This window comes from Leptospira kmetyi serovar Malaysia str. Bejo-Iso9 (assembly GCF_000243735.2).
In the GTDB taxonomy this organism is placed as follows: domain Bacteria; phylum Spirochaetota; class Leptospiria; order Leptospirales; family Leptospiraceae; genus Leptospira; species Leptospira kmetyi.
The window spans coordinates 25,001-140,343 of sequence record NZ_AHMP02000001.1; the positions used below are offsets into that span (position 1 = coordinate 25,001).

Here is a 115,343-nt window from a genome sequence, read left to right on the forward strand (position 1 = left end):
ACGTCATTCTCTCATCAACTCCTCGAGAGGAATTCATTTCGCGTCCAACGGGCTCGATTTTGCGACGCGCGCGGGTCAAGAAGCCGAGAAGATTCACAAGGCGATGCAGGCGAAGTTCGTCGGCTTATAAGAATTACGCGAGAATTTTCGCGTCGACCGAAACATTCAAAATTTATAATTTAAGAAACCTTAAAATGACGAGAGTCCCGCGGTGGAACTTTCCTCTTTTTTGACGTTTTCGTCGCCCCCTCCGAAATGAAAACCGATCCCGACCATGCCGGAATAATCGTTGTAATGAATTCTCACGTCCCGATTGTAATACCGGTTGATTGACGAACCTTCCGCTTCCGTAAAAAGGAAGAATCGATCGAAGTTGAGTTTAAAACCCAAACGCGCGAATCCACGATACGAGGCGAACTTATCAAAACCGGTGGTTCCCGCGCCGATTGAAATATACGGATCAAAGGTTTTTCCCGGCCTCATGTGAAACGTGGGTCCTATGTCCAAAAAGGTAAGTTCGAATACTTTTCTATCTCGCAAAGGATTGTTATACTGCGGACTTCCGTAGAATGCGGCCGTGGTGACGTCTCTGTTTGGCCCCGCATTCATAGAACCGGCTTGAAAGATTTGAAACGGATATGTATGTTCCAAACGGGGAGGAATATCCAAAGAAAAAACCTTATGCGTTAATCCGAATTCGAATCCGAAATAGCGGGGATTGTATTCCGCCGAGATTCGATAGTTGTTGTCCTTTCCCTTGTTGGCCGGTTTTCCGCTTTCGTTTACCGCTCCGATCCCGCCTCCGATTTTCAAAGACCACGGCGCGTATTGTTTGTTCTCCGCTTGGGAATCCTGCGCCGAAACCGAAAAGAACGGCGCGAGTGAACAAGCGAATCCTATTAAAAGAATTGAATATTCTTTTTTCATGAACGAATCTCCTTTGGATTTGTTGCCTCTAGGACCGCGAAGGTCCAATAACATTTCCCGTTTTTCGAAGAATAGAGATAGCGAATGATAAACAGCAAAGGAAAATCGACTTCGAGCTTGCTCAAAGAAGGAAAATTTTTACGTTATGCGAAATCGAAAAGTTCTACGAAAGAGCTTTGTCTTAAACAAAAAAATATTTTTTTGGACGCGATTTAAAAAATTGTCCGTGTGAGTTCGGTCGACGGATACAAGAAGCTTTTGAGAGCGCACGGATTTCGATTTATATTCTTCATTGCGATTGGAAACGATCCGTTCTTGACTCGGGTCGTACTCTCGCAATTTCAAAACGGGCCGATCGATTGACGTCGCCAAAAAAACAAAGACGGGAATCGTTTCGCGGGAAAAGATGGAAACGAAGTTGAATCAATTATGCGACAAAGGGACACGCTGCGGGAACCTTGATGGAAAATAACATTTGGGAAATTCTTTCCAAATTGATCCCGATGTACGGCGGGTTGGGGCTCGCGATCGTTTCGTTCGCCGCCGCTACGATTCTACCGTTCAGCTCCGAAGCCGCTTTGGGTCTTGCAATCGTTTCGGGTCTTCCTCCTTACGAGGCCGTGATTTGGGCTTCGATCGGAAACTGCGCGGCTTGTTCCTTCAATTACGCGCTCGGTTACGGTTCGCGAACGTTCGTTCACGGCAAGTTGGATTCTTCCCCGATGTTTCAAAAACTCTATCGAAGAATGGAAACCTCGGGTTGGCCGATTCTTTTGTTGTCTTTTCTTCCCGTAATCGGCGATCCGATCACGATTCTTTCCGGATTTTTCAGACAAAGGCTTTGGTTGTTCGTGATCGTAGTGTTCACTCTACGGATCGCTCGTTACATTCTTCTCGCGTTCTTCTTCGTCAAAGCGTAGAAATTTATTTCCATTGACGATGCGCTTGTATGTTCGTAAGTTACAAGCGCATCAATCGTAATCTTATATAAAAATTTTTTTCACATCCGAACGCATTGGCGCTGTCTATAATACCAAAGAAAAAGGCGGCGTTCTTGAAAAAGAATCAAACGAAAAAAGAAACTCTCGCGATCATCGGGACCGGAATTTCCGGAATGGGTTGTGCGCATTTTTTACAAAATGATTTCGATCTTACGATCTTCGAAAAAGGCTCTTATATCGGAGGTCATACGAACACGGTTGACGTTCCGGAGGAAGACAAGTCGATTCCGATCGATACCGGTTTTATCGTATTCAATTACGTGACGTACCCGAATCTCAAAAGATTATTCGAAGAACTTCAGGTTCCCGTTAAAAAATCGTCGATGTCCTTCAGCGTACAACACGTTCCGGATCGTTTGGAATTTTGCGGTTCGGGAATCCGAGGTTTGTTCTCTCAAAAACGCAATCTTTTCAACTTCAAATATCTGAGATTGTTGTATAACATCAACCGCTTCAACACGGAAGCTCCTTCTATTTTAGAAAATTCTAAATATCTAAATTATACTTTGGACGATTATATCAAGGAAGCGGGTTATCACAGGGACCTTTTGGAATATTATCTGATTCCGATGAGTTCGGCTGTTTGGTCCACCTCGGACGATAGGATGTTGAAATTCCCGGCCTTTGCTTTGGTGCGATTTTTTCTCAATCACGGATTTCTCGGTTTAAATACGCAACATCAGTGGTACACGGTGGACGGCGGTTCGATAGAATACGTGAAACGTCTTACCGCGCCGATTCGGGATCGCTTTCATACCAAGAGCGAGGTGAAATCCGTCGAAACTGCCGGAAAAAAAGTCCGAGTCGTTTTAAAAAACGGAAAGTCTTCTCTTTTTGATAAGGTGATTCTCGCCACACACGCGGACACTTCGTTGAAACTTTTGAAAAAACCGAGCCCTTTGCAAAAGGAACTTTTGAAAGAATTCAAATACCAAAAAAATATCGCGACCTTGCACACGGACGATTCGTCCATGCCGAACGTTAAACTCGCTTGGTCCGCCTGGAATTATCGTATGGAGCGGATCGGAAACGAAACGAAGGCGTCCACGATTTACTGGATGAATTGTCTACAGGGAGTTTCCGAAAAAAAGAATTATTACGTTTCGATCAACGACCCCGGGACCGTAGATCGGAAAAAGATCATTCGAGAAATTGAATACGATCATCCCTTGTTCAGCGTCGGTTCTTTGAGGGCGCAATCCAGACTTCAGGAACTCAATCAAGAAGGAAAAATTTTCTTTTGCGGAAGTTATTTTAGAAACGGATTTCACGAGGACGGACTTTGGTCCGCGAAATTGTTAAGCGAAGAGCTTTTGGGAAGGAAGGTTTGGAATTGAATTCCTGCATTTATAAAGCAAACGTAATGCACGATCGGCGTTCTCCGAAAAAGAATCGTTTTCGATACGGGATCTTTACCTTCGCTCTCGACTTGGACGAGTTGAAGGAGCTCGGAGCGCGGTCCCGTTGGTTCGGAACCGATCAAAAGGCGCTTTTTCGATTTTCGGACGAGGATCATCTCGACTTCGGTAAAGTCGGCGTTAAGGAAAACATATTAGAATATTTGAAACAAAACGGAATGAACGAATCCGTAACGAAGGCGATTCTCGTTACGAATCTCAGAATCCTCGGCTATGTATTCAATCCGGTTTCATTCTACTTTTTTTACGGAGAACAAAATTCTCCTTTGTGCGCGGTCGCGGAAGTGGGGAACACGTTCGGAGAACAAAAACCTTTCTTCCTCGGAAAGGAAACCTGGAAGGACGGAGCGTTTCGGATGAGAACTGGGAAATTCTTTTATGTTTCTCCCTTTGTCGGTTTAAAATCCGAGTTTGAATTTATTCTGAAACCCGCGGACGAATCTTTGAACATCCGCATCGACGCCTTGGAAGACGGAGAGACGCTCATGACGACGACTTACACGGGAAAAAGAATCGAATGGAACGATCGGAATTTAATCCGAATGTTTTTCCTTTATCCTTTGGCGACCGTCCAAGTAATCGTATTGATTCACTGGCAGGCCTTTAAGTTATTTCTGAAAGGTCTTCCGTATATTAGAAAAAACGAAAATATAGATTTGCAAAAAGGAGTTCATCTTGGAAAGAACCACTGAGTCCGACATAAAATTTCAGGATTCGGAAGCCGCCCTCGAGGTTTCCGTCGAATCGAATTCGTATAAATTCTACAAAAACCTTTTCTTTAAGGCCCTTTCTCCGATGAAGAAAGGATCGATCCGTTTGGCGCTTCCGAACGGTGAAAAGGCGTATTTAGGAGATCCGGAAAGCGACGCTCCTCCGGAGTTTCACAAAGGGATCATTCATATACACGATCCGATCTTTTTTAAGAAGACGGTTCTCAACGGGGATCTCGGTTTTTCGGAATCGTATATGGACGGAGATTGGGATACGGACGATATACGCGCCGTCATATCCTGGTTTATATACAATATCGAAGATTCTCCGTCGATCAGCGGGAGTAAAAACCGTTTTGCGCATCTCAGTTTGACGAACTTGGGAAGCAGGCTTTTACATTTGTTTCGGAAGAATTCGATCCGAGGAAGCAAAAAGAACATCGTGGAACACTACGATCTCGGAAACGAATTTTACGAAAAATTTCTCGATCCTACGATGACTTATTCCTGCGCGTATTTCAAAAACACGGAAGATACATTAGAAAAGGCACAATTAGAAAAACTGAATATTCTTTGCAAAAAGCTGAGACTGCGGCCGGACGATCATCTTTTGGAAATCGGAACGGGTTGGGCGGGATTGTCGACCTATGCGGCGAAGAATTTCGGATGTAGGGTGACGACTTATACGATTTCGAACGAGCAATTCCGTTACGCCAACGAAAAGATCCGAAAAGAAGGTTTATCGGACAGGATCGAAGTGCGCCTGGCGGATTACCGCAAAGTGGAAGGGACTTACGATAAACTCGTAACCGTCGAGATGCTCGAAGCGGTCGGTCACGAATACTTCGAAGCTTTCTTTTCGATGTGCAACCGTGTGTTAAAAAAGGACGGGCTCATGGTTCATCAGATCATCACGAGTCCCGATGCGAGATACGAATCCTTCCGCAAGGGAGTGGACTTTATCCAGAAACATATCTTTCCCGGTTCGCTTTTGCCTTCGATCGCGAGAATCAATCAAGCGATCAATCGTACGGGGGATTTTCATCTTTATTCTTTGGAAGATATGGGCGTAAAATATGATCATACTCTGATGAGTTGGTTGAAAGGATTCGATTCCAATATCGCGTTGATTCGGGATATGGGTTTTAACGAATCTTTTATTCGGAAATGGAGATATTACTTTTCGTATTGTGCGGCGGCGTTTTCTATGAAGAATATCAGCGTGGTGCAAGCGGTTTATACGAGACCGAACAACTTGACGCTTTAGTCTGAAATCATCCGAGAAGAAACGCACAGTGAAAGAAGAGATTCAATCCGAGGACCGTCATCCGACTTCGAAAGGAAGATCGATTTTCCATTTTCTAAAACATTTTTCTCCGAAGAATGCGATCGACATCGTGAAAAGGGAACTTCGATCGGGAATCACACCGGAAAAGATTTCTTTGAGCGTCGTAGTCGGCGCTGGAATCGGAGTGTTCCCCTTGATCGGAACCACGATGACTCTTTGCGGAATTTTCGGAGTGTTGCTTCGATTGAATCCGGTTTCGATCCAATTGGCCAACTATCTCGTCTATCCTTTGCAGATTCTTTTGATTTTTCCGTTTTTAAAAACGGGTTCTGCGGTAACGGGAGTTTCACTCGATCTGAGTTGGGCCGAACATATATCGGTGGATAACGTTTCGGCGATCGCAAAGGGAATCTTCGACGTGGCGGGCTTTGCGGTTCTCGGTTGGGCCGTTTGGGTTCCGGGAATTTCTGCGGTTTTTTATTTTATACTTCTTCCGTTCGTAAGAAAGGCGGGAAGTTTGCTCGATTCCAAAAGAAAAAAATAAACAAAAGACGAGAATCTTATGAACCCGTTCTTACAAATTTTAACTCTGATGTCCGCGGCTTGGGGATTCGTCTTCGTTTTGATGACGGTTCTATGGTGGATCGGTAAAAAAGCGAAGAATTATTCGATCGTGGACGTGGGTTGGGGACTTTGTATTTCCACCGCGGCGATCGTTTATTACTCGTTAGGCGACGGTTTCCCTTTGAGAGCGGCTCAGATCACCGCGATCGTAGCGTTTTGGGGATGGAGACTTTCGTATTTTATACTCGTGACCCGCGTGTTCAAAGGACACGAGGACGCGCGTTATACGGCGTTTCGAGCGGATTACGGAGACAAAGTGGATCGTAAATTTTTTACGAACATCTTTCAATTTCAGGGCATTCTCGCCGTACTTCTGAGTTTGCCGTTCGTATTTCCGAATCTGAACGACAACCCGAACACGAACGATTTCGAAGTCGCGGGTTTGATTCTTTTTACGTTATCCGTCATTGGCGAATCCTGGGCGGACTTTCAACTCAACGAGTTTAAAAAGAATTCGGATAACCGAGGAAAGGTTTGCGATACGGGTTTGTGGAAGTATTCCAGACATCCGAATTATTTTTTCGAATGGTTGATCTGGGTCGCGTTCGGAATTTTTTCGTTGGGTTCTCCGTACGGTTGGATCGGTTTGTTGTCTCCGATCGTCATGTTTGTTCTTTTGACGAAATTGACCGGAGTTCCGCTGAACGAGGTCGGACAACTGAAGACGAAAGGGGACGCGTATCGCGAATACATCGCCAGGACTAACGCATTCTTCCCTTGGTTTCCAAAAGCTTAATATTCAAAAATAAGAATGGAGGTTTTCCGTGAATTGGATCTATGATCTCATGGAAAAGGACGTATTTCCCGATTGGCTGATTCGTTTTAGAATTCGTGGTCTATTGGCCGATCGATTGAAGCAGGAGAACAAGGGTTCTCTCGAAGCCAATCAAAAACACAAAATCGCTTACGTTGATTCTTTGAAAAAATCTCCGATCGCGATTCATACGAAGGCTGCCAACGAGCAACACTACGAGGTTCCCGCCGAATTCTTCAAACTTGTGATGGGAAAACATATGAAATACAGTTCGGGTTATTGGGAAACTCCGAACGTGTCCTTCGACGAATCCGAACGAAGAATGTTGGAGATCACTTGTCAAAGGGCCAAGATCGAAAACGGGATGAGCGTTTTGGATCTCGGATGCGGTTGGGGTTCTTTGTCCTTGTATCTTGCGGAGAATTATCCGAAGTCGAAAATCACGGGAGTTTCCAACTCGAAAAGCCAGAAGAAATACATAGACGAACAGGCTAAAAAGAGAGGACTGAAAAATCTTACGATCGTCACCGCGGACATGAACGACTTCAAAATTTCCGCGAAGTTCGATCGACTCGTTTCCGTGGAAATGCTCGAACACATGAAGAACTACGAAAAACTTTTCGAACGGTTCGCTTCTTTCTTAAAACCGAAAGGACTTTTTTTCGTTCATATCTTCACGCACAACCGGTTTCCGTATGCGTTCGAAGTGATCGACGACACGGATTGGATGTCCCGTTATTTTTTTACGGGCGGACAGATGCCTTCCCACGATTTGTTTTTATACTTTCAAAAGGATTTTCAAATCCAAGACCAATGGGTCGTCAACGGAAATCACTATGCGCTTACCTCCGAGGCTTGGTTGAACGGAATGTATCAAAATCGCGAAGAGGTAATGCGGATCTTCTCGGAAACATACGGACCCGGACAGGCCTTAAAATGGTTCGTATATTGGAAGGTGTTCTTTATGGCCTGCGCGGAACTCTGGAAATATAAGAACGGGGAAGAATGGATCGTTTCGCATTATCTTTTTTCGAAACGTTAGACGAAATTGCAACCTCGGCGCAAACCAACGCCGAGGTTGTTCACGAAATTTTAAATCGGTCAATTTCATAACCGTATGATTCTAAAATGTTCCGACAAACTATCTCGAAAAAATAAATCTCGACGGATGATAAGAGAATTCGAAGTCCGCCTGAAGCCGCGTCGTTACTCGCAGCTTCAGTAGTTTAGTTTGAGAATTTTGATTTCCTTCTCTTCGAACCGGATCGTATCCTTGAGAGTCTGGAACTTTTCCGCGGAGAAAGGATTCTGATGATTTCGGATCTCCGATTTCAACTTTAGAATTTCCTCATATAGATTGAGAATTTCCAAAGTGTTTTCGTTTGCTTCCTTACGATATAGATCGCGAACCATGGAAATCAATCTCGAAGGAATATCCGCGTGAACGATTTCGATCCAGCTTAGGTCTTCGATTTCGCGGAAGATCCAGTTCTGCAGATAAAGAGCCACGAGTCTTTCCATTCTCATGATCTCTTCTTTGGTACTGCGAGGAGAAATGCTTTTGTAAAAACGATATCTTTTTCGGAGATGTTTACCGGCCGCAACGGAGTCTATCGATTGGCCCTTGAGTTTGTTCCATTCTTGGCTGAGACCGGGAAAGGATTCCTTACCGTAAAACGCTTCCCCGAGTTCGCAGATATGAGTCGCGGAAGGTTCGAATACTCTCAGTCTCGCAAGAAAGGAATCCGTATCCGCCGTCACAAGATGAACGGGCGCGATTTCTTCCAAAGGACTGAGGATCGCATTGATCTCGCGTAGGAACGTACTTTTCAACTGATCGCTCGGATCGGCTAAAAGAAAAAAATTAAAATCGGACGAATCCCGAAAATCTCCCCTTTGTCTCGATCCGTAAAAAAGGATCTCGAACGGTTTTAGGGAAAATACGGTTTGCAGATTTTGTTTGATCGACTCCATCTTCCCTCTCTATTCAAAAAATAATTTCATTCTCGATAGATTCTCGAGAATCGCGTCGTAGGCTCTGTCTCTTTCTTCCGGATTTCGGAAAGGTAGGGATTTGATATGGTTGAGATCGTTGTAGATAATCTCGATTGCGTTGGAAGAGGAGTTCTTCTTGATCGTGGATATATAATCCAGGTTGATGATTTCAGTATCTCCCAGCTTCAACCACATACCAGATCCTTGCCAAGGATAGAATACGGACCTGTACGGAATTGGTCAAGAATACTAAAAAATTCTGAGTCCTTTACGGATATTTTCATGAAATTCTTTTCCAAGGGCGGCCGGGCTTTTGCCGGAATCGATTTTGGCGTCGGTTTCAAAGACGAAAATAAAGGATTCTTTCTGCCATTCCCAACGGATATAACAACGCTCGTTATGAATTCCGGTTAAAACGCTGGCCCTTGAGTCGTTGGGCATGGAAAAATATTGGTATTGCCGATTTTTAAGCGAACTCAGTTCGTTCGCGGTCAGGATATGTTTGAAGTCGATCTGGTTGTCTTCCGTGTAGGACGAGGCCTTGATCCTTTCGAATTGATTCGCGGAAGAATTGATCGTAAAATCGTAGAACAAACCCCTCGCAAATAATTTCCCGGAATCGTGAAGGGTAACACCTTCGGAAGTATCGTAGACCACGTCGTAGTTCAATCGAAGATATCTCGGGGTTTCGATCGAGGACGCGGCTCCCTTACTTTCGGGCGTTTTGCAGCCGATAAGAATCATCGGAACCAAGGCCGACACAAGTAGGATTCCAATTCCGATTTTGGAAAGAATGGAGCGACGCAAAATAACTTTCCTAAAGGGAGAATTTCGCTTAATAACTGATTTCATAGAGTTCGTCCTGATAATTCCGGAAGATATAAGAATGATCGGTTTTTTCCTCGAGATAAGAAGTGGGCAAAGGAACTTTTCCGCCTCCGCCCGTGAGATCGACCACATAAAGCGGAACCGACAAACCGGAAATTCTTCCCCGAATCTGTTTCATGATCTCGACGCCCTTTTCGATTTCGACCCGGAAACTTCCGCTTCCCCAAACCTCGTCGCATTGATGCAGATAATACGGTTTGATTCCGATCGCGGTCAGTCCGTAAAAAAGTTCTTTCAGGGTTTCCGCCGAATCGTTGATTCCTTTGAGAAGAACTCCTTGGTTTAAAACGATCGCGTTTCCTTCACGGATCAAAAGGGAAATTCTTTCCCGGACGAGAGGAGTGATTTCTTTCGGATGATTGAAATGAGTGACCAGATAAATCGGAAAGTGTTTTTTCAAAACGGCGCACAACGAAGAATCGATCCGCATCGGAAGCGTTACCGGATAACGCGAGTGAATTCTTACTTGATTGATATGCGAAATGGATTTGAGTTCGCCTAAAAGATAATCCAACTTATCGTCGGAAAGATTGAGAGGATCTCCTCCCGAAAGAATCACTTCCTTGATCTCTTTGTGTTTTCGAAAATACGCGAGGGCCTGATCCCATTCTTCCTTGCCCGGAGTGTGAAAGGATTTGCTCACCTTTCTTTTGCGCGTGCAGAATCTGCAATACACCGCGCAGACATGCGATAAATACCAAAGCGCTCGATCGGGATAACGATGGGTCACACCTTTGACGGGCATATGAGATTCTTCCGCGAGAGGATCCTGTCTTTCAAAACCGTTTCGAATCAATTCTTCCCGATGAGGAACGATCTGAAGACGGATCGGACAATTCGGATCGTTTCGATCCGCGAGATTTAAGTAATAAGGCGTTGCGGAGAATTCAAAAAATTCGGAACAAGCGTCGAAGGAAAGTTTTTCTTTTTCGATCAGTTCGAGATGTTCGGACAATTTTTCTTGAGTTTTGATTCTGTTTTGAATCTGCCATTTCCAATTCAACCAGTGTTCCGAAGATTCTAAATCGCTGAAACCGGATCGTTTGGAAGTGGAAGGGGTGGAAGAAAATTGGGACAGTGGATCGCTCCGAAGCTTGGCTCTTCTGAAATCCTCCGACCGGCGTCGGCAACGTCAACAAAGAAGTAGAATTCTTTCCTTCTAAAAAAAACCGGAAGTAGGACTTTCGAAACCTCTTCCGGCAATCGTTTTGTATTGCATCTCCATCGGGAGATTCTCACTTTTTTAGGAGATTCAGGACAAGAATGAGAATGATTCCAAGCTGGAGATTCTGTGTTCGTCCGAGGATGAAGATTCTTTTTGCCCAAAGAACCGCCGCCTCGAAACGGGGAGACTTACTCCCTCGTACAGAATTGAAATGTGTCCTTAAACAGCCGTCGGAGGCGGTAGAGCGAGATAACGAAAGGAAAGTGAAACTCTACCCGAAATGATTTCGATTTTTAGTACGGAACGGGAAGGTAAAAATTTACCGGAAAAAGAATCGATTCTTAAAAAATCGACAAGGCCTTTGTCGTCGTCTCCGAAAGAAATCCCTTTTGTAAAAGGATTGGAAACTTGACTGATAGTTCTGGACTGAGCTTTGACCCGAACGACGGGTTTATAGGAATCGAGTTTGCTTTCCGCAAAACCGTCCGCGAGAAAACATCCCGCTACGAGTAACGCTACGATCCCTAGTATAGCACGGCCCATACGGATTATTAGATCCCGAGAACGGCGAAAATCAATCGTTTTCCGCGAAAAAATTCTCGGGACCTTGCGGTTTTTTCCTTATTTTTTAACCTCGACTTCCACGGTCGGAAGAGATCCTCTCAAGTAACCGCTTTTGAGAATCGTCTTTTGTCCGTCCTCGCTCGTAACATACGTTATGAAATCGTCGATTTTTTGTCCGTGATCGGAAAGATAAAACAGATACAATCCCCTTGAAAGTTCGTATTTACGATTGTAAACGTTTTCGATGCTCGGAATCACAAAGGGTTCTTTGCCCGAAAGAGAATATTCGAGCGCGCGAACTCTTCCTTTGTTTTCAAAAAGGGCGCTTCCCATTCCCATAAAACCGATCGTATTCGGATTTTTGTCGATCGCTGCGGCCATCGAGTCGTTATCCGCTACGACCTTTGCTGTTTTGGAATATTCTAAATTCTTTCTTGCTTCGTAATTCTTTGCGCCTAAGTCCTTTTGTTTGAGGACGTGCGTTTCGAAATAAGCCGCGGTTCCGGACTTATCGTTTCGGATCACCACCTCGATCTTTCCGGCCTTTCCTCCGACCTTGGACCAATCGGTGATTTCACCCGCGAAAATTTTCGAAGCGGTTTCCAAACTGATTTTACGAACCGGGTTGGATGGATGTACGATGATTGCGATTCCGTCGTAGGCGATCGCCAGAGATTCGAACTTTCCTTTGGAATCGAATTCCTTCAATTCCATTTCGGTCAAAGGTCGGCTGGCCGCGGCGATGTCGGTTTTACCTTGAAATAATTTTTCGATTCCTTCGATGGAGCCTCCGCCGTTGACCACGACTTTAATTCCGGAATGTTTTCTCGAATATTCGAGACCGATCATTTGAAGCATCACGTGCATCGTCTCCGAACCGGTGACCGTGATCGTTTCTTTGGGCTTACAATTTGCCGTAAGAGTAACCGCGGCGATCATCGCGGTAAGAATCATAAACTTAAATTTCATACGTTTGCTTTACGTTCCTATGGAGTTGCCCGGGATGGTCCGCTCCGCATGAAAAAAGTCTATTACAATTCGATCTTGAATTATTACAAATTCATACATATCAAGCGACCTGGATGCCGATCCGTAGAGGCGGCCGCTGAGTTCAGGGAGCGAGATTGAGGGCGTGTTTTATAATAAAAAAACCGAGTAGAGCGACCGCCGGTTTTACGGCTTTTGGATAGAACACTTTCTAAGGATCGCCCATTCGAGAAACTCAACAGAATGGACTCTCTATGGATCGCCATTCTGGGTTCTTTTTCTTGACAGGGGGCTCGTTCGTCGGGAAATAGAAGGAGGCAAACTATTCTTAGGAAAATCCATGACTCTTGGTATCACAGAAGTAAAAAAAGGTATGGTTCTCAAAGTGGAAGGAGATCTTTACTCGGTCGTTAAAACTGAATTCGTAAACCCCGGAAAGGGCTCCGCATTTATCAGAACGAAACTCAAGAACCTCACCAGAAACAGCTCCATCGAACGCACCTTCAAAGCGGCGGAAAAATTAGAGAGCGTCGAGTTAGAAAAAAGAAATATGACCATCTGCTACACCGAAGGCGACGATATCATCTTCATGGATTCCAACGACTTCGAACAAATGCCGGTGTCTAAAGAATATGTGGAAGACATTCTTCCTTTCTTAAAGGAAGAAACTCCTATGGAAGTTACGTTCTACGAGGGCAAACCGATAGGAGTGATTCCTCCGAACTTCTCGGTATTGCAAGTGACTTACGCCGAGGAAGGTCTAAAAGGCGACACTTCCGGAACGGCGCAAAAAAGAGTCACCGTGGAAACCGGCGGAGAAATCAACGTTCCTATATTCGTAAAGCAGGGAGACGTAATCAAAATAGACCTGCGAGATCTCACTTACGTAGAAAGGGTCAACAAATAACAATCTGCGGAGTTTATCTATGGCAACGATAGTAAGACAAAAAGGTCTGGCGCCGATCCAGGAAACCAACGAAGTAAAATCCTTTCTCAAAGAAAGAGGAATCGACTACGACCACTGGGTGGTTCCGTCTAACGCGACGAATCTGACCGACAAAGAAGTGTTGGTCGACGCGGAAAAGGAAGAACTCTTAAAAAAATTGGACGATCGTTTTGAAACTCTCAAAACCAAAGAGGGTTATCAATCGAGGGATTTGATCGTATTACATCCGAACGTTTCCGGTTTGAACGATATGCTCGCCAAGTTCGACAAAGTGCATTATCACACCGACGAGGAAGTGAGATACATCGTGGACGGTTCGGGCGTTTTCGGTTTCGCGTTGAAAGGGGAGAAGTTTTTGGTTCACGTCGTAAAGGACGATTTTATCTCCGTTCCGAGAAACACAAATCACTGGTTTTATCTGGACGATAAAAAAAGAATCAAAGCGGTTCGTTACTTTCAGGATATGAGCGGCTGGGTTCCGAACTACGTGGAAGAAACCAACTCTCTGGACTGATATGTCCGTTAAAAAACAATTGGAAAGGCTCTCGGAACTGGGAGCCACCTATCACAAAAACGGATGGATGCCCGGAACCGCCGGGAATCTTTCCGTTCGAATTCCGGAAGAATCCGGGTTCTGGGTCAGCGGAAGCGGCCTGGACAAAAACCTATTAAACAAACGTAATTTTCTCTATGTGGACTTGGAATCGGGCAAACCCGACGATTCCAAAAATTCAAGATCTGCAAAAGGTTTAAAGCCGAGCGCCGAAACCTCGATCCACCGCGCAGTCTATCGCGCGTTAGACGGGATCGGATGCGGACTTCACGTTCATACCTTGGAATCCAATCTGATCCGCGCGAACACTTCCAAAAACGAGCCGGTTGCGCTTTTGGAACTTCCTTCCGTCGAAATCCTGAAAGCCTACGGAATCTGGGAGGAAAATCCGAAAGTTTACGTTCCTGTAATATACAATTTTCAGAATGTACAAGACATATCCGATTGTCTGGAAAAATATCTGAAGGAATACAAACCCTCCGTACCTTTTTGTATCATAGAAAAACACGGGATCACCGTATGGGGAAAGGATACGGTTCAGGCGAATCGGAATCTAGAAGCGACGGATTTTATACTCAAATACATGATTTCGTGGAAAAGTCTTTCCTATCCTGGAGAAACCAAAAATCTACCCACGAACCAAACGGAAATCGATCGTCAGGAAGTTTTTTCCACCGAGTTTCCCGTTTATCCCGCCACTTTTTCCTAAGGGAAGAATTCTTTGACTTCCGAAAAAGAAAATCAACGGATTCTTGTCGCCGGGGCCGGTTCGGGGATCGGAAAATCCGTATTAGAAAATTTGAATGTTCTCGGGAAGTCCGCGATCGGCATATCCAGAACGGGAATTCCCTGGGAAACCGGTTCACATTTCGAATCGGGAAAGAATTTTCAGTGCAATCTGTCCAGACAATCCGAGGTGTTCGAGTTCGTAAAAACGCTGAAGTCTCAGACGTCTTCTTTGGCGGGCGTGTATTTTACGTTCGGAAGCGGACTTTTTAAACCGGTCGAACAAATCGCATTAGAAGAATGGAATGCACATTTCGTCCTCAATCTGAATTCCCTTTTTCTGCTAACGAAGGAGATTCTTCCTCTTTTGAAGGCGGGTTCTTTTTTGTGTTATCTTTCTTCCACCGCGGGTTATCAGGGATTTCCGGATTCTACCGCGTATTGTGCGAGCCGTCACGCGATCGCCGGTTTTGCAAAGGCGCTTCGCGAGGAATTAAAACCGAAGGGAATCCGAGTCATTACCGTTTATCCGGGCGCGGTTTATACGGACATTTGGAAGGGAAGGGAAGGTTTCGAACAGGACGATATGATTCCCGTCGACGATTTCGGGAAATGGCTGGCCACACTTTCCACTCTTCCCGACGCTGTTTATCCGGACGAAATCCGTCTTTTACCGCGAAAGGGAATATTATAATATTCAATTTTTCTGATGTTTTAAGGGAAGTTTCACCGTAAACACGGTTTTGCCCGGTTTGGAATCGTAGCTGATGGTTCCGTTGTGTTTTTGGACGATCTTAAGACAGATATCGAGACCGAGGCCGCTTCCTTCTCCGGGAGGTTTGGTCGTAAAAAACGGATCGAATATTTTTTCCCGAAGCGAATCCGGAATTCCCGGACCTGAATCCTCCACCTTCACCACCGCATAACCGTTTTCGCGATTGCCGCTGATGTTCAACTTTCCGGAATAGTTCATGGCCTGCACCGCGTTCATAATCAGGTTCGTCCAAAGATGAAGAAGGTCGTCTCTGTAAATGGGAATCTCGGGAAGATCCTCGAACTCGACCGAAAGATCGACGCCGTGACGGAAAAGATTCTGATACAGCGCGAGAACGATCTCCACGTTCTCTTTTAAATTAGAATCTTCTAATACGCTATGACTTTCGAAATGCGCGAGACTTTTGAGAGCGTAGAGGATTTTGGAGGATCGTTCCACGGCCGTTTGGATCGTTTGAGAATTTCTCTCCGGACCTAAAAGATCGGTAATCAATTCCAGGATCGGAATCGCCTGTTTGTGTTGGATCAGATCGATGTATTCTTCCTCTCTGCCGTAGAGTCCGGATTCCAAGGCGACTTCGCAGAGTTCGTTCGAAGGAGAATCGATCCCGAGCCGTTCCAGATTGGCGCGGATTTCCTTGATTCTTTTTCTTCTTTCCAAACCCAAAACCAAATCGGAATGACTTCCCGCGACTTCGATGAGATCCGAAATCTGATTCCGGATTTTCTGCGGAAGTTTTTTCAAAAGGCGGAAGTAGTCTTTGGATTTTCCTCGGAACGATCTCGTATAATGTTGGATGTTTTGATTCGAGGCTTGAATGGCGCCTAACGGATTGTTGATCTCGTGCGCGATTCCGGAAACGAGTTGTCCGAGGTCCGCGAGCTTCGCGGTTTGAACGAGTTGGGCCTGGGTTTTGGTGAGAGTGTCGATGATCTCCTCCAATTCCTTTTTTTGATCCTCGATGAGCTGATTTTTTTTCGTGATCTCTTCGTTTGCGGATTTCAGATTCGCGATTTCGTTTTCTGCGTTATAAACGTCGGTAAGATCCGCGCCCGCGGTGATGATGTAGTTTGTTCGTCCGTTTTTGTCCTTGATCTCGCGGTTTTCCCACTGAATCACTTTACGTTCTTTGAATTTACCGATCCATTGTTCCTGGGTTTTCGGAAGAAATTTTCCGCGGATCATTCTAAGATAAACTTTTTTGATGGAATCCTTCTTCTGCGGTTCCACGAAGATGTCCCAAAACGCGTGGCCTTTTACCTCGTCCGAGCGGTATCCGAACGCGTTCTCGCAGGCTTTGTTAAAACGGAGAATTCTTCCCTCGCGGTCCAAGGCGACAAAAAGAACGCGCGTGGAATCCAAAATCATATTCAAAAAATTCTTTTCTTCTATGGCGCGTTCTTCGCCTAATTTGCGTTCGGTGATATTCCTTAAAGTGAGAATCCAAAAATCACTTTGTTCCGAAATCGTCGCGAAGTTTCTGAGAATCACCTCGTAGTATCTGAGTTCTCCGTTTACAAAAAGTCTCAGATCCGGTACGGAATCGATTTCTTTGCGTTTGAATTTTTCGATCAGATAATCCAGGTCTGGATAAATTTCCTTGAGCGTGATTCCTACCGTGTCGAGTTGTCCGAGAAAAAGCCGGATTGCGGCCTCGTTGTAATCGAGGATTATATTGCTTTTATCTAATATTAGAATTCCGTCTTGAATGAGATTGAATACCTTGTCCCGAGCGACCGGGATGAGATCCATCATCTTAAAATAAAAAAGGCCGTACGCCCAAACCAAAGAAGTGACACATCCCGTGATCGGAAAAACGTCGAGGTGAGGATTGATAAACGGAAAAAGACCGGCCACCGTCATCAATCCTCCCAAATAAGGGAAGAGAATTCCCAAAAGCAAAAGAAACATCTGCGCCTTTCGAAATCCTGTTAAGGTCAAAAACTTCCAGATCAAAATTCCGACGATGATCGTTTGCGAAGAAAGATAGTAAAATGCGAACAACTTCATCCAAGGACCGTAATCGTAGGAGAGGGCCTTCCAGGGAGTATTTGCAAGAAATTGAATGTTCCGGCGAATCAGACTCGGGTCGTAACCGGACCAAACGACCAGTTCGTTCGCGATCGGAAACAAAACGAGCAAAACGGCGAGCGGAAATCTATAAACGGCAGTAAGCGAAGTGATCCTCGGAATAAAAAAGGAAATTCCGATCACGATGATATCGTTTCCGATAAACTGAAAGTCGTCCCAGAACACGATCCACCTTTCGTTTGTGGAAAGAATTTCGAAAAAACTTCCGAAGGAATAAACGATGAATCCGCAGATTACGAAGAGAAATTCTCCGCTTCCCTGAACCCTCAGGTTTTTATACGTTACGTAGAAGTTGATTACGAAAATCGAAAATGAAAATCCGGAGTAAAAAGCGAAAGGGGACCAGACAAGGTCCATGTTTTCGTGCAGAGGCGGCAGATTCATTGGCTTTATTACTTAGGAAATTAATACGAAGAAGAATTCTTTCGAACCGTTTGTAGCGTAAGACAAACGGATCGAAGTGAAAAGTAGAAAAACGAATTCGTTTTAAAAATCGGAGTTTTTTATTTTGGTTTTGGATTCCTCGGCCCATTGCAAAAAACTTTTCGCGGTTGCGATTCCGAAGTCTAGAGTAACAAGACTCAACATCTTGCTCGTTTTCGGGTTGTCCGAATCTTCCACGAGTTTGCGGATGTTCTCGTAAATTTCAGTTAGGCGTCTCGCTTCGTCTTTTGTGTCCTGAAGATGTCCGATTAACACCTCTTTATCCACGTTGTTTCCGAAAAAGAGTTTGAGAAGAAGTTCGTTTCGATAGGGGGACTTTTCGACCGGTTTTTCCAACCACTCCTTGAGTTCCTTTTTACCCTTGGGCGTGATTTTATAGATCGTGGATTCCGGACCGGAGCCTTTTTTTTCTTTGGAAGATTTCAGACAACCTTCCTTTTCGAGTTGTTTCAGGATCGGATAAATTTGTCCGAAACTTTCCTGCCAGAAGAAACCGATGGATTGTTCGATCGTCTTTTTGATTTCATAGGCGTTTTTGGGACCTTGCCCCAAAATGCCCAAGAGCGCATAACGCGTTTTATTGATACGAGCCATTTAAGCGGTTCTAAACCTTGATTTCTTTATATTTGGGTTGTTTGGGTAACAATTGCTGTGGAAATATTTGCGGCGATGTCATGAATCTAGAATGGAAAAAATTCTGTCCTTCAAACTATAGCATGAGAGGTATATCTTTTAGATACTATCTGTCAGATAGAGATCAAGCACTATTTATCGTTCTTTTGCGAAGCCAAAAACAGTTCGTTTGGAAGAGCAACGGAAGAATCCTCAATGTGAGCGATCCCTCGGATTCGATTTATCTTTTTTTACCCGCTTCTCGAAAGATCTGGATCATCTTGAGCCCGTCGGTCAGATGTGCGATCGCGCTGATTCCGCCCATCATCGCGCCGCTCATGCCGGGTGACGCGGCGTCGGCTCCGGTCAGAAATAAATTCTTAATTGGAGTTACGGGAGAGAACCAAGGAGCGGTCTCTTCCCGAAACCGATCGGGGACGCAAGGGAGACCGTAGATCGTTCCTTTTTTATGAAGCGTAAAATGTTCCGTGGTGAGAGGAGTGGAAACTTCCGTATATTCGACCATGTCCTTGAATCCGGGAAAACGTTCTTCGATATAATCCAGAAGCCTGTCTTTGATGGACTCTTTCAGTTTTTGATATTCTTCGTCCTTTTCCTTCCAAGGTTGGTCCTTCCATTTTGCAAAGGGAGAATAATCGCTGAACGCAATCACTTCGGCCGTATGCGCGTGGGCGTGCGGATCCTTCAGAGACGGAAAGGAAAGATACGCGCCGGGAATCCGATCGCTTTCGATCCAGTTGATTCCTTCCTTAAAATTCCGGTCGTGATCGAGAGAACTGTAGATCCAATAATTCTCCCCTTGAAATCCGAGTTTCTTCGGATCGTCTTTGAATCCGATGTATAAAGAAACGTTTGTGGTCAGAGGATAATTGTCCGCAAAGGTTCTGAGTTTTTCGGTGAACGGAATTCGATGCTGCGAAGGAATCAACTTCGTATATGTGTTGTATGCGCCCGCGTTGGAAACGACAGCGTCCGCCGTATATTCTTCGATGACTTCTTCTTTGGTTTCCTCGGACTTTCTTCGATTTTTAACGCGAACGCCGACGGCCGTTCCGTCCTGTATTAGAATTTCTTGAACTTCTCTCGAAAGAAGAATTCTTCCATCCTTTTCCTCTATGATTTTTTGAATCGATTGTGCGATTACGCCCGAACCGCCCACGGGATAATATCCTCCCTTTAAATAATGGGCGACGATCAAAGCGTGGATCGCGAACGCGCTCAAAGAAGGCGGAAGTCCGTAGTCTCCCCATTGAGAAGCCAGAATGGCTTTGAGTTTCTGCGATTTGAAATTCTTATCCAGATAATCCTTCGTTGTGACGAGGGCGGACTTGGAACCGAGAAGATCGATCGCGTGGCCGAACTTGTCCAAAAACGGAGGAAGCGCCTTGAGCATCATGTGTCTTCCGTGCCAGCTCGCGACTTTTTGAATGTCTTCGAAATAATTTCCGATGGCTTCGGATTCTTCCGGAAACAAAGATATTAGATCTTTCTGATATTGTTCCGGATCGCTGTTTTCTCCAAACGTGAATCCCGGATAAACGAACTTCTCGAAAATCTGAGGCATCTTGTTCCACTGAACCTCGTTGCGCGTTACAAGATCGAAAATTTTTCGGAGCATGGAATTCTCGTCCATATCTCCTACGTAATGGATTCCGACGTCCCAAAGAAACTTTCCTTCTCTTTTGAATACGTGCGTGAAACCTCCGGCCTTAAAGTGTTGCTCGAGTATTAAGACGCGTTTATCGCGGTATTGCGCCATCAAAGACGCGACGGTTAAGGCTCCGATTCCGGAACCGATGACGATCAGGTCGTAGTGAGTCTGTTTGATATCCATGTTGCGTTCCCGGCTCCGAAAAGTTTCGGGTCAGATTGTTCGGAACGCGAAGGTTTGGGAAAGAATTTTTTTACGAAGCGGAAGAGGTTATCGGAGGAGGAAAGAAACGGGAAGATTCTAAGATGATTCTACGTTTACAAAGAAAAAGTCAGGGTTTAAACCCCGACTTCCTCTTCGGCCGTTTCCGATTCTTCCTCGTTCATAAGTTCCTTGAGTTCGTTGTATGCTTTTTCCTTTTCTTGAACTCCGGTCTTCTTGATCGCCTTGCGAAGAACGTTTTCCCATTGTTTTGCCGGTAGATTCGCTTGGATGTCTTCTAAAAGTTCCAAAACGGCGATATCGTCTCCGGTGTTGAAAATTTCAGTCGCGTCATAACGAAAGAGCGCCGACAACTCGTCGATGTATTCTCCAACGCTAGTTCCTTTTCCGGAGGCGAGCCTCTTTTCTTGAAGCTGTGTCTTTTTTTCTGCCTTGCGGAGGTCTCTTTCTCTTCTTTCCAGTTCGGTGCGTTTCATAGAAAAACCCTCAAGTATAGCTGATAAGCCAGTTTTTTACGGGGGCTTTTCATGTATAGGAGATTCCCGGGATGCCCCCGAGACCGGTTGTAAAAACGCTTGTTATAAAATCCATTCTCTCTGTACTATAGACGGATAGAACGAACGTTATGGTTTATGGGAAACATAGAAAGAAGAGAAAATAGGAGAAATTAAATGGCACCGAGTGCAGTCGCTGAATCAAAACGCCAAACAAACGGGAATTATACGGGAAGCGGTTTCCAAGTCGCCCAAAATCCGGCAACTCTGGAAGAAATCGGAAAAGTTCCGAACACGGATCTGGCAAAAATGCCCGAGATTTTCAAAAAAGCGAGAGAGGCTCAGAAAGAATGGTCTCAACGAAAATTTTCGGTCCGCAAAAAACATCTTCTCAAGATGAGAGATTATATCGTGGATCACGCGGAAGAACTCGCGGAGATCGTAAGCAAAGACAACGGTAAATCGAGAATGGACGCGCTTGCAACCGAGGTTCTTCCTGCCGCGTTAGCCGCGGATTGGTATGCGAAGAATGCAAGACATCATCTTCAACCGAAAAAACTTCCGATGTCCACATTCTTATTTTTTAATAAGAAGAACGAACTACATCGTGTTCCTCTCGGAGTGGTGGGAATCATCAGTCCTTGGAATTATCCTTTGTCGATTCCTTTCGGTGAAATCGCGATGGGTCTTATGGCGGGGAATGCGATTCTTTTGAAGGTCGCACAGGCTACGATTCTCGTGGGTCAAGCGATCGAAAAGATCGTCGCCGCGGGAGAATTGCCCGAAGGACTTTTTTATCATATCGTCGGTTCGGGAGGAGCGGTTTCCAAATCCTTCTTCGAGAATAAGATCGATAAGATTTTCTTTACCGGTTCCGTCGCTACCGGAAAAACATTGATGGCCGCTGCCGCTTCCACGTTAACTCCCTTGTCCTTGGAACTCGGTGGAAAGGATCCTATGATCGTCTTGGACGACGCGGATCTGGAACGCGCGGCCAACGGCGCGGCTTGGGCGGGTTATCAAAACGCGGGTCAATCCTGCGGCGGAGTGGAACGCGTATATGTGCAGGAAAAAGTATATGATAAATTCGTAAACTTGCTCGCCGCAAAAACCAAAGCGATCCGTCACGGCGCGGATCAAAACTTCGAAGTGGATATGGGTTCCATGACGACGGAAGAACAACTCAACACGGTGAAACGTCAAGTAGACGGCGCGGTAAAACAAGGCGCAAAGATCATCGCTCAATCTCAACCCACGGGAAATACGAAAGGATTCTTTTATCCGGCGACTTTGATGGTCGACGTGAATCATCAGATGGAGCTGATGCAAGAGGAGAATTTCGGTCCGGTAATTCCCGTGATGAAGTTTAAAACGATCGAGGAAGCGATCGCGCTCGCGAACGATTCTTCCATGGCCTTGACTTCCTCCGTGTGGACGAAAAATCTAAACCTCGGCAAAAAGATCGCGCGTAAGTTGGAATCGGGCGCGACCACGATCAACGATCATCTTTATACGCACGGTCAATCCGAAACTCCTTGGGGCGGTTGGAAAGAATCCGGTCTTGGTAGAACCCATTCCGGTTTGGGTTTCGACGAGATGACTCAACCGAAACTCGTGAACTGGGATATCATTCCTTCCAAGAGAAACATTTGGTGGTATCCGTTTAACAAAACTTCGTACGAAGCGATTCTCGCGGCGATGCGGTTCAACTTTACGAAGAATCCGATTTCATTGATCGTAAACGGAACAAAACTTACGGTCTTTATGATCGGTAAGATGTTCACTTCGTGGAAGGTTTGAGCTTCGTTTGAGGTCTTATCACCGAATCTGTGCTTTAGTTTTTTATCTTCTCTGCGTCCCGTCGTTTTTGTTTGCGGACACCGTTCTTCTGAAGGACGGAGGCGTTCTTAGAAACGTAAAGGTTACGATGGGAGGCGAGGAGATTCTCGTCGAAGACGAGGCAGGGAATATTAGAAAAATTGCAACTGGTTCGGTGAAAAAGATCGTTATGGCCGATGTGAAAACGGAATCGTCGACTTCCGCATCGAACGTTCCGAAAAATCAAGGATCGAAAAAATCGAATTCTTCCGGATCCGGTCAAATGTCCTATTCGACGGGCATTTCCTTTTGGGAAACGAGCAAAGGAGAACCGGATCGGATCGGGAATTTTTCGATCCAAGTTCGTTCGATATTTCTTCAGGTGGAAACCCGATTCGAGGGCAGATACGGAATCACTTTAGGGTTGGAGAATTCTCGTTTCGATTTTCGCAGTTCTTCGAACGTATTCCTCAATCCGAGAGTCGCCGGTTCGGTCTTGGCCGCCCAGGATAACATTCAAAAAAATGAATATTCTACGGTTCTGCTCGGATTGTCCGCGTTATCGGAAGGGTATTCTCCTTATAGAACTTCGAACTCGTTTCGGGTAGAGACGGTTTCTTTTCTGCCGGGTTTGAAGTATTACCTTTTCGATGCGGAAAAATTTTCCTGGTTCGTTCAGTTCGCGTTCGGATTCGGCAGAAGTTACCGAACCGGAATGTACAACGATCCGTTTTTTCACGGGACCTTATTGTTGGGCTCGGGGATTCAGTGGAACGGCGAGTCCGTTTTTATCGGTCTCGCCGTGCAGATTCGAAATACGATTCTTTCCGGTCCGAACGTTTCGTATCGGTTTACGGAGCCGAGTCTTCAATTCTCCGTCGGAATCAAAATCTGATTTGTTTAAGGAAAAATCTTTCTGAATCCTTCGGGCAACGTTCCTAACTTGCGAGTCGAGTAATCCATAAAGACCACTCCCGTTTTCGCTTCGCAGATGATCTTGCCGTTGGCCGGTCCGTCCGCGTGCGTCATTCTATAATAGATATCGCAACCGCGTTGATTGAAATCTCCCGCGGTGATTTCCACGCGAATCTTATCTCTGAAAAAAGCCTCGGCCTTATATACGACCGCGATGTCCGTCATGATGATTCCGAGTCCGTCCACGTTGAGTTCGTTGTAATTGTGTTCCAAAAAGAATCGGGCTCTCGCTTCGTGAAGTAAGGAGATCACCCGGTCGTGCGCGAGATGGTCCGCAAAATTTACGTCGTAGATCCGAACGTCCAAATCGACGGACCATACGAATTTATTCGGGAGTTCCAGTTGAATTCTTGCCATGTTTATTCCTTGCTGTCGTGTCCTTCGGCTTTCGCTTTTTCCATCGCTCTTCGGATGATCTCCGCCGCGTCCTTCTCGCCTTGTTCTTCCTCTTCTCGAGAAAGCGGTTTTTGAGAATTCATACTTTCGATCATTTGATAATCCCTGATATAGGAATCCATCTTAGAATATTGAAGATACAAAAGAATCGAAGCGAACGCGCCGAGTAGGATCGCCGTTCTTTTTGCGGGAGCCTGGAGATAGGAAGTCAATGCGATATAAAATAAAAACGGAATGTACGCGGTGAACGCGACTCCGATCCCGATTCCGACAAAAAGATGAATCAATCCGCCGAAACTTTGGAGCAACAACGCGCTCCAGAACATTCCGAGAACCGCGGTGCTCGCCCTAAAATTCCTTTTCCAATTCGTGTCTCCTCCGCAGATCCAGGAGAAAAACATATAAAGAAGTCCTAATGTAGGAAACACGATCAAACTCGCGAGAATATAGGCGAGCGGCATTTCCAAAAACAAAAACGACCAAGGAGGATTGGAATATCCGCTCGGAGTCAATACGGTCATGCTGAGGACCGCGATCACGTATAAGAACCCCATGTAGATCAAACAACGAAGATACAAGGAGATAAGGGATTCTTCCGGCGCGTCGGAAAGTTTTTTGAAAAAAGAAACGGGTCGGATCAAAACGTCTCGAACTTCTTCGAGGACTTGTATAAAGGAAAACTGAAACATGAAATCTCCGCTTTCGCACAGGTTTTTGCGTAAAAGCGGGATGGCAAGACGAAAAGAAGATCGGTTTCGAATGTTCTTCGTTACGTCCGTTACGAAATTGTTTCAGGCTTTGGTCTTGCCGTTGTTCGGATGTTCGACTTTGCTGACTCCTTGCATGTATTCTTCCAAATACGTGTGATCGGTATAATCGAGCATCTTCGTAAAGTTTACGTGATCCCGTTCGTATCCGAGAATCGTTTCCAACGTCTTGAAGATGTTGAGTCCCGCGCTGATTTCTATGTCGGTTCCGCGGAATTGAAGCGGATGTTCGTAACCGGCCGCGTGCGTAACCGAAAGAACTTCCCTGCGTAAACCTTTGATGTAATTCGCGTTTCGTTCGGCTTTGAGTTCTATATCAAGACCCGCTTGCAACCAACGATTCTGCGTCGCGACTCCGGCCGGACAATGATCGGTATGACAACGTTGCGCTTGGATACAACCGATGGACATCATCGCTTCTCTGGCGACGTTGATCAGATCGCAACCCATCGCAAAGGCGACGATCGCGCGATCGGGAAATCCCAGCTTACCGCTTCCGATCCAAGCAATTCTTTCGGAGAGTTTTTCCTTTTGAAAGATCTGATAGACTCTCGCAAAACCGACCTTAAACGGAAGAGAAACGTGATCCGCAAAGGCGAGGGGAGCCGCGCCCGTTCCTCCTTCTCCGCCGTCGATCGTGATAAAGTCGGGGCCCTTGTTGGTTTGTTTCATTCTTTCCGCGAGTTCGTTCCAAAAATGAATTTCACCGATGGCGCTTTTGATTCCGACCGGAAGTCCGCTCGCGGCGTGGAGTTTTTCGATAAAGTCGATGAGTTCGCTTACGGTTCCGAACTCGGAATGTGCGTTAGGCGAAACACAATCTTGTCCCGCGGGCACTCCTCGGATCGCTGCGATCTGAGAGGTGACTTTTTTTCCGGGGAGAATTCCTCCTTTGCCGGGTTTGGCGCCTTGGGAGAGTTTGATCTCGATCATTCTCACCTGAGGATTTTCTTGAATCTTTTGACCGAAAAGATCCAGGGAAAAATTTCCTTTTTCATCTCTCGCCCCGAAATAACCCGTTCCGATCTGCCAAACGATATCGCCGCCTAACTGGTGATAGGGGCTGATCCCGCCTTCGCCGGTGTTTTGATAACAATGCGCCATCATCGCGCCTTTGTTCAAAGCGGAAACCGCATTCTTACCGAGCGAACCGTACGACATCGCGGAGATGTTGACGACGGAAGGTGGACGAAACGGTTTTTTACGATTGTGAAATTCGCCGATGACTTTCAAACATGGGATCATCGAAGAATCGTTTTTGAGATGTTTTACTTTCGATTCGGGAAACGGAAACGCGCTGTGTTTGATGATCGGATAACCCGCTTCGTAAAGAAGTTCGGTCGTCCCGAATCCGAAGTTGTTGTTTTGTTTTTTCGCCGTCGCGTAAACCCAGGAACGTTCCGCTCGATTGAACGGCATTTCCTCCTTATCGTTGGCGACCCAGTATTGTCTGAGTTCCGGTCCTATCGTTTCGAAAAGATAACGGATTCTTCCCACGAGAGGAAAGTTATGTTTGATTGCATGTCTTCTTTGAACGATGTCGTGAACGAGTGCGATGAGAGTGTAAGTTCCCAAAGCGTAGAAGAGAGAAGACCAAGGATTTTCCAAAATGAACTGCACGAACGTAGAAAAGTTTGGAATTTGCATCCGGCAATTCTGCACCTTTCGAAAAGGTTTCGCAAGAAATATTTTTACTAAAGGGAGGAATCTTCTTTGTGTTTGTAAACGAATTCTTTCGAGAATTCTCCCCGTTTGTTCATCTTCGCTCCGATAAAATGAGAACCGTCTTGTAATACAAAACTGTTACTTTTCACCCAATCGCCCGTGTTGATGATTCTAAGATGGGGAATACAAAGAAAGTCGTGCGTGTGGCCCGAGATCAAAACCCGATCGCCTTGGTGTGTAATTCTCGAAAGACGTTCGTAGTATTTGAGAATTTCCTCGGTCGTAGTCGGATCCTGTCTGTTCAGATGTTTTTGATAAAACGCTTCCGAAAAACGGAATAGGTTCGGAACGAGAAGAGCGATCGCATGCAAAAAACGTAATAAAAAGATCGAACCGATCCAAGTAAAACGATTGTATTGTCCTTGATGGCCGTGAACTGCGATGAGGGTTTCGGTTTCCGTTTTTTCGCAGACGTTCCAATCTCTTTCCTTTAGATATCTTTCGATCTTGGGCGGAAGGTTCATCAGATAGGAAGTCGAATCGTGATTTCCTACGATATAAATTTTGTTTCCGCCGAGCGCCGATAACGAATCCAATCGATCGAAGAGTTTGTTGAATTTCTTTTTACTTCTGCGGAGCTTACGCGAGGCGCTGAAGAACCAATTCTCGATGATATCGCCCACGAGATAGATCGTTTGAAAGCGGACGTTCTTTTTTTCGAGATGATCGAGGAACTGGAACAGTTCCTTGTGTTTGTGGGATTTTATTTTTTTATTGAGAAGGTAGTGAACGTCCGAAAGAAAAATTCCTTCATAGACTTTATCCCTTTCAAATTTCATCGGAAAGTCGGTTCAAAATCAATCTGACGGATCGGAGCGTCGCTGTCAAACGATTCCGCCCCGATTCTTTTCAAGGGAGAATAAAATTCGATTACAACTTAGGTTGTTCGGTCGTTCGCGAAATCGTCGAAAACGAAACCGCGAGAATTTTTTGCAATAGATACGAAAGATACGAGGATACAAATTTTTTAAAGAATCTGAAACCGTTCCCGAGCTTCCTTTTCGAGTTTTTCTCTGTGATCGGGATGTGCGATTCCGATCAAGGCCTTGGCTCTTTGCCGTAAATTTTTTCCGTAAAGGTTCGCGACTCCGTATTCGGTTACGACGTAGTGAACGTGCGCGCGGGTCGTGACGACGTCGGCTCCGGGTTTGAGAATGGAAACGATTCTAGATTCTCCCTTAGCCGTGGAAGAGGGAAGTGCGATGATGGGTTTGCCTCCTTCCGACAAAGACGAACCTCGTATAAAATCCATCTGACCGCCCACGCCGGAATACTGTCTCGTTCCGATCGTGTCCGCACAAACCTGTCCGGTTAAGTCCACTTCCACCGCGGAATTGATCGCGGTGACCTTCGGATTTTTTCGGATTACGTGCGGATCGTTGATATAACCGATGTCGAGCATCGCGACTTCCGGATTGTCGTCGATAAAGTCGTAGAGTTTACGGGTTCCCATCACGAAACCGGAAACGATTTTGCCCGGATGTTTTTTCTTATGAATCCCGGTGATGATTCCCTTTTGAACGAGTTCCATCACTCCGTCCGAAAACATCTCCGTATGAATTCCCAAGTCCTTATGAGACGTTAGACACGCTAGAACCGCATTGGGGATCGCGCCGATTCCCATCTGCAGCGTGGCTCCGTCTTCGACGAGAGAAGCTACGTTCTTTCCGATCGCGAGTTCGACTTCGGACGGAGCTTCGGAAACGTGTTCGTGCAAAGGAAGATTTCCTTCCACAAAAGAACGGATTTGTTTTACGTGAATGATTCCGTCTCCGTGAGTACGGGGCATGTTTTCGTTGACTTGTGCGATCACGACCTTGGCGGTTTCGACGGCGGCCTTGCTGATATCGACGGAAACTCCGAGAGAACAAAAACCGTGTTTATCGGGAGGAGAAACTTGGATGAGCGCTACGTCCAAGGGAAGAATTCCGTTTCGAAACAAGGACGGACATTCGCTTAAGAAAATCGGAATATAATCTCCTCTTCCTTCTTCAACGGCCTTGCGCGTGTTCGCCGCGACAAAAAGGGCGTTCGTAAAAAACTTTCCTTCCATGCCGGGTTCCGCATAAGGAGCTTTTCCTTCGGTATGGAGATGAATCATTTCCACGTTAGTCAGCTCGTGAGCCCGCGCGGTTAATGCTTCGATCAAAAGCGAAGGGGCGGCCGCGACGCTGTGAACAAAAACCCTTTGACCCGCTTGGACGGACGAAAGAGCCGAATTTGCGGAAATAAATTTATCATTCATAAGAATTCAGAACCTTTTTTCGAAGGATTCTCGGAAAAGAAATAAAGCGTTCAATCCATTTTTAATGTTTTTCTATCTACAGGAAATTGACATTTCGCAAGCTATCCAATATGTCTTCTCATTCCCCTCGTAACATCTATGTAAAATCCGAACCGATGCTGATCTTCGTGCTCGCGGCCGTTCAGTTCACGCATATTCTCGACTTCGTAATCATGATGCCTCTTGGAAGTTATTTTCAGGAAGCGTTTCATATCAATCCGAGAGAATTCTCCTTTTTAATTTCCGCATATACTTACAGCGCGTTCGTCGCGGGAATCATAGGCGCGCTTTTTATCGATCGATTCAATCGAAAGTCCGCGGCGATTTTTTTATACGCGGGTTTTATTTTAGGAACCGCGTTTTGCGCCGTCGCGAATTCGTATTATCTTCTTTTGGCAGCGAGAATTCTTTCCGGAGCTTTCGGAGGAATTTTAAGTTCCATTATCTTTGCGATCGTGGGAGACGTGATCGCGATGGAAAGAAGAGGGCGCGCGACCGGTGCGATCATGGGAGCTTTTTCCGTAGCTTCGGTGATCGGAATTCCCGTGGGTTTGAAGATCGCGGAATATTACGGATGGAACATGTCCTTTGCCGGAATCGTTCTGTTGAGTCTTCCGATTTTGGTTTTGATGTATTATCATTTACCGAGTATTCCTCCGTTTCAATCGGCAGGGGAGAATCCGGTTCAGAACTTTGTCCGAATTCTAACCTATAGAAGATACATGGCTTCTTATATGCTGATCATGTTCGTGATTCTCGGGGGTTTTACCGTGATTCCGTTTATCGCGCCGTATATGGAAAGAAACGTGGGAATTCCTAAGGAGAATATTCCTTGGATCTATTTCTTCGGCGGTCTTGTGACTTTCTTTTCTTCCCGTGTGATCGGAATCATTTCGGACAAGATTGGCAAACACAAGGTATTCTATATTCTGGTTCCGTTATCTTTCATTCCGATTTGGATCATGACCAATCTCGGACAAACCTCTCTCGTAAACGTTTTGATTCTTACGACTGCTTTTATGGTGATCGTTTCGGGAAGATGGATTCCGGCTTTAGCCTTGATCACTTCTACGACCGAACCTCGGGATCGGGGAAGATTCATGACCGTGATCTCCGCCTTACAAAACCTCGCGTCCGGACTCGGCGCGACGATCGGTGGAAGTATTCTCGTGGCGGCGACTCCGACTTCTCCGTATCAAAACTACGACGTTGCGGGATATCTCGCGATGGGGTTTAACGTGATCGCGATCATTTTGATTTCCAGAGTGAAGGCCGTTTCGTAAGAACGGTTGTATTTGTAGTGGACCGCGCGCACGAAGTGCGCGCGGGGATTCTCCTTACGCCGAACCGATTTCTTTCTTGCAGAAAGAGATTTTTCTTCTTTGGAAAGAAAATTCTAAAAAAAATTGCTCTGTTCTTGACATTTTAATGAGACAGAATATTCTGCGGCCACACGAAAAGGAGGTGGTCTAGTGAATGATAGTTGTTGTAAACAATTGACCTGTGAGGTGGCTGAGCAATAGCCCGGGTTTCACTTGCAATACAGCCGTAGTCGGGGCATTGCAATACAATCAGACCACTGGCCTTTCTGAGTTTCGAGAACTGGTCATTCTCGGGCTTCCGATCCCGACAGATCGATGTCGACGAAACGTTGCAGTCGCTCAGAAGGTTTCCCTCTTTCCGAAATTCTTTCCCTTGGAAGTCCCTTCGAACAAACCGAAAATTCTTCTCTTTTTTCCAACCCCTTGAGATTCAGGTAGAATGAAACGTGCCCTTATCTTATCCGGAGGCGGAGCCCGAGGCGCTTACCAAGCGGGTGTTCTTCGTTACTTGGAAGAGATCCAATTTAAGCCGGACATTATCTGCGGTACTTCCGTGGGAGCGATTACCGCGACCGCGATGGGTTGCGGGATGAACGCCGCCGAAATCACGAAGTTGTGGAAGTCCATCGAAGCGAAGAAGGTGATGCGTTATTCGATCTGGAACGACTTGGTCGATATCTTCGTGAAAAGTTATTCGCCGTTAACCGATACGACCCCGCTTAAGAATCTGCTTTATTCCCATCTTGACTTCCGCAAATTGAGAAAGAATCCGATCGAGGTCATCATTACTGCGGTCAACATTCTCACCGCGGAGCTTGTCTTTTTTAGAAACAAGGAAATCGATATAGAACACGTGATGGCGTCGTCCGCGATCCCCATGTTTTTCCCTTGGCAATACGTGGACGGAAAACCGCATTGGGACGGAGGAGTGATGGCAAACACTCCGATTCTTCCCGCGGTCGAACGAGGAGCGACCGATATCGTCGTTGTTCTTTTGTCTCCTGTCGGAGGAATCGATATGGGTTTGCCGAAGACAAGAAGAGAAGGTTTGGAACGGGTTTTCGAACTTTCTTTGATCGGTTCGTTTCAAACCGTGATGTCCAATTTGAACTTCGAGAAAAAAATGAAGAAGGGAAAAAAGTCGAAACTCTCTTCGCTCTTATCGATTCCGAGCGCGGATCGTCCCGAGTTGAAGATTCGTACGATCGGTCCCAGAACCTCGCTCGGTTTCGGAAGTATTCTGAACTTTTCGCAGGTTCAGGCGGATTATCTGATCACCCGTGGATACGAGGACGCAAGAATTCAGTTCGGCGAATATTAGAATATTATGGAAGAGTTATTCGTTAAAAACGGACATTTCGCGGGTAAGGACGGAACGATCTATCAGCTCCGCGGAGTCAATCTTTCCGGTTCGGCAAAAATGCCTTCTAAGCCGGACGGAACCACCTACTTCGATCAAACCTTAACTTTTTTTAATCATAGAAACGTTTCGTTCGTAGGACGTCCTTTGGAAGAGAATCAAGCCGCCGAACATTTCGATCGGCTTCGGAAATGGGGATTCAACTTCTTGCGGTTTCTCATAACGTGGGAAGCGATCGAACACAAAGGTCCCGGTAAATACGATAACGAATACATAGACTACGTGGAAAGAATGGTCGCGCTCGCCGCACAAAAAGGTCTTTATCTTTTTATCGATCCGCATCAGGACGTTTGGTCCCGTTTTACCGGAGGCGACGGCGCGCCCGGTTGGACCTTGGACGAAATCGGAATGGACATCTCCAAGATTCGAGATTCCGAAACCGCGATCGTTCATCACTTTCAGGGTAGAAACTACCGAAGAATGTCCTGGCCCTTGAATTATCAAAAATACGCGACCGCCACGATGTTCTCGCTTTTTTTCGGCGGAAAAGAATTCGCACCCGACGCAAAGATCGGAGGAAAAAACGTTCAGGATTTTTTACAGGATCATTATATCGATTCCGTTCTTAAGATCGTTCGCAAACTCAAAAAATATAAAAACGTGATCGGCTTCGACACGTTAAACGAACCTTCTCCCGGGTGGATCGGCAAAAAGAATTTAGGAGAATTTGACGGATTCGGTTTCGGTAAGGTGATCAAAACTTCTCCGTTTAAGGAAATGTATCTTTCCGAAGGCCGCGCGGTTTCGGCGGAACAAGCGTATATGCTCGGGTTCTGGAGTTTGCCTTGGGGAAAAGTCCGTTTGAATCCGAACGGGGTTCCGCTTTGGAAACGGGGACAACAGTGTATTTGGAGAACGCACGGGGTTTGGGATTACGATCCGAACGGAGCTCCGATGATGTTAAAGCCGGAATACTTCTACAAAAAGAACGGAAGAAAATACGATTTTTATTCCGACTTCATGCATCCTTTTATCAAAAAGTTTAAGGAACGAGTTCAAAAGGTGGAAAGCCGTTTTCATATTTTTATAGAAAGCGATCCGGCCCGACTCGAACTGGAATGGAAAGAATCTCCCAAAAAGAATCACGGTTCCGTAGTCAACGCGACGCATTGGTATGATATATCGGTGCTCATGCTCAAACGATATTATCCCTGGTTCGGAGTTCATATCTTTAAACAAAAACCGGTATTCGGAAAAGAGAATATAGATAAGGCCTACGAAGATACGATTCGAATGATTCGCGAAATGTCCGAAAAGAATATGGGAAATTGTCCGACCGTTATCGGAGAGACGGGAATTCCGATGGATATCAATCAGAGAACCGCGTATCTCAAAAAAGATTACGGAGTTTTGGAAAAAGCCCTCGACCGCGTCATGAAGGCTGTGGAAAAAAATTTCGTAAATCTTGCATTGTGGAATTATACCCCCGATCATACGCACAGTCTCGGCGACCGATGGAACGAGGAAGATCTATCGATCTATTCCATGGACACTCCGACTTCGTATGACGAAGACGGAGGAAGAGCGGTGCGCGCGTTCAGTCGTCCGTATCCGATTCGAACCAAGGGTTTACCCGCGGCTTTGTCCTTTGATATGGAACGATCCTTGTTCAAGTATTCGTTCCGGCAAGAAGGGGATTTGTTTCCGGAAACGGAAATTTTCATACCGGAAATTCATTATAAAAACGGATTCGAAGTTTTAGTGAACGCCGGTACGTATCAATATGATTCTCGCGCCAAAATATTAAAATTTAAGGGAGAAAAAGGAATTCTTCATTATGGAATAACTATTCTCCCGTCCAAAAAATCACTTTTCAGGGAACAAGATCGGGTTAAAGTGGTTCCGAATACTCAAAAGAGGAAGATTAGATGAAAAAAGTTCTTATGATTTCCCTAAGCGCTCTTGCAGTTCTTTCATTGACTGTAATGTGCGGCGGACCGAAACATTCTGCTGAAGAATGCGCTCCTATCGTAGAAGAAATGTTAACCAATCTTACTGCCGGACAAAAAGCGGAAGACACTGCAAACATCGCGACTATGAAAGCGACTTTAGTTCCGGTATTGCAAAAAGAATGTATGTCCGGAAAATTCGATCTTACTTGTCTTAAATCTGCAAAAAGCATTCCTGCAATCCAGGCTTGTAAGAAATAAGATTTTTCCAATTCGCACCTCGTTCGTCGTTCGATGACGAGGTGTTGAATTCTTTTTCTTTCTTTCTTTCCTCTCTTTTCTCTTCTCTTCGTTATAATTCATTCATCCATTAAGAAGAATCCTTCTTCTTCCGAATAACAGCCGTGTTCTCGGTACGGGCCCGAAGGATAAAAATGAATTCTTTGCGCGTATCTTCTTCCGATTTTCATACAACTCAAACAGATGTCCCAGCGGATCGCCCAGTCGCATTCTTCCTTTCGGTAGGAGGGGAATACGCGGAGTAAGGGTTTGGTTTCCGCTTTTTCGGGCTCGGTGCTTTGTAGAAAGAAGTTGGTTCCTATGGGTAGGATGAGAAGGACCGTGAGCAGAATTTTCGTGATCGTTTTTGTTTGCATCGGGTTTTACGGATTGTTGAAGTTGCGTTTTGCTGCTCGTCGCATCGCGGCTACGTCGTTCTTTTTGTCGGATAAGAATTCAAGAATTCGCGAAGTTCCGGCGCGTATCTTTTATTTTCTTTTATTCTTACTATCGAAACACGTTCTCGAACCAAGAAGAATAAAATTTGAGTTTTTCTTTGCTTTTTGAGATTGGAACTTCCCGCGTTTTGAGTCGGACTGTTGTTGTATGTAGGTGCAATCCCCTTGAATCCTTTGTCCGTTGTCTTACTTAGTTATCGTAAGCGACTTTGATGTTGCAATGTGCGCGGCGTTTGCCCGCTTACGATCTGCTCGTTGCCGCGGTGACGTAACTTGGAACCGTAAAGGTTGAAGTTTTAGAAAAACGAGGAGCGTCCGCACATGGGGAGAATCATTCTTTCTGAAAATCAAAAGGTAAGAACAAGGCTCTCCGTGGACGGTGTTTCGTGCGTTGAAACGTTTTTGATTCCGGAAGAATATTTGGCTCGTTTGAGTTCGGAAGGTCGCAAACAACTGCCCGAAAAGATTCGAAGGCTTTTGAGAAGATGCGGGAAACATATTATTGCGATGCATCGTTTGAATCCAAAACCGGGAAAAACGATGCATCAAAGGGATTGCGGTCGTTTGGTTCGTTTTAACGTAAGAATGGATACTGCGCTCGGTGCAATTCTCGGTTCTTTCGCGGCATCTCACGGGGTGTCCCGCTGTTTTCTTGTGAATTATCTGCTTTGGATGGATGAAGTAGGGATCGCAGATTCTATCTTTGAAACCTTGAGTGTGGGAACTCCATCCTTCCACGACGTATACAGAAATATTCTGACCCTCGACTTAGCCTCGAACACGATCACTCGCGAATTCACGTTCGAACCAAACCCGATTTACGCCCAAGATTTGGATTTCAGGAGCTATTTCCCGCCGGATTCTTACAAATTTATCTAAACGTAAGACAAGGCCGCACGGAGGACACGTGCAACGCGCAGCCGATTCACCAATTGCGGCGGGCAGGGCCGCGTGGACAACCAGCACCGCTTATAGCTTTTCCATTGGAGCATCAAGAACGCGCCTACTTACACATAAGAAGAGTCATAGGATCCGTAAAAATTACAAGATAGATCCGACTACGAGAGAAAAATCGCACCTTCTCATACCTTCACAAAAATTCGACGAACCCAAATTTATGACGATACGAGCTCTCATCTCAAACGATAGAATTGTCTAAACAACGAAACTGCGACATACTACAAAATTCTCAGGACCGACACCCGACACCCATGCCGAGCCAAACAATCATATAAAACAAGAAGTGAACCTCATGAAAGAACGAAACCGACCACAACAATCCCATCCAAAACTACAACCACAATCAAACGCGATCAACAAAACCCGCAAGACCAACAACAAGGCTATAAAATTCCTTCTCATCCTAACGACGATGTACGTCTACGCGTTCGGATATGTAAACGAACCGATCCACGCATTCGATCACAAACACACACAATGGAACAACGAACTCAAAAAATACGTCAAAGAAGGAAACGTAGATTATTCCACCTGGAAAAAAAATCAAAGCGGACTCGATGCCTATCTGCAAATCTTGAGCGCGGTCGACGAAAAGGAATATTCTTCGTTTAACAATTCGGAAAAGCTGAGCTTCTTGATCAACGCGTACAATGCGTTTACCATCCGATTGATCTTGGATCATTATCCGCTGAAAAGCATCAAGGAACTCGGAGGACTTTTTTCGGGACCGTGGAAATTGGAATTCTTCAGTTTACTCGGAAGTAAAAAGAATCTGGATTGGATCGAACACGAAAAATTGCGGAAGGATTTTCAAGAACCGAGAATTCACTTCGCCATCAACTGCGCGTCCAAAGGATGTCCGCCGCTTTTCGAACAATCTTTTCAAGCGCCTAAACTCGAAGAACAACTTATCTATGTCTCAAAACGATTCCTCACGGATCGAAACTACAACCGATACGATTCTTCCCAAAAGATTCTTTATCTTTCCAAAATCTTCCAGTGGTTCGGAGGAGATTTTACCCGCAAAAGCGGAAGTTTGATTTCATTTTACAATTCCAATTCGGGACTTTCACCCGTCCCGGCGAATGCGGAGATTCGATATCTCGATTACGACTGGAATTTGAATCAAACGAAATAATCTTTTGCCCCGAGAAAAAAAACCTCGATCCTGAAAAAAAGCCCAAATCGCTCTGTTAACTCTGGATAGAAGGAAAGGAACGGCAAAGGAATTTACTTGAAATCGGGTTTCCCATCTTCAACTTAGTTCCAATGACCACCCGGAAAGATTTTATGGATGCTCTCTACCGAGAGTACAGTGGAAAAATCTTTGATTTTCTCTATAAATACAGCTCCGGGAATCCTGAGGTCGCGATGGATCTCATGCAGGATACGTTCCTGAATTTTTTCAGGAAATATTCCGATTCGAATATCGATCGAGAACAAGCGATTCGTTTGCTCTACACGATCGCTCGAAACAGATCCATCAATCATTCTCGGAAGTTTTCCACGGTAAAAGAAAGTGGAAATCCGGAAATGCAGGACTTTCAGGAACAAAAGCTTTCCTTCGTCAGAAAGACCGAACTTAAGGATTTGGAAGAACGTCTTCTGGAATGTTTGGACGAACTGGAAGAAGACGAGAAATATGCTTTGATTCTTCGGTTCATGGAAGACTACAATCTGACGACGATTGCGGAAATTATGGGTATATCGGTTTCGACCGCTTCTCGTCTGATCGTAAAAGCGACTGCGAAAGTGACCGAGATCGCCGAAAAAAAGAATTTGAAACCCTGATTAAGAGTTATAGATAAAAATGGAAGAATCGGGAATGGAAAGGGAAAAGAAGATTCAAGAAATTCTGCTGGATGGGAAGCAGAACGATTTAAGTCCTTCTGTGGAATGGCTGGCCAAAGGTCTAGGCAATTCCTGGGTCGAATATTCACCCAAGGCGAGCGACTTCGAGTCTCTTTATGCCCGCGCACTTTCCCCCGACGACAAAACTCGAAGCTCCGACAACCCAAAGAGAGAATCCTCCAAAGTTCTTTTTTTCTCCGATTTTAGAAAGAATCGATTGGCGATCGGTCTTTCCGCCGCGGCGATTTTTCTGCTCGCGGTAACATTAGGATATTATTCTATTCTTAAAAACCAAACTCCTCTCGGCGTCGAAAAGGGCGGAGTGGAAATTTCCCAGGTGGAAGGGGAAGCCTATCTTACTTCCTCCGATCCGAAAGACAAAATTCTTTTAAAACCCGGAGTTCGAATCCAAGAAGGCCAAAGAGTCGTAACGGGACCGAACGCGATTCTCAATTTGAAAGTTTCGGACGGTATCGCTGTACGAATCCTTTCGGATTCGGAAGTTTCTTTCCGATGGATCGATCTTTCCACACATTATAAAATCGGAATCGATCTTGAAAAAGGCGAACTGCTCGCTCACATTCATAAGAATCTTAAAAAAGAAGAATTCATCGTCCGTTCCGAAAACGTAAGCGCCGAGGTTCGGGGCACGAGTTTTAGTTTTCAAAATGTTCCGGGTGAAGGAACTCGAGTCCGAGTTTTGGAAGGTCGCGTCGCGATCAGCGCTCGAGAAGAATCTCAAAAAACCGCTCCGGAAGGAGAACAGGTTCTCGAGCCGAACCAGGGAATTTTCGTAAACCAAAAAGGTTTTGTTCGGAGCCGTTTGAACGATTCGGAAAAGGACCGTCTCGGTCTTGAGTTCGAAAAGCTCCCGATCGAAAGTATTCCCAGGGACAAAAACCGGGCTTATTCTAGCAAACAAGAACTCCTAACGGAGTTTCAAAGAATGGAAAAAATCGTTCTTACGGATGGAAAGACGATCGAAGGCGTCATCGTGGATATGGACGAAAACGCGATGTATGTTCAAACCCTGGAAAAGGAAATCACCATTCAAAGGGAAGCCGTCTCCGAGGTGATTCAACTCCACTGAGGGCAAATTCTCTTTGACAGTCGGCCGGTAAATCGGGAAATTTAGTCCTCGAGGACCCTGCATGACACAAGACGACCCCGGTAAAAAAAGAATCTTCAGCAATTATATCATCGACCGGGACTTTCAACTCAAGTTCTTATTGAATTATTCCTTACTCATCGTTTTCGGCTTATTGCTCACGGTCGGATTTCTCTATTGGTTGAACTACACGAAGTTCGATAAGGGAGTCGTTTTTCGTTTGAGAAACGATCCGGTCAAAGTATATCAAAAGGGATTCGAAGAACAGAACGGAGTCGAAAAGGAAAAGTTCGTGGAACGGGAAATCTTTCTGCCGGATTACGATCACAGACTCGACATGTTTACGATCCAAGTGAATGGAATTCTTCTTTTGTCCGGTTTGTTTTTAGGAATGACCGCGATCTTTACGGTGATCTATTCTCATAAGATGGCCGGTCCGGTTTATAACATCAAAAATCATCTTAGAAAATTAGCGAACGGCGACGAACCCGTTAAAAAAATCAAAATCCGAAAAGGCGACGAGTTTCAAGAACTCGCTGATCTTTTGAATCAAGTCATAGAAAAAAGAATCAACAACCATAAGAGCTGAATTCTTTCGTTCCCGTTTTGGAAATTAATTGTGGATTTTTTTCCAAAGCGCGATAAGTTTCTTCGGTATGATTCGTAAGGTTTTGCTTTTTAGTTTTTTCGTTTCGTTTTTTCCCCAATTCGTTTTCGCGGAAGAAGAAGTCGCGATCGCTCTTTTCGTAACGGGGAAAGTTCAGTATTCTCAAGCGGGTAAAACGGAAACCCTCAAAAAGAATGTGGTTCTTACGAAGTCGGCCAAGGTGGAAACCGGTGAAGGAAAAGCCGATCTTCAGTTGGGCGCAAACGCGGTGATCCGACTCGCGCCTTTTACAAAGATCGAAATCGCCGAACTCTTTTCGGACGGATCCAAAAATACGACGAAGGTCACCTTGGTTTCCGGTAAACTTTTTGCCAACGTTCAAAAATCGAATAAGAAAGAAGATTTGGAAGTAAGTTCTATTTCCTATACGGCGGGCGTTCGAGGAACTCAGTTTGTTGTGAGCGAGGAAAAAACCAAAGCTCCGAGAAACGAGGATTCGGATATTCCCGACGGAGTTTTCGTAAACGAGGGGCAGGTTGCCGTTCAATCTTCTTCCGGCGGAGAATTGGACGTTAAGGCCGGGGAACAGGCTTCTTGGAACGGAAAAGAACTTCTTATGGAACCTTTGAAAGAATTCATGAAGGAAAAAATGAAGATCATCCAAAACTTCAAGACGATCAAGGCCGAAAATTATCAGATGCTCAAGGATCAGAAACTGAAAAACAAGGAGCTTCTGGAGAATTTTCCAAAATCATAATATTCTAATAATCTTGAATTTGTTCTCGTGCGCGAAAGAACGCCTGCTCGCCTGCGGCTCGCAGGCTGACGCGAGCCAGATCACAACATCAAACCCGCGAGAACCGAAACCGAACCGCAAACCCTTTCTTACAACGGATTGGCCTTGATAAATTGAATGACCACCTCGGCCAATTCTTCCCCTTTATCCTCTTGCAAAAAATGACCTCCGTTCGCGATCGTAACGTGTTTTTGTCCTTTTGCGCCCGGAATCAATCTTCGAAAAAAAATATCTCCGCCCTTTGTGATCGGATCCTGATCGCTGAACGCGGTGAGAAACGGTTTTTTCCAAGTCTTTAAAATTTCCCAAGCCTTTCGGTTCGGCTCCGAGGCGGGATCGTCCGGTGAAATCGGAACCAAGGCCGGAAATTTTTTCGCGGCCGCTTTGTAGGTTTCGTTTGGATACGGAGAATCGTAAGCCGCTACGATTTCTTTTGTGAGTTCGGAAACACATCCGTTCTTAACGATGCTTCCGATTGCAAGACGTTTTACGTTTTGTGAAAAATGTCTCCACTTGAGAAAATCTTCTTTGGGTGGAATATCCCCGGTGGGTAGAAAAGTGTTGGCTGCAACGATTCTTGAAAAACGTTCGGAATGTTCCGCCGCGACGCGAAGTCCTAAAAGTCCGCCCCAATCCTGACAAAAAAGAGTTACGTTTTTGAGATCTAAATTCTCCACAAACTCTCGTAACCAATCCACGTGCGCTTGATACGAAAAGAAAGAAGGATCGTCCGGTTTATCGGATTTTCCGAAACCGATCAGATCGGGCGCGATCGTACGATAACCCGCGCGCGCCAAAGGTGGAATCATCTTTCGATACAAATAAGACCAGGACGGTTCTCCGTGTAAAAGAAGAACGGTTTCCGTTGCGTCCTTCGGACCTTCGTCGACGTAGTGCATTCTTAGGTTTTGGACCTGCAAATAGTTTGGCGTAAAACTATAACCGGGTAGGTTTTCAAAGGAAGAATCCGGGGTTCTCAAGATTTCCATAGGGGCTATAGGTTGCCCGGCTTTGTGATTTCGGAAAGCGTTTTTCGGAAATTTCTTTCGAACGGGAAGAAACGCACGAGGAAACGGATTTACCGAATTATAGAAAAGAAGGGGGATTATTTTCTGTTGCTTAATTCATAGAAGATATTTTAACTTTCAAAATAAGCGGAAGCCCCGGAAAGCCACGGCGACAAGGCGGTTTTCGCGTCGAAAAAGAACTTGAAATGGCTCGGATTCGGATTCTTCCCGAATTCAAAATCGAAAAGTGACTGAATCCTATTCAATCGATTCTGTGGAATGGAATGATTCCTCGGATGTTTCATCATTCAGGGGATATTCAATTCGCTTATGGCTTGGATCCGGAACTTTTTTCTTTTCAACGACAACGTTCAACTTCTTCCGAGCACGTACGATCCGATTCTGATCGTTTTGTCGATTCTCGTTTCCATTTTTTCCTCCTTTATCGCGTTGCAGATGATCGGGCAGAGTTCCCCGGATTCATCCCGAACGGGAAAACTTCTGATTCTTTTTGCGGCCAGCCTCGCGTTGGGTTGCGGAGTTTGGGCGATGCATTTTATCGGGATGTTATCGTTTCAGTTATGCGTTTCCGTTTCGTATGATAAAACGCTGACGATCGTTTCTATGTTCCCGAGTTTTATCGCCTCGATGATCGCTCTTGCGTATGTCGGAAGACCGAAGATTCATTGGGTGGAATTGGTCGTCGGGGGCGTGTTGGTCGGTTCCGGGATCGGATCCATGCATTACACGGGAATGGCCGCCATGAGAACGGACGTTTTACTTCGATACGACCCGATCTTTTTCGCACTTTCCATCTTGGTCGCGGTCGTTCTTGCGATTCTTTCCCTTTGGGTTCGTTTCGGTTTATCCGATTTGAAACTGAGCAAAAACGTTTCCACTCTCGTCGCCGGATCGGTGATGGGACTTGCAATTTCCGGAATGCATTATACCGGTATGTTCGCCGCGAGATTTATCGGACTTCCGGAAACTTCGTTGAACGGCGCGCCTTCCAATCCTACCTTTTTGGCTCTGGCGGTTTCGATCACTACGATCACGTTCACGTTATTCACCTTTGCCGTGAACGCGTTTATCCGTTACCGCAAACTCGTGAACAATCTTCGCGTCAGCGAAACTCGCATGAGGGCGATCGTGACAACGGCCGTCGACGGAATTTTTACGTTGAACGCCAACGGAACGATTCTCGATTTCAACGAATCGGCGGAAAAAATTTTCGGTTATCAAAGTTCGGAAGTGATCGGTAAGAATATCGATCTTCTTCTTCCAGAAGCGGCGCTCAGTCGAAACAATCCCGATCCAAACGATCCGGAAGGGCGTCGTCTTTTAGGAAAGTATATCGGTACCGGGCAAGAATCTTTCGGGATGCGAAAAAACACGGGTAGATTTCCGATCCGTCTTGCGGTCGGTTACGCTCAACTTCCGAACGAAGGAATTCTCGTGGGCTTTGTCACGGATATCAGCGAACAGAAGATGATCGAGAACGCTTTGAAACAAAGCGAACTTCAGAAACGTTCGTTGATCGAAAACATTCCCGGTGTCACCTATCGTTGTCTTTTTAACGATAAATGGACGATCGTGTTTTTGAGCGAAGCGATGGAGAAGTTAACCGGTTATCCCGTTTCCGATTTTATGGAACCGAATCCCAAACGATACTTCGTGGATTTGATCATTCCCGAAGACAAAGAACCCATCGGTGCGGTCGTCGCGGAAGCGGTTCGGATGAGAAAGTCTTTCGTTTTGGAATATAGAATTCTCGATCGATACGGCGAAATCAAATGGTGCTGGGGCCACGGTAGCGCAATTTTCGGAGGAAACGGAGAAGTTCTTTTTTTGGACGGTGTCATTTTGGACATCACCGAAAGAAGAAACATGGAAGAAGAATTGAGAAGATCCATGGAAAAAGCGGAACTCGCCGCGTTGACCAAAACTTCCTTTCTCGCCAATATGAGTCACGAGATCCGAACGCCTATGAATTCGATCATCGGTTTTACCGAGGTTCTTCTTTCCGCGGAACCTAAAAAAGAACAGATCGGTCATTTGGAAATCATCAAGGGTTCCGCCAAATCTTTGTTACGTCTTTTGAATGATATTCTCAACACCGCGAAACTCGAAAAGGGGGCGGTGGAACTCGAGATCAACACGTTCTCCCTTTTTAAATTGATAAGCGAATTGAAATCCATCTTCGGTTTGAACGCGCGCAAAAAAAATCTGGAATTCGAAGTGATCCGAGACCCGAATCTCAACGAGTTTTTTATCGGAGATTCTTTACGGGTGCGTCAGATTCTCACCAATCTGATCGGAAACGCGATTAAGTTCACCGATCGCGGAAAGGTCACTTTCGAAATCAAATTCGAAAATCCTTATATTCATTTTTCGATTCGGGATACGGGAATCGGAATCCGAGCGGATCGTTTGGAGAAAATTTTCGAACCGTTCACACAAGCCGACATTTCCACCACGAGAAGATACGGCGGAACCGGACTCGGAACCACGATCTGTAAACAGCTCACCGATCTGATGAAGGGCGAAATCTGGGCGGAAAGTAATTTCGGAAAGGGCAGTGTGTTTCACGTTAGACTTCCTTTGAGTCCGAACACGAGTTTGGACTCCAACAAGGAGAAATCGCTCGACTTCCGTTATCCGAAACTGAGAATTCTGATCGTGGACGATATGGAAAAGAACACCGAACTTCTAAAACTTCTTCTTTCCAAGGAAGGGCATACGATCACCTCGGCTCTGAGCGGGGAAGAAGCTGTGCAAATCTACGCAGAAGAAACGTTCGATCTGATCTTTATGGACGTTCAGATGCCGGGAATCGACGGACATGAAACCGCAAGGATCATCCGTTTTCACGAGATGCAGGAAAACGTCCAAAGAACTCCGATCATCGCTCTGACGGCGAGCGTGTTTCAAGAGGATCGGGACGCCGCGAAAGAATCGGGTATGGACGGATTTGTCGCGAAGCCGATCGATCTTCCGGAATTGTTAAGCGAAATGGCCGCCGTGTTGCATTTGAACGGAGTTTCTCCGGTTCCCAAAGCGGAGAAGGTTTCTTCGCTCGAGGTCCCGAACGATTCCGAAAAGGAAAGAATGAAAATTCTTTTCGTGGAGATTCTCGACAATTTCCAAAGAGGAACCATCGAAGACGAACCACTCAACGAATTTCTACGGTTGATTTCCGGAAAGGTGGAAGAGGAGCGGATCGAAAGATTTATCTCCAACGTGAATCAGTTCGAGTTGGAAGAGGCGCGTTCCCGATTGTATGAATTTTCAGAATTTTTGAATATTCCAGGAATTTAAAGTAAATGAGTATAAATACGAATTCTCAAACGAAGATTCTCATCATAGACGACGAGGCCGCGAATCTTCAAGTCTTGAAACAGATTTTGAGTTCCGATTATAAGTTATTCTTCGCTAAAGACGGTTACAAAGGAATCGAACTCGCGAAGTCCGAAAAACCGAACATCATTCTTTTGGACGTGATGATGCCCGGTATGACGGGGCACGAAGTTTGTAAGATTCTTAGAACCGAACCTTCCACCTCGAGAATACCGGTCATTTTCGTTACCGCGATGGCGGATGAAGAAGACGAGGCCGACGGTTTTACCGCGGGCGCTGTGGATTATATCACCAAACCGATCAGCCCCGCGATCGTAAAGGCGAGAGTCAAAACACATCTTTCTTTGGTCCGCAACGAAGAATTGAGGGAAACAAGACTTCAGATCATTCAAAGACTTGGACTTGCGGCGGAATATAAGGACAACGAAACCGGTCTTCACGTGATTCGAATGAGTCATTATTCCCGCATCATCGCTCTTGCTTCCGGTTTTTCTCCCGATTGTGCGGAAGATCTTCTGCACGCTTCGCCGATGCACGATATCGGGAAGATCGGCATTCCGGATCATATATTACAAAAACAAGGTAAACTAACTCCGGAAGAATGGGCGGTGATGCAAAAACATCCCGCGATCGGAGCCGAGATCATCGGCGATCACGATTCCCGGCTTTTGCAGTTGGCTAAAACGATCGCACAAAACCATCACGAAAAATGGGACGGTTCCGGTTATCCCAACTCGTTGAAAGGTGACGAGATTCCGGTCGAAGCCCGCATCGTCGCCTTGGCCGATGTCTTTGACGCGTTGACTACAAAACGTCCTTATAAAAAAGCTTGGGAAATTTCCGATGCGATCGAATACATTCGGAAAGAATCGGGTAAACATTTTGATCCGAATTTGATTCCGGTTTTTCTAGACGTGATGCCGAAACTTCTCGAAGTGAAGGAACGTTGGGCGGAGAGCTGAAATGATAATGCCGCCGAATTTTGGTCATTGCATAGAATCAGATTCTTGCCAATGAAAATCGGATTCGTTTTTATGGACGATTCTTCTGAAAATGAATTCGGACAAGAAGATGAATCGCCGAACGTTTTGTTGATATTGTTTCTTTTTGGAAGAAATGGATTCGAACGCGGAAAGTGTTCCGATGTACCAGAGTTTACAAAAGAGCCTTGTTCTAATGCGACATAATGTACATTATCGGAAGTTCTCTATTATGTCTAGAATATCGAAAATTCTCCCCTCGAGCCCTTGTACGCCGGGCTTTTTTTCGTGTGATTTTTGATTCTTGATTTTTTGTTCCGATTTTCTTGCGGGTCCTCTCGTTTTCTTGATTCTCCCGAAACTCCCGAAATCAAAAAAATGGCGATGAACGAACCGGAACTCAAAAAAGGGAAAATCATTCGTTCACCGCCCAAGCGTTCAGAAAAAATTTTAGAACGTACCTCGAATCGCCAAACGAATCGATCGGGGCGCCGACGGCCTCGTATGAATGTCGTTGGTTCCGCCTTCGTCGGGACCTTGGGCCTCGTGTTTCAAACGGGACGCGTAGTAATAATCGATGTCGCTGACCTTGGCGTTTTGGATGTTGAACATCTCGAAAACCGCACTCCAGGTTTCGTTGATCTTCCGACCGAACTGTAGGTTGAACAAAGTCGTCGGCGGAGAACGGACCGAATTGTCTTCGATCAAGGAACGCGGCCCGAAATACCGCGCGCGGATCGAACCGAAAAAACCTTCGGTTTCTTTGAGAGTGATCCCGCCCGTATAAACGCTTTCGATGGAACCGGGAATAAAATTTCCGGCTTCTTCTTCGCTGGAACGGAAACGCGATCTTGAGACGGAAATGTCGGCGTCGAAAACGAGGTTTCGAATCGGTTCGTAAGAATTGGACCATTCCACTCCTCGGCGCGTGCTCGAACGACTCGGCTCCGTGGTGGCCGCGTCTCCGACGAAGATCAATTCGGAATCAAGATCCAACTGCCATAAACTTACGGTCGTTTTCCAATGATCCAAAACGACGCTTCTCAAGCCGAATTCTCCTCCGCGCGACATGACGATCGGTATGAACGGATGCGCCTTGTCGGTCAGACCCCGCGCGTCGTTCGTATGAAAACCGTGCCCTCCGTTGAGATAGATTTCGGTGTGTTTCCAAGGTCCGAATACGATTCCGGCTTTCGGACTTCCGACCGAGGCTCGTTTTCGGTCGCTGAGTTCCGGATTTTTGTCGTCGACGTGGAATTGAAACTGATCGGCGCGGATTCCCAAGACGGTTCTTATTTTAGGACTCCATTGTATTCTATTTTCATAATATAATGAAAGATTGGTTTCTATGATCTGATCCGATTTCAGATTGTCGAGCTGGGCGCGCGCCTCGGTGTGGTAGAGAGAATTTCGGATAAAGTCCCTTCGGATTTGTAAGCCGATCTGACTTTCGAATTTGATTCCGGCCAATTCCGAAAAAATCTTATAACTTGTTTTGATTCCGGAGACGGTTCTTCGATCGGTCTGTTCCACCTGATCGCCCCGTTCGTGATCGAGCATATAGTATGTGGTGTTCGAAAAAAGGGAAAGATCGCTATACAATCCGTATATTAAAAATCTTGCATCCGAATTCTTGTTTCTACGATGCGCTTCCCAGGAAAGGCTCGCTCGATTGGTGCGCCCCCCGTCCGTCGGATCGATCGCGTCGTATCTGCCGATTCCGTCGTCGTACGGTTCCAGCCAGGACTTTCCCTTTTCGATCGCCCGTTTCGGAATTTGATGCGTGGTATGCCAGTTGCCTCGATACCCCATTCCCAAAAGACGATGACCGCTTTTTTCGTCCCCCACGCTGTAACTCACGATTCCGTTTACTTTTCTATAATTCTCCTTAACGGTCCAAGGCCCGTCGGAATGAGAAGCTTCCAGCGCATACAACAAGGTTCCCGGTCCGATCGAATGCGATTTTGCGATCAAGGTTCTCGCGTATCCGAAACTTCCTCCTTCCATCGTTACGATTCCTTTTTTTAAAGAACGAAAGTAAGAAACGTTCATCGCGCCCGCGGAAGAAAAGTTTCCTTCGTCCGCGAAGTAAACTCCCTTCTTAAACTTGATTTCTTCGATCAGTTCGGGAATGACAAAGCTGATATCCGAATAACCTTGTCCGTGTCCGTGAGAAGGATTGTTTACCGGAATGCCGTTGACGCTCGCCGCAAAATCGGTTCCATGATCGAGATTGAATCCTCGAAGATAATACTGATTCGCTTTTCCCGATCCGCTGTGCTGCGTAACGATCATTCCCGGTATGAACTCGGCGATTTCGCCCGCTCTTGAAATCGGTCTGGATCGAATCTGTTCGGAACGAACGGTTCCTTCGCTTGCGGAACCGGCGATTCCAAGTCCGAAGTTCGCCTTCCCGTTCACCACGATCCCGGCGTTGTTGTCGTCCTGTTTTTTTTTCGGTTCGGGTTCCTGAGAATTTACCGAAGCCGACGCGATGATTAATAGAAAGGGAAGAATCCTTCGGATCCTTCCGCATACGTCCTGAAACATGTTCCCACCTGAATTGATCGGGGAAATCTGAAAAAGAATACGCCATATCGCATGATAAGAATGGAATATTCGTATATCAAAAAAATATAATTTATATTCTTTTTGAGAAACCCCGAATAGTCTTTCCGGGGCCCTTCGTTCTGTACGGACGTACATAGGCGAGAATGCAAAACTACCTAACCTCGAGGTAAAAATATTGCGGGAGATCTGGCTCGTTTCGTCGTTTTAGAGCGAACGAAACACACAGTTGCGGGTCAGCGCGGGAATTTCACCCAACTTCATCCCTGAAAGCTAACGTCAGTAAAACGAAAATCGTTTTCCGATACAATAAAAAATCCTAAAGAGACGTTATATTTTTTCTAGTGATCTTTCTTTTCTTAAAATATCCTCTACTCGGAATCGTATACATTCTCCGTTTTGAATATGCGGAATTCGTTGTATTTCCGGTTTGTACATTTTCAACATTCGTGTCATAACGTAGCCATGCGTGCACAATGCGACGGTTCGCTCCGAGAAAATTTCGATCCGTTTCGTCAAGGCGGAATGGATTCTTACGTCCGTTTCGAGTTTCGATTCTCCGCCCGGAAAACGAAGAGAATCATACATCGGATCGTGATCGTTCCAACGTTTCCAAAACGATTCTCCGAATCGCGAATCCACTTCGCTTATCAATTTGCCCTGCCCTTCCCCCAAATCGATTTCGCGAAAGCCCGGATCGAAAAGAATCGGTAGGTTCAGCGCTTCGGCAACGACCCGGCTTGTTTCTTTGGCCCTTTGCAGATCGCTGCTGAGCAGAACTTCCACCTTTGCATTTTTTAAAATCGGAATGAGCGCTTTCGCCTGATGGATTCCGTTTTCCGTAATCGAGTTTTGAAAATGTCCTTGGAGTTTTCCTTGAAGATTCCATTCCGTTTCTCCGTGTCGAAACACGTAGATCGCATTCGAACTTTTGAATGTGTTGATTAAACGTGTAGTTTCCATTCTTTCCAAAACGTTGCCGCGATCAAATAAAGAAGAATGTAGAACCCGGCCGTCAATAAGGAGGATACTACGATCAGTCGATTGGTTTCAAGGATTTGTTCGAGTTTCAGTTCTCGATTTGGATCTCCGAGTTTCGGTTTTACGTTCTCTTTTCCGCCGTAAAAATTGATCCCTCCGAGTTGAATCTCCAAAGCGCCCGCGACCGCGGCTTCGGCCAATCCGGAATTAGGACTCGGATGTTTTCGTCCGTCTCTGCGTAGAATATATAAGGAATTCTTAAAGTTATATCCGAGCAAGAACGACGCAAAAACCAATATGCAGGAAGTGATTCTCGCCGGAAGAAAATTGGCTATGTCGTCCATTCTCGCGGGAAAATTTCCGAACTTCTTGTAGAGTTCGTTTTTGTAACCGAAAAGAGAGTCTAACGTGTTGACCGAACGATAGAACATGGCCCAAGCCGGACCTCCGAGCACCGCGTAAAAAAGTGGAGCAGTGATTCCGTCCACGAGACTTTCCGCGGTGCTTTCCAAACAAGCTCGAATGATCTCGGACTCGTCTAAATTTTCGGTGTCTCTTGCTACGATTCTGGAAACTTTTTCGCGGGCGGAAACGAGATCGTTTTGCGATAAGGCTTGGTAAACTTCTTTGCTATGATCGATCATGTCTCGTATCGCAATCGTCGTGTAGACGATAACCGTCGATAAAAATGCGCCGAGAATCCAGTGAACTTTGTCCGCGTAAAAAACGACGTAGAACGGAACCCAAAACGAAACCGAATACACGAGAAGCGATGTGAGAATTCCGGCGATTCGTTCGGAACGACAAAAACCTCTGAAAATTCTTTCCAAACTCCTCGCAAGTTTGCCGATGGCGCGCACCGGATGAGGAAGATTTCTCGGATCTCCGAAAATTAAATCGAACACGATGGATGTCGCGATGATCCAAGGCATTTTAGTTTAGTCCCAATGCTCGATAGATCCGATTCATGTCGAGAGATTGTCGAACGTGTGTAGCGAGACGATCCAAAGATTTTTCCAAGTTGTACGACACTTGAACGTCGATCAAAGGTCGTTTGCCGTTTCGAACACGAATTCGATCCAAAAAGTTTCTTCGAAAATCGTCGCGATCGAATACTCCATGGATATAGGTCCCCCAAATTCTATCGGAAGAATCGCCGTGACCGAGAGGTTCGTCTGTTCCGTTTAAAAAAATCGTTTTTGTTTCGCCGATCGCGGTCGTTTTGCCGTGATGGATTTCGTATCCTTCGACTTCGCATCCGCTCGGAAGATGAACGGCTTTGGTTTGTTTGAGAGATTTATTCTTTTCTAATATGGTTTCCAAGGGCAAAAGAGAAAGTCCTTCCGCGCTTCCCCGATCGGTTTCGATGCGGTGCGGATCGAAGATATTTATACCGAGCATCTGATATCCGCCGCAGATCCCCACTACTTCCGTTCTACCGTTTTGAGCCAAGCTAAGAATTCGATTTGCTAAACCGACATTGCGGAGATGTTCCAGATCCGTGATCACGTTTTTGCTTCCGGGAAGAATCAAAACGTCCGGCTCTCCCAAATCCTTCGCGTTTCTCACGATCCGAACTCGGACATCCGGCTCGGCTCGGAACGCGTCTATATCGGTGTGGTTCGAAATTCTAGGATAATCGATCAGTGCGATATCGATTCGATCCCCGAGAGGAGATATGTCGTCTAACGCACCCGATTTGAATTCGAGGGAATCCTCTTCGGGTAAATCCAGATTTTGGAGATGGGGGACGATTCCTAAGACGGGTTTGCCCGTGTATTCTTCTATGTATTCCGTTCCCGTTTTGAGAAGTTCTTTCACTCCGCGGAAACGATTGATGATAAATCCGAATACGAGTTTCCTTTCCCATTCCGCGAGCGTTTCCATCGTCCCTAAAATCGAACCGAAAATTCCTCCGTGATCTATATTACCGATTAAGAATACTTTGGATTTTGCATATTCCGCCATTCTCATATTTACGATGTCGTTTCTCTTGAGGTTCACTTCGGATGCGCTCCCCGCCCCTTCGATTACGATCGCTTGGTATTCGTTTGCCAGAGAATCGTACGATTTTTTTACTTCCGCAAAAGCGTTCGCTTTATACTTCGTATAATCTCGAAAGTCCATCGCGGCCACCGGTTTTCCGTTGATGATCACCTGGGAATCTTTTTCGCTCGAAGGTTTGAGGAGAATCGGATTCATTCGGATATCGGGAAGAATTTTCGCCGCCTGCGCTTGTAACGCTTGCGCTCTGCCGATTTCCCCGCCGTCCCAGGTTACGAAAGAATTGAGAGCCATGTTCTGCGATTTAAAAGGCGCAACTTTCAATCCGTCTTGCACGAGAATTCTACAAAGCGCGGCTGTTAAAATACTTTTGCCAACGTTAGACGCCGTTCCCTGAAACATGATTGCGGGCGTTTTTCGAACGGACCGTTTTTTTGAAACGAGTTTAGTATCGTTAAAGACGTTTTGAAACGCTTCCACGAGTTTTTCGTTTTCCTCCGGTGTGCGAACGGCGACGCGAATGAATCGGTCTCCGAATCCGGTAAAATTTCCGCAATCTCGGACCGCGATTTTATGTTTTTCGAGCAACGTTCGGGTTAATTCCGAGGCCGACCGTCGATTCAAAATTTTGATGAGAATGAAATTCGCTTCGCTCTCAAAAACATGCAAGGATTCTAAATTAGAAAGATCGTATATGAATTCTTTTTTCCAATCTTTTACGCTTTGCCGTGATCGATCCGTAAAATCGGTGTCGTCCAAAAATCGTTCGAATACGGCGGCGGCGAACGTGTTCACGTTCCAGGTCGGTAATCGTTTTGAAAGTTCCGTACAAATTTTGGAAGAAGCGAAACAAGCCCCGATTCTCAGACCGGGAAGCGCCAAAATTTTTGTCATCGATTGAATGAGAATCATGTTCTCCCGAAAGTCGGAGCGAAAGGAAAATTCGTCGCCGCAAAAGTCGATAAAGGATTCGTCGATGACAAAGATGGAGTCGGGAAAGTCGCTTGCGAGTTTGAGAACCTTTGTTGGATCGAGTAGTTTTCCCGTGGGATTGTTCGGATGTCCGAACAATAAAAGCGCCTTAGAATCGATCTTCGATCTAAGAATTTCCGCGATTTCCTCGTAGTCGAGTTGAAACGATTTTTCCTCTTTGAGAGGAATTTCGATACAAGGAATTCCACGAAGCGAAATCGCTTCCTTGTATCCGCTATAACAAGGCGTCGGAATCAAAGCGTAGTCCGCTTCGATCGCAAAAGGAATCTGTAATATGAGTTCGGAAGCTCCGTTGCCGATCACGATTCGATCCTGAAATATTCCATATTTTGAATGTAATTTATTTTTCAGGGAAGAATAGTCCGGGTCCGGATACGCGAGCAGTTCCGAAACCTTAGAATGGATAAACGGACGAAGCCATTCCGGAAATCCGATCGGATTGATGTTGGCGGAGAAATCGAGAATCTCATCGGGTTTGCACCCGATCGTACGGGCAAGTTTCGTTAAATTTCCTCCGTGGCCCAGGTACGACATCAGTTCGCTCCGATCTTGTTCGATTCTTTCGTTTTGATCTTTAACGGTAGGCCGCTTACCATAAAGTATACTTCGCTCGATTTCCGCGCGATTGTTTGATTGCAGGTTCCGAGAAGATCCCGATAGATTCTCCCGGTCTTGTTTTCGGGAACGAGTCCTAAGCCGACCTCGCTACTAACAAAGATCGCTTTTTCCAGAGAAGAATTTTGAATCGAACGAATCAAAGACAAACATAAGTTTTGAATATTCGATTCGTCGCATGTTGTTTTTTCCTTCGAGGATCGATAAAGAAGGTTGTTGACCCAGAGGCTGAGGCAATCTATAAGAACAACGGATCGATCGCCTACACATTCCGAGTTCAATACTTGCAAAAGATCGAATTCTTCCTCGATGGTTTTCCAAGAAAGTCCGTTTCTTTCCTCTTTGTGTTTTAGAATTCTTTGGTTCATCTCCTCGTCCAGATTCGGACAGGTGGCGACGAAAATTTTTTTCCCCTCGGATTCTTCCGCTAAATTTAATGCGAACTTACTTTTTCCGCTTCTACATCCGCCCGTGACTAGGATTATATCGGCCATTCGCATCTCCTTTTTGCGGAATATTGATTGAGGCTCGTAAGAAGAGCCGAACCGTTTGAAAAAATTTCGACGGAAGAAACGGACGAACTTTTTACTTGAAAGTGGATGTAAGAAGAAGGATGAATTCCGATCAAAAGACAGATCAGCGTCGAGATTACTCCTCCGTGTGTAACGAGCACGATCTTGGAAGCGGACGATTCTTTTAAAAAGGACGCGATAAAGTCGATGCGATCCACAAATGCCTGAAAGGATTCACCGCTTGGAAAGGAAAAAAGAGAAGGCGCGGCGGCCCATCGCAAAAGCTCTTCCGGATGTGTTTGTTCCAACTCGCTGAAGCTCTTCCCTTCCCAGTTTCCGAAATCGATTTCCTGCAGAGCGGGAACACAAATCGGCTCCGAAAAAGAATCGAGTCCCATTTCTTTCCAGGTTTGAACGCTTCGTTTTGAAGGGCTCAGGTAAATTTGTTCATTCGAAGAATAGAATGTATCTTTGCAGTAGTTTCCAAGAGATTTTGCGTCTTCGATTCCTTGTGGAGAAAGAATAGGATCCAAACGGCCCACATATTTAAACCGAAAATTTAAACCGATATCCGAGTTTCGTATGAGATATAACGTTTTTTTCAAGATGTGACTCCCGTCCGAATTCTACTTCCCTTCCAATTTAGAATTCCTTGATATACGGATTTGTAGACGGCTTTGCCGATCAGATGGCCGGTCAACGTATGTTTCCCGGTATAACGAGTCTGTGAAGTTCGGGAAGGAGAAGCGAACGCGATACAATCCGTTCCGGTTCCGGTCGCGCTGTTACGGCTAACGCGGCTTTGAACTTTCGAGTCTAAAACGGCGAGCGTTCTCGCTTCCGCAATCAGGGAAACAGCTTCCAGAGACGCGCTCAAATCCAAGGGCAAGGAACATTGTACGAGAATGTTGATCGTTCCGAAGGAAGCAAATGAAAACGGATCGTCGCCGATACAAACCGCGTTGCCGAGTCCGGCCGTGACCACGGATCGAATTCGAGTTCCCTCCTTTTCCAAAACGATTTCGGAATAATTTTCAAGAGCCGCGCTCGTGAGAAATCCCACCGAGTTTTTGGATTCTCCCCTTTGAAGCAACCTGCTTTGGTAGTAATCGATCGGATCCACGTCCGGAGTTAAGTCTTCGTTTCGAACGCGGTGCCATAGGACGTTGTCGATTTGTTCTTTCCAGCCGCATCCGATGACGGCCCAGCTCAAAACGTTATGCGGTTCTTCGAATGCGATCTCGAGCCAAGTCGAAGATTCGACCGAATTTTTGTTTTTCGGATCGGAATTTACGATCATCGCCGAACCTCGCGACAACTTTGAACAAATCCCCGAGGTAATGTCGGATTGGAGGCCCAATGTGCGTGCACATAAGAAGCGAGAATCGAACGATTTTGATAGCCTTCTTCGACGACCTCGTTGCCCCTTCTTCTCCGTAGCTTGTACGCGAACTTTAATTCTTTTTCGGACGATTCTTTTGGTTCAAAGTCGGAATAACGAAATTGATGACCTCTGAATCTGAGCCCGGCTTCACCGAAGATGGTTCGTGTTTCCGTGACGACTTCCACATATCCGAGCGCTTTGAGTTTTTCACCCATTTTTACTTTGCCTGGAATAAGGCCCAGCATGGGGAAACTTTCTCCGTCGACTCGCTCGATCTCTTGGGAAAGATACATCAACCCGCCGCATTCCGCGTATATGGGTTTATTCTTATATGCGAATTCTCGAATGTCGTTTAACATCGAAACGTTTTCGGAAAGGGATTCCGCAAACAGTTCGGGATAACCTCCTCCGAAATAAAGCCCGTCCGCTTCGGGAATTTTAGAATCAGAGATCGGAGAAAAAAAGATCAACTCCGCTCCGGCTTCTTTCAGTCGCATTAAATTTTCTTCGTAATAAAAGTGAAATGCGGAATCCAATGCGATTCCGATTCTGCAACGGGTCGTTACGGTATTTGTCGAAGAAATCGGGACGTCGATCTTAGGAGCGGATTTCGCTATTTTTAAAACGGAGTCTATCTCCAACCATTCTTCCGCTAAGTTTCCCCAAAAATGAAATCGTTCTTCGGACAAATTCTCTTCCGAAGCGGAATACAATCCGAGATGTCTTTCGGGAAACGCATGTTCGGGATGTTTTGAAAATCCGCCAAACACGGGGATATCGTTCGAGGCATCCTTTAAAAGTTGTATATGCGATTTGCTTCCGATAAAATTCGTAAAGGCTCCCGCGAGTTTCAGTTCCGGATCGAACGCTTTCAAACCTTGTAATAGAGCCGCGACGGTTCTCGCCATTCCGCTTGCGTCGACGACGGAGAGTACGGGAGCGCCCAGCCATTTTGCGATCTCCGCGGTCGAACCCGTTTCCGAATTCGGAGAATGTCCGTCGAACAATCCCATCACACCTTCGATGATCGCGATGTCCGCGTTATGACACGCTTGATGAAAAGTATTGAGAACGGATTCTTTTCCCATCAACCAACCGTCCAAGTTGTGACAAGTTTTGCCGGTGGCTCGAGCGTGATACGTCGGATCCAAATAATCGGGACCGCATTTGAATGTAGCCACGCTCATTCCTCTTTTTTGAAACGCTTGTGTAAGCGCGAGAACGATCGTCGTTTTACCCACGCCGCTTCCCGTGCCTGCGATTACGATCCTCGGAATGTCGATGGATCCATTTGAATCGTTCAAAACGTCCATTAAAAATCGATTCCCTTCTGCGCGGGAATCCCGCTTTGATACGGATGTTTTTTGACTTCGATAACGCTGACTAGATCGGCGTAATCGAGGATCAGTTCGGGGCAATTTCTTCCCGTAATCACTACGTGCACATGCGCGGGTCTTTGTTTCAGAGTTTGCAGAACCTCTTCCGGAGCCAGCCATCCGTAATGAAACGCGTAAGTGATCTCGTCGAGTATTATAATATTATGATGTCCTGTTAGAATCATGTTCGCCGATCTGGCCCAAGCCTCTTTTGCCGCTTGTTTGTCCTTATCCAAGTCGTCGCTGTCCCAGGTGAATCCCAAACCCATAACGTGAAAATCGAGTTCCGGAATCGTTTTCGCGAATTTTCGTTCCCCGGTTTCCCATTTGCCTTTTAAGAATTGAACCACTCCGCATTTCATTCCTCTTCCTAAGGCGCGGAACACGATTCCGAGTGCGGCAGTCGTTTTTCCTTTTCCGTTTCCCGTGTTTACGATCACGAGTCCTCTCGTTTCTTTGTTCGAGGAAGAATTCATCGGTTTCGTTTTGCCTTTCGGAATCCGTGTGAAAAATCGGCCGAGTAAAGCTTTGAATCCGCAAAATCGTGACAATCCAAAACCGGACCGACGAATATGATAGCGGTCGATGAGATTTTTTCGGTCTTTACGCGTTCCGCGATGTCGCTTAACGTTCCTGTGAGAATTTTTTGTTCGGGCCAGGTCGCCCTTTGAACCACGGCGACCGGACATCTTTCTCCGTAAAAAGGAATCAGCTGTTCCACGACTTTGCGGATATGAAGAACGCTTAAAAACAAGGTCAGCGTCGCTCCGGATTGCGCGAGAATTTCGAGTTTTTCCTTTTCCGGCATGGGCGTTCTCCCTTCGGCTCGTGTGATGATGATCGTTTGTGAAACTTCGGGCAACGTGAGTTCTTTTCCCAAAGCCGCGGCCGCGGCCGTAAACGAACTGACTCCGGGAACGATCTCGTATTCTATATGCAAAGAATCGAATCTTCTCATCTGCTCCGCGGTCGAGCCGAAGATGGAAGGATCGCCGGTATGAACCCGGGCCACGTCTTGGTTGTTTTCTTTTGCACGTAGGATCACTTCCAAAATTTCGTCCAAAGTCATATTCGAAGAATCTAATACGATTGCGTCTTTTCTCGCTCTTTCGATGACGGCGGTCGGAATCAAAGACCCCGTATAAAGAACGACGGGACAGGTTCCCACAAGTTTTGCTCCTTTGAGCGTGATCAATTCCGGATCTCCCGGCCCGGCTCCGATGATATATACTTTCATATCGCATGTCTCATTAACATTTTAAGATAACCCCTCTTACCAGTGACCAAACGTCCGCGGGCATCGAACCCAGCCAGGAAATGTCCGAATATTCCACGTCGTTTATAAGAAACTTTCCGCTTTCCTGCTTCGCATACGCGAGAATTCTTTCGCTCACGGAAGAATTTCTGTGTATTAAGAATTTATCATATATTTCTCGGGGATGAATCTCGTTTCGAAGGACCATCCCGAACTCGAAGTCGAGTTCTTGCACGCGAACGGAATCGATCACTTTCAATTCGGAATATCTTCCTCCGTAATCCCCGGGATCCGCAAAGCCGTAGTCTTCAAATCGAGTCGGAATTTTGAGTTTTCCCACGATGTAAAACCGATTCGAGTTCTTAAAAAGAATTCCACCTCCGAGGCGACCGATATACGCTAACGTGTTTTTTTCGGGATCGATCGATTTCGAAGATAAGGCGGGATCTTGTCCCCGTATTTGAGAAAGAATATCCAACGCCTGAATCGCTGTTTTCGCCGAAGAATCTCGGCTCGGCGTCGCAAACGTTTGAGAATCCGCTTCATTCTCTTTTCGAATCGCCGAATCGTTCGGTGTTTCTTCCGATTCGATGATCGACGTGGACGTTCTCACAAACGCGTCTTGGATTTTGGTGATGTTCAACTGAATCGGAGCTTCCGTTGTATCGATTCTACTTTGGAGATCTCCTTCGGAACGAAGGGAGAATCCCCTTCTTTGTCCGTCCTTGAGGCTTGCGTCTTCGAGGGAATATTTGTTCGTATATCCTCTCGGAGTGATCATAAAACCTTCGTAAACGAACGTGTTCGTGGAGCCGACGATTACGGTCGTGTTCATTCCGATTTCGTAATCTAAAAAATTATCCAGGTCGGAAAGTTGAACGTTTTGTTGTCTTCGATACGCGCTTTTTACGAGAGCGACGGGAGTGGTTCCAGGGCGATGTCGCTTAATAATTTTAGAAGCTTCTACGATCTGTCTTTGTCTTCTGCCCGATGCGGGGTTGTAGAGAGTGATTACGAAGTCTCCCTTGGCCGCGCATTCCAGACGATTTTCGATGACGGACCAAGGAGTCAAAAGATCGGAAAGGGAAATTCTCGCCATGTCGTGAACAAGAGGCGCGCCCACGAGAGAAGCGCAGGAACTGTCGGCGGTCACGCCGGGGATCATCCTCACTTCGGGAGAATCGTTTCTTTTCCATCCGCTTTTTTTCAATACTTCAAAGACGAGTCCGGCCATTCCGTAAACTCCCGCGTCGCCCGAAGAAATCAACGTAACGATCTTTCCTTCCTTTGCGGATTCGACCGCGGCTTGGGCCCTGCCAACCTCTTCGGTCATTCCGGTTCTTGTTACCTGCTTACCGACTAAGTGGTGTTTGACGAGTCCTATGTAGGTCGCGTAGCCGATTACAAGATCGGCTTCTTGAATCGCATTCAGAACCGCGGGTGTAACGTGCGCGTCGTTTCCCGGACCGATTCCGACGATGTTCAGTTTTCCTTTTTTCATTCTCCCTCCTTTGTCTCGGTCCGCGAGGTGGAGGAGAATCTGGATGGAAACGGAATTCTTGAAATTGCGACCGTAAGATTTTTTCCGTCCGAACCTTCCTTGTATTTTTGTTTTGGAAGAAGCAAGGAACCGGCTCCCGAAGCGAGAATGCTCGAAGCCTCGCTCACGGATTTGGTTCCGACGAAATTTTTTACGACTTCGGAAGGGGTTTCGATTTCTGAAACGCGATCCAATTCTTCCGAGGAAAAGGTTTTAAATTCCCATCCGTATTTTTTTGAGATTCGTAAAAATGCTTCCTCGTCTTTTTTGAGATCGGCGCTTGCGATGGTTTTGACGCTCTGAAAGGCCAGACCATTGTCGCTTAATATTTTTAAGATTCCATTCTCCACCGTTTCAAAAGACACGTTTCGATCGCAGCCCAAACCTAAGACCAACGATTTAGGATGATATAATATGGAATTCTTATAATGTTCCGGATTGTTTTGTTTTAGATCGGTCTTATCGGTTGCGATCAGAAGAATTTCATAGTCGTTCGGATTTACGTTGTTTAAGGAAACGGAATATTCAACGCCTTTCGGAAGCGATTTATCCAAAGGCCACCAATTCGGCTCTCCCGTTTCCTGAACGAAGAGCACCTTGGTTTCGTTGACGACCGCGGCGCAACCCCTCGTTACGTTTCGATCGGGATGTTCCAAGGTCCAACCGAGTTCTCTTCCGAGAATGTCCACGGTCAAGGTTCCCGAAACGTCCGATGCGGTCGTAATCACTGCGGTATTGGAAAGGGTTTTTGCAAGTCTTTCCGTAAAAAAGTTTCCTCGCCCTACGTGACCGGACAAAACGCAGATCGAAAAGTTGGCCCGATCGTCCACGCAGATGACCGCAGGATCGACTTTTTTGTTCTTTAGCAAAGGAGCGATCATCCGAACGACCGCTCCTACGCTGATGATAAAGATATGACAGTCGTAATTCTGAAACGTTTCGTCTAACGTTTTGTCCATCGGAAGGGAAAGAAGATTCGAACCGGGCGGCGCCGAGTCGATAAACTTAGGAGAAACGAACAAGTCCACGTTCTCCCAAGCTTCGTGGATTCTTTTTGCGATTTCCAGGCCGTGTTTTGTAATTACGAAAACCGAATATGATTTTCTATTCTGCATCGATGTTCTGTCCTCGAAGTACGCCCTTCCGTTTTCGGATGGAAAGAATCACCATCGAAAAGTAATCGCAGTTTTCGTTTTGAATCGTTTCCAAATCTCGAACGATTCTTTGCCGATCCGTCGTTCCGTACGAAACGTAACTCGCGTTTCGCAACAGATCCAATTCTTTTAACATGGTAACGAGTTGTGGAACGACCTGTCCGACTTTCGTAAGAACGATCGTATCGAAATTTTTTACGAGCTCGGGAAGATCTTCGATTCCGTAGGTTCCCGGTACGACGCAGAACCGTTCTCTTCCGTCCGCGAGCGGAGTTTGCAACGCGGCCGGTATCGCGGTAATCGAAGAAACGGCGGGAACGATCTCCACTTCGATCCCGGGCCAACGATCCTCTGTCTCCTCCAAAAGATAACTCCAAGAGCTGTAAACTGAAGGATCTCCTTGAGTGATAAAGGCAACGTTATGCCCCTCTTCCAAACGTTTTCCGATTTCCAGAAAGGCCTTGTCCCAAGCAGGAATTAAGATCTCCGGATCTTTCGTCATCGGAAAATGAAGAAACAATTTTTCTTGGGAAGAATTCTCCTTCACAACGGGAGAACAAACTCTCCAAGCGAACGGTTCCAAGTGTTCGCTACTTTTGGGAATCGCCAACACATCGACGGAATTTAAAACGTGAACCGCTCTGAGCGTGATCAGATCGGTGGCTCCCGGACCGACTCCGACTCCGTAGAGTTTTCCGTATCGATTATTTTTCATGCGGAATAACCCTCCGGTTTTGTAACCTTAAAAATATGAATCGGATTCAAAGCCTCGTAACGAAGATAATCGGCAAGCGGTTGTCCTCTTGATACGTTTAAAAGAGTCACTTCGGGAACAAGACCCAGTTTCTTAAAACCATGATAGGCTTCCGTGACGTTGTCCAAGGTGACCGCGTTTACGACCAGGGAGCCGCGAGAAGAAAGTCTATTTAAGGAAATTCTAATAATCTCATATAGGTTTCCCTTGGAGCCTCCCACAAAAACACAATCGGGATCGGGAAGATTCTCCAGAGCCTCGGGGGCTTTTCCCGCGATAACGTGCACGTTATCCGTTCTTTGGGAAACGACGTTTTGTCTGCAGATTTCGATTCCTTCGGGATCGACTTCGATCGCGTAAGACTTTCCGTTTTTCGCGAGTTGAGCCGCTTCGATCGCGATCGAGCCCGAGCCGGCTCCGATGTCCCAGACGACGCTGTCGTCCCGAATTTCCAAGAAGGCGATGGAAAGAATTCTGACTTCCTTTTTTGTGATCAGCCCTTTTTTCGGAATCCGTTTCGCGTAATTCTCCTCGGGAACGTTAGGCATAATCGGAGGGGATTTTCGGTTTTCCTCGTTTCGGATCAGGATGAGAACGTTCAAAGGACTGATTCCATTCTCTTCGCTTAACAAATTCAGTTCGAACTTGCGGATTCTTTCGTTTTTTCCGCCCAGGTTTTCGCAAACGAACGCGGTCCAATCCGATTCGTCATATTGTTTCATGTAGGAAGCGACGGCTTGGGGATGATTGATCTCGTCCGTAAACAAAGCGACCTTATTTAAAGATTGCAGTTTTGTGATCAGTCCTTCAATCGGTCTACCGTGCAAAGATAAGATTTGCGCGTCGTCCCATTTGATTCCCACTCTTGCAAATGCTTGTTGGATCGAACTCGGAGCCGGAATAAAATCCACGTGTTCCAATCCGACCTTTTTACCGATGAGATTTCCGATTCCGAAAAACAAAGGATCTCCCGAAGCGAGAACGCAAACCGTATGTTCCGCCGCGAGTTCGGCGATTCTTTCGGTGGCTTGTATTAGATTTCCCTTAAATACTATTTTTTCTCCGGTGAACTGCGGAAAAAAATCCAGATGTCTTTCTCCGCCCGCGAGAATCTGCGCTTTGGCCACCGCGTTGACCGCGATGCTCGATAATCCGGGACAACCTTCGTCTCCCATTCCGATTACGGTGACTGCCTTCATCGTTCTCCTCGTTTCGAGGATAAAAGAAGAAGGGCGTGTAGGATCGCGACCGCGATCGTACTTCCTCCCTTTCTTCCCCTGGTAAGAATGTAGGGCGTCGAAAATAAATTAGAAGATTCTAATGTTAAAATCACTTCTTTGGATTCGATCGCGGATACGAAACCGACGGGAACTCCGATGATGAGCGCGGGTTTGATCCCTTCTTCCCGGATCAGCCTTTCGATTTCGAGCAAAGCCGTCGGCGCGTTCCCCACAGCGAGAATTCCTCCATTCAAAAAACCTAATGTTTTTGCTTTTTGGATCGATTCGATAGCCCTCGTCGAATTTTTTTCCTTGGCCCGTTCGATCACGTCCGGATCGGAAATAAAGCTGTATGTCTTACATCCGTAAGCGCCGATTCTTTCCTGATTGAGTCCGGCGAGAATCATCTGAACGTCGCAGACGATCGGACATCCGTTTCGAAGCGCTTCTATGCCCGAGTCGATCGCCTTCGGATGAATCTTCGTGATGTCCTTGTATTCGAAGTCCGCGGTCGCGTGGATGATTCTTCGGACGACTTCCCATTCTTCCTTGGAAAAGGAATGAGAACCCGCTTCTTCGTCGATGATCGAAAAGGATTTGTCTTCGATTTCCCTTCCGAGTTTCGTCATCTGTCTCATGTCATTCATGTTCGGAGTTCTCTCCCGTTGTTTCTAATTCCTGCGAAAAATTTTCGCACTTACCCAAAAGCGCTCCGTCGAAGTCCACCATATAACAGGAAATTCTCATATTCGTTCCCGCGTGTTTGGAACAATTTTTGGCGACGATCTCGCAGATACGCGTTGTGATGTGTTCGTATCCGTTCGCTTTACAGACTTCTAATACGTGTCTCGCCGTGTTCGCGTTTTGAATTTCCTCGGCGATCGGTTCGGGAACGCCGATGGATCTGGCGATGTCGGATAACATTTTCGTATTCACGGAAGAGCCGCCCCTGTGCGTCATCATCACTCCGTCGGCCATCTTGGATAACTTGCCGATCATCCCGACGACGATCACGTGACGGATCGATTCCTTGACGCTGGTTTTGATTCCGGTTCCGATAAAGTCCCCGACTTGGATAAAGGAAAGTTCATTCAAATTCGGTAATAGATCCATCGCGAACTTTTCGGACTTACCTCCGGTGGTAAGAACGGTCGTATCGATTCCGTATTCTTTCGCCATTTGAATCGCTTGGATCACGCTCGCTTTAAAGGCCGCGGTCGAATACGGTTTTACGATTCCCGTCGTGCCTAGGATTGAAATTCCTCCGATCAAACCGAGGCGTTCGTTCATCGTTTTTTTTGCCATCTCTTGCCCGCCGGGAACGCTGATCTCCACCTCGGCGCCGTTATACGAACTTCCTTCGAGTTCCTCCAAAATCATTTCGCTGATGTTCTTTCGAGGAACCGGATTGATCGCGGGTTCTCCCACGTCCAAACCGAGCCCGGCTTTTGTGACGGTGGCGACTCCGTCTCCGCCTTTTAATACGATTTTACTTTCTTTTGTTAAGCGAACTCGCGCGGTAAGTTCCGCCCCGTGTGTACAATCCGGATCGTCTCCCGCGTCCTTGACCACGCTACAGATTGCGATCTCGCCTTCCAGCTCGCATCGTTTGACAGGAAACAAAACCTGTCTTTTGTTCGGAAGTGTCGTTTCGATTTCCAAAACGGGTTGTTTTTTTAAGAGAAGACGTGTGGCCGCCTTGGCCGCTGCCGCGGAACAAGCGCCCGTCGTAAAACCTTCCCTTAATTCCTTGGCAGCCATCGATATCGCCTAACGTTTTACGGACTCCGATTGCCGGGGAGAATTGAAAAAAATCTCGACTCCCATGTTTTCTTCGAGAACCCCTCTTGTTACAAGAAGGTCCTTCATAATTCGGATTAATTTTCCGTCTCCCGCCAAAAAAACGTTCACGGGGAGAATGGACGCGTTCAATTCGTCCGTAAAAGAACAAAGACATTCCTCTTCTCGTTTCGGATCGTTGATCTTCGAGATCGGAATCACATTCAAAGAATTGAATTCTTTGGGAAGCCCTTCCCGAATGTCCCGGACCGGAAGAAATTCCGCTTCGCGGGAAACATACCAGATCACGTTCGTGTCCTTCAGTTTTTCCTTCCATCTTTGGGAATGGAGAATCGAAAAGATCGCCGTGATTCCCGTGTCCGTCGCTACGAGAAGGGTTTTTCCCTCCTGAGGCCATCGTGGATTTCCGATAAATTTTCCCCAAGGGCCGGAGAACTCGAGTTCCGCACCGATTGCAAGATTTGGAATATGCAAAGACGCTAATCCTTCTTTTACGGGTTGGATGCAGATCTGGAATTCTCCCTGATACTGATCGGAGGAAAGAATGGAATACGCCCTTTTGATTTCCTTTCCATCCTCGGTTTTAACGCCTGAATTGAAGATGACATACTGACCTCCTAAAAAATCCAGAGGACCGTCCAAGGAAACGAACGTGATCGTAACCGAACCCGCGGTTCTGGCTATGTTTTTGATTCTCGCTTTTTTGGGAGGATTGGCCATATCGCTTAAGCCGGATAAATTTCGTGAACGAAATCGTGCATCTCTTCCAAATCTCGAAAAAGATTTTGAAAACTAAGAAGAGAATTCTTCAGTTCGAGTTCCACTTTTTTGGTGAGAATCAAAAGAGAACGATAATAAGCCATTTTCGGATCGTCCTTTTTCGTTTTGGAAATCATCTCTTCGAGATCGGTTAAGGACGCTTCGTAAAAACGAATCAAGGATTCGAAATCTTTCGCCTCCGCCAGGGAACGGATCGGTCCTGGAGATCGTAAAGCGTCTCCGATCTCCGCACGTTCGTGTTGGATCGTAGCCTCGTCCTTGATTCCGATTACGTTCATCATTCCCAGCCTTAGAGCGGCCACTTCGTGACATGCCATCTTATTCTCCTAAAATTATTGCATGATGTTGTCGACCAGTCTGCTCACGAGACGGTCGTTTAACAGATGTTCGGCGACCAGTTCTTCTGCGTCGCTTTCGTTGACTCTTTGATACCAGATTCCGTCCGGGTAAACCACGACGGTCGGCCCCTCTCCGCATCTTCCCAAACAGGAACTTCTGGAAACGCGGAAGTCCGTTTGTCTTCCGTGTTTTTTGATCGAAGATCGGATCTGATTGATAAGCGAAATGCTTCCCTTGCTCGCGCAGTCCACGTTCTCGCATACGTAAATATGTTTTTTCAGATTTCTATGAGGGAATTCGTGGGGAGCGGCCTGCGTATGAGTTTCCAAATGTCTCATACTCCAGAGAAGAGAATCGAGTCCCCCCACTTTGTTTTTGAGTCCGGGAATGGAAACTCGATATTCGCAATTATCGCAGGGAAGTTTTCCTTTTCCGGATAAGGCGGAGGAAATTCTGTCGTCCAAAATCGGAAACAAAATCGGATCGGGTCCGAAATGTCCGGCCGTGCCGATTTTAATCCAAGGGTATTTTTCGGAGTATTCCTCGGCTATATGAGAAATCTTTTGTATTAGCTTTCCATCAAATAGAAAATAGGGAAGAATCAGGATTCGTTCCGGTCTGAGTTTGACGGACATTTCCAGGCTTTCGGAAAGAAGAGGTTTTGTGATCCCGATAAAACTCGGTTTTACAAAAAGAAAAGAATTCGATTCTTCGAAAAAACGAACCGCCTTGCAGAAATCTCCGTTGGAATCCGCGTCCGAGGCGCCCCGCCCGACCACGATCACTCCGGTTTTGGATTGTATTTCGGTTGGGATTTTTTCCGCGGATCGAATGTTTAAAAGTTTTATAATATTCTCATGTATGTTCAAGGGCATCGAAACTATGAATTCGTGAAACGGGAACTCGATTTTCAAATCCGAAAGAATCAAAGGGATATCGTTTTTTACGTGGCCGGACGCGAATAAAAACAGAGGAAGTATTAGAATTTTAGAATGTGTTTTTGCGAATTGACGAAGGGACGTTTTTAGATCGGGCTCCGCGAGTTCCACGTAACCGATTCTGATTTCGTTTGTGGGACGGGTTTTTGCGTATTCCCGAACAAAGGTTTCGAATTCCATTTTGGAGGAAACTTCTCTGCTTCCGTGCCCTACGATGAGAATTCCGAAGTCCTTCATTCTTTCTAAATCCTTTGTGTTTCCGGTAGGAACGGGACGTCCCGATTTTTGGAAATCGATTTCGAAATCCAAAAACCGATCACGAACCAAAGAGCCAGATTTGAGATCGCGCTTTTGATTCTGAATTCAACGCGCAAAAGATTCGGAGCCGAAGTCGCTGTGGAATGTTCGGGAACTCCGGGCGCCCAAAATAAGAAGATGAAGAGAATTCCGAAAAGAAAAACGAAAGCGATCGCGCTCGAGATTCTCCCTTTGAAAAAACGGTTTCGAATAAAAAACCAAAGAATCAAAACCGAAGAGGACAAGAAGATCGATTGGAGCCACCAGCTTTGTCTGAGTTCGAAGTCTTCTTCGGAGCCGACCACCCCCGGAAGTTGAGGAGGAAGGCCCAAAGAAGGAATCCCATAAAACAAGATAAATCCGATTCCGGAGATCAAAAACGTCGATTTCCATCTGGATTGTAAAAAATCAGATTTGAGTACATTTGTATATTCTAATGTACTCAATCCGATCGCGCTCAAAACCCCGAATGCGAGACCCAAAAGAATACATCCGATCCAAGTCCAAACGTTTCGTTTGAAAATTTCGAAACTTTCGTTCTCTTGGGTCGAGTCCGAACCGACGCGATTCGAATCTTCGTTGGAAACGACGGAAGAAGGATGGTGATGTTTTTTTCCGTGACCGTGCGAATGAAAATGTGTTTTCGCCGAAGCCTCGATCGATCCGGACGTTTTCGAAGCAACCGAAGCGGACGTGGAAGAAACGTTCGCGTTGGTTTCGAATGATTCCGCTTTTAAGATCAACGGCGTTACGAGGAATTGAAGTAGGATTCCGTAAACGACACCGGCAATCAAACCCGCCTTACATCCGGAGACGAGTCTTTGGAAAAAATTCCCCTTCATTTTAATGACAAGGAAAACCGGTGGCGTGTCGTATATCGTGAAACGAAGCGTGAAGTTCCGGCATCGGTTCCAAACCTACGATGTAGATCACGAACAAAGAGACAAACACCAAGGAAACGGTAAGAATCGGATCCAAAGATACGGAAAGACCCTTGCTCGTTTGCGAAGACGTGGATACGGTACGCATAAGAATACTCCTCCTTTCAGAGTAAACTCCAATACAAACAGACTATAAGCGTATCAATCCCTTGAGGGATCTAACGCGTGTTATACGGTAATGTTCTATTTAAGCTACGGATCGCCTTACTTCCGAGGTCGAAACGTATCTTCAGGATTTTCATAGGGTCGTATTCTGACTTGAGATCATCCTACTCGGCATGCCTTCCCAGGTTTATCACCCAGTGACTTAATATGCCTTTCGTCCCTCTTACAGCGGCGGATACCGTGACGGATTCTAACCGTCTTCCCACCGACGTGAAACGTCGATGAATCCCATGAAAATGGACTGTAAATCCAGTCGCATTCGAAACGATTCTTTTGAAAAGAAATTTTTTTAACTCGAATATAAAAACTTTTAAATCGAATTGGAATCGAACGTACTTTAAGAAATCTTTAAGAAACGATGATTCTCCGTTTTTCGAGTTGAAACGGAGTTCCGTACGATCTATGATGAGAATCGTTCGAAGTTTTGGAATTTGTTTGCAGAGTTCTTAAAGGCGCTTCCTAAAAGACAAGTCCATACAACTGAAACCGCTTCTAAGAATCCTGCTTGACCCCGGAAAAAAGAAACTTATACATTTCGCATGTTTTTCTTAGCGCAAGCCCGCCCGATTCTGGTATGGCCGGAATTTTCTTGGATACCGGTCATCAACGGAACCATATTCGTTGCGCTTCTGTTGGTCGCAGGATATTATCTCGAAAAACGTTTTCGGAATTCGATCGAACACCGCGCCGCCTTGAGAGCGAAAATTCTCAAGAAATTGCCGCTAACGTATATGAACGGAAGGGACGTGATTCAGATTCACGCCTTTTTGGATCACGCCGCGATCAGCGTTCTTCAGAAGATCGCCGATTCTCAATCCTGGTTTCAGGAAGTGTTTCTTCCCGAACTCGCGCTTTATCTCGCGCACCAAGGCGAACTCCCCGCTTGGAGAGACGCTCTTATATTCAAAAGATTGCAACATCTCGTTCACGATCTCGGACCTCATCCTAGAAAACTTCTTCCCGCGGTGTTTCTTACGGACGGAGACGAGGCCTTTCCCGGATTTTTACATTCGGGTCCTCCCGGTCCCGACTTCGTTCAGAAAACTCTTCATACGAAGGTGTTCACAAAAAAACTCTATCATTCGTTTCCGGTTTCTACGGGAGACAAACTCCACGTTTTGTTTTCGGGAGAAGACAAAGAATGGATTCGTTTCGACGCGAAGATTCTCAGTTTAAACGGAAATGATATGGGAATTCAAGTCGAGACCGCGCCGGAAAAGGACGCCGAAAAAACGAGGGCTTGGGGCGGAATTCAAATGGGCGGAGTCGGAGGCGCGCAGGAAGAAGTTTCTCTTCCCGACGAGTTTCAAGGAAGTCTTTCCCAAATTCTAAACTATGCGGCGATGGGTTCTTCCGCGACTGCGGAAATACAAAAAAGGGTCCACGCGTTTAAGGAACATCCCGGTCTTGTCCGCAAGGAACACAAACCCGAAGAGATACAAACCTTTATCGAACTTTATTCCGCTTGTTATGCGAGATACAGATCCGATATCTCTCCGATTCCGAAAGCGGTTCTTTTGTTCTTATACTTTTTTTATATGGACGAGAATCTTCTTTCTCCGGCGAGAATCGTTCAACTCTACGGAACCTTGGAAAAGATCAGAAGTTATTCTCAGGAACCGTATCCTTCCAATCACAAACTCGCGGTTTATTTTCTGCCGGAATGGTTGGGTCTCATTCTTTCCGGAAAAAAAACTCCTTCCAGAAATCATCTCGCACAATCCTACGAACAAGTCAGAGCGTCGATGGTTCGTAAAACCGGAACGGACGAATACGCGGGCGATAGCGGGATCGAGGATCTGCTTCATCTTCTCGATTGGGAGTTAAGCAATCTGTTATACAACGGACTCATCGGAGTTTCCGCGAATCCGAATCTCGCGTATCCGATTTTATCCGAGGATCAGATGTACGGGGAAACCGACGCGTTTCTTGTGACGCCCGAAAAGTTGAACGCGGTCGTGGATCACGTACATAAAATCGATAAACATCTTTTTTACAGACAGATCTCCTTCGAACCCGAACAAACTCCGGGCAAACCCGAACTCGCGATGAAAGAGGTCGCGCCCGATTGTATCATTCTTCCCGTGTTCGGAAGCAGAGGAGTTCTTTGGCAGGAGATCACGTCGGGCCTTATGTCGAGAGGACGTCTTGTGTTTCCGCAGGTGTTGAACGAAAACATGACTCTTGCGATCACGAGAACGTTAGGCGAGTTTCGATGGGAAATCGAAAGAACCGTTCGAGGAAGAAAATGGAAGGATTCTTCCCCGCCCTCTTTGACATCGGAATACTATTTGTATCTGGAGAATTTTCGCAAGTCCCCCGCACTCACTCCGGACGCGAAAAAAAACATCGATCAACAACTTGTGAAGTATCGAAAGAATTTGAAGGATATGTTCGCATCCGATTATTCGTATTGGATTTTGTTCGAGTCTTCCGGCAAACTCAGACTCAACCGCGTATCGCGGGATATTCTGAATCGTTACGTGCCTTTTTCGCCGCAACTGCGCGCCGAACTACAGAAGAATCCGATCCTCAAGGAATCGATGGATTCTTTCGAGGCGAGAAAACGAAGACTGGTTTCGGGAATCAAAAAAAGATACAATCCGTATTTTCAGGCCGGAAACGTTCCTGTGGAAGTTTTGGAGACGATCCAGTTTTTCGAGGAAATGTAGGAATCGAACGTAAGAATATTATAATAATCTTTCGAACGTCGAAATACGCCAGTCCTTGGTTACGAAAAACTTGGACTGACACGCGGGACAACCGTAGTTCCCGGAAGTTTGTACTTTCAAAAGATGAAAACAAACCGGACAATTTACGAGCACCGGAGAATTCTCCTGAAAGGAAGAATCCTCGTTTTGATCGGAGGCGATTAAGTGGGATTTTGCGGAATCCCGATCGGAAAAAACCGGAATTTCCTTTCCTTCTTGCGCAGAAATTTCGATCCCGCTTGGTACGGAACAAATCGCGAATTTGGATTGTGGAAACCGTTCCGGAAGTCGGTTTAATATCGAAGCGCCTTCTAACGTAACCGATTCGAGTCCGCTCGCATCCAAAAGAATTTTGCGGGGAGAATCCGGAAGTTCCTCCAACTTGGAAAGAAGCGCTTCTCCCAATTTAAAGTCCAGATCTCCTTGGAGGTTGATGATAATTTCTTTCAAGGTGTCCCGATAATAGAACCGATTTATTCTCCTATTGGAGTGGGGCAAGAAAAGAATTTCTGCAACACATTTTTCGATTCGTTTAAAAATCGGGCCGATCCGTTTCAAAAAGATTGGACTTTTGGGAACAAGCGGATTTTATTTCCTACATGCTCGGTCAGTGGAATCGAAGAATGTGGATCTTCCCTTTGGATCTGCTCTTCATGGGAATTTCTTTCTTTTTGGCGCATTGGATCCGTTTTGAATCCTTCGTTTTTTTGGCGTCTCCGGAAAGATTTTTCACGTCTCTCATCATCGTAATCACCGTGAGGGCCGGGGTTTTTATTCTCTCCGACATCTATCGATCGATCTGGGCCTACGCTTCGATCCACGATCTTGTGGAAATCATCAAGGTTACGCTTCTTTCTTCCCTGATTTCGACCACCGCGCTTTTATTTTACAATCGTTTCGAACAGCTCTCGAGAATGGTTCCCGTTTTGGACACCCTTCTTCTCTTAAGCTTTCTTTGTATCCGCAGTTTTTCCTGGAGAGTGTTCCGCGATCAATACATTCTCAAGAAGTCGAGAGAGGAAGGACTTCCTACCTTGATTCTCGGAGCCGGAAAAGTAGGAGCTACTTTACTTTCGGAGATCCGTAGACACAACGAACTAAAACTGAACCCGGTCGGTTTCTTGGACGACAACGTTCAAAAGATCGGAGCGCATATCCAAGGGGTTCCGATTCTTGCCAAGATCGATCAAGCCGAACAGATGATCCATCAGTTCGGAGTGAAGCAGGTTATCATTGCGATCACCAATCCCGACGGGAAGTTGATCAGCCGTTTGATCCGTTCCTTTGAAAGTACGGATGTGAAGTTCAAAATTCTTCCTTCGCTCGGTTCTTTGTTTTTCGATTCTCCGAAGTTGAATCAACTCCGCGAAGTTCAGGTGGAAGACCTTTTGGGTCGTCCGGTTGTGGACTTGGAAATCGAATCGATTCGTTCTTATCTAAAAGGTAAATCCATTCTTGTCACCGGCGCGGGTGGTTCGATCGGAAGCGAACTTTGCAGACAAGTCGCGGTCTTTGAACCTTCTAGAATCCTTCTTTTGGATTCCGCCGAAACGCCGTTATACGAAATCGAATACGAACTCAAGAAAAAACTGCAGGGTCAGAATGTGGAACTCGTTCCGATCGTCGCGGACATCAAAAATCTTTCCAGAGTCAGTTCGATCTTCGAAAAACATTCTCCGCAAGTCGTGTTTCATTCGGCGGCTTACAAACACGTTCCGATGATGGAAGTCAATCCTACCGAAGCGGTGATGAATAACGTTCTCGGAACGAAAAACATCGCGGACATTTCCAGACTTTCCGGCGTGGAACGATTCGTTTTGATCTCCACGGACAAGGCGGTCAATCCGGTCAACATCATGGGCGCATCCAAACGCGCGGCCGAATTATATCTGCAACATATCTCGAGAGAAACCAGAACCAAGTTCATCACGGTTCGTTTCGGGAACGTTCTCGGTTCCAACGGTTCGGTGATTCCCCGTTTCCGCGAGCAGATCGCAAACGGGGGACCGGTTACCGTCACACATCCCGACGTTATACGCTACTTCATGACGATTCCCGAAGCGACACAACTCGTGTTGCAGGCCGGAAGTATGGGAGAACGCGGAGAGATTTTTATTCTCGAGATGGGAGAACCCGTTAAGATTTTAAATCTCGCCGAAGAAATGATTCGTCTCTGCGGACTCAGGCCGCACGTCGATATTCCGATTCAATTCACCGGACTTAGACCGGGAGAAAAGTTGTTCGAAGAACTTCTTCTCGATTTGGAAGGAATCAAAAAAACGCATCATCCTAAGATCAAGATCGCCGCTCCTCTGGAGAATCAGGAACCGACCACCTTCGTCGCAAGGTTCAACGAACTTCTGAACGCGGGAAGAACGAACAAGGACAAGGACATCTTTCTTGCGTTTAAGGCCTTGGTTCCCGAATACAAGATCCACGGCGATTATCTCAACGAAGCCAACGCGGGCATCGTAGATCAGCAAAACCTGAAGAATGGATAAACAGAATCTGAAAGAGGAAATTCTGACTCTCAGAAAGTTCAAACGTTCTTTGTTCGATCTTTACTGGGACCAGTTCGGAACCTTCTACTTACACGCGCTTCCCCATCCGCAATTGGTCATCGGCAAACGCGGGTTAGTCGGAGACGAAAAAGAATCCGGAATCGTTCTCGTATTCAGTCCCAAAGGCGGGGTTCGCAATTTGGACGCCGGGGAAGAATGGATCTACGCCGAACTTCAATTCGGTTACACCTGGGAAGAGGTTTTTATTCCCTGGGATTGTATATTACGTTATTTTGATAAAACACAACAAACATTGACGAACATGAAGGTTTTTACGACGGAACCGGAGATATTCAAAAAGGATTCTCCTTCCGCCGAGAAGACGGTTTCAACAGAGAAAAAAGAGGGTGATACGAAGGACGACAAGTCCAACGTAATTCAAGTGGATTTTGGGAGTAAATCGAAACAATGAGCCAGAATAAATTCAAATGGTTTGTACTTGGGGATTTGGACGGATTTTTCGGTCTGATGATCGACAATCTGATTCAGATTCTCGTTCTTTCTTTTTTGCTGACCACGCTCTGTGGTGTTCCGGGTGACTTCGTGTATAAGGTCATTCTTCCGGGGACGGCAATTTCTCTTCTACTCGGGAATCTTTTCTATTCCTGGCAGGCGCATCGTCTTGCAGTTAGGGAGAATCGAACCGACGTCACCGCTCTTCCGTACGGAATCAATACGGTTTCGTTGTTCGCGTTCGTTTTCTTTATTATACTTCCCGTATATAAGAAAACCGGCGATTACAAAACCGCGTGGCAGGTCGGACTCGTTGCGAGTTTTCTTTCCGGTCTGATCGAGATGGGCGGTTCCTTTATCGCGGAAAAGATCCGTAAGGTCACTCCCCGCGCCGCGCTTCTTTCCTCTTTGGCGGGGATCGCAATTACGTTTATCTCGATGGACTTTTTGGTTCGTACGTTTCAGAATCCGTTGATCGCATTCTTACCTTTCGGAGTGATTCTGCTTCAGTATTTCGCTCGGGTCGTGTTTCCGTTTCGTTTGCCGGGCGGTCTCGTTTCCGTCGTGTTGGGAACCATTCTCGCTTGGTCCCAAGGCGTTTGGGGAAATCCGATGATGGATGCGGCCTTGCTCAAAGGTTCTTCTAGTCAGATCGGTTTTTATTTTCCGGTGCTTGCGATCGGGGATTTGTTTTCGGCTCTCGGGTCCGCGAACATCGGCGAATATCTCGCGGTCGTGATTCCGATGGGAATTTTCAACGTGATCGGTTCTTTGCAGAACATCGAATCCGCGGAAGCTTCGGGAGATTCTTTCAACACAAGAGATTCTCTTTTGGCGAACGGTGTCGGAACCGTTGTCGGTTCTTTTTTCGGTTCTCCATTTCCTACGACGATCTACATCGGTCATCCGGGTTGGAAGGCGCTCGGTGCAAGAGCGGGTTATTCCACTCTGAACGGAGTGTTTATGACGGTCGTCGCGCTCTTCGGTCTTCTTGCGTTCATCCAAGCCTTGATTCCGGTCGAAGCCGGAATGGCGATCGTTCTTTGGATCGGAATCGTGATCGGTTCTCAAGCGTTTGAAGCGACTCCTTCCAGACACGCACCCGCCGTCGTGATCGGAACCTTGCCTGCGCTTGCGGGTTGGGGAGTTTTGCTCGTTCAATCCACGTTCAATTATGTGGATCGTTCGGTCGCGGGAGTTCTCGAGAATGCGGGCGTGAAAGAAACCGCACATCTTTGGATGTCCGACGTTCCTCTGGCGCTTCCATTCTTACCGTACCCTCTCGGAGGATTGTTGAGTTTGTCGCAAGGGTTTTTGATTTCCTCGATGATCTGGTCTTCGATCGCTGTTTTTGTAATCGATCGGGATTTTAAAAAAGCTTTGATCACTTGTTTGATCGCGGCAGTTCTTTCCGCGACCGGATTTATCCACGGATTCTCTTTGAGAGGAAACGATATTCTCAATCAGTTCGATGTCGGTTTAAATTCTTTCGTAGTCGCGTATGCGTTGCTCGGAGTTTTATTCTTGCTCGCTTCTTTTTTTAGAAAGGAACCAAGAAAAGTTTAAAAAAACTCAGCGCAAAAAGGGTTCCCGGGTTAAAAAAAACTCAATGCAAAAGAGTTCCCGGGTTAAAAAAAACTCAATGCAAAAGAGTTCCCGGGTTAAAAAAAACTCAATGCAAAAGAGTTCCCGGGTTAAAAAAAACTCAATGCAAATGCTCCCTATGGGTCGCATTTGCAGGTCTAAAACCGTGAAATAGATAGATCGACTCTTGATTTCAGTAGTAGTATATATAGAGAAGTTATAGGAGAAACCAAAATGTGGTTTAAACGAATTGGGTTGTTTTTGCTGACCAATATTCTCGTGGTCGTAACGATTTCCATCATTACGAGCGTGTTGGGAATCGGTCCGTATCTGGACGCAAACGGAATCAATCTGAGTTCCCTGCTCGTGTTCTGTTTCCTTTGGGGAATGGGCGGCGCTTTCGTATCTTTGCTTTTATCCAAGTTCATGGCGAAGATGATGATGGGAGTGCAGATCATCGATCCTAGATCCGCGTCCGGAGTCGAAAGAGAATTGTATTCCAGAGTGGAAAGACTCGCAAGAGCCGCGAATCTTCCGATGCCCGAAGTGGGAATCTATCATTCTCCCGAAGTCAACGCGTTTGCGACCGGACCTTCCAAGTCCAGTTCTCTTGTAGCCGTTTCCAGCGGTTTGTTGCAAGTGATGGACAACGCGGAAGTGGAAGGAGTTCTCGCGCACGAGTTGGCCCACGTCGCCAACGGAGACATGGTGACCATGACTTTGGTGCAGGGAGTTGTTAACGCTTTTGTAATGTTCTTTTCGAGAATCATCAGTTACGCGCTCAGCACGATGGTGAAGGAAGACCTTCAATACACGGTTCGTCTTGTGGCGAATATCGTGCTCAGTATTCTCTTCAGCATTCTCGGATCGATCGTGGTCGCGTATTTCTCCAGAACCAGGGAATACCGTGCGGACGCGGGCGGTGCGAAACTTGCGGGACGTCAGAATATGATCGCCGCTCTTGAAAAACTGAGACGCACATTCGACGCACCCGAAGACGAAAGAGGCGGAGACGCTCTTGCTACGATGAAAATTTCCGGTCATAGCAAATGGATGGCCTTGTTTTCGACACATCCACCTTTGGAAGCGAGAATCGCCGCTCTGAAGAATTCCGGTTACTAAGAATCGTTTCAACGGAACTTTCAAAATAAGCCCGGTTTTGCCGGGCTTTTCCTTATTCGGAATAAAAAAGAATTGTTTGAATTGTCTCGGATTTTTTGAATAGAACCCGTAAATTAAAAATCCTGGGACGTAAAACCTAGATGTCTATTGTTAAATCCAAAATCAGAACCATTCCCGATTACCCGAAACCGGGAATTTTGTTTCGCGATATTACTTCACTCTTACTCGATCCCGAAGGACTTGCTCTTACGATCGGAACCTTCGTAAACCGTTACCAAGGCAAGGGAATCACAAAGGTCGCCGGAATTGAAGCCAGAGGTTTTCTCACCGGAGCTCCGCTCGCGTTCCAACTCGGCGTGGGTTTTATTCCCATCCGTAAAAAAGGAAAACTTCCTTCCGAGACCGTGTCGGAAGAATACGATTTAGAATACGGAAAAGACGTGATCGAAATTCACAAAGACGCGGTCCAACCGGGAGATAGAATTCTTCTGATGGACGATTTGATCGCGACCGGCGGAACGATGATCGCCGCTGTGAAATTACTCAGAAAACTCGGAGCCGAAGTCTACGAAGCCGGAGTCATCATCGATCTTCCGGATTTGGGCGGCGGTAAAAAACTTCAGGAAGAATTGAAGGTTCCGATTTTCGCGATCTGCGAGTTCGAAGGACATTAGAAAATTCTAAAATTAGAATATTCTTTTTGGAGGGCCCATTGACGGCTAAACTATCCGGTTTTTTTGGAATTTGGATTCAAAGAAGTTTGAAACTCGTTACTCCGGTTGTTTCGATCGCGCTGATTTTGATCGCGCGTTTCGAAATTCAGGCCGTCGAAAGCCCTCTTCCCTTCGACGAACTCCGAAAGGGAGTCGTTCAAATCAGGGTTTATTCCCAAGCGGTGAACCCCTTTTCCCCCTGGACCACCGATCCGGTGAGAGCCAGTTCGGGAACCGGTTTTTTAATCGGAAATAAAAGAATTCTTACCAACGCGCACGTCGTTTCCAACGCGAAGTTCGTTCAGGTTCAACGTTACAATCAAACGGAATGGTACAGCGTTAAAATTCTTCACTTGGCGCATGACTGCGATTTGGCGGTGCTCGAAGCGGAGAGCGCGGATTTTTATAAGGACTCGAGAGATCTTCAGCTCGGAGAGATTCCCGAACTCAATTCTCCCTTGATCGTGGTCGGTTATCCGATCGGAGGAAACAAGGTTTCCGTTACGAGAGGGATCGTATCGAGAAAGGATCAATCGGTTTATTCCCATTCTGCGGTCGACAGTCATTTGGTTTTACAAGTCGACGCCGCGATCAATCCGGGTAACTCGGGCGGTCCTGCGATTCAGGACGACAAGGTGGTCGGAGTCGCGTTTCAAGTCGCGACCAAAGGGGAGAATATCGGTTATCTGATCCCCACCAACGTTATACGCCATTTCCTCACGGATATTGAGGACGGAAAATACGACGGTTACGTCGAACTCGGAGTGAGAACCCTCAATTCGTTTAACGTTTCTTTGAGAAAAGCGAAAGGAATTCCGGATCATCTCGAAGGAGTTTTCGTTTCTAGAATTTTGAAAAACGGTTCCGCGGAAAATTTTCTAAAAGAAGGAGATTTTCTTACGGAGATCGACGGCTTTCCGATCGGAAAAAACGGAACCGTGATGCAGGATAAGGACGCAAGGGTGGACTTCGTCGAGGTTGTGGATAACAAACACGCGGGAGATAAGATCTCCTTTAAGTTGTATCGAAACGGCAAGGAGATATCCGTTTCCTTTCCGGCGCGTCGTATGCCCGATTTTGACTTTATGAGAAATCAATACGATAAACCGTATCCGTTCGAGATGATCGGAGGTCTTCTTTTTCAGGAGATGTCCCGGGATCTCATCACGAGTTGGAGCCGAGGCGGAAACACTTCCGGGGGAAGCCAGCTCTTATACAGATTTTTTTATTTCATAGAAGACGGTCTCAATCGGAACAAAAGAACGGACGTCGTCTTATACCGCAAACTTTCTCATCCGGTGAATTCTTCCTCGGATTATTTCGTAAATCTCGTTTTGGAATCGGTAAACGGAATTCCCGTTTCCGAACTGAGCGATCTTCAGAAAATTCTCAAGGAATCCAAGGATAAGTATCTGCGTCTGAAGTTTTTGGACGTTCAGGTTCCGCTCGTTTTGAACCGCGAAGAGGCCGAAAAAGCGGACGAAAAAATCCGCAAAACATACGGTCTGGAATAGTTAAGGAAAATTGAATGTTTAAATCCAGGATCATACTCGTATTCTTACTCGTCCTTTTTGCGCCGACTTTCGCGGTTTCCGCGGAAGTTTCCCCCAAGGAAAAAACGGATCTTCTTCTCATTAAAAAAAAATCTTCTAAAACGAAGGATCAACCGAAGGGCAAAAAAGAATCCAACAAAAACGAAACTTCTTCCGAGGAAAAGACGGAAACCCCCGCTCGTTCGAAAAGCCATCAGGAACTCTATCATAAAAGTATAGTTCAGATCAAGGTTACGTTTCAAGAACCGGAATACCACCAACCTTGGAAGAAAAAAAATCCGAGGGTTCGCAGAGGAGTCGGAGTCGTAACCGAAGGCAATCGGATTCTCATCCCCTATTCTCTTTTGCCCGACGCCACATTGGTCGAGGTCAAAAAATATTCTTCGTATTCGGAAATGAAAGCAGTCGTGTTTCGTCAAGATCCCGAATCCAATCTCGCTCTTCTTCGGGTGGAAAAGAAAAATTTCTTCGACGATCTGGTTCCTCTCGAATTTTCACCCGTCTCGGTTTTTCCGAAACAGGCCAACGTATATCAACTCGATAACTCCGGTTCGATTCAAGCGACCGCGATTTCTCTGTTGAGTATGGACATGGATCAAATGCCTCTCGGGCAAGTGGAACTTCCGGTCGTGGACGTAAGTTCGAGCGAAGGTCTGAACGGTTTCGGCGAGGTCGTCATCGAAAACGGAAAAGTGTCCGGTCTTCTGTACGATTTCACTTCCGGAAAAAATTCGGGAAGAATCATTCCTTCTTTTATCATTCAAAAATTCTTAAATACTCCCGGAACGAACGTGTTCGGTTATAAGGGATTTCGTTTTCGTCCGATCACGGACGGTTCCGTTAAAAAATACTACGGAATGGAAGAATCGGATTCTGGCATTCTCGTCGCGGACGTGATTCCCGGCTCCTCCGCGAGCGGGGTTTTGAAATTGGAGGACGTCATCCTTGAGTTCGGCGGAAAAAACGTGGACTCGAAGGGTTATATCAATCATCCGTTGTATGGTAAACAAGTTCTTTCCTTCTTGGCGCACGCGGGCGACGCGTTCGGTTATTCGTTGGGAAAGGAAATTCCGATTCTTGTTTTGAGGGATAAGAAGAAGATCAATCTCAATATGAAGCTGAAACCCTTCCCTCATTCCGCAGTTCGTATTCCGTTTAAAAACATTCCCGCTTCCAACGACTTTGCGGTCGAAGGCGGTTTTGTTTTTCTCGAACTTTCGGAAGCCCTTTTGGAAGAATGGGGAAAGGATTGGAGATCCAGAGTCGATCGTAAACTTCTCTATCTTTACGACTATTCCAAGTTTCACGAGAAAGAAGGAGACGAAGGCAAGATCGTTCTTTTGTCCCAGGTGCTTCCGGACGAATCGAACAACGGGTTTCACGATTTGAGTTTTAAGATCGTGGAAAAAATCGACGGAAAGGAAGTGAAGTCGGTTCAGGATCTAAGAAAGAATATCCGCGAAGGAAAATCCGATTTCGCATTAATTTCTTTGGACGACGGAACGGAAATCGCTTTGGACAGAGGCAAACTCGGCGAGATCAACGATCGAATCTATAAAAGTTATAAGATTCGATTCTCCCAAAACGGAAACTGAATCCCGCGCGCGCCGGAGTTTGTGCGGGTGCGTGCGCTTTACTTTCGGATTTTATTTCCAGATTTCGTACGGCAAGGTCGAGGAGATAAACGCGAGTTTAAACAAAAACAAGAAGAATATACTTCCTACTACGATCCAAAACGCGCCGTCGCGGATTTCATCGTCCTTCAATTTCCAAAAGATCAAAAACGCGATCGAGACCGTGAACATTCTCGAGACGTTCTCGTACGAGGACCAATACAACACATAACCCGCGGAAAAAACCGAAAACAAAACCATAAAGAACGAAAGTCTTTCCGCGATTCCCCGTTTCCAATTTCCGCTTCCGAAAACGAACAAACCCGCGAGGAATAAAAGAAAGATCGGAACCCTCGAAAACTTCTTTGCAAAAAGAGTAAGACCGGTTTCAAAATCCGGAACATTCAAAAAGGAGAATATTCCAAGTTCGTTGATTTCTTTCCAATATCCGATAAAACCGTCCAACGGAGCGAAAAAATCCGTGAACCTCGCCGGAGACCAGCTCGGAAACTGAATTCTTAAAAACAGCGCCCACAAAAAGGGCAATAACAACGTCGAAAGAATTCGAATCGAATGTTTGAAGTTTCGATCCAAGAGGGATCCGATTCCCAACGGAAAAAGAAGAAAGAACGCTTGTTCCTTGACGAGAATGGAAAGTCCTCCGCATACGGAAAACCAAATCCATTTTTCCTTTTGATACAGCCAAAACGTAAGAACCAAAAATCCGGCGAGGACCGCGTCGCTGACCAAGAGCGCATAACTTCCCAGGAAGAACGGAGAGAAAAGATAAAAGCTCGAATAGATCCTATATTTTTCACCGCAGAGATCGCGAAGCAAAAACCAAGAAATCAAAACGGCTGCGAGATTTAGAAAATACATTCCGAAAACGGTTCCCCAGGCTCCGCCGAAGATTCCAAAAACGGAAACCAAAAGAGGATAACCGATTCTCGGCGCTCTTATGTTTTCTTCGAATCCTTTCGGCCAGTTTAAACCGATGTCGCTTAACATTCTTGAGTAATAATAAAAGATCTGTCCGTCGTAACCGGCTCCCAAGTCGCCCGGTCGACCCAAAAACACGACCGCGCCCTTCGGAGTTTGTTCGGGGTTTTGTGTCACGAACTGCATTCCGAAGTTGACCTGCGAACTGGGATTCCAGTCGTATTTTTTCCAGATCAAAATCGAAGCAAGAGCGTATAACGTAAAGAATAAGGGAAGAATCAGCAGAGGATTCTCGAACGCTGATCGAATTTTCGAAACGAACAAACCCGATCCTTCGGTTTTCATTCTTTTTGTTCCGATTTCCGTCGAGGATCGTTTAAAAATTTCAAGATGACTTCCGCATAAAGGGACGAGCCTCGTTTAGCCGCGTTGTATGTGAGGTGATGCGGGTCCAAGAAGGATTTTTTATCGGGGATCGCGTCTTTGAGATCGTAAAAGCCGAAATTCTCCCCTTGATGAGAATTCAAAAAATCCAGATAACCCTTATACCAGTTTCCATTTTTATAATATTTACTTTCGATCGGATTTTCGGGAGAATTGACGACGATCAACTTGATTCCGTTCGCTTTAAATTTTTGGATCGTGCGATTCAGAAACTCGATTTCGGACCAAGTGAAGTAAGGAGAATTCCCGAGAATCTCCTTGTTCTTTTGGACTTTTTTCAATCGATTGAGAGCGCCTTCGTTTTCGGGATTGTAGTAAAGACGTTTTTCGTAATCTTTTAGATAGTCTTCGTCGGACATCGTTTCTACTCGATCGTCGTCCACGCCGTGGATTCTTTCGTAGGAAATGTTCGTACGAATTTCGTTGCGGCAAAAATTCTGAGTCAGACGAATTCCGTATGTGGCGGGAATCCCGAAAATTCTCGCGTCCACTTCGTCCGAACTCGTGGTAGGCGATACGGTGAAACGCAAATTTACGAACTTCGTTTTTTCTCCGTTCTCGTTTTGGAATTCGATCTCCAACGGTTTCCAGCCCGGTTTGGAATATGTTTCTTCATGCAAAAGAAGAGAAGACATGTCCCGTTTGTCCTCGGGGATGTTCGAAGCGAGTTCTTCGATCGCGACTTTGATCCCGGGCTTTTGTACGAAAATTTCTTCGGATAACTTTCCGTTTTTGAGTTCGCATTCGATCGTAAATTGCGGAGGCGTCCATCCTCTTAAGAAGATTCCCTCTTTCGGCATCGCGCCGGTGTAATAGTGATAGGAACGCATGGTTCTCGTATGATGTTCCATGTATTCGGTCCAAGGATCGTATAAGAAATTTCTAAAACGATTGAGAAGAATCAGCGCCTTCGCGAGTTGAGAGAAGAATTCTCCCTTGGTGTAATTTCTCCAGTGGTCCGCGAGGAAGTCCCCCGGGAAAATAAAACGATTCTGATGACGGACCTTGTAGTCCTTCATTCTCGCAGCCTCGTCGAAACTCGCGGAAGAAGATTCCGTTTTTTGAATATAATCTAATTGTAAATCGGCCGGGTTCAATACGTATACGACCAACTCCGGTTTTTTCGAAAGAATATCGTCCGAATAATAATAAAAATCAGTGGGTGATAAGGCTGGATGAGAATAGAATTCGGCTCTGAACTTTTGGGCGTCTTTCGTTTCGGATTCGCGGATTTCCTTTTCGATTTGTCGGGGATATGCGGAATAAAGTGCGACGCTACTTCCCGTTACGAGAATTCCTTTTTCGTCGGTTCCGAATTTTATGTTTCTGCGTTTGTGAAGAAAGTTATACCAGGGAGACGTGTCCCATTCGAGTTCGTTCGGAAATTCGAACAACGCGATCGGAAACAGGATTCGATCGATAAAGATAAATCCCAATAAAAGAAGAAGAGAAATCCAGATTGTTTTGAGTTTAAGTTTAGATTCGGAATTCATTTTGCCTTGGAATTACAGTCGGAGCAGGTTCCATAGAGAATGATCTCATGGGTGTCCACGGTAAATCCTTTCGGACTTTTGTCCAGAGGAAACGGACAGATCTCTATGTCATAGACCCGATCGCATTTTTTGCAGTGAAAGTGGTGATGGTGGTGTAAATGGCTCGCTTCAAAGCGGGAAGATTCTCCCGGTAAATGGATCTCGTTGATCGCTCCGGTTTCCATGAGATGATTGACGGCTCTGTAAACCGTGGCGATTCCCAAGTTGTCCAAGTTCTTTCGGGAAAGTTCGTAGATTTCCTTGATCGATAAGGGGCCTTTGGCGGCTTCGAGGACTTTTAGAATTTCCCCTTTTTGTTTCGTGTTTCTGAGGGTCGCTTTTTTATCTTCCACTTTCATTCGAAGAATTGGCTCCGCGGGAGCCCTCTTAATTCTCAATTCCCTCGCTTGTCCATGTCAATTCAATAAACACGGGTGTGGGAACTCCCACAATTCGAGCCGTATGAGTTCCCACAAAATCGGAAAACCGTCCCGAAGCCGCCCTACTGAATTCCCCGAATTGTATGAGTTCCTACATTTTCCCAGAACACGACCTTTTCATAAAAATAAGTTTGATTCTCAGTATCAATTCGAAAGAATTGTCACAGTATTGTCAGGAGATACGCAATGAATTTAGCAACCATCCTTCGGGAAGGAACGTCCGAAGAACACAAAGCTGCCGAAAGTTCCGCCTTCATCCGTTGTTTTATGAAGGGAGTTTTAGAAAAAGGGACCTACGCAAGACATCTGGAAGCATTCTACTTTGTTTACGAGGCAATGGAAGAAGAATTGGAACGCAACGCGGACAACGCGGTTCTGAAATCGATTCACTTTCCGGGACTTTATCGTAAGAACGCACTTTTAGAGGACCTTCAATTCTTTTACGGAAGTTGGAACCCGGCCGATCACAAACCGACTGCGGCGACACAAACCTACTTGGAAAGAATCCGTAAAATTTCAAAATCGCATCCGGAACTTTTAGCGGCTCATTCTTACGTTCGTTATTTGGGAGATCTTTCCGGCGGACAAATCTTGAAAAAGGTCGCCGCAAGAGCTCTCTCCTTGCCGGAAGGAAAAGGAATTTCTTTCTACGAATTTCCGGCCATCGAGGACATCAACGGGTTCAAACAGAATTATCGTTCGGCTCTGGATTCTCTTCCGGTAAACGAAGAACAAAAACAGGCCATCCTCTCGGAGTCCAAACAAGTCTTTCTATTGAATCAGGGAATTTTTTCCGAACTGGAACAGGACTTAATCTCCGCGATCGGTAAGGAAGCCTACGATGCGGTTCTCGGAAAAGGCTGATTTGAAAAAATCGGCTTACTTCTTACCGGCGGCCGTCTTCTTGGCGATGCTTCCGGTAACGATGATCGTACCGGTATTTAAGGAAATCGTAAAGGACAGATTTCAATCGGGCAACGGAGAAGTTGCCTGGTTTCTGAGCGTGGCGATGCTCGGATCTTTTTTCTTTTCACCGATTGCCGGTTTTCTTTCGGATTATTTCGGAACCCGCAAAAAGATCATCATACTTTTCTGCGGAATTGACGCTATGTTTTTGAGTCTTCTTCCTTACGCAGAGAATCTTCCCACGTTGTTGTTCTTACGATTTTTGGAAGGAGGAGCGCACGTATTCGTAATCGGTTTGCTTTTGGCTTCCGTCGCGGACGTAGAACACGGAGAATCCAAACGTAAATTCGGAAACGGAGCCTTGATGGGTTTGTCCGGAATGCTTCTTTCCTTGGGAGGAGCGGTCGGAGTTTCTCTCGGCTTTTTAGGAAGACAGGATCCCACTCTTCCGTTTAAGATCGGTTCCGGAATTCTTCTTTTTCTTGCGTTCGTTGTGTATCGATTCGTGCCGGAAGAAAAGTTCACCAACTCAAAAAAACATTCTTGGAAAGAATCCGGAATTTTATTCTTAACACATCCGCTTCTTTTATTCCCGCTTGCGTTTCAGTTTTTGGATCGTTTCACTTCGGGTTACTTTATGAGTTCTCTCAATCTTCGTCTCAGGGAAGAATTCTCCCTCAACCCTTCCGAAACGGGAAGAATGTTGTCTCTCGTCTTTTTACCGATGGCTCTTTTGTCTTATCCGGCGATTCGTCTTTCCAAAAAAACGGGAAAGTATTTTCCGGTTGCGATCGGTTCTTTGATCTACGGAATTTCCTTGAGTTTTTCCGGTTTGTTTCAATCGGTCGCGTGGATCGGCGTTTCTCTTTTGTTTTGCGGATTGGGCGCGGGTTTGATGTTTGCGACTTCTTTGCGACTCGCCTCTTCTCTTTGTACAAGGGAGAATAACGGACTCGTGATGGCGGGTTTGACCGGTTTCGGTTCTTTGGGATTTTTTTTAGGTCCGATTTCTTCCGTGGGTCTGGATCGAATTTCCGCGTCCACGGCTTCGGTCTTCGGTTCTTCCCTGACCGCGGTCGTATTCGGACTCGCTCAGATTTTGATCGTGCTCGTGAGCGTTCCCTTTTACAAAATCTTAAACAAAAAAGAAACGTAATGTTGTAGCAGTTCCGACGGTTTTTCGGTAAAGCTTGCGCGCCCGCCCTGCGGCGATCCATAGAAAGTGCGCGCCGCGTTTTTCGGAGGCGGGTTCGTGGGAAGAAAATTCAGGAGATCGCGTTCTATCAGAAAATCATAATATTGCGAGCAAATATTTGTGTTACGATTTTGTAGGAACCCCCACGGTATCTTCAAATAAGAAAGAACACATACGATTCCGGCTTCAAAACTGCGCGGAGAATCCGCCATAATAAAATCTCGGTCTCGTAGGATTGTAAGCCAACTCGTATTGATTCAACACGTTGTCCACGCCTACGAACAAACCGAAATGTTTATCGAAGAATTTTTGTTCCATTCTTATGTTGATGATCGTAAACGGTTTTCCGTAGGTCACCGGAGGATTTTCGTTTAACTTCACTTCGGTGGGAATATAATCCTGTCCCGCCGCCGAAAGGTTGTTTGTCGAACTGTAAAACGGCCTTTTGTCCAAATGTTTTCCCCGAAGATTGAACTGAAACCCGGAAGGAGAATTGTAGATGAAGTTCGCGGAGGCTTGATGCAAAGCCCTTCCTTCCAAAGGACGATTGGTGGTTTCGTCCCTCGTGTCGGTATGATTGTAACCGAGTTCCAGAGTGAAATGTTTTAAGAATCGATACTGAACTCCGAATTCTCCGCCCCGTGTATAAGCCTTTGCGATGTTTTGAAGTTGGAACTCCGCGAATTCTCTGCCTTTATTCGAATCGAACTTATACTGGATGAGATTGATGATATCGTTTCTGTATAGACTGAAAGAGAACGTCAAAAAACTGAAAGGACTGTATTCCAAATCGGAGTTGATCGTGATAGATTTTTCCGGTCTTAGATTCGGATTTCCTTCGACTACGTAACCGACGGCTGGATTTTCAAAACGAAGATACAATTCTTGAAAACTCGGAGGACGAAATCCTCTTCCGTAACTCGCTCTCCAAACCAGGTTTTGAAGGATATCATAACGCGCCGCGAGTTTGGGAGTGGTCTGATTTCCGAACTGGGAATCGTCGTCGTATCGAACGCCCGGGATCACTCGAATCCGAGGAGAACGCGAAATCGTCCATTCGTCTTGAAAGAAAGCGGCTTTGCGGGTTCTATAAACATAACGATTTTGTAATCGATCGGATTCCAATTCGTTCGCAAAAGATTCCGCACCCATCGTGATGAAGTGTTTATCCGAGGCTTCCATGTCCAACTGAACGGTTCCTTGAGAAGTGAGTTCCGCGTTCAATTGTTTTACGTCGAGTTCGTCCGAACCCCTTTGATTGTTGTAATACTTGTTTTCCCATTTGGAAATATTTCCGCGAAAGGAGAGCAGGTTTCTTTTTCCGAAACCGTATTCCAGGGAACCGGTCGCAAGAAAGTCGTGCGTTTTGTTGTTTCGATCGAACACTGCCTTCGACTGAGTCACGTCGACCCCGTTTTGATCCCTGTGTTGATAGAGAATTCTCGTCTTACCCTTGAACTTACCGTCGGGGTTGAAGGTTAGATTCATCCCCGCGTTCAAATCCTGATACGCGTTACCGGTCGTCGCTTGAGAATCCGGAACGAGTCTATAACCCGGATTTTTATTGTAACCTGCGGAAACCGCGCCGCTCACCATTTCGTTTCGAAATCCCATGTTGGCGGTGGTGTTGAATTCTCCCTCGGTGTTGAAGTTCTTTCTGCTTCCGTTTCCGTATGTGGTTCTCATCTCGTAGCTGAGTTTTTTATCCGCTTCTCTTGTGATGAGATTGATCACGCCGCCGATCGCGTCGGCTCCGTATAACGCCGATGAGGCGCCTTTTACGATTTCGATTCTTTCCAGGTTTTGAACCTTAAAACGGCTGAGATCCACCGCGTTGTTCAGACGACCGGAAATTCTTTCCCCGTCGATGAGAATCAAAACATATTGAGAATCGAGTCCCAACATCCGAACTCGGGAACCTCCGAAAAAAGGAACCACGTCGATTCCGAGTTGGGTTTCCAAAACTTCCGCGGCGTTTCTCGCACCGCTCGCTTCGATTTTCTTTCGGGAGATGACCTCGGTCGCGACCGTGGAATCTTTGAGTCTTCTTTCACCGCGAGAACCGGTGACTACGATTTGGGAATCTTCGGGCGCGAGAGTTTGACCGATTTGCGCATTCGTACTGGAACCGGTTTGTATGTTGGAGCCGTTTTGGTTTTGGTTCGGACCGTTTCCGTTTTCCTTTTTTGGGGGATCCGTGATCGTGTTGTTATCTTTCGTAGTATTCGTGTTAGGCGATTCATTCCCGCCCGTTTTGATTTCCGTTTTTGTCTTTTCCTCTTGCGCTTGGATCGGAACGCAGAAAAGAATCAGGAAAAGAATCTGAATCGTCTTGAGTTGAAAGGATCGATAGAGTGAAAAATACATCGGATTAGTAAGGGATTTGTTTCCATTTTACGGTGGGATAAGCCGAGGTTCCTTCCGCGCTGTAATAACCCGTAACTTGAAAAAGATAGTATTCGTTTCCCGTATTGGAACGTATTACGAAAATCTTATTGTTCGGTTGCAGGAAAGCTAACGTATAATTGAACCATTTGTTGAGGACGTCGCTTCCCACATAATTCGTTTGAACTCCGCCCGCGGCGACTTCGGAAACGTTCGTATCCGGCAAGAAGAATGCGTTTGTACAACCCAATGCCGACGAAGTACTTGCGGACGCGGCGTTAAAATCGGTGAGAAGCGGGTTGGTCATACAAGCGCCGCCGGAACCTCCGGGATGCGTCAAACCGCCGTTCGTCTGTAGTTTGAATCTTTGAAAACCCACATCCCAACCGCCCGCGCTGTCGGCGGCGAAAACCTGAGCCTTGTTTGCAAAACTGAATTTGATCCACACGTCATACGAAACCGCGCGTACCTTGGTCGTAAAGGAGCCGTCCCCGTTCGGGTCCGTGGAAAGAATTTTGGAATTGTTCGCTTCTTCGATTTGTTTTTGAAGCGCAAGAATGGATTGTCGAAACGCCAATTCTCCCTCGTCGATCGCGGGATGTTGTCTCGCGCAGGATAAGAAGAATAAAATCCCGAACCCAATCCACGTTCGTTTCCAAAGCGGTTTGAAGTTCGGGATGGAATCCATTTTAAATCGAGTCAACTCTGAGCGTTATTGGAGTTGGAACGTAGTAGTCGGAGGCTCGGCCGTTCTGCTTGCAAGATAAAACACGAAGTAATAATCTCCGCCCTTCGTCGCGTTCAAAGTGTATGTATAAGGACCGTCACTCGCAACCGAACCGTATTGACCTTCGCTTGTGGTCGTGTATGTGGAACGAGTCGTATCATACGCCGAATCGGTAAGTGGACAGGAAGAAGTGTTGTAAACCAGAGGAGCGTTTACGTTTCCTGCGGTTCCTTCGTCGAAATCCGCAACGTTACGTCCGGTAAAAACTATCTTGAGTCCATTGGTCGCGCCGGTAACTTTTACGGCGGCAATCGAGTGATTCACGAACGGAACTTTTCCGTAAACGAGTGTTTGCACGGAAGTTGTCGCGGTCATTGCGGGAAGTCCTGACACTCTTCCGCCTACGGTTGCGGAACAGTTATAGTTGGAAACCAAACCCGCCAAAAGCAGAATCGGATCGATATCTTCCTTTTCGTCTTTTTTACAGGTTAAAAATAAACCAAGGATTAGGCCCAGAATTACTGCCGTTTTTGCATACTTTCGGATGTTTCTCATAATTACTCCTTTCTATAGATAGGGTCATCTTGAAAATATGAAGATGAGAGTCAAACTCAAAATCAAAAATATATAAACTGAAACCGGAAATTTATATCCAACTTCTGGAACGTTATTCTCCTTTGAAGTCGTTTTTTATTTTGGAAATTGGTTTCTATTTCTTGAGTCTCGGTTTCCAATCGTTCTTAGAATGAATCAGAATCGATCGCTTCCGTTTCGAGTTTGGATCGTCAGCGCGTTTGCACTTTGGATTTTTTCCTGTTCATATTTGGAAAAGGAACCGGTCTCGGGTGGCATTCCCGTTTATTCCAAAGAAGGAAAAATTCTCAGATACTATCCGTATCAAATTCGTTGGATCGGTTTTGACGAAAGCGAGTTTCCCGATACGGCGAGATTGGTCGACTTTCGCAATTTGGTTTCCTTGGAAATTCTGCATCCTCAGTTTGAGAATTTGGAGGAACTGAGTTCTCTCAAGACGATCGGCTTTTTAAACGTAAACGGAACCAAGGTGAAGAATCTTTCCGCTCTGAACCAACTCCCCGCGTTACACAGTCTTTATCTCAACGAGACCGCCGTGGACGAAAAGGATCTGAAACAATATTCCAATGTGGAGAATCTTACGAAACTCGGTCTGTATAAAACCAAGATCAAGGATCTTTCCTTTATCGGATTCGAATGTAAACTCAGACAACTCGATATACGAAACACCGAAGTTTCCAGTTTGGAGCCGATTTCGATTTGTAAGAATCTTTTGGAACTCAGAATCGGACATACGAACGTAAAGGAAATCCGTCATATCTACGAAATGAAGGATCTGCGTTATCTGGAATGGTCCGGATTAAAACTTTCCAAGGAAGAGTTGGACTGGATCCGCGAACGACTTCCCTATCTCAAGCTCGTTCCAATGCACACAAGTTCTTTATAATATTCTAATTTATCAATATGTGAGAGGGCCCGATTCTCCGGGATTGCTGTATAAAAGAATATCGCCTTTTTCCACGGGAATTCCTTCCGCGGTCACCTGCCCCGTCGTTTCGATCGTTTCCAAGGCTCGCACCGGATATCGTTTTCCATTCTCCTTTTCCAAAACGATGGAAGCGTTTTTTCGAACTCTGGAAAGTCTGAGTCCCCAAACCTCCAAGATCGTTCCTCCGCTTTCCAAAACGAGCGCGCTGATGCGGCTCGGTTCCGAAGAAGCCGCCTTGCGATACACCGCGATCGGATTCCCCGGAATAAAATCCGGCGAGATCGAAATTCGGTTCGGTTCGTTCGATTCTATCCGAAAGGAAAGATGATCGCAATCGTAGGCTCGCACCAAGGCCCAGCGGTTTCCGGATTCTCGGTTCGTAAAGACGCGGCAGGATTCGGGAACCAATTCCAACCCACGGCTCGCGGGTTTTACGATTCCTTCGATTCTGGTTTCTTCCCGATTTTTACTCAACGTAACGCTCAACTGTGTGAAAAGAAATTTCGTCTGTTTGCGGGTCGTATCCAGAAACAATTGTCTTACGAAATAACCCTCTTCCAGTTTTTGAATCTTAGAATAGTATTCGCCGGACAACACGGGCAGAAAGGGTTTTGAGGAAAGATTTTCCGTTCTTTCGTTTCCTAAGGAACAGTAACGAACGGAGATCGTCGAAATCGATACAATACAAAACGTAAAAAATGAGCGTAGAAAACGGGTTTTACGGTTGAACTTAGGAAAGTTTTTATTCAATGTTGATTGCTCCTGATTTACGGGGCAAAGATCCTGACAACATACGGGGGCAAGAAAGAATCTCAATCACGTTTCTTTCGTCTAACACTTTTAATGAGAACGAATTTCGGAAAAAAAATTTCCTTCGGATTCTGGATTCTTTTTTTCGTATGTTCTCTGACCGCTTGTTCCGTGGAAAGCGTGTTCCCGTCCTTGTTCCCATCCGATAAACCGAAACTCGGATCTCAATACGTTCAGACCCTGATCTTAACCGCGATCGGTTGCGCCGGTCCCGGAAAATTTTGGGTCCGCGATATCACCAAAAATTCTTCCTATTGTCTGCAAGCCAGTCTTGTGGGAGAAGGAAATTCCGTTTCCGTTTACGCCGAATACGGTCAGGAATCCACTTTAAATTATGCGAATATCGTCCGCGAATTCGATCAGAAAATTTTTCCGAGGGTTACTGCGGCGTTTGGAACTCCTTCCGATATGGATCAAAACGGAAAGGTAAGTCTTTTGTTTTTGGACATTCGAGACGGAAGCAAACCGGGCGGTTCCTTTGTTGCGGGTTTTTTCGATCCTTTCGATTTTTTTACGGACGATCCCCGATCGAGCGTACGTTCCAATTCCAAGGAAATTTTATACATCGACTCGGTTCAGTTGAAGGAACTCGCGGAGAAGGATGTCGCTTCGGGTAAGTCGGATACTTTGTTGTCGACGATCGCGCACGAGTTTCAACATCTCATCCGGTTTCAGTACGAACTTCCGGATTATCAATCCCAGAAAGTTCGGGACGAAACCTGGTTGAACGAAGGAACGAGCGAGGTCGCGAGCGACATCGCCGGTTATTCTCCCCAAACGAATCGAATCCAATGTTATCGGGGAAATATCGCAGGCGCTTGTGCGCGAGGCGTCAACGGTTCCACGTTATTCGGTTCTTCGGGATTTTCTTCCGTGGTCGATTACGCGTTCGCATACGCGTTTATGAAATATCTTTATACGGTTTCCGGTTCCAATCTTCAGGAAAGAAATTCTTTCTTTAAAAAAACGGTGGCCAGTCCTTCGGTTCGCGCCAAAGACGCGCAGACTTTGACCGAAATCTTTTTGACCTCGCCCGCGGTTACGGCTTTGTCCCCCGCTCAGAAAAACGATCTCGGAGTTTCGGGAGAAGCCGCCTTTATTCGTTTGTTCGCGGCCTTTCTTTGGATGTCCACGGGAGAATCGACCGTTTCCGAAGCGCAACTCGGAATCGATTCGGCGGGAGCGGCGGGTTTTAAGACGGGCATGGAATCGGTGTTAGGCGCTCTTCCCTTTCCGCCGGCAAACCAAGACGGAGGAGAACTCCGAAAGTTATACGAAACACTTCCTCTTCCGTTTATCATCCCTTTGAACAATTTAAAACCGGGACAGTTTCATTTTATCGATCAGACGAGAAGCAACACGGGAACACAACCGGCCGTGGTTCTTTTGAAAAAGACCGCGCCTAGTTTAAAGATTTTGCAAGTGAATGCGGACCCGTATCGATTGGGACAGGTTTCCCAATCCGTGGTTCGCACCGAAGACGAGGGAGAACCGGTTCTTTTACCGGCAACGGACGGACCCGAGATCGTCTGTCCGTTGGATTACTTTCATTCCGTGGATTTTAAAAACAGATAAACGGATTTACTCCGCCGCGGGCTGGACGCGTAAAAATTTAGCGCGGTAAATCGCGGAAAAATTTCGGTTATTCCATTCCCATCATTCCGCGAAACTCGCCCATTCGTTCCTCGGCCGCGTTTTGCGCGAGTTCCAAGGAACGGGTCACCGCTTGTTTGATGCTTTTTTGAAGAAGTTTTTTGTCGTTCTTTGCGAGAAGTTCGTCTTCGATGAGAATGTCTTTGATGTTGAGCTTTCCGTCGGAGATACAAGTTACGAGGTCGTTTTTGGATTTCGCTTCGAAGGAGAGAGCCATCAGATCCTTTTCCAACTTCTTCATTTTGACCCGCATCTGGTTCATCTGCTTCATTGATTCTAACTTGTTACCGAACATTCTTTGATTCCCTTTGAAGATGGTTTTGATTTCGAGAAAGGCTCCGCGATTTTCATCGAGCGCGATTCCCTTCTCCATCAAATTCTTAAAACGTAAAAAACGGGCAACTAGAAAAGAGGAAGAATTTAAAAGGAAAGTTCCATTCCTAACGAAGTGAAGTATTCCGAATAATACTGGGAATAAGCGGGAAGTCTAAACGGACCCACGTCCGTATAAATCACGCCTTTGGAAAGATTGTTTCTGAAGTTCATGAAAAAGATCGCGTTTTGAAAACTGGTCTTTCCTCGGAAACTCGCCGAAAAGGAGCGTAACGGTTCGTCGACCTGCGTGTTGACTCCCGTGTTTCTCTGAGAAAGAAGATTGTAATAGTTGTTTCCGAAGAACAAAGAATATCTTCCCGCGGGATCCAAGAGCATCGTAAAACCCAAGGTGGTCGCGTCGGATTCCGGAGTGATATAAAGACCGTTGGCTCTTGTGTTCGGGTCCGCAGAATAACTGTATCGAACGTTGAGAATGATTTTCGTGAAGTCGATGAACATGGAAAAACGCGCGGCTTCGGGACTATAAAGACCTTTGTCCTTTTCCTTATTCAAGACCGAGGTTTGAAACGAAAGACGTTGGATCGGTTGGATGTTCGCCTGCCACTCGATCACTCTTCCGCCGTTGTTTCCCATCGCTTGATTTCTGAGAACCGGATTGGAGCCGACGTTCGGATCCACGTTCATCGCTTGCGCGTTGGAAGAATGCGGAGAATACGAAAGTCTGTTTGCGGTAAGACTGGAATTGCCGAAGGAACTTCCCGAAACGATTTTCGTGCTGACGTATTCGTTCGGTTTAAAGGAGAATCCCGCCATGGAATAACCCTGATCCTTTTGATCGGCGGTATACGGAAGAGAATTCCCCGTTTTGAGAATCGCGTCCACACCGGGAAGAACGGAATAACTGAGTTCAAAGTTGTCTAACGTGGCTTGGTTGACGCCGGTTTTATCCGAGGTTCCGAACGGGTCGGACTTTCTTCCCCGTGAGGCGGGTGCAAGTTCGGAAAAAGGGTTGAGCGGACGAACCGCGGAGCTCATCTGAATTTTCCCCTGTTTGCCGCCGAAAAAACGGGCTCCGGTCCAAGCGGAATTCTGATCGTTGAACATGGAATCGGGCTGATTGGAACCTAAAGAATTTCGGGAAGGAAACGGATTCCAACCGTTTCCGACTTTTGCAAAACTCGAACCCGGATCGTTCTTCAATTCCAAATCTTTTTCGTAACCTTCCCAAAGGGCGCCGCGTTTCGAACCGAGAATCCGAAATACCTGAATGTCTTTCGGTTCCTCGTGTTTGCCCTTAAGGGTAGGACTGGATTTGGAAGGATCGTTTTTCTCTTCGAGAGGAAGGGATTCTATCTCCTGAAAATTTTCCGGAGTCTTTACTTGAGCGACGGATATGAGTACGCCGAGTCCGAGTGCGGACAAACCACTGACAAGCAAGGAGGATTGAATATTGATCGCCCCGATGAGTCTCATGTTCTATTTTTAATATCGGTAATCAGAGTCGAAGGACCAGAAGCAAACACAAGTCTGGTATTGGACGAAGAGTTTAGGGAGAATAGTTCAGATAGAAAATCTTTTCTCCGACCGTCGGACCGGTTTTGCTTATACAAATCTACGAAAGAATTTTGCGACAAAGACAATAAAGTGACAATAATTCAAAAAAAAAACGAGTTCTGATTTCCTTTCTTCCAAACTGGAATCCGCTCTAAGCTTAGGAAACAAATTTTTTCTTAGATTCTGTCGCATCACTCGGTAAACTTGGGTTTCTATTCGTGTTCTTCCTCTTTTTTCCGGTCGATTCTTTCCTCTATCAAGTGAAACAGACTTCCCTGCGGATATTTTCCGTTTTTACCGAATTTTCCGGCCGGAATCCCAAAAACTTCGGGAATCAGTTCTTCCACGTGGGAACAGGTGAAAATCTGAAATTTTCCCTTATCCATCGCTTTACGGATATGAGAAGGAAGATTCAAATCCCTTAGATTCGCGGTCGGGATATACACCGAATATTTGTCCCGAGAATTTCCGACGATCTGAATGATTTCGTACCAAGCCGCGATCTTTGTGTTCACCGAGCCTACGGGAAGAATTTCCCCGTACTGAGAAAGGGCTCCCGTGACCGCGATGTTTCCCGGAATTTCAAGACCGGAAAGCGCGGAAAGAATCGCAAGAAGTTCCGCGCAACTCGCCGAATCGCCGTCGATGGGAGAATAATTCTGCTCAAAAAGAATGGAAGCGTCCAACCCGAACGATTGGATATGAGAGAACATTCCTTTAATATAAGATTGTAATATAAAAACACCCTTATCATGAAGATCTCCGGAAAGATTCACTTCCCGTTCGATGTTGATAAAGTTTCCGGAGCCGAGCGCGACCCGAGCCGAAACCTGATTCACCTGACCGAAATCGGATAAGGAAGAATGGAGTAAGATCACGGAAAGTCCGTTGATTCTCCCCGTCTTTTTTCCTTTGAGTTGAATCGTGGTCAAACCTTCGCGAACGCTTTCCAGATATCTTCTTTTGTGAACCGCGATTCTTTTTTCGATCGTTTCGATCGCGGATTCGACTTGCGCTTTCGTGATCGGCTTCTTCTCTTTTTTATAAAGAACCAGAAGTTCTCCCACGAAGGTTCTCAGTTCCGCAAAGGAAAGGGAAAGTCTGGTTTTGCTGTCGTTCCAACGAAGAGCGATTTCGAGTAACGTGTCCACCGCCGAAGAATCGAAACCAGGATAGCCCGGTTTTTCCCAGGAGCGAATCAGTCCTCCGAAAAGTTCGAGATTCTTTTTCGTTTTCATCACGGCTTCGTACGGAAGATGGATCTTAAAGGAAAAACTATCGTAGAAATCCGGATCGACGCCCGAGATAAAATCGACTTCGCCCTCTTCTCCCGCGAGAATCAGTTTGAATCTTGTGTTGACCGAAGGATGAAAACGATTCATCTCTTTGGATCCGGTCATTTCGGGAAGAGTTAAAAAGTCGATTCTCCCCGTTTGCAAAACCTCTTTGATGAGAAAATAAAGATTGGAATCTTCCGTAAGAGCGCGCATCGGAAGAAGCAGATAACCTCCGTCGGCTTCGGCCATTTTTCCGGGACGGTATTCTGTGTTTCCCGGAAAACCGGCGAGGGTTAAAAATCCGGGATGAGGATCGCAGATGACTTTGATATTTTTTTTAAGACCGGATATGTATGTTTGAAGTAAGGTCAGGTTGCTTTCAAGTCCCGGACCGGTAATGAGAATGTTGGAAAAAATTCCGGGGTTTTCCAAAGCGGTCGGCAGGGAACTGAGTTCTTCTTTGTGAAAGGCTAAAAAATCGGGAAGTCCGTTTTGCGGTTTTTGTTTTCCCGCGTGGAGTTTGATTGCCGACTGATTGGAAGTTATTCTTTTGATCACTAAAAACGATTCTCCCTTAGGTTCCTACTACGATCAATCAATAAGTACGGAAGCGCTCGGCTCTATCCTTTTTTTCCTAGGATCAGCATCGCGTCCCCGTAGGAATAAAATCTAAATTCTTCCCGAATCGCTTTTTGATACGCTTTTAAAATCAGATCCTTTCCCGCGAACGCGGAAACGAGCAAAAGCAAACTCGAACCCGGAAGATGAAAGTTCGTAATCAAACCTTCGCAACTGTACAGTAGATCGTCGGGACGGATAAAAAGTTCGGTCGCGCCCCAACCTTCTTGGAAAGAATTTGTTGAACGATCATACGCAGACTCGAGCGCGCGTAAGGTTGTGGTTCCGATCGAAACGATTCTTCTTCTTTCTTGTTTGGCTCGGTTTAAAATTTCAACGCTTTCTTTTCCGAGAAAGAATTCTTCCCGATGCAGTTTTTGATTTTGAAAATTTTCTTCGGTGAGAGGTTGAAAGGTTCCGTATCCGACTTTCAATTCCAAGGTGCAAAGGGTGATTTTTTTTTCCCGTAAGGTCGCGAATAATTTTTCCGAAAAATGCAAACCCGCGGTCGGAGCGGCGATCGATCCCGGAGTTTTTGCGAATAGGGTTTGATAACGGATTTCGTCTTCGGAGTTCGCTTCCCTTTTGAGATACGGAGGAATCGGAATCTCCCCGATTTGTTCGAAGTCCTCTTCCGTAAGCGGACGTTCCGGTTTTAAAAAAACGAATTCTTCCTCTTTCTTTTCCACCGCAAACGTTATGCGTCTTGTTTTTTCGTCGGTAAGCCGCGTTCCGTCCTTTAGTTTTTTGGAATTTCGGATCTTACATTTCCAGATTCCGTTGTGCTCTTCCAAAAACATGGCCTCGTGAACTCGCAGTTCCGTTTTGAGATAAACCCTGCGTTTGCTTACCTTGGTGTGATTGGCGACGAGAACGTCCCCTTCCTTCAGATAAGAGACGATGTTCTTAAACGACGGTTCACTCAAGATATTTCCGGAACGTACGTCGAGGACCATCAGTCTGCTTTCGTCCCGGTCGGGCGCGGGATAACGAGCGATTCTTTCTTCGGGAAGAATAAACTCGAATTCTTTGAGGTCTTCAAACAACATCTATTTGCAGTGGATTTGCTGTCGCGTCGCAGGAGAATCTTTTTTCTTTTATCCGTGCCTCCGTTTTCGAATGGGCCGAAAGGAAAGCGTTCTTGATGGAGAATTTTATTGGTTGGCTTTTCGAGTGCCGTTGAAAAGTGTTTCAGAATGCAATTGAGAGATCGAAAAACCTGGATTCTAATCGGAACCGTTTTGTTTTTCACGCTCCTCTTTATCAACGGAATTTCCAAATCCGCAAACCGTTCCGACTTCCGGGATTATTATAACGCATCCGTTCGTTTTACCCAAGGAAACAATTTATACAATCTGGAACAGATCGACGAGATTCTCGCGAAACTTCAATCGGGTGAAATCAAAATCGAAGAGGCGTTTACCCCGAAGGTTTTTCTGCAACTCAAGGATATGATGGAAGGACTCGGTTCCTATATCTACCCTCCTACGTTCGCGTTTTTATTGATTCCGATTTCCTTTTTTCCTTACGAGATCGCTTCGGGAATTTTTCTTACCTTAAACTTTGCGGCCCTGCTCGGTTCCTTATACATTCTTTCGGTCCGATTGAATCGAAAATGGAATCTCGTTTTTTTCGTCGTTCTTTGTCTGCTCAATCTTCGTTTTTTGGAGAATCATCAGAACAACAACCAAGTGGGCTTTCTTCTGATCTTTTTAATTCTCGCTTCCGTTCATACCAGTAAGGATTGGTTGTCCGGTCTGCTTCTCGGGCTTGCGATCGTAATCAAACTCACTCCGGGCGCATTCGTTCTTTTTTTCCTGATGCAAAAAAGGTATTGGGCGATCTTTTACACGTTCGTTTTCAGTCTTTTCTGGATCTTTCTTCCTTGTTTATACGCGCCGCAGTTTACGATCGAGATGACTCTCACTTGGAAACAACTGATCTTGGACAATTATCTCAAGTCTCCTTTGTTCCGTGCTTGGAAGAACAACCAAAGTTTGAACGCGACTCTCGCAAAATACTTTTTGAATTACGCGGACGTTCTCAATCAATCCCAACACGGTTATCCGATCCGGGAACTGAGCGAATCCGTTGTAAAAGGAATTTATTATATTCTTTCCTTGATTCTTGTGATTCCGTTTTTTAAGATCGTTTTCGCGAAAAGAAACGCGGAGTTCGCTCTCGGTTGTCTTTTCGTTTTTTCGGTCATCTTCAGCGGAATTTCCTGGGTGCACGCGTTCGTTTTTCTTTTGTATTCTTCCGCGATTCTTTTGGACCGCACTTGGACCTTTGCGGAGAATTCGATTCTTCCTTTTTGGACAGCGAGCTCCGATTCCGGGTTGAAAAAGATCGGAGATTCCATAAGTTTAATATTCAAAAACGATAAAGTTACTTTCTTTTTCGTCGTCGGTTCGGTTTTGATTCTTCTTTGCAACCGTTCCGTGATCGGAGGTGGAACCGAAGAAAAACTGATGATGGCATCGTATCTTTTATACTTCGCGATCTTTCAATACGTTCTGCTTTTATTCGCTTTAAAATACGAACCTTCTTTTTCCAAAAAAAATTAATACGAACCGAGAACGGACCGCCGACTTTATTATGCCGATTCGAACCAACGAACTCAAATACAAACCTAGGGTCGGAGTGGACGTACGTCCTCTCGCCTACGGAATCACCGGAAATTCAAGATATCTCGCCGAAGTTTTAAGAAGACTGATTACGAGCGAATCCCCGCTCGAATACTATTTGTATTCGAATAAACCGATTCATACGGTGTTTTACGATATTCTTTCCAACGTAAATTCTCGTTTTTTTATGACCGGAAAACTTCCCGGAGTCGCTTGGCTCAACTGGACGATTCCGAAACGAATCAAAAAGGATCGACTCGATCTTTTTTGGGGAACGTTACAACTGCTTCCTCTTTCCTGCGGAAACGCGTTGACCGCGGTGAACTATCACGATCTCAACTTTCGTTCCGCGCCTGAGACGATGACGACCGCGAACTATTGGCAACATAGAATTCTTTCTCCGAAAACGTTGAACCGGGCCGATCTTGTGTTTTGTCTTTCCGAAAATACGAGACAGGATATTCTGAAATTCAGAAAGGATTTGGATCCGAAGTTGAAAGTCGTATATCCCGGAGTGGAATCCTTTCCTTCTTTGAGAGAACCTCTTCGTAAACTTCCCGAAAATTTTTTATTTACTATCGGAACGCTCGAACCTCGAAAGAATTTGGGAACCTTGATCGAAGCGTATCGAAAATTGAAACGGGAGAATTCTTCCTATCCTTTTCCGCTTGTAATCGCGGGTCGTTTGGGTTGGAAGTCCGAAGGTCTTACGCAACTGTTAAAGGAAGGAACGCTCGAGTCCGAAGGAATTTTTTTCGTAGAGAATCCGGCCGACGAGGTCCTTGCTTGGCTTTATCAAAAATGTTCCGCGTTTTTATTTCCGTCGATTCACGAGGGATTCGGTCTTCCCTTGCTCGAGGCTTTGCGAGAAGGAAAAATTTGCGTGGCATCGGACATTCCTGTCTTTCACGAAATTTTGGAACGAGGAACGGACTTGTTCGCGGAACCTTTGAACGTGGATTCCTGGGTTTCTTCGCTCGCACAACTCGCGCAGAAAAAACTGCAAAGAGAACGCGTCTGGGACGCTTCCCAATGGACCTGGGATCAAACGGCGAAAAAAATCGAAGACGGTTTGATCGATCTTTGGAAACACAGAAAGGAATTGCAGCATTAAGAATATGAAACAGAACGAAAAAAAGATCTATTCCGGTTGGGAATCCTTAAATGCGGACGAAGTTTCTTCGGGAGCGCCGATCCGATTGAAGATCAATCCGATCCCTCCGATTTTTACTACGCTGATCGTCTTTGCGGTGTTATACGGATGTTTCCTCGGCGGAGAATTGGCCGCGTCGTATCTGCGGAAGTTCGTCGATTTTCTTCTGATTCCGAAGGTATTGAACCTTCCGATCCTACAGGACGAAAGGTTGTATCTCGCGGTCGGTTATCTTACCTTCGGTTATATCGGATTCGCGTTCCTTTTGGATTGGATTCGTTTTATCGGAAGAACCTGTTTTACGGCCGTTTCTCTCAAAGGCGACGTTCTATTTTTGGAAACGAAAAGTCTTTTGGGTAAGAACGTGTTTCAATGGAACCGCAAACAAAGCGGGATTCAGATCGTGCACAAAACGGGTTTGTTTCGGAAAATTTTCGGTTTGGAAAGAATCATTGTGGTCACTCCCGATCTGAGATCCGAAGGAATCGCTTCCGAATTCGGAATCCATTCTCCGTTTTTCTTTCGCTCTCAAAACCGGAATCTGATCCAAAACCTTTTTAAATATTAGAATATTAGTATGTTCTTAATGGAAAAACGAGGCCCCGGAGAATTGAAACCTTTTCTGCAATCGTTTTTTCGGTCGGATCGTTTGTCGGAACAAATAAAAAAGAATTCTCGACAAAAGAAAACGAAACTTTCAAACACGCGACATCGGAACTCGAAGTAAATCCCGGATGAAATTTTCTTTTTTACAAAATAGGATCTTTTTCGCGTTTCTGATCCTTTTTATATTCTGCGTTTTTCTTTTCGATCTGCGTTTTCTTTCCAGGCACTATGATTGGGACGCGATCGTCTACGCATACAATATCAATTCGGATCTTACCTGGAGAATTTTCTACAACCCGCATCACCTCGGTTTCGAAAGTACGGGTTATCTGTATCTCAAACTTTGGAGAGAATTGTTCGGCAAGGATTCCGTGATGTTCGGTCTTCGTTTGAGAATTCTCGTTTCCGCTCTTCTGTTTCTTTTCTGTTTTGTCTGGATCTACCGAAAGATCTACTCGGACACGTTAGGCGCCATTGTCCTCGGTCTTGCGATTCATTTCTCGCAGGGATTCTGGTTTTACGCGCAACACAACGATACTCCGCTCGTACATTCCTGTTTGACCGCTCTTTTATATCTTCTTTGCGTTTACTTTGCGAAGAAAGGACATTCTCCCGTTTCGGTTTCGATCCTTTTCTGCATTCAGCTTTTTGGAGTTTATTTTCATCAATCGGATATTCTCTTTTTGCCTTTGGTTCCGATTTCGATTTTGTTTTCGCAAACGTGGAAGGGAAAGGAATTTCTTCTTTCCGCAAAGTTACGATATCTTTTCGTTTATTGTTTTCTTTTGGTGGGAATTCTCACGCTCTCTTATCTCTACGTGGGATTTATTTTATTAAATCGAAATCTTTCCGCATCTCTCGACAGCGAAAGAAATTTCGCGAACTGGCTTTTTTTATACGCTACCAAGGACAAATGGGGAAATTCTCCCGAATCGAAAAACTACGTGATGAATTTTTATCGCGGGATCGGGGACGCGTTTTTGAACTTCGAAGGCGTAAAGAACGGTTTGAGAGTGCGTCTGCACGATTGGCGACAAAGGGAGGCGCTTCCCTACAATCTCAATCTCGCGTTTTGGGTTTCCATTCTCATCCTTTTTCTTTTGAACGTTCGAAACGTCTGGAAACGTTTTCGAATCGAAGTCGTATTAATTTCGTTTTGGTTAATTCCTTCGATCGTGTTTTATACTTGGTGGGAAGGTTATTTTTTCGAATTTTGGGTGGGAGCTTCGATCGGTATGATTTTGTTCGCGGGATTGACCTTGAAGTCGTTGGAGTTTCGCACGTTCGCGTTCGGTAGCAGGGCTTTGTTTCATTCCTTGATTTTTTCTTGGTGTCTTCTTTTGTTTTTGGTCAATTTTTCGTTTTCGACCTATCCTCGTTCCGTAAAAAAATCCGTTAGCTATATCGAAGGAATCGAGTTTAAGTTGGATTCGATTCTTCCCGAAAAAGTTTATCCTCCCGAGACGGAAAAAACGGGGATTTTCGCCGTGGAATCCAAACCTCCAAGACCTTAAATTGAAGTTGTAAGGAAATTCAATTTTGAAAAACTGCTCTTCAGGTCTTTTAAAATACTGATTTAGACGAAACATGCTCTTTAACTCGCTTCATTTTCTATTCTTTTTTCCGATCGTCCTCATTCTCAATCATTTGCTCAAGGGAAAGATCCAAAGAATTTTTCTTCTCGCGGCAAGTTTTTATTTCTACATGTCTTGGAGAAAAGAATTCATCATTCTTTTGCTCTATTCGATCGTAATCGATTATTTCGCGTCCTTAAAAATCCAAGCGGCGGCTCCCGGTTCGCAAAGAAGAAAAGTTTGGCTCGTGTTGTCCCTCGTAACGAATCTGGGATTACTCGCCTACTTTAAGTATACGAACTTTCTTTTGGGCGTGGTAAACGATCTGACTCCGGTTGCGGGTTTTAAATTCGCATATTACGATATCATTCTTCCCGTGGGAATTTCGTTTTATACGTTTCAATCTTTGAGTTATACGATCGACGTATATCGCGGACAAATCGAAGCGAAAAAATCCTTTTTGGATTTTGCTCTGTATGTTTCCTTTTTTCCGCAGTTGGTCGCGGGTCCGATCGTACGCGCTCAGACTTTCTTCCGTGATTTGGACGTTCCTCTTGCGGTTAAGAAGGAAGACATTCAAATCGCATTCGCTCAGATCCTGATCGGTTTTACCCGTAAGATCGTGTTCGCGGATAACCTCGCGAAGGTCGTGGATTCCACGTTCGCCAATTACGCGACTTTAAACCCGATCGAAATCTGGACCGGCGCGCTCGCGTTCGGTTGGCAGATTTATTTCGACTTCGCGGGTTATACGGACATCGCGATCGGAGTCGCGCGTCTTTTCGGTTATAAGTTCGATCCGAACTTCAACTTCCCGATGGTCGCTCGAAACATCACCGATCATTGGTCCCGTTGGCATATTTCCTTTTCGACTTGGATTCGGGATTATATCTTTATTCCGCTCGGAGGTTCGAGAGGAAACGCGTTCTTAACGTATCGGAACATTTTCATCACTTGGTTTTTCGCGGGAGTTTGGCATGGGGCCGCGTATCATTTTATCGGCTGGGGACTCTGGCAAGGTATTATGATTCTTGCACATAGAGAATATGCAAAAACGAGAATATCCTCTTTCTTGAACGAAAAGGGAGGAATGGTCTACGATATTTGCGCGAGAATTTTTACGATGTTCTGCCTAACGTTCGGGTTTATCATGTTCCGCGCGGAAACGATGGAAAAGGCAGTTCCTATGATGAAGTCCCTTCTCTTTCTCGGTCCGGACGGTTTTGTCGGAGTCAAAGGATATTCGAATTATATGTACGGGCTTCTTTTGCTCGTTTGTTTCGTGGCTTCCTATCTGTTTGCTAAGAACAATATCGAAAAGATGGTTCAAAGCCGTTGGAAGTTCGTTCTGTTTTTTCTCGCGAACGTCTTTATGCTTTTGATTTTCGGAATCACGGAAAGTCAGAGCTTTCTCTACTTTGCGTTTTAGGACAATCATCCGTTATGAAAGAATATCTTGCGTTTATCAAAGATTCGAAATTCTGGATTCCGGTTTTGATTCTTGTGTTTCTCGAAACCGGAATGCAATTCGGTTGTTATCGTCCTTTTCTTAAAAAGAATTCGTACGCGGCCAACGTTTCGAGAATCACGAACCACGTGATCGAAAAACAAAACGAATTCGATCCGGACGTTTTGATCGTCGGAACATCGGTCGCGTATCAAGGATTGTCCCTTCCTCTTTTGAACAGAGAACTCGCTCCTTTGGGAAAAAAAATCCAATCGATCGCGATTCCCGGGACCGAATTGATCGTTCAGGATCTCGCCGTTTTAAAAACTCTTCCCCACTTTAAAAAAGTAAAAACCGTGGTTCACGTTTTCGAGATCACAACTCCTTGGGTCGGTCAAAAAATTCTGAACTTGCATACGCTTGCGATGATCTCCGAGTTTGATCGTTTGCAGGTTTATCCGAGAATTTACGATTTCGGTTACGACGTAAACGCGGACGATCTCGCTTATATCACCCTGAAATCGATCGCTTATCGAAGAGACATTCAGGATTTGATCCTAAATCCTTCCAAAAGAATCAAGGACATAGGCAAACGTCTTAAAAAGGAAAACTCGGATCCTTGGGATTACGAGAATTCTTACAAAGAAAAAATCAGCATGTATCCGATTCAGAACATTCCGGATTGTGTCGCAAAAACCGATCCAGCAAACGGACAACCGATCCCCGAAGGTTCCGATCGTTTTCATAAGAAGGCGATCTTTGATACTTGTATCATCTCGAGCAATCCACTGACCAACGCGAACGAAGACGCGGTGACGAAACAATACTTCGATCGATTGAAAATTCTTCACGATGAGATTCGTAGAATCGGAAAAGAAAACGGGCAGGAAATCAAAATCGTCGGAATGATCGCTCCTTACAGTCAGTTGATTCAACAGTGGAGATTGCCCGAACGAAACGAGGTTTGGAAACGGGAACTCGCGAGAATCCATCCTTCCGATCCGGTTTCTTTACTCGATTATCAGGATCTTTTGGACGGACCGGACAACGGAGATTACTACTACGATCTGATCCATCTCAATTCGATCGGAATGTTAAAACTTACTTCCGAATTCGCAAAAGATTTAAAATCGGTCCTGAGTAAGGAAAACAAATGATCTTTACTTCCACCCTCTTTCTTCTTTTCTTTCTTTGTGTTTACGTTTTTTACTGGGCTTACGACGGAAGAAAATACAGAGAATGGGTGATCGTAATCGCGTCCCTGGTTTTTTACGCGACCTGGAGCATTCCGTTTCTCTTTCATCTATTAGCGATTCTTTATATTAATTATCTTGCGATTCAAAGTCTTTTTAAAAGGAAAAATCTCGGAGTTCTTAGGGCGGTCGTCGTTCTGGATCTGATCAATCTGGGAGTTTTTAAATACTTTTACTTTTTTACGGATAACTTATACGCTTGGAGCGGCTGGGGATTTTTGGATCAGAAGACGTTCGGTTTTCACATCATTCTCCCTTTGGCGATCAGTTTTTATACGTTTCAGATCATCGCGTTCGTCGTGGACGTCTATCGCGGAAAAATCACGGAAGACTGCGGTTTTTTCAGATTCGTTTTGTTCATCCTATTCTTTCCGCAGTTGGTCGCGGGTCCGATCATGCGACATCAGGATTTTTTTCCGATCCTCGATAAGGTAAGAATCAAACCTTCGTATGTGTATGCGGGGCTTTATCTTTTGGGGCTTGGCATCGCGAAAAAGATTTTGATTGCGGATAACATCTCTTCCTTGGTCGATCCCGTTTTTAGAAATCCTTCCGAATACGACGGTTATTCTCTTTTTCTCGCGGTGCAGGGTTTTACTTGGCAGGTGTATTGCGACTTCAGCGGTTATACGGACATCGCTCGGGGTTGTGCGTTTCTGATGGGATTTAACATTCCCGTAAACTTTCGCGCGCCTTTTTTCAGTCAGAGCATTCAGGATCTCTGGAGAAGATGGCATATCACACTCGCGACCTGGCTTCGGGATTATATCTACATTCCGTTAGGCGGTTCGAGAACTTCCGAGCCGAAGGTTTACGTAAATCTCATCGTCACATTCACGTTAGGCGGTTTTTGGCACGGAGCGAGTTGGACGTATGTGATCTGGGGTTTTTGGCACGGAATCTGTCTTACGATCGATCGTTTGATGGATCGGCTCGGAATTCCCAAGTTGCCCGAAAAAGGAATCGTTTGGTTCGTGATCCGAGCGTCCTTCGTTTACGGAATTTTCGTGATCGGCGCGGTGTTCTTTCGTTCTCAGACGTTAGGTGACGCTTGGCATATCCTTTTTCACGGAGTTCAATGGGCCGCCGAACCCGCAAAACACGTTTTGAGAACCGATCTGGTGGCTCCGTTTTTGATCGGAGGATTTTTGCTCCACACTTTGGAATATTTCGAAAAGGTTCCGCGTTTTTATTTCAAACATCAGAAAATCGTAATATCCGTTTTTCTAATCCTTTTGGTTCTACTTCTTTCCAATTACGCGGGTAAGGGTCAGGACTTTATCTACTTTCAGTTTTAAGGAGGAATCATGAGTTCCCAAAAACAAACAACATGGATTCCTTTGTTCCGTAAAAAACTGCTCTGGGTTCCTTTGGCGTTTTTTATCTTCGCGTTTTCCTTGGACCGGGTTTTATCCTCGCAATGGGTGAGGCCTTACACGGAAGCGGGTGCGGAATATTATTTTTATGAAATGAAAGACAGGGTTCTTGCGGCATTGGTAAAGAATAAGGCGGCCGCGAAACCGGAAGACAAAACCTTGATCTTTTTCGGAACCTCGCACATGGGAGAATTCTCCCTCGAAACGATCCGCAAAAAAAGAAAAGACCTCATCGTTTACAACTTCTCCGCGCCTTCCGCGCCTTTTTCGTATCACAACTACAATCTGGAAAAGATTCTCTCCGCGGGAGTAAAACCCGATTACGCGATCTTGGAATTTTATCCGGATTCGATGACCGATTTTTGCAATCGTTATCCTCTTCGTTATTCGTACGACCTTCCGTATTTTCTGCGTTATGCGACCGAGTTTTCCACGAACGACTGGGATACTTTTTTAAGATCCAGAGTTTTTAGGACGACCGTCTTTCCTCCTCGTTTTAAGGAAGCGATGGCGAGAATCAAGGACCCGAGTTCCATGACGATGATGCTCGCGATCCGGGATCTTCTGATGAACGAATCCGATAAGTTCAACGGAGGAATTCCGAACGTTCTTCTTACCAACACACCTCCCGAACGATTGGAAGAAGAAGCCGCGAAATACTACAACGACGTCTATCGTTATATCCAAATTTCTTCCGTACAAAAAAGATTCCTGTTTCAGTTTTTGGAAACCGCGGAAAAGAACGGAGTCAAAGTGATTCTTTGGTCTCCTCTACTTTTCGAAGGTTTGGAAAAAAGGGTTAAGTCCGCCGAGTTCTATCCCAAATGGGAGAATATCCGCAAAGACGTATTAGAATTTAAGAATGTATATCCTCTCGATATGAACGATTTCCGCGCGCAAGTGCAATGTCAGAAATACATCGATCCGCATCATTTGAGCGGAGGATGTTATCCCGAACCGACAGAAATTCTCGTGGATCGTTTGGACGCGCAGAGATGAGCGAGACCGAACTTTCTCTCAAAGAGGCTCAGACAAAGGTGGACGAATGGATCTCCAACTTCGGAGTTCGTTATTTTTCCGAGCTGACCAATCTCGCGATCTTGGTGGAGGAAGTGGGAGAATTCTCCAGATTGATGGCCCGAAAATACGGGGATCAATCCTTTAAAAAAGGAGAAGATCCGGAAGGAATTCCGAAAGAGATGGGGGATATTCTTTTCGTTTTGATCTGTTTGGCCAATCAGATGGGGATTTCTCTCGAAGACGCGTTACGCGCCACCTTAAAGAAAAACACCGAAAGGGACAAAGATCGTCACAAGGAAAATCCTAAACTGAGTTCCTGATCATTCTTTCTTAACAGCTAAATGCAATTCTTTTAAATTAGAATTTTTGAAACTGTTTAATACGAACACGAATTTCCCGTAGCCGACTTCCTCGTCGCCGTAAATCCAAACCACGGCGCGGTTGAATTCTCCTTTGGAAACGAGTTTTTTCCAGTCGCTTTCGCTCAGATCCGATCCCGCATAACGCAGATTTCCGTTCTTTAAAAGAAAAATTTCCTTTTTCGTTCCGGTTCCTCCCGACTCTGCGTTCGCTTTGGGAAGAGCGACCGGCAACGTATGAACCTCTTTTTGAAAGCTCATCGCGACCATCGCGAAGATCAAAAGGATAAACACGACGTCCAACATGCTCGTCATGTCCAAGGGAGAATCTTCCCCTTCCAAAAGACTTTTTCGCCGGGAAGGATTCTTTTTCATTCCGAGGATTTACCGGCGACTGGATTCGTTTCGTCGAGGGAGGATTTGATTTCGATTTCCGTTTTATGAAGAACCGTTCTTAAATATTGAAATCCCAACACGGAAGGAATGGCGACACAAAGACCTTGGATCGTCGTGTTGAGCGCGAGTCGGATTCCTTCCGAAAAAATTTCAAGACTTACCGTGCCCGCGTTTTTCATTTCCTCGAACGCGACGGAAATCCCGATCACGGTTCCGAGAAGTCCGAGCATCGTCGCGATTCCCGCGAGATTTCGAATCCAAGAGATCATCGACTCGGGACCGAAAAATTCCCGAGTAAAAAACTCATCGGGGTCTTCGAGAAAAAATTTTAAGTTCGGGTTTGGTTCGGTTTTGTTTCCGTTTCGATCCCCGCCTTGAAGACGAAACAGGATTTTTCTTTTGAGAATGGGAAGGAAGCTGAGAACTCTGATAAAAAGTCCGAGATTGATGAAACTTACGATCAGGATGAGAATGGAAACCCATCCCCCTTTTGCAAACAAGGCTTCCACGTTAAACAAACCCCCGAGATTAGGAGCAGATTGTCATTTCCTTTCCGTTTGTCATTCTAAACTTACATCGTATAAAACTCTTCTTGCCAAGCGGCAACATTCTAAAATCATTTCATTCACGTATGTCCGAATTTCAAATGCCTCAAGTCGATCGCAAAGCCGGTTTTGTTCGGGAGAACTTCAACAAGATCGCGGAAAAATACGATCGATTCAACGATTGGAACAGCTTTCTTCTGCACCGCCTTTGGAAGAATCGTTTGGTTTCAGAGGTGGAAAAGAATCTTCCGAATCATCTGCAAGTTATGGATCTTTGTTGCGGAACCGGGGATATTTCTTTGCGTTTGGAAAATTCTCCCTCGGTCGATCACGTTACCTGCGTCGACTTTTCCGAGAATATGCTCGAGATCGCAAAAACCCGTCTTGTAAAACAAGCCGCTCAGGGCCGGGTTCGTTTCGAGGTCGGAGACGCGACCGCGCTGAAGAATTTTAAAAATTCTCAGTTTGACGCGGTTTCGATCGGCTTCGGTCTACGCAACGTGGACGATCTTCCCAAAGCGCTTCGTGAAATTTACCGCGTTCTGAAGCCGGGAGGTTTGTTTTTGAATCTGGACGTGGGTAAGGTGAAAAATCCTTTGATCCGTTGGTTTGCCGATTTTTATTTTTTTAAGATCGTTCCGATTCTCGGTTATATTCTTTGGGGTGGTAAGAATGAAATGTTCGATTACCTTCCCGTTTCCTCTCTTTCTTATCCCGATCAAGAAACTCTAAAGTCGATTTTGGAATCGCAAGGGTTTACTCCGGTCACCTTTAGGAACTTCGTTTTCGGAAATGCGGTTCTTCATATCGCTCGAAAGCCTTTTTAAAAGACATAAGAAATGTCTAAAATGGCATTTGAAGTACAAAAAAGTTTTTGATGAATCTTTAAAAATACCCTATAATTCCGAGTCCGAATAGTATTTAATATGTAGTACTCTTCGTCTTTTATTCTAATAAAAAAAGGGATATAGGGATCATGAAGAAGATTCTATTATTACTGCTTGTCGTGGGCATTGCAGTCGGTTGTAACCATAAAAAGAAAGGGGCGTTGTGGCCTCTTCTTGCCTTACTCAATCAGGACACAAGTTCCTCGAACTCCAATGGCCAATCCGGCGTCGCGACCGAAACGGCAAGCGCGTCCAACGGCGGCGGGGTCGTTCTCGTAGACAATACGGGAAGCAACGGAAGCGTGACGTATTATCCGTCCGCTTCGGGAAGTTCGTCGCCTGCGTCGACTTCCGGTTCTAGCAACAGCGGTTCCGGTTCGAATGCGAGTGGTTCGTCCGGCACATCCAATAGCGGATCTTCTTCGAGCAGTAGTTCTTCGTCTTCTTCCGGTGGGACCGATTCCGGTTCCTCCAGCTCCAGCACTTCCAACGACGGATCTTCCTCCGGAAGTAATTCTTCTTCCGGTTCATCCGACAATACCGGTTCGAGTTCGAGTGGAAGTTCTTCCTCGGGTTCCGGTGACAACGTTGCGTCCGGTGGTTCTTCTTCCGGGGCCACAGGATCCGGATCTACGGGAACCGATACGGGCGCGAACAACAGCGGTTCTTCCAACAATTCTAATAGCGGAAGCAATTCCGGATCTTCCAATTCCGGTTCTGGATCTTCGAGTGATTCCGGTAGTTCCGCTACTGGAAATAATACCGCACCTCCGGTTACCGGCGTGATTACGGTAAACGACCAAGTAGGAACCGCTCCGTTTACCTACAACACCGTTCAAACGATTCCGTTGAACTTAGTCGTTACGGACAAACAATCCAAACCGGTAATCGGCGCGACCGTAATCGTTTCCGACAATCAAGGAAACATTCTCTTCCAAGGAATTTCCGATAACACCGGAAAAGTAAGCGGAACGATCACCATGGAAACCGCGGTCGGCCAAATCACTTTGGAGATCACCGCAAACGGAGAATCGATCACGAACGTAATCAACTTGATCAACGTGATCGGAATCAATCGTGAAATCAAATACGAGATTCTTCTTCCGGTCGTAACGGCTCCTACCGATACGGACAAGGACGGAGTTCCCGATACTTTGGATGCATATCCTCAGGATCCGACCCGTTCTTCCTTGATCCGAATTCCTTCGGAAGGTGTGAGCACCGTCGCTTATGAGGATTTGTATCCGAGCGCTGGCGACGCGGACTTAAACGACTACGTGGTTCATATCCGTAACGAAGAAGACTTAAACGCCGTGGGCGACGTGATTCGTTTGAGAGGAACGTACCAACACGTCGCAAGAGGTGCCGGTTACAAACATACGTTCTTTATAAAACTTCCGGTTTCGGTCGGAGCTAAGTACAGCAGAAAAGTCGTAAGAGATGACGGAAAAGAAATCACCGCGCTCAATACGATCAACGTTTCTTCCGCAGACTTAAACGCGGGGATTCAGATTCACGAAGAATCGAACAAGACCACTTCCAATCCGAACGTAAATCCGGGCGGAGTTTATAAGCCGGGACATATCGCGACGATCGAGATCGTGTTCAATTCTCCGGTAAAAAAATCGGCGATCGGAAATTATCCGTACGACATCTTTATCAAGGTGATCAACACGGGTAAAGAGATCCACTTCCCCGGACTTTATAAAAACGCGAACGGAACGGACAAATATCTGGATTCCAATCAATTCCCTTGGGCGATTTTGGTTCCCGGATCTTGGAAATATCCGTATGAAGGTTTGGATATTCGTAAGGACACTCAGACCGGTTATAAGGAATTCAACCTCTGGGTGGCTTCAAAGGGAACTTCCTACAAGGATTGGTATAAACATATCACCAACGAAGCGAAGGTCTTCCCGGTTCCGGATGTGGAATCCGAGCTGATGGGATTTTTACTCAACTCGGTGAAAAAGAACGCGATTCTTGTGGCGATTCTTCTGATGGCCGCGGGCGCGACCGCCGCGTATCTTTTGAAAAGAAGGATGCTTTCCCGAGCCTAAGCGATCAAAAGCGAGGGGGCATATTCCGATATTTAAAAGGAATATGTTCCTTTTCTTAGGATCCGAAGAATTCTTTATACCCCTTTTGAAATTCGGTACGGCGGTTTCCGCCGCCGGATTTTATTGGTTTTTCTATCGCAACACCTATTATCATCCCAATCGAAAGACTTTCGATCTTTCCGCGATCTTCTCCGGAATTTTCACGGTAGGACTTTCCATCTTCCCCGAACTTTTTGTTCAACAATATCTGGATGAGAATTCCCATTTCGATCGCGCGTTTCAAGGAAGTTCCCTTTTGGAGGAAATTCCGAAACTGATCGTAATCCTCTGGTATTTTAAGGGATTAAAATCCGTGTACAACACTTCGGACGGGATCTATTTCGGACTTACGTTAGGCGCTTCTTTCGGACTTGTGGAGAATCTTCTCTATTCTCCCCTTCTCGATTTCTGGCCTTTGTTTCTCCGAGCGGTCACCTCGCTTCCGATCCATACGTTTACCGGCGGAATCTACGGTTACGCTGTGATGCAGTATTATCATTCGAGGCCGTCTTCGTTTAATTTTCTCGGGATCTTTTACAGTTTTCTCGGATGTTTTATTCTGCACGGAACCTTCAATTACATTTTGCTCATAGACGGAGATTCGGTCGTTCTGCTTCCTTTGATTTTGGCGACGGGATTTTTCATTCTGGAGTATCTGCTTACGGTCTCGCAGAACATTCTTCCCATAGAGGTTTTACAATCGATCGGCTTGTATCGGGACGACTATAAGGTCGTTTCCAAGTTCACCCGTTACGATTCTTGGATGCGTTCGAGTCAGAATCAGATCCAAAAAGCCGGTCCGATCCCTTTGTTTAGACAACTTACAAAAGGGAAAGTCGCGGTTTCTATTTTTCTTTTTTTGATTCCAACTTTATTATATTCGATTTATCTAAAATTTCCGGAAAGAATTCCGGTTTTGCTGGGAGGAATCAGAATCTCCGAATTCATCGGGCTTTTTTTGGTGTATCCGATCTGGCTTTGTATTCTGATTCTTTTTAGAGGGATTCTCAATCCTAAATTCTTTCGGGAAAGAATTCTCAAGATCCCTCTTTTTATCGCGGTTTCCATCGTTCAGGAGGAAAGGGAATATCATTCGCTTGCGTATTCTCTTTCGGGAAAGGGATTTTATTCACCGATCGAAAAAACCTTGGTCATAGGAGATCGTGTTTACGTAACGTTTTACGTGGCGGGAAAGGAATTTCAAAACATTCTCGCGATCCCCGTTTGGTTGAACGTAAGAGAGGACGATCCCGAGTTCGAACCCGGGGCCGTTTTTATTTTCGTACGTGCGCCTTGGAAACTTCTTTTCTGGAGATTATTCGTTCGGACCAAACAACAGTTTCAGAATCTTCTGAATCAGATCGCACGTCCGGGCGGATCATCGCACTCGATTTAAACCGTCGAAGTCTTCCGCAAAAATTCCGAAGTCTTTGATGCGGCTTTCGAAAAAAGAACCGGAAAGAATTTCCGCGCGAAGATACTTCGCACGATCCGGAACCGCAAGGCCGACTGCGCTCGCGTTCGAATACAACGGAAGCGTTTTGGATTGGATTTCGATCCAATCCGGTCCGAGAAAGGACCATCGAACGTAAACCTTTTCGTCTTTGGAAAGTTTTTTATCCGCGGGAATAAACGCTCTGAGATTGATCGGAGCTCGGCTCGCCAGAACCCAGGTCGCACCGGATGAGAATTCGTGATAACGCAAACCGTTCTGGATCAATCCTTGGCGTTTCGCCATCAACTGATACGACTTCAATTCCGCATAACGGAACTCGGGGCCGCGTAGATTCGGAGCAATGCCGACTAACGCGTAAAACAGGATGAAGGTTCCCGCAAGAAGCGCGAAAAGGTTGAAACCCCCTCCGATCGCTTTGTGAGGTTGTCTCGCTTGAGGAGCGGAAGACGCGATCAACCAAAGACAAAAGAACGCCGCGCTTCCGCTGCTTCCCGTCCAAGGCATAAAAAACAAAACGATCGGCAAAAGAAGAATCAAAACCTTCCAATGATCGCGTAACGCGATTTCCAAACCGATCCAGGTTAAGAATAAAACCGTAAACAAAACTCCGCCGTCGTGTAAAAGAAAAACGAAGGAAGTAAGACCGAGTTCTCGGATTCCGCCCGGAGGAACCGGGTTTGTGGATCTGGAATCGATCCAGTTTAAAACGAAGGTCCCGGGACCGTTACCGAGCCATACGGATTGTTTGGCCCAGTTCCAGGCCGATCTAGTTTGAATCCAACCTTCTCCCCAATACAAATCCAAAAATCGTACGAAGGTTCCGCCCGGTCCGCGATATCCTTTCGTCCACGCTTGATGCAGTTCCTGCCAAGATTCGTAAGACCACGGAAACGATCCGATCCAAACGATCAAAATCAAAAATCCGATCCATAAAAGTATCGCGACCGGGATATAAGCCCATCGGACCCAACGGTTTCTGATTTTCGGAAACGCGCCGATCGAATAAGAATACATTAGAAGAATGGAAAGTAAGATCCAAGAACCCGCGCTGAAATGTTTGCCCAAAACGATAAAGGGAAGAATCAACCCCGCGCTGAGCGCGATTTTGGTAGGAGTTCTCCAGCTTCTGGAATGAAGATAATGAAAAAAATACGCGATCAACAAAGGAAAAAACCAATTCAAGGAACCCGTATCCGCCAAAAAACCGGAAACGGAATACGAACCTCCCGCGCTCGGAGTAAACGGAATCACGGAGTAACGGGTCAAACCTTGAATTAAGAATAGTATAATATTCAAAAATACTCCCGCAAAAAGACCCTGTCTCCAATATTTAACGGGAGAATCGCTTTCGTGAGAGGACGCTTCTTCCGCCAAAAAGTAAAGAATCGCGAGCATCCAAGAACCGATAAAATCCAAACTGAGACCGAACGCGTATCTCGAACTGATTCCCGGCAGATACACCGTGTCTAAAATTCCGAACCCCTTAAACGGAGGCGCGTTGAAATACACGAAAAACCGTTCCAAAAGAAACAAACCTAAAAAGATAAGAATCCCCGTTTTCGGATTTTGATAAAACGGAAGAGATGATTTATAAGGGCGATTGATGTAAAAAAAACGGAAGATCGGATCCTCTTCGTTCACCGTTTGGGAATGAAACGTGGAGATGTACTGTCTTAGGAAAATTCCGAAGATCGCTCCCGCAAAAAGACCGCTCAAAGAACCGAATATTACGGTTTTATCATATAGAAGTCCCGGCAAAACGAGGGCGCCCGCCATTGTGAACATTCTTCCCGGCTTGCGGTGATAGAGATTGGGAACGAATCCGAAAAGAAACTGGATCATTCCGATCGCGACAACCCCCGCTCCTTCGGTCGCTCTTACGAAAAGAAAACTTCGGAACAAAAGATACGATGCGATGGAACAGAGAATGAGTCCGAAAAACGTGGGAGTTCGAAGGGGTCTTAATTTATTGAATAATCCGGGCACGAATAAAGAGGATTTTGTAAAAAGACCCAGATTTCAATCGAAAAATGCGTTCAAACAACGCTACTGAAAAATCGAAAATTCTCCCCTTTCTATAAAAAGGTAGAATCGTTTCCTGAATTTACGGACTGGAGTTGGATGAATTTAGAATGAGGAGAATCGGGAACGAAATCAATCGTCCATCGAATCCATATCGGATGGGATCTTATACGCGCCGGTAAGACTTCCGGCGTTGCTCTTGCGAGCGAAACCTTTTCCTTTGGAAAGGGTTTCTGCGAATTCTACTGTATAACGAGTCCAAGGGATCGCTTTGAGGCGGGCGATCGGGATTTTTTTACCGGTTCCCTCGCAGATTCCGTACGTGCCGTCTTCGATTTTTTCTAATGCGACGTCGATTTCGCGGATGGTTTCGATCTCCGCTTCGGAAAGAACGGAACTCAAAGTCTCTTCGTTGATTTCGGAAGCGATATCGGCGATATCGCCCATTTCTTTCAAGCCGGACGGTCTGCTGTTATCTTCCCAGTGGGCATACTTTTCCAAGAGAGCGTTTTTCTTCTCAAGGAGGAGCTCTGAAATTTCTTGAAGAGCTTTTTTATCGTATGCCGGTGCCGGTTTTTTTGCAGTCATCCTGTTACCTGGAAATCTTAGACCTTGGTTTCCTTGTATTCGGTGTGTTTTCTGCAAAATTTGCAGAATTTTTTAGTAACCAATTTTTCAGTTTTGGCCTTCTTGTTCTTGGTAAGAAGATAGGTGCTTCTTCCTTTTGAACAACCTGGTTCCTGACAAACGAGCTTGATAATTTCTCTCATGGCGCTACTGTCTCGATTTCAATAAATTCCTCATCAGTAGACGGGATAACCCGCACTTTCAGTCCAACTTTTCTAAAAATTTGGAAATAAGCCCCAAAAACGGTCGTACTGGAGGTTGTATTCTGCTAGAAAATGGGAGAGGGCTTAAAAATCAAGGAGGAATAGTTAAAATTCTCGAAAAAGACGGGAAATTCGTTGTAATGGAAACGCAGGAATCGGACCCGGAAGTTTTTAGCGACAATCGGAATATCGAATTCCATTGTTTTTGGCCGAAGCTCCCACTGTAACAGTTGCCGTTTGGGAAAGTTCGGCAAGTTGCGGAATTGTGTTTTTTTCGCAGACCCAACGCACGGTATTTCCCTGAACATCGAGGTTCCCACAACCTCCGATATAAGATAGATTGCGCCAAATCATCACGTCCAAGTTTCGAAATTGGATCTTTTGAGCAGATCCTTGGGAATAATGAACGATTCCGATTTTGTAAGAATTCCCTCCAAAAAAACTATAGGTCCACTCGTATTCCGGTTCGGTAAGATCCGCGCTTAAATTGACTCCGAGAGTTTCCGGTATGGACGAAAGATTTAAGGAGAATGTAACGTTAGTCGCGTTGTCTTGCACGTTTCCCGAAAGAAGA

107 protein-coding genes and 1 riboswitch (2 of these 108 running past the window's edge) are annotated in these 115,343 nt (G+C 45.8%); of the genes, 50 read left to right on the top strand and 57 right to left on the bottom strand.

The window, feature by feature from the left end; all coding sequences use genetic code 11:
- Positions 1-130, top strand: the 3' portion of a protein-coding gene (pyrF, locus tag LEP1GSC052_RS00135; protein WP_010572527.1) for an orotidine-5'-phosphate decarboxylase. The gene continues 686 nt to the left of window position 1, outside the view; 130 of the gene's 816 nt are visible here — the last part of the coding sequence; the start codon falls outside the window, past its left edge; it ends in the stop codon at positions 128-130.
- Positions 131-189: 59 nt separating this feature from the next.
- Here the strand turns inward: pyrF and LEP1GSC052_RS00140 are convergent, their stop codons facing one another.
- Entirely contained in the window at positions 190-927 is a 738-nt protein-coding gene (locus LEP1GSC052_RS00140) for a hypothetical protein (RefSeq protein WP_020985453.1), read from the bottom strand.
- Between the two features lie 461 nt (positions 928-1,388).
- Here LEP1GSC052_RS00140 and LEP1GSC052_RS00145 point away from each other — a divergent pair, with 461 nt between their 5' ends.
- The 7 genes from LEP1GSC052_RS00145 (at position 1,389) to LEP1GSC052_RS00175 (ending at position 7,764) form a co-directional block, all read left to right on the top strand.
- The gene (locus tag LEP1GSC052_RS00145) at positions 1,389-1,847 is read left to right on the top strand and encodes a YqaA family protein (RefSeq protein ID WP_010572525.1); all 459 of its coding nucleotides are present in this window, start codon (positions 1,389-1,391) and stop codon (positions 1,845-1,847) included.
- Between the two features lie 134 nt (positions 1,848-1,981).
- Positions 1,982-3,265: an NAD(P)/FAD-dependent oxidoreductase gene (locus tag LEP1GSC052_RS00150; RefSeq protein ID WP_010572524.1), complete on the top strand. Its 1,284-nt coding sequence runs from the start codon at positions 1,982-1,984 to the stop codon at positions 3,263-3,265.
- The gene (locus LEP1GSC052_RS00155) at positions 3,262-4,038 is read left to right on the top strand and encodes a DUF1365 domain-containing protein (protein WP_020985424.1); all 777 of its coding nucleotides are present in this window, start codon (positions 3,262-3,264) and stop codon (positions 4,036-4,038) included. The genes LEP1GSC052_RS00150 and LEP1GSC052_RS00155 overlap by 4 nt, the downstream gene beginning before the upstream one ends.
- Positions 4,022-5,323 carry an SAM-dependent methyltransferase gene (locus LEP1GSC052_RS00160; RefSeq protein ID WP_010572522.1) on the top strand — a complete coding sequence of 434 codons (1,302 nt, stop codon included), beginning with the start codon at positions 4,022-4,024 and terminating at the stop codon, positions 5,321-5,323. The genes LEP1GSC052_RS00155 and LEP1GSC052_RS00160 overlap by 17 nt, the downstream gene beginning before the upstream one ends.
- Positions 5,324-5,405: 82 nt before the next feature.
- A complete protein-coding gene (locus LEP1GSC052_RS00165) occupies positions 5,406-5,888 on the top strand; it encodes a DUF2062 domain-containing protein (RefSeq protein WP_040912658.1) in 483 nt (160 codons plus the stop codon).
- 18 nt (positions 5,889-5,906) lie between these two features.
- On the top strand, positions 5,907-6,704 hold the full coding sequence (locus LEP1GSC052_RS00170; protein WP_010572520.1) for a DUF1295 domain-containing protein: 798 nt from the start codon (positions 5,907-5,909) through the stop codon (positions 6,702-6,704).
- A 28-nt stretch (positions 6,705-6,732) separates the two neighbouring features.
- Entirely contained in the window at positions 6,733-7,764 is a 1,032-nt protein-coding gene (locus LEP1GSC052_RS00175; RefSeq protein ID WP_010572519.1) for an SAM-dependent methyltransferase, read from the top strand.
- Between the two features lie 176 nt (positions 7,765-7,940).
- Here the strand turns inward: LEP1GSC052_RS00175 and LEP1GSC052_RS00180 are convergent, their stop codons facing one another.
- The 6 genes from LEP1GSC052_RS00180 to LEP1GSC052_RS00205 all read right to left on the bottom strand — a co-directional run bounded on the left by LEP1GSC052_RS00180 (position 7,941) and on the right by LEP1GSC052_RS00205 (position 12,303).
- Positions 7,941-8,696: a hypothetical protein gene (locus tag LEP1GSC052_RS00180; protein WP_020985391.1), complete on the bottom strand. Its 756-nt coding sequence runs from the start codon at positions 8,694-8,696 to the stop codon at positions 7,941-7,943.
- Between the two features lie 9 nt (positions 8,697-8,705).
- Complete coding sequence (locus tag LEP1GSC052_RS00185) at positions 8,706-8,912, bottom strand: hypothetical protein (RefSeq protein WP_010572518.1); 207 nt, start codon at positions 8,910-8,912, stop codon at positions 8,706-8,708.
- Positions 8,913-8,966: 54 nt separating this feature from the next.
- Complete coding sequence (locus LEP1GSC052_RS00190; RefSeq protein ID WP_240631144.1) at positions 8,967-9,461, bottom strand: hypothetical protein; 495 nt, start codon at positions 9,459-9,461, stop codon at positions 8,967-8,969.
- A gap of 91 nt (positions 9,462-9,552) precedes the next feature.
- Positions 9,553-10,683 (bottom strand): KamA family radical SAM protein, encoded by a 1,131-nt coding sequence (locus tag LEP1GSC052_RS00195; RefSeq protein WP_040912617.1) that lies wholly within the window; start codon positions 10,681-10,683, stop codon positions 9,553-9,555.
- A gap of 306 nt (positions 10,684-10,989) precedes the next feature.
- Complete coding sequence (locus tag LEP1GSC052_RS00200) at positions 10,990-11,313, bottom strand: hypothetical protein (RefSeq protein WP_010572515.1); 324 nt, start codon at positions 11,311-11,313, stop codon at positions 10,990-10,992.
- 78 nt (positions 11,314-11,391) lie between these two features.
- On the bottom strand, positions 11,392-12,303 hold the full coding sequence (locus tag LEP1GSC052_RS00205; RefSeq protein WP_010572514.1) for a phosphate ABC transporter substrate-binding protein: 912 nt from the start codon (positions 12,301-12,303) through the stop codon (positions 11,392-11,394).
- A gap of 358 nt (positions 12,304-12,661) precedes the next feature.
- Between LEP1GSC052_RS00205 and efp the strand changes: the two genes are divergently transcribed.
- The 4 genes from efp to LEP1GSC052_RS00225 are packed head-to-tail and all read left to right on the top strand — an operon-like array spanning position 12,662 to position 15,240.
- The gene (gene efp / locus LEP1GSC052_RS00210; RefSeq protein ID WP_010572513.1) at positions 12,662-13,228 is read left to right on the top strand and encodes an elongation factor P; all 567 of its coding nucleotides are present in this window, start codon (positions 12,662-12,664) and stop codon (positions 13,226-13,228) included.
- Between the two features lie 19 nt (positions 13,229-13,247).
- Positions 13,248-13,781, top strand: a complete 534-nt coding sequence (locus tag LEP1GSC052_RS00215) for a 1,2-dihydroxy-3-keto-5-methylthiopentene dioxygenase (protein ID WP_010572512.1) — start codon at positions 13,248-13,250, stop codon at positions 13,779-13,781.
- 1 nt (position 13,782) lies between these two features.
- On the top strand, positions 13,783-14,529 hold the full coding sequence (gene mtnB / locus LEP1GSC052_RS00220) for a methylthioribulose 1-phosphate dehydratase (protein WP_010572511.1): 747 nt from the start codon (positions 13,783-13,785) through the stop codon (positions 14,527-14,529).
- 12 nt (positions 14,530-14,541) lie between these two features.
- The gene (locus tag LEP1GSC052_RS00225; protein ID WP_010572510.1) at positions 14,542-15,240 is read left to right on the top strand and encodes an SDR family oxidoreductase; all 699 of its coding nucleotides are present in this window, start codon (positions 14,542-14,544) and stop codon (positions 15,238-15,240) included.
- A gap of 3 nt (positions 15,241-15,243) precedes the next feature.
- Here the strand turns inward: LEP1GSC052_RS00225 and LEP1GSC052_RS00230 are convergent, their stop codons facing one another.
- The 4 genes from LEP1GSC052_RS00230 to LEP1GSC052_RS00245 form a co-directional block, all read right to left on the bottom strand.
- On the bottom strand, positions 15,244-17,796 hold the full coding sequence (locus LEP1GSC052_RS00230; protein WP_123180545.1) for a histidine kinase N-terminal 7TM domain-containing protein: 2,553 nt from the start codon (positions 17,794-17,796) through the stop codon (positions 15,244-15,246).
- A 102-nt stretch (positions 17,797-17,898) separates the two neighbouring features.
- Entirely contained in the window at positions 17,899-18,450 is a 552-nt protein-coding gene (locus tag LEP1GSC052_RS00235; RefSeq protein WP_020985363.1) for a PadR family transcriptional regulator, read from the bottom strand.
- Between the two features lie 259 nt (positions 18,451-18,709).
- Positions 18,710-20,323, bottom strand: coding sequence for a phytoene desaturase family protein (locus LEP1GSC052_RS00240; protein ID WP_010572507.1), 1,614 nt, complete (start codon positions 20,321-20,323; stop codon positions 18,710-18,712).
- 155 nt (positions 20,324-20,478) lie between these two features.
- Positions 20,479-20,838 (bottom strand): LB_289 family protein, encoded by a 360-nt coding sequence (locus LEP1GSC052_RS00245; RefSeq protein WP_010572506.1) that lies wholly within the window; start codon positions 20,836-20,838, stop codon positions 20,479-20,481.
- Between the two features lie 195 nt (positions 20,839-21,033).
- Here LEP1GSC052_RS00245 and LEP1GSC052_RS00250 point away from each other — a divergent pair, with 195 nt between their 5' ends.
- Positions 21,034-22,656, top strand: coding sequence for an aldehyde dehydrogenase family protein (locus tag LEP1GSC052_RS00250; protein ID WP_010572505.1), 1,623 nt, complete (start codon positions 21,034-21,036; stop codon positions 22,654-22,656).
- Positions 22,657-22,663: 7 nt separating this feature from the next.
- Positions 22,664-23,569: a hypothetical protein gene (locus tag LEP1GSC052_RS00255; protein ID WP_010572504.1), complete on the top strand. Its 906-nt coding sequence runs from the start codon at positions 22,664-22,666 to the stop codon at positions 23,567-23,569.
- Between the two features lie 5 nt (positions 23,570-23,574).
- Here the strand turns inward: LEP1GSC052_RS00255 and LEP1GSC052_RS00260 are convergent, their stop codons facing one another.
- From LEP1GSC052_RS00260 to LEP1GSC052_RS00280, 5 genes are all read right to left on the bottom strand, one after another.
- Positions 23,575-24,006: an acyl-CoA thioesterase gene (locus LEP1GSC052_RS00260; RefSeq protein WP_010572503.1), complete on the bottom strand. Its 432-nt coding sequence runs from the start codon at positions 24,004-24,006 to the stop codon at positions 23,575-23,577.
- 2 nt (positions 24,007-24,008) lie between these two features.
- Complete coding sequence (locus tag LEP1GSC052_RS00265) at positions 24,009-24,734, bottom strand: Yip1 family protein (RefSeq protein WP_010572502.1); 726 nt, start codon at positions 24,732-24,734, stop codon at positions 24,009-24,011.
- Positions 24,735-24,836: 102 nt separating this feature from the next.
- Complete coding sequence (locus LEP1GSC052_RS00270) at positions 24,837-26,459, bottom strand: FMN-binding glutamate synthase family protein (protein ID WP_010572501.1); 1,623 nt, start codon at positions 26,457-26,459, stop codon at positions 24,837-24,839.
- Positions 26,460-26,506: 47 nt separating this feature from the next.
- Positions 26,507-27,316, bottom strand: a complete 810-nt coding sequence (locus LEP1GSC052_RS00275) for a UDP-2,3-diacylglucosamine diphosphatase (protein ID WP_020985398.1) — start codon at positions 27,314-27,316, stop codon at positions 26,507-26,509.
- 188 nt (positions 27,317-27,504) lie between these two features.
- A complete protein-coding gene (locus LEP1GSC052_RS00280; RefSeq protein WP_010572499.1) occupies positions 27,505-28,782 on the bottom strand; it encodes an acetyl-CoA hydrolase/transferase family protein in 1,278 nt (425 codons plus the stop codon).
- 110 nt (positions 28,783-28,892) lie between these two features.
- On the opposite strand from LEP1GSC052_RS00280, the gene LEP1GSC052_RS00285 reads away from it, so the two are divergent.
- From LEP1GSC052_RS00285 to LEP1GSC052_RS00300, 4 genes are all read left to right on the top strand, one after another.
- Positions 28,893-30,104 carry an MFS transporter gene (locus LEP1GSC052_RS00285; protein WP_010572498.1) on the top strand — a complete coding sequence of 404 codons (1,212 nt, stop codon included), beginning with the start codon at positions 28,893-28,895 and terminating at the stop codon, positions 30,102-30,104.
- Between the two features lie 478 nt (positions 30,105-30,582).
- Positions 30,583-31,464 carry a patatin-like phospholipase family protein gene (locus LEP1GSC052_RS00290; RefSeq protein ID WP_010572497.1) on the top strand — a complete coding sequence of 294 codons (882 nt, stop codon included), beginning with the start codon at positions 30,583-30,585 and terminating at the stop codon, positions 31,462-31,464.
- Between the two features lie 6 nt (positions 31,465-31,470).
- Positions 31,471-33,435, top strand: a complete 1,965-nt coding sequence (locus LEP1GSC052_RS00295) for a glycoside hydrolase family 5 protein (RefSeq protein ID WP_010572496.1) — start codon at positions 31,471-31,473, stop codon at positions 33,433-33,435.
- Positions 33,432-33,713 (top strand): TIGR04454 family lipoprotein, encoded by a 282-nt coding sequence (locus LEP1GSC052_RS00300; RefSeq protein ID WP_010572495.1) that lies wholly within the window; start codon positions 33,432-33,434, stop codon positions 33,711-33,713. Before LEP1GSC052_RS00295 ends, LEP1GSC052_RS00300 begins: the two co-directional genes overlap by 4 nt.
- 98 nt (positions 33,714-33,811) lie before the next feature.
- On the opposite strand, the gene LEP1GSC052_RS20630 is transcribed toward LEP1GSC052_RS00300, so the two are convergent.
- Positions 33,812-34,108 (bottom strand): hypothetical protein, encoded by a 297-nt coding sequence (locus tag LEP1GSC052_RS20630; RefSeq protein WP_010572494.1) that lies wholly within the window; start codon positions 34,106-34,108, stop codon positions 33,812-33,814.
- A gap of 402 nt (positions 34,109-34,510) precedes the next feature.
- Here LEP1GSC052_RS20630 and LEP1GSC052_RS00315 point away from each other — a divergent pair, with 402 nt between their 5' ends.
- From LEP1GSC052_RS00315 to LEP1GSC052_RS00340, 6 genes are all read left to right on the top strand, one after another.
- Entirely contained in the window at positions 34,511-35,068 is a 558-nt protein-coding gene (locus LEP1GSC052_RS00315; RefSeq protein WP_010572201.1) for a DUF1564 domain-containing protein, read from the top strand.
- A 373-nt stretch (positions 35,069-35,441) separates the two neighbouring features.
- Positions 35,442-36,287 carry a DUF547 domain-containing protein gene (locus LEP1GSC052_RS00320; protein WP_010572492.1) on the top strand — a complete coding sequence of 282 codons (846 nt, stop codon included), beginning with the start codon at positions 35,442-35,444 and terminating at the stop codon, positions 36,285-36,287.
- 152 nt (positions 36,288-36,439) lie between these two features.
- Positions 36,440-36,940, top strand: coding sequence for an RNA polymerase sigma factor (locus tag LEP1GSC052_RS00325; protein WP_010572491.1), 501 nt, complete (start codon positions 36,440-36,442; stop codon positions 36,938-36,940).
- 19 nt (positions 36,941-36,959) lie between these two features.
- Entirely contained in the window at positions 36,960-38,090 is a 1,131-nt protein-coding gene (locus LEP1GSC052_RS00330; protein ID WP_010572490.1) for a FecR family protein, read from the top strand.
- Positions 38,091-38,151: 61 nt separating this feature from the next.
- On the top strand, positions 38,152-38,697 hold the full coding sequence (locus LEP1GSC052_RS00335) for a HAMP domain-containing protein (protein ID WP_010572489.1): 546 nt from the start codon (positions 38,152-38,154) through the stop codon (positions 38,695-38,697).
- A 67-nt stretch (positions 38,698-38,764) separates the two neighbouring features.
- Positions 38,765-39,472: a FecR family protein gene (locus LEP1GSC052_RS00340; RefSeq protein WP_040912667.1), complete on the top strand. Its 708-nt coding sequence runs from the start codon at positions 38,765-38,767 to the stop codon at positions 39,470-39,472.
- Positions 39,473-39,600: 128 nt separating this feature from the next.
- On the opposite strand, the gene LEP1GSC052_RS00345 is transcribed toward LEP1GSC052_RS00340, so the two are convergent.
- Positions 39,601-40,500, bottom strand: a complete 900-nt coding sequence (locus LEP1GSC052_RS00345) for a haloalkane dehalogenase (RefSeq protein ID WP_020985401.1) — start codon at positions 40,498-40,500, stop codon at positions 39,601-39,603.
- Positions 40,501-40,848: 348 nt separating this feature from the next.
- Between LEP1GSC052_RS00345 and LEP1GSC052_RS00350 the strand changes: the two genes are divergently transcribed.
- Together LEP1GSC052_RS00350 and LEP1GSC052_RS00355 are read left to right on the top strand one after the other, a co-directional pair.
- Positions 40,849-43,836, top strand: a complete 2,988-nt coding sequence (locus LEP1GSC052_RS00350) for an MHYT domain-containing protein (protein WP_010572487.1) — start codon at positions 40,849-40,851, stop codon at positions 43,834-43,836.
- A 5-nt stretch (positions 43,837-43,841) separates the two neighbouring features.
- Positions 43,842-44,837, top strand: coding sequence for a response regulator (locus LEP1GSC052_RS00355; protein WP_010572486.1), 996 nt, complete (start codon positions 43,842-43,844; stop codon positions 44,835-44,837).
- Between the two features lie 468 nt (positions 44,838-45,305).
- Here the strand turns inward: LEP1GSC052_RS00355 and LEP1GSC052_RS00365 are convergent, their stop codons facing one another.
- From LEP1GSC052_RS00365 to LEP1GSC052_RS00465, 21 genes are all read right to left on the bottom strand, one after another.
- The gene (locus tag LEP1GSC052_RS00365; RefSeq protein ID WP_084492178.1) at positions 45,306-47,405 is read right to left on the bottom strand and encodes a TonB-dependent receptor; all 2,100 of its coding nucleotides are present in this window, start codon (positions 47,403-47,405) and stop codon (positions 45,306-45,308) included.
- Between the two features lie 348 nt (positions 47,406-47,753).
- Positions 47,754-48,386 carry a histidine phosphatase family protein gene (locus LEP1GSC052_RS00370; protein ID WP_010572483.1) on the bottom strand — a complete coding sequence of 211 codons (633 nt, stop codon included), beginning with the start codon at positions 48,384-48,386 and terminating at the stop codon, positions 47,754-47,756.
- Positions 48,368-49,336: an adenosylcobinamide-phosphate synthase CbiB gene (gene cbiB, locus LEP1GSC052_RS00375; RefSeq protein ID WP_010572482.1), complete on the bottom strand. Its 969-nt coding sequence runs from the start codon at positions 49,334-49,336 to the stop codon at positions 48,368-48,370. The genes LEP1GSC052_RS00370 and cbiB overlap by 19 nt, the downstream gene beginning before the upstream one ends.
- Position 49,337: 1 nt before the next feature.
- The gene (locus LEP1GSC052_RS00380; RefSeq protein ID WP_020985396.1) at positions 49,338-51,935 is read right to left on the bottom strand and encodes a cobyric acid synthase; all 2,598 of its coding nucleotides are present in this window, start codon (positions 51,933-51,935) and stop codon (positions 49,338-49,340) included.
- Positions 51,935-52,510: a bifunctional adenosylcobinamide kinase/adenosylcobinamide-phosphate guanylyltransferase gene (cobU, locus tag LEP1GSC052_RS00385; RefSeq protein WP_010572481.1), complete on the bottom strand. Its 576-nt coding sequence runs from the start codon at positions 52,508-52,510 to the stop codon at positions 51,935-51,937. Before cobU ends, LEP1GSC052_RS00380 begins: the two co-directional genes overlap by 1 nt.
- Positions 52,498-53,133 carry a histidine phosphatase family protein gene (locus tag LEP1GSC052_RS00390; protein ID WP_010572480.1) on the bottom strand — a complete coding sequence of 212 codons (636 nt, stop codon included), beginning with the start codon at positions 53,131-53,133 and terminating at the stop codon, positions 52,498-52,500. Before LEP1GSC052_RS00390 ends, cobU begins: the two co-directional genes overlap by 13 nt.
- Positions 53,130-53,828: an adenosylcobinamide amidohydrolase gene (locus tag LEP1GSC052_RS00395; RefSeq protein ID WP_040912619.1), complete on the bottom strand. Its 699-nt coding sequence runs from the start codon at positions 53,826-53,828 to the stop codon at positions 53,130-53,132. Before LEP1GSC052_RS00395 ends, LEP1GSC052_RS00390 begins: the two co-directional genes overlap by 4 nt.
- Positions 53,825-55,225 (bottom strand): cobyrinic acid a,c-diamide synthase CobB, encoded by a 1,401-nt coding sequence (locus LEP1GSC052_RS00400; RefSeq protein ID WP_010572478.1) that lies wholly within the window; start codon positions 55,223-55,225, stop codon positions 53,825-53,827. The genes LEP1GSC052_RS00395 and LEP1GSC052_RS00400 overlap by 4 nt, the downstream gene beginning before the upstream one ends.
- Entirely contained in the window at positions 55,225-55,764 is a 540-nt protein-coding gene (gene cobO / locus LEP1GSC052_RS00405; protein ID WP_010572477.1) for a cob(I)yrinic acid a,c-diamide adenosyltransferase, read from the bottom strand. The genes LEP1GSC052_RS00400 and cobO overlap by 1 nt, the downstream gene beginning before the upstream one ends.
- Positions 55,761-56,525, bottom strand: coding sequence for a precorrin-4 C(11)-methyltransferase (cobM, locus tag LEP1GSC052_RS00410; protein WP_010572476.1), 765 nt, complete (start codon positions 56,523-56,525; stop codon positions 55,761-55,763). Before cobM ends, cobO begins: the two co-directional genes overlap by 4 nt.
- A 13-nt stretch (positions 56,526-56,538) precedes the next feature.
- Positions 56,539-58,044 (bottom strand): precorrin-3B C(17)-methyltransferase, encoded by a 1,506-nt coding sequence (cobJ, locus tag LEP1GSC052_RS00415; RefSeq protein WP_020985374.1) that lies wholly within the window; start codon positions 58,042-58,044, stop codon positions 56,539-56,541.
- Entirely contained in the window at positions 58,041-59,198 is a 1,158-nt protein-coding gene (locus LEP1GSC052_RS00420; RefSeq protein ID WP_010572475.1) for a cobalt-precorrin 5A hydrolase, read from the bottom strand. Before LEP1GSC052_RS00420 ends, cobJ begins: the two co-directional genes overlap by 4 nt.
- The gene (gene cobI / locus LEP1GSC052_RS00425) at positions 59,188-59,952 is read right to left on the bottom strand and encodes a precorrin-2 C(20)-methyltransferase (RefSeq protein WP_010572474.1); all 765 of its coding nucleotides are present in this window, start codon (positions 59,950-59,952) and stop codon (positions 59,188-59,190) included. Before cobI ends, LEP1GSC052_RS00420 begins: the two co-directional genes overlap by 11 nt.
- Positions 59,949-61,190 carry a bifunctional cobalt-precorrin-7 (C(5))-methyltransferase/cobalt-precorrin-6B (C(15))-methyltransferase gene (locus LEP1GSC052_RS00430; RefSeq protein ID WP_010572473.1) on the bottom strand — a complete coding sequence of 414 codons (1,242 nt, stop codon included), beginning with the start codon at positions 61,188-61,190 and terminating at the stop codon, positions 59,949-59,951. Before LEP1GSC052_RS00430 ends, cobI begins: the two co-directional genes overlap by 4 nt.
- Positions 61,187-61,858, bottom strand: coding sequence for a cobalt-precorrin-8 methylmutase (gene cbiC / locus LEP1GSC052_RS00435; protein ID WP_010572472.1), 672 nt, complete (start codon positions 61,856-61,858; stop codon positions 61,187-61,189). The genes LEP1GSC052_RS00430 and cbiC overlap by 4 nt, the downstream gene beginning before the upstream one ends.
- Positions 61,851-62,972 carry a cobalt-precorrin-5B (C(1))-methyltransferase gene (locus tag LEP1GSC052_RS00440; RefSeq protein ID WP_010572471.1) on the bottom strand — a complete coding sequence of 374 codons (1,122 nt, stop codon included), beginning with the start codon at positions 62,970-62,972 and terminating at the stop codon, positions 61,851-61,853. Before LEP1GSC052_RS00440 ends, cbiC begins: the two co-directional genes overlap by 8 nt.
- 9 nt (positions 62,973-62,981) lie before the next feature.
- Positions 62,982-63,731, bottom strand: coding sequence for an FAD-dependent oxidoreductase (locus tag LEP1GSC052_RS00445; protein ID WP_010572470.1), 750 nt, complete (start codon positions 63,729-63,731; stop codon positions 62,982-62,984).
- A gap of 5 nt (positions 63,732-63,736) precedes the next feature.
- Positions 63,737-64,108: a DUF3209 family protein gene (locus LEP1GSC052_RS00450; protein WP_010572469.1), complete on the bottom strand. Its 372-nt coding sequence runs from the start codon at positions 64,106-64,108 to the stop codon at positions 63,737-63,739.
- Between the two features lie 15 nt (positions 64,109-64,123).
- Complete coding sequence (locus tag LEP1GSC052_RS00455) at positions 64,124-65,305, bottom strand: CbiX/SirB N-terminal domain-containing protein (RefSeq protein ID WP_010572468.1); 1,182 nt, start codon at positions 65,303-65,305, stop codon at positions 64,124-64,126.
- 5 nt (positions 65,306-65,310) lie between these two features.
- Complete coding sequence (locus tag LEP1GSC052_RS00460; protein WP_010572467.1) at positions 65,311-66,207, bottom strand: CbtA family protein; 897 nt, start codon at positions 66,205-66,207, stop codon at positions 65,311-65,313.
- A 1-nt stretch (position 66,208) separates the two neighbouring features.
- Positions 66,209-66,394: a CbtB domain-containing protein gene (locus LEP1GSC052_RS00465; RefSeq protein WP_010572466.1), complete on the bottom strand. Its 186-nt coding sequence runs from the start codon at positions 66,392-66,394 to the stop codon at positions 66,209-66,211.
- A 138-nt stretch (positions 66,395-66,532) separates the two neighbouring features.
- Positions 66,533-66,718, bottom strand: a riboswitch (cobalamin riboswitch).
- 292 nt (positions 66,719-67,010) lie between these two features.
- Here LEP1GSC052_RS00465 and LEP1GSC052_RS00470 point away from each other — a divergent pair.
- A complete protein-coding gene (locus tag LEP1GSC052_RS00470; protein ID WP_010572465.1) occupies positions 67,011-69,143 on the top strand; it encodes a hypothetical protein in 2,133 nt (710 codons plus the stop codon).
- A gap of 18 nt (positions 69,144-69,161) precedes the next feature.
- On the opposite strand, the gene LEP1GSC052_RS00475 is transcribed toward LEP1GSC052_RS00470, so the two are convergent.
- Positions 69,162-69,632 carry an STAS domain-containing protein gene (locus tag LEP1GSC052_RS00475; RefSeq protein WP_020985361.1) on the bottom strand — a complete coding sequence of 157 codons (471 nt, stop codon included), beginning with the start codon at positions 69,630-69,632 and terminating at the stop codon, positions 69,162-69,164.
- 149 nt (positions 69,633-69,781) lie between these two features.
- Between LEP1GSC052_RS00475 and LEP1GSC052_RS00480 the strand changes: the two genes are divergently transcribed.
- The 7 genes from LEP1GSC052_RS00480 (at position 69,782) to LEP1GSC052_RS00510 (ending at position 78,763) form a co-directional block, all read left to right on the top strand.
- Positions 69,782-71,683 (top strand): polysaccharide biosynthesis protein, encoded by a 1,902-nt coding sequence (locus LEP1GSC052_RS00480; RefSeq protein WP_040912670.1) that lies wholly within the window; start codon positions 69,782-69,784, stop codon positions 71,681-71,683.
- Positions 71,676-72,155, top strand: a complete 480-nt coding sequence (locus tag LEP1GSC052_RS00485; RefSeq protein ID WP_010572462.1) for a ClpXP protease specificity-enhancing factor SspB — start codon at positions 71,676-71,678, stop codon at positions 72,153-72,155. The genes LEP1GSC052_RS00480 and LEP1GSC052_RS00485 overlap by 8 nt, the downstream gene beginning before the upstream one ends.
- On the top strand, positions 72,152-73,762 hold the full coding sequence (locus LEP1GSC052_RS00490; RefSeq protein WP_010572461.1) for a permease: 1,611 nt from the start codon (positions 72,152-72,154) through the stop codon (positions 73,760-73,762). The genes LEP1GSC052_RS00485 and LEP1GSC052_RS00490 overlap by 4 nt, the downstream gene beginning before the upstream one ends.
- A gap of 252 nt (positions 73,763-74,014) precedes the next feature.
- Entirely contained in the window at positions 74,015-74,902 is an 888-nt protein-coding gene (gene htpX / locus LEP1GSC052_RS00495; protein WP_010572460.1) for a protease HtpX, read from the top strand.
- A 140-nt stretch (positions 74,903-75,042) separates the two neighbouring features.
- On the top strand, positions 75,043-75,576 hold the full coding sequence (locus tag LEP1GSC052_RS00500) for an adenine phosphoribosyltransferase (RefSeq protein ID WP_010572459.1): 534 nt from the start codon (positions 75,043-75,045) through the stop codon (positions 75,574-75,576).
- Positions 75,577-75,662: 86 nt separating this feature from the next.
- Complete coding sequence (locus LEP1GSC052_RS00505) at positions 75,663-77,129, top strand: S1C family serine protease (RefSeq protein ID WP_370739508.1); 1,467 nt, start codon at positions 75,663-75,665, stop codon at positions 77,127-77,129.
- A 14-nt stretch (positions 77,130-77,143) separates the two neighbouring features.
- Positions 77,144-78,763, top strand: a complete 1,620-nt coding sequence (locus LEP1GSC052_RS00510) for a PDZ domain-containing protein (RefSeq protein ID WP_020985403.1) — start codon at positions 77,144-77,146, stop codon at positions 78,761-78,763.
- A 51-nt stretch (positions 78,764-78,814) separates the two neighbouring features.
- Here LEP1GSC052_RS00510 and LEP1GSC052_RS00515 read toward each other — a convergent pair whose 3' ends face one another.
- The 3 genes from LEP1GSC052_RS00515 to LEP1GSC052_RS00525 are packed head-to-tail and all read right to left on the bottom strand — an operon-like array spanning position 78,815 to position 82,049.
- Complete coding sequence (locus tag LEP1GSC052_RS00515; protein ID WP_010572456.1) at positions 78,815-80,065, bottom strand: AZOBR_p60025 family cell surface glycopolymer formation protein; 1,251 nt, start codon at positions 80,063-80,065, stop codon at positions 78,815-78,817.
- Positions 80,062-81,657 carry a hypothetical protein gene (locus LEP1GSC052_RS00520; RefSeq protein WP_010572455.1) on the bottom strand — a complete coding sequence of 532 codons (1,596 nt, stop codon included), beginning with the start codon at positions 81,655-81,657 and terminating at the stop codon, positions 80,062-80,064. The genes LEP1GSC052_RS00515 and LEP1GSC052_RS00520 overlap by 4 nt, the downstream gene beginning before the upstream one ends.
- Positions 81,654-82,049, bottom strand: coding sequence for a Fur family transcriptional regulator (locus LEP1GSC052_RS00525; RefSeq protein ID WP_040912672.1), 396 nt, complete (start codon positions 82,047-82,049; stop codon positions 81,654-81,656). Before LEP1GSC052_RS00525 ends, LEP1GSC052_RS00520 begins: the two co-directional genes overlap by 4 nt.
- A gap of 273 nt (positions 82,050-82,322) precedes the next feature.
- Between LEP1GSC052_RS00525 and LEP1GSC052_RS00530 the strand changes: the two genes are divergently transcribed.
- Positions 82,323-83,000, top strand: coding sequence for a biliverdin-producing heme oxygenase (locus LEP1GSC052_RS00530; protein ID WP_010572453.1), 678 nt, complete (start codon positions 82,323-82,325; stop codon positions 82,998-83,000).
- On the top strand, positions 82,978-84,198 hold the full coding sequence (locus LEP1GSC052_RS00535; protein ID WP_156892082.1) for an MFS transporter: 1,221 nt from the start codon (positions 82,978-82,980) through the stop codon (positions 84,196-84,198). The genes LEP1GSC052_RS00530 and LEP1GSC052_RS00535 overlap by 23 nt, the downstream gene beginning before the upstream one ends.
- A 225-nt stretch (positions 84,199-84,423) precedes the next feature.
- On the opposite strand, the gene LEP1GSC052_RS00545 is transcribed toward LEP1GSC052_RS00535, so the two are convergent.
- From LEP1GSC052_RS00545 to LEP1GSC052_RS00555, 3 genes are read right to left on the bottom strand one after another with little or no spacing between them, the layout of a single operon-like run.
- The gene (locus LEP1GSC052_RS00545) at positions 84,424-86,604 is read right to left on the bottom strand and encodes a TonB-dependent receptor plug domain-containing protein (RefSeq protein ID WP_010572451.1); all 2,181 of its coding nucleotides are present in this window, start codon (positions 86,602-86,604) and stop codon (positions 84,424-84,426) included.
- A gap of 4 nt (positions 86,605-86,608) precedes the next feature.
- The gene (locus LEP1GSC052_RS00550) at positions 86,609-87,310 is read right to left on the bottom strand and encodes an HmuY family protein (RefSeq protein WP_010572450.1); all 702 of its coding nucleotides are present in this window, start codon (positions 87,308-87,310) and stop codon (positions 86,609-86,611) included.
- A 24-nt stretch (positions 87,311-87,334) separates the two neighbouring features.
- Positions 87,335-87,904 (bottom strand): LIC20153 family lipoprotein, encoded by a 570-nt coding sequence (locus LEP1GSC052_RS00555; RefSeq protein WP_010572449.1) that lies wholly within the window; start codon positions 87,902-87,904, stop codon positions 87,335-87,337.
- 190 nt (positions 87,905-88,094) lie between these two features.
- Between LEP1GSC052_RS00555 and LEP1GSC052_RS00560 the strand changes: the two genes are divergently transcribed.
- Entirely contained in the window at positions 88,095-88,829 is a 735-nt protein-coding gene (locus LEP1GSC052_RS00560; RefSeq protein WP_010572448.1) for a leucine-rich repeat domain-containing protein, read from the top strand.
- Positions 88,830-88,841: 12 nt separating this feature from the next.
- Here LEP1GSC052_RS00560 and LEP1GSC052_RS00565 read toward each other — a convergent pair whose 3' ends face one another.
- Positions 88,842-89,555 carry a hypothetical protein gene (locus tag LEP1GSC052_RS00565; RefSeq protein WP_051185345.1) on the bottom strand — a complete coding sequence of 238 codons (714 nt, stop codon included), beginning with the start codon at positions 89,553-89,555 and terminating at the stop codon, positions 88,842-88,844.
- Between the two features lie 159 nt (positions 89,556-89,714).
- Here LEP1GSC052_RS00565 and LEP1GSC052_RS00570 point away from each other — a divergent pair, with 159 nt between their 5' ends.
- Positions 89,715-91,256: a peptidase MA family protein gene (locus tag LEP1GSC052_RS00570; protein ID WP_020985451.1), complete on the top strand. Its 1,542-nt coding sequence runs from the start codon at positions 89,715-89,717 to the stop codon at positions 91,254-91,256.
- A gap of 67 nt (positions 91,257-91,323) precedes the next feature.
- Here LEP1GSC052_RS00570 and LEP1GSC052_RS00575 read toward each other — a convergent pair whose 3' ends face one another.
- The 4 genes from LEP1GSC052_RS00575 to queA form a co-directional block, all read right to left on the bottom strand.
- A complete protein-coding gene (locus LEP1GSC052_RS00575) occupies positions 91,324-91,629 on the bottom strand; it encodes a YbaB/EbfC family nucleoid-associated protein (protein WP_040912674.1) in 306 nt (101 codons plus the stop codon).
- Positions 91,630-91,754: 125 nt separating this feature from the next.
- Positions 91,755-93,143, bottom strand: coding sequence for a hypothetical protein (locus tag LEP1GSC052_RS00580; protein WP_020985372.1), 1,389 nt, complete (start codon positions 93,141-93,143; stop codon positions 91,755-91,757).
- A gap of 293 nt (positions 93,144-93,436) precedes the next feature.
- Positions 93,437-95,059 carry an AAA family ATPase gene (locus LEP1GSC052_RS00585; RefSeq protein WP_010572444.1) on the bottom strand — a complete coding sequence of 541 codons (1,623 nt, stop codon included), beginning with the start codon at positions 95,057-95,059 and terminating at the stop codon, positions 93,437-93,439.
- 62 nt (positions 95,060-95,121) lie between these two features.
- Entirely contained in the window at positions 95,122-96,168 is a 1,047-nt protein-coding gene (gene queA / locus LEP1GSC052_RS00590; protein WP_020985422.1) for a tRNA preQ1(34) S-adenosylmethionine ribosyltransferase-isomerase QueA, read from the bottom strand.
- A 147-nt stretch (positions 96,169-96,315) separates the two neighbouring features.
- Here queA and LEP1GSC052_RS00595 point away from each other — a divergent pair, with 147 nt between their 5' ends.
- The 9 genes from LEP1GSC052_RS00595 to LEP1GSC052_RS00635 all read left to right on the top strand — a co-directional run bounded on the left by LEP1GSC052_RS00595 (position 96,316) and on the right by LEP1GSC052_RS00635 (position 106,495).
- Complete coding sequence (locus tag LEP1GSC052_RS00595; RefSeq protein ID WP_020985459.1) at positions 96,316-97,686, top strand: glycosyltransferase family 87 protein; 1,371 nt, start codon at positions 96,316-96,318, stop codon at positions 97,684-97,686.
- A 31-nt stretch (positions 97,687-97,717) separates the two neighbouring features.
- The gene (locus LEP1GSC052_RS00600) at positions 97,718-98,860 is read left to right on the top strand and encodes a glycosyltransferase family 4 protein (RefSeq protein ID WP_020985481.1); all 1,143 of its coding nucleotides are present in this window, start codon (positions 97,718-97,720) and stop codon (positions 98,858-98,860) included.
- Between the two features lie 4 nt (positions 98,861-98,864).
- Positions 98,865-99,467, top strand: a complete 603-nt coding sequence (locus LEP1GSC052_RS00605; RefSeq protein WP_010572442.1) for an LIC20162 family protein — start codon at positions 98,865-98,867, stop codon at positions 99,465-99,467.
- Positions 99,468-99,633: 166 nt separating this feature from the next.
- Entirely contained in the window at positions 99,634-101,019 is a 1,386-nt protein-coding gene (locus LEP1GSC052_RS00610) for a hypothetical protein (protein ID WP_020985492.1), read from the top strand.
- Between the two features lie 73 nt (positions 101,020-101,092).
- Positions 101,093-102,508 carry an MBOAT family O-acyltransferase gene (locus LEP1GSC052_RS00615; protein ID WP_010572441.1) on the top strand — a complete coding sequence of 472 codons (1,416 nt, stop codon included), beginning with the start codon at positions 101,093-101,095 and terminating at the stop codon, positions 102,506-102,508.
- A 14-nt stretch (positions 102,509-102,522) separates the two neighbouring features.
- Positions 102,523-103,683 (top strand): SGNH/GDSL hydrolase family protein, encoded by a 1,161-nt coding sequence (locus tag LEP1GSC052_RS00620; protein ID WP_010572440.1) that lies wholly within the window; start codon positions 102,523-102,525, stop codon positions 103,681-103,683.
- On the top strand, positions 103,680-105,077 hold the full coding sequence (locus tag LEP1GSC052_RS00625; protein ID WP_010572439.1) for an MBOAT family O-acyltransferase: 1,398 nt from the start codon (positions 103,680-103,682) through the stop codon (positions 105,075-105,077). Before LEP1GSC052_RS00620 ends, LEP1GSC052_RS00625 begins: the two co-directional genes overlap by 4 nt.
- Positions 105,078-105,086: 9 nt before the next feature.
- Entirely contained in the window at positions 105,087-106,154 is a 1,068-nt protein-coding gene (locus tag LEP1GSC052_RS00630; protein ID WP_010572438.1) for a DUF1574 domain-containing protein, read from the top strand.
- Entirely contained in the window at positions 106,151-106,495 is a 345-nt protein-coding gene (locus LEP1GSC052_RS00635; protein WP_010572437.1) for a nucleotide pyrophosphohydrolase, read from the top strand. Before LEP1GSC052_RS00630 ends, LEP1GSC052_RS00635 begins: the two co-directional genes overlap by 4 nt.
- Here the strand turns inward: LEP1GSC052_RS00635 and LEP1GSC052_RS00640 are convergent, their stop codons facing one another.
- Together LEP1GSC052_RS00640 and LEP1GSC052_RS00645 are read right to left on the bottom strand one after the other, a co-directional pair.
- Complete coding sequence (locus LEP1GSC052_RS00640) at positions 106,496-106,909, bottom strand: ExbD/TolR family protein (protein WP_010572436.1); 414 nt, start codon at positions 106,907-106,909, stop codon at positions 106,496-106,498.
- Entirely contained in the window at positions 106,906-107,439 is a 534-nt protein-coding gene (locus LEP1GSC052_RS00645) for a MotA/TolQ/ExbB proton channel family protein (RefSeq protein ID WP_040912675.1), read from the bottom strand. Before LEP1GSC052_RS00645 ends, LEP1GSC052_RS00640 begins: the two co-directional genes overlap by 4 nt.
- A 122-nt stretch (positions 107,440-107,561) precedes the next feature.
- Between LEP1GSC052_RS00645 and LEP1GSC052_RS00650 the strand changes: the two genes are divergently transcribed.
- The 3 genes from LEP1GSC052_RS00650 to LEP1GSC052_RS00660 all read left to right on the top strand — a co-directional run bounded on the left by LEP1GSC052_RS00650 (position 107,562) and on the right by LEP1GSC052_RS00660 (position 111,857).
- Positions 107,562-108,302, top strand: coding sequence for a ubiquinone/menaquinone biosynthesis methyltransferase (locus LEP1GSC052_RS00650; RefSeq protein WP_010572434.1), 741 nt, complete (start codon positions 107,562-107,564; stop codon positions 108,300-108,302).
- A gap of 149 nt (positions 108,303-108,451) precedes the next feature.
- Positions 108,452-110,422, top strand: a complete 1,971-nt coding sequence (locus LEP1GSC052_RS00655; protein WP_020985473.1) for an LruC domain-containing protein — start codon at positions 108,452-108,454, stop codon at positions 110,420-110,422.
- A gap of 43 nt (positions 110,423-110,465) precedes the next feature.
- Complete coding sequence (locus LEP1GSC052_RS00660; RefSeq protein WP_010572432.1) at positions 110,466-111,857, top strand: PrsW family glutamic-type intramembrane protease; 1,392 nt, start codon at positions 110,466-110,468, stop codon at positions 111,855-111,857.
- Here LEP1GSC052_RS00660 and LEP1GSC052_RS00665 read toward each other — a convergent pair.
- The 4 genes from LEP1GSC052_RS00665 to LEP1GSC052_RS00680 form a co-directional block, all read right to left on the bottom strand.
- Positions 111,840-113,903: a hypothetical protein gene (locus LEP1GSC052_RS00665; RefSeq protein ID WP_040912622.1), complete on the bottom strand. Its 2,064-nt coding sequence runs from the start codon at positions 113,901-113,903 to the stop codon at positions 111,840-111,842. The genes LEP1GSC052_RS00660 and LEP1GSC052_RS00665 overlap by 18 nt on opposite strands.
- Before the next feature lie 168 nt (positions 113,904-114,071).
- Positions 114,072-114,527, bottom strand: a complete 456-nt coding sequence (locus tag LEP1GSC052_RS00670) for a TraR/DksA family transcriptional regulator (RefSeq protein ID WP_010572430.1) — start codon at positions 114,525-114,527, stop codon at positions 114,072-114,074.
- A 17-nt stretch (positions 114,528-114,544) separates the two neighbouring features.
- The gene (rpmG, locus tag LEP1GSC052_RS00675; protein ID WP_002998847.1) at positions 114,545-114,709 is read right to left on the bottom strand and encodes a 50S ribosomal protein L33; all 165 of its coding nucleotides are present in this window, start codon (positions 114,707-114,709) and stop codon (positions 114,545-114,547) included.
- A gap of 231 nt (positions 114,710-114,940) precedes the next feature.
- A protein-coding gene (locus LEP1GSC052_RS00680) for a hypothetical protein (protein ID WP_020985406.1) crosses the window boundary here: on the bottom strand, positions 114,941-115,343 show its 3' portion. The gene runs 236 nt beyond the window's last position; 403 of the gene's 639 nt are visible here — the last part of the coding sequence; the start codon falls outside the window, past its right edge; the stop codon is at positions 114,941-114,943.

Coding starts and splice junctions, on each gene's coding strand:
- LEP1GSC052_RS00185 (WP_010572518.1), bottom strand. CDS start 8,912: ATGTGGTTGAAGCTGGGAGATACTGAAATCATCAACCTGGATTATATA.
- LEP1GSC052_RS00605 (WP_010572442.1), top strand. CDS start 98,865: ATGAAACAGAACGAAAAAAAGATCTATTCCGGTTGGGAATCCTTAAAT.
- LEP1GSC052_RS00300 (WP_010572495.1), top strand. CDS start 33,432: ATGAAAAAAGTTCTTATGATTTCCCTAAGCGCTCTTGCAGTTCTTTCA.
- LEP1GSC052_RS00265 (WP_010572502.1), bottom strand. CDS start 24,734: ATGTTTCAGTTTTCCTTTATACAAGTCCTCGAAGAAGTTCGAGACGTT.
- queA (WP_020985422.1), bottom strand. CDS start 96,168: ATGTTGTTTGAAGACCTCAAAGAATTCGAGTTTATTCTTCCCGAAGAA.
- LEP1GSC052_RS00620 (WP_010572440.1), top strand. CDS start 102,523: ATGAAAGAATATCTTGCGTTTATCAAAGATTCGAAATTCTGGATTCCG.
- LEP1GSC052_RS00430 (WP_010572473.1), bottom strand. CDS start 61,190: ATGAAGGCAGTCACCGTAATCGGAATGGGAGACGAAGGTTGTCCCGGA.
- LEP1GSC052_RS00480 (WP_040912670.1), top strand. CDS start 69,782: ATGCTCGGTCAGTGGAATCGAAGAATGTGGATCTTCCCTTTGGATCTG.
- LEP1GSC052_RS00460 (WP_010572467.1), bottom strand. CDS start 66,207: ATGAAGGGGAATTTTTTCCAAAGACTCGTCTCCGGATGTAAGGCGGGT.
- LEP1GSC052_RS00450 (WP_010572469.1), bottom strand. CDS start 64,108: ATGGCATGTCACGAAGTGGCCGCTCTAAGGCTGGGAATGATGAACGTA.
- LEP1GSC052_RS00140 (WP_020985453.1), bottom strand. CDS start 927: ATGAAAAAAGAATATTCAATTCTTTTAATAGGATTCGCTTGTTCACTC.
- LEP1GSC052_RS00270 (WP_010572501.1), bottom strand. CDS start 26,459: ATGCAAATTCCAAACTTTTCTACGTTCGTGCAGTTCATTTTGGAAAAT.
- LEP1GSC052_RS00345 (WP_020985401.1), bottom strand. CDS start 40,500: ATGGAAATCTTGAGAACCCCGGATTCTTCCTTTGAAAACCTACCCGGT.
- LEP1GSC052_RS00490 (WP_010572461.1), top strand. CDS start 72,152: ATGAGCCAGAATAAATTCAAATGGTTTGTACTTGGGGATTTGGACGGA.
- rpmG (WP_002998847.1), bottom strand. CDS start 114,709: ATGAGAGAAATTATCAAGCTCGTTTGTCAGGAACCAGGTTGTTCAAAA.
- LEP1GSC052_RS00330 (WP_010572490.1), top strand. CDS start 36,960: ATGGAAGAATCGGGAATGGAAAGGGAAAAGAAGATTCAAGAAATTCTG.
- efp (WP_010572513.1), top strand. CDS start 12,662: ATGACTCTTGGTATCACAGAAGTAAAAAAAGGTATGGTTCTCAAAGTG.
- LEP1GSC052_RS00465 (WP_010572466.1), bottom strand. CDS start 66,394: ATGCGTACCGTATCCACGTCTTCGCAAACGAGCAAGGGTCTTTCCGTA.
- LEP1GSC052_RS00625 (WP_010572439.1), top strand. CDS start 103,680: ATGATCTTTACTTCCACCCTCTTTCTTCTTTTCTTTCTTTGTGTTTAC.
- LEP1GSC052_RS00295 (WP_010572496.1), top strand. CDS start 31,471: ATGGAAGAGTTATTCGTTAAAAACGGACATTTCGCGGGTAAGGACGGA.
- cbiB (WP_010572482.1), bottom strand. CDS start 49,336: ATGCCTTGGATCATCGCGACATCCATCGTGTTCGATTTAATTTTCGGA.
- LEP1GSC052_RS00420 (WP_010572475.1), bottom strand. CDS start 59,198: ATGCAGAATAGAAAATCATATTCGGTTTTCGTAATTACAAAACACGGC.
- LEP1GSC052_RS00655 (WP_020985473.1), top strand. CDS start 108,452: ATGAAGAAGATTCTATTATTACTGCTTGTCGTGGGCATTGCAGTCGGT.
- LEP1GSC052_RS00355 (WP_010572486.1), top strand. CDS start 43,842: ATGAGTATAAATACGAATTCTCAAACGAAGATTCTCATCATAGACGAC.
- LEP1GSC052_RS00395 (WP_040912619.1), bottom strand. CDS start 53,828: ATGATCGTAAATTCCGATCCGAAAAACAAAAATTCGGTCGAATCTTCG.
- cobO (WP_010572477.1), bottom strand. CDS start 55,764: ATGAATTCTTCCTCGAACAAAGAAACGAGAGGACTCGTGATCGTAAAC.
- LEP1GSC052_RS00235 (WP_020985363.1), bottom strand. CDS start 18,450: ATGGCTCGTATCAATAAAACGCGTTATGCGCTCTTGGGCATTTTGGGG.
- LEP1GSC052_RS00485 (WP_010572462.1), top strand. CDS start 71,676: ATGGATAAACAGAATCTGAAAGAGGAAATTCTGACTCTCAGAAAGTTC.
- LEP1GSC052_RS00280 (WP_010572499.1), bottom strand. CDS start 28,782: ATGAATGATAAATTTATTTCCGCAAATTCGGCTCTTTCGTCCGTCCAA.
- cobM (WP_010572476.1), bottom strand. CDS start 56,525: ATGAAAGTATATATCATCGGAGCCGGGCCGGGAGATCCGGAATTGATC.
- LEP1GSC052_RS00630 (WP_010572438.1), top strand. CDS start 105,087: ATGAGTTCCCAAAAACAAACAACATGGATTCCTTTGTTCCGTAAAAAA.
- cobU (WP_010572481.1), bottom strand. CDS start 52,510: ATGGCCGATATAATCCTAGTCACGGGCGGATGTAGAAGCGGAAAAAGT.
- LEP1GSC052_RS00445 (WP_010572470.1), bottom strand. CDS start 63,731: ATGGCCAATCCTCCCAAAAAAGCGAGAATCAAAAACATAGCCAGAACC.
- LEP1GSC052_RS00615 (WP_010572441.1), top strand. CDS start 101,093: ATGCTCTTTAACTCGCTTCATTTTCTATTCTTTTTTCCGATCGTCCTC.
- LEP1GSC052_RS00640 (WP_010572436.1), bottom strand. CDS start 106,909: ATGAAAAAGAATCCTTCCCGGCGAAAAAGTCTTTTGGAAGGGGAAGAT.
- LEP1GSC052_RS00520 (WP_010572455.1), bottom strand. CDS start 81,657: ATGAATTCCGAATCTAAACTTAAACTCAAAACAATCTGGATTTCTCTT.
- LEP1GSC052_RS00600 (WP_020985481.1), top strand. CDS start 97,718: ATGCCGATTCGAACCAACGAACTCAAATACAAACCTAGGGTCGGAGTG.
- cobJ (WP_020985374.1), bottom strand. CDS start 58,044: ATGAAAAAAGGAAAACTGAACATCGTCGGAATCGGTCCGGGAAACGAC.
- LEP1GSC052_RS00535 (WP_156892082.1), top strand. CDS start 82,978: ATGCGGTTCTCGGAAAAGGCTGATTTGAAAAAATCGGCTTACTTCTTA.
- LEP1GSC052_RS00660 (WP_010572432.1), top strand. CDS start 110,466: ATGTTCCTTTTCTTAGGATCCGAAGAATTCTTTATACCCCTTTTGAAA.
- LEP1GSC052_RS00340 (WP_040912667.1), top strand. CDS start 38,765: ATGATTCGTAAGGTTTTGCTTTTTAGTTTTTTCGTTTCGTTTTTTCCC.
- LEP1GSC052_RS00170 (WP_010572520.1), top strand. CDS start 5,907: ATGAACCCGTTCTTACAAATTTTAACTCTGATGTCCGCGGCTTGGGGA.
- LEP1GSC052_RS00230 (WP_123180545.1), bottom strand. CDS start 17,796: ATGAATCTGCCGCCTCTGCACGAAAACATGGACCTTGTCTGGTCCCCT.
- LEP1GSC052_RS00670 (WP_010572430.1), bottom strand. CDS start 114,527: ATGACTGCAAAAAAACCGGCACCGGCATACGATAAAAAAGCTCTTCAA.
- LEP1GSC052_RS00455 (WP_010572468.1), bottom strand. CDS start 65,305: ATGAAGGACTTCGGAATTCTCATCGTAGGGCACGGAAGCAGAGAAGTT.
- LEP1GSC052_RS00595 (WP_020985459.1), top strand. CDS start 96,316: ATGCAATTGAGAGATCGAAAAACCTGGATTCTAATCGGAACCGTTTTG.
- LEP1GSC052_RS00515 (WP_010572456.1), bottom strand. CDS start 80,065: ATGAAAACCGAAGGATCGGGTTTGTTCGTTTCGAAAATTCGATCAGCG.
- LEP1GSC052_RS00570 (WP_020985451.1), top strand. CDS start 89,715: ATGAGAACGAATTTCGGAAAAAAAATTTCCTTCGGATTCTGGATTCTT.
- LEP1GSC052_RS00260 (WP_010572503.1), bottom strand. CDS start 24,006: ATGGCAAGAATTCAACTGGAACTCCCGAATAAATTCGTATGGTCCGTC.
- LEP1GSC052_RS00320 (WP_010572492.1), top strand. CDS start 35,442: ATGAAAGAACGAAACCGACCACAACAATCCCATCCAAAACTACAACCA.
- LEP1GSC052_RS00610 (WP_020985492.1), top strand. CDS start 99,634: ATGAAATTTTCTTTTTTACAAAATAGGATCTTTTTCGCGTTTCTGATC.
- LEP1GSC052_RS00325 (WP_010572491.1), top strand. CDS start 36,440: ATGGATGCTCTCTACCGAGAGTACAGTGGAAAAATCTTTGATTTTCTC.
- LEP1GSC052_RS00200 (WP_010572515.1), bottom strand. CDS start 11,313: ATGGGCCGTGCTATACTAGGGATCGTAGCGTTACTCGTAGCGGGATGT.
- LEP1GSC052_RS00190 (WP_240631144.1), bottom strand. CDS start 9,461: ATGATTCTTATCGGCTGCAAAACGCCCGAAAGTAAGGGAGCCGCGTCC.
- LEP1GSC052_RS00550 (WP_010572450.1), bottom strand. CDS start 87,310: ATGGATTCCATCCCGAACTTCAAACCGCTTTGGAAACGAACGTGGATT.
- LEP1GSC052_RS00245 (WP_010572506.1), bottom strand. CDS start 20,838: ATGAAACGCACCGAACTGGAAAGAAGAGAAAGAGACCTCCGCAAGGCA.
- LEP1GSC052_RS00575 (WP_040912674.1), bottom strand. CDS start 91,629: ATGTTCGGTAACAAGTTAGAATCAATGAAGCAGATGAACCAGATGCGG.
- LEP1GSC052_RS00400 (WP_010572478.1), bottom strand. CDS start 55,225: ATGGACGTTTTGAACGATTCAAATGGATCCATCGACATTCCGAGGATC.
- LEP1GSC052_RS00250 (WP_010572505.1), top strand. CDS start 21,034: ATGGCACCGAGTGCAGTCGCTGAATCAAAACGCCAAACAAACGGGAAT.
- LEP1GSC052_RS00365 (WP_084492178.1), bottom strand. CDS start 47,405: ATGTTTCAGGACGTATGCGGAAGGATCCGAAGGATTCTTCCCTTTCTA.
- LEP1GSC052_RS00350 (WP_010572487.1), top strand. CDS start 40,849: ATGGCTTGGATCCGGAACTTTTTTCTTTTCAACGACAACGTTCAACTT.
- LEP1GSC052_RS00500 (WP_010572459.1), top strand. CDS start 75,043: ATGTCTATTGTTAAATCCAAAATCAGAACCATTCCCGATTACCCGAAA.
- LEP1GSC052_RS00315 (WP_010572201.1), top strand. CDS start 34,511: ATGGGGAGAATCATTCTTTCTGAAAATCAAAAGGTAAGAACAAGGCTC.
- LEP1GSC052_RS00440 (WP_010572471.1), bottom strand. CDS start 62,972: ATGGCTGCCAAGGAATTAAGGGAAGGTTTTACGACGGGCGCTTGTTCC.
- LEP1GSC052_RS00510 (WP_020985403.1), top strand. CDS start 77,144: ATGTTTAAATCCAGGATCATACTCGTATTCTTACTCGTCCTTTTTGCG.
- LEP1GSC052_RS00635 (WP_010572437.1), top strand. CDS start 106,151: ATGAGCGAGACCGAACTTTCTCTCAAAGAGGCTCAGACAAAGGTGGAC.
- cobI (WP_010572474.1), bottom strand. CDS start 59,952: ATGAAAAATAATCGATACGGAAAACTCTACGGAGTCGGAGTCGGTCCG.
- LEP1GSC052_RS00275 (WP_020985398.1), bottom strand. CDS start 27,316: ATGAAATTTGAAAGGGATAAAGTCTATGAAGGAATTTTTCTTTCGGAC.
- LEP1GSC052_RS00240 (WP_010572507.1), bottom strand. CDS start 20,323: ATGGATATCAAACAGACTCACTACGACCTGATCGTCATCGGTTCCGGA.
- LEP1GSC052_RS00470 (WP_010572465.1), top strand. CDS start 67,011: ATGTTTTTCTTAGCGCAAGCCCGCCCGATTCTGGTATGGCCGGAATTT.
- LEP1GSC052_RS00215 (WP_010572512.1), top strand. CDS start 13,248: ATGGCAACGATAGTAAGACAAAAAGGTCTGGCGCCGATCCAGGAAACC.
- LEP1GSC052_RS00180 (WP_020985391.1), bottom strand. CDS start 8,696: ATGGAGTCGATCAAACAAAATCTGCAAACCGTATTTTCCCTAAAACCG.
- htpX (WP_010572460.1), top strand. CDS start 74,015: ATGTGGTTTAAACGAATTGGGTTGTTTTTGCTGACCAATATTCTCGTG.
- LEP1GSC052_RS00380 (WP_020985396.1), bottom strand. CDS start 51,935: ATGTCGTACCTGGGCCACGGAGGAAATTTAACGAAACTTGCCCGTACG.
- cbiC (WP_010572472.1), bottom strand. CDS start 61,858: ATGAATGACATGAGACAGATGACGAAACTCGGAAGGGAAATCGAAGAC.
- LEP1GSC052_RS00650 (WP_010572434.1), top strand. CDS start 107,562: ATGTCCGAATTTCAAATGCCTCAAGTCGATCGCAAAGCCGGTTTTGTT.
- mtnB (WP_010572511.1), top strand. CDS start 13,783: ATGTCCGTTAAAAAACAATTGGAAAGGCTCTCGGAACTGGGAGCCACC.
- LEP1GSC052_RS00290 (WP_010572497.1), top strand. CDS start 30,583: ATGAAACGTGCCCTTATCTTATCCGGAGGCGGAGCCCGAGGCGCTTAC.
- LEP1GSC052_RS00555 (WP_010572449.1), bottom strand. CDS start 87,904: ATGAGAAACATCCGAAAGTATGCAAAAACGGCAGTAATTCTGGGCCTA.
- LEP1GSC052_RS00370 (WP_010572483.1), bottom strand. CDS start 48,386: ATGGAAACTACACGTTTAATCAACACATTCAAAAGTTCGAATGCGATC.
- LEP1GSC052_RS00205 (WP_010572514.1), bottom strand. CDS start 12,303: ATGAAATTTAAGTTTATGATTCTTACCGCGATGATCGCCGCGGTTACT.
- LEP1GSC052_RS00560 (WP_010572448.1), top strand. CDS start 88,095: ATGAATCAGAATCGATCGCTTCCGTTTCGAGTTTGGATCGTCAGCGCG.
- LEP1GSC052_RS00580 (WP_020985372.1), bottom strand. CDS start 93,143: ATGAGACTCATCGGGGCGATCAATATTCAATCCTCCTTGCTTGTCAGT.
- LEP1GSC052_RS00285 (WP_010572498.1), top strand. CDS start 28,893: ATGTCTTCTCATTCCCCTCGTAACATCTATGTAAAATCCGAACCGATG.
- LEP1GSC052_RS20630 (WP_010572494.1), bottom strand. CDS start 34,108: ATGCAAACAAAAACGATCACGAAAATTCTGCTCACGGTCCTTCTCATC.
- LEP1GSC052_RS00335 (WP_010572489.1), top strand. CDS start 38,152: ATGACACAAGACGACCCCGGTAAAAAAAGAATCTTCAGCAATTATATC.
- LEP1GSC052_RS00545 (WP_010572451.1), bottom strand. CDS start 86,604: ATGTATTTTTCACTCTATCGATCCTTTCAACTCAAGACGATTCAGATT.
- LEP1GSC052_RS00145 (WP_010572525.1), top strand. CDS start 1,389: ATGGAAAATAACATTTGGGAAATTCTTTCCAAATTGATCCCGATGTAC.
- LEP1GSC052_RS00530 (WP_010572453.1), top strand. CDS start 82,323: ATGAATTTAGCAACCATCCTTCGGGAAGGAACGTCCGAAGAACACAAA.